The 115,343-nt window shown below is 36.2% G+C and carries 98 protein-coding genes, 1 pseudogene and 1 riboswitch (2 of these 100 only partly in view); of the genes and pseudogenes, 70 read left to right on the top strand and 29 right to left on the bottom strand.

The features are described from left to right. From AXY_RS10045 to AXY_RS10000, 10 genes are all read left to right on the top strand, one after another. A protein-coding gene (locus AXY_RS10045; protein WP_015010704.1) for a sugar-transfer associated ATP-grasp domain-containing protein crosses the window boundary here: on the top strand, positions 1–57 show its final stretch. 1,089 nt of this gene lie to the left of the window's left edge; the window shows 57 of its 1,146 coding nt (coding positions 1,090–1,146); its start codon lies beyond the left edge, outside the window; its stop codon occupies positions 55–57. Next, complete coding sequence (locus AXY_RS10040; protein WP_015010703.1) at positions 54–1,145, top strand: NAD/NADP-dependent octopine/nopaline dehydrogenase family protein; 1,092 nt, start codon at positions 54–56, stop codon at positions 1,143–1,145. Before AXY_RS10045 ends, AXY_RS10040 begins: the two co-directional genes overlap by 4 nt. Positions 1,146–2,198: 1,053 nt before the next feature. After that, positions 2,199–2,308: riboswitch (SAM riboswitch) on the top strand. A 75-nt stretch (positions 2,309–2,383) separates the two neighbouring features. Beyond that, entirely contained in the window at positions 2,384–3,481 is a 1,098-nt protein-coding gene (locus AXY_RS10035; RefSeq protein WP_015010702.1) for a methionine biosynthesis PLP-dependent protein, read from the top strand. An 18-nt stretch (positions 3,482–3,499) separates the two neighbouring features. Continuing rightward, the gene (locus AXY_RS10030; RefSeq protein ID WP_015010701.1) at positions 3,500–4,597 is read left to right on the top strand and encodes a 5-methyltetrahydropteroyltriglutamate--homocysteine S-methyltransferase; all 1,098 of its coding nucleotides are present in this window, start codon (positions 3,500–3,502) and stop codon (positions 4,595–4,597) included. Between the two features lie 87 nt (positions 4,598–4,684). Next, positions 4,685–4,873, top strand: a complete 189-nt coding sequence (locus AXY_RS10025) for a 2-hydroxymuconate tautomerase (RefSeq protein ID WP_015010700.1) — start codon at positions 4,685–4,687, stop codon at positions 4,871–4,873. A gap of 162 nt (positions 4,874–5,035) precedes the next feature. Next, positions 5,036–6,523 carry an amidase gene (locus AXY_RS10020; protein ID WP_015010699.1) on the top strand — a complete coding sequence of 496 codons (1,488 nt, stop codon included), beginning with the start codon at positions 5,036–5,038 and terminating at the stop codon, positions 6,521–6,523. Between the two features lie 237 nt (positions 6,524–6,760). After that, positions 6,761–7,438 carry a uracil-DNA glycosylase gene (locus AXY_RS10015; RefSeq protein ID WP_015010698.1) on the top strand — a complete coding sequence of 226 codons (678 nt, stop codon included), beginning with the start codon at positions 6,761–6,763 and terminating at the stop codon, positions 7,436–7,438. 64 nt (positions 7,439–7,502) lie between these two features. Continuing rightward, positions 7,503–7,772: a phasin family protein gene (locus AXY_RS10010; protein ID WP_015010697.1), complete on the top strand. Its 270-nt coding sequence runs from the start codon at positions 7,503–7,505 to the stop codon at positions 7,770–7,772. 294 nt (positions 7,773–8,066) lie between these two features. Beyond that, entirely contained in the window at positions 8,067–8,990 is a 924-nt protein-coding gene (locus tag AXY_RS10005) for an AEC family transporter (protein WP_015010696.1), read from the top strand. Between the two features lie 196 nt (positions 8,991–9,186). Then, positions 9,187–9,999, top strand: a complete 813-nt coding sequence (locus tag AXY_RS10000; RefSeq protein WP_015010695.1) for a PD-(D/E)XK nuclease family transposase — start codon at positions 9,187–9,189, stop codon at positions 9,997–9,999. A 161-nt stretch (positions 10,000–10,160) separates the two neighbouring features. Here the strand turns inward: AXY_RS10000 and AXY_RS09995 are convergent, their stop codons facing one another. Then, positions 10,161–10,916, bottom strand: a complete 756-nt coding sequence (locus AXY_RS09995) for a helix-turn-helix transcriptional regulator (RefSeq protein ID WP_015010694.1) — start codon at positions 10,914–10,916, stop codon at positions 10,161–10,163. Positions 10,917–11,039: 123 nt separating this feature from the next. Between AXY_RS09995 and AXY_RS09990 the strand changes: the two genes are divergently transcribed. After that, positions 11,040–12,959 carry a right-handed parallel beta-helix repeat-containing protein gene (locus AXY_RS09990; RefSeq protein ID WP_015010693.1) on the top strand — a complete coding sequence of 640 codons (1,920 nt, stop codon included), beginning with the start codon at positions 11,040–11,042 and terminating at the stop codon, positions 12,957–12,959. 205 nt (positions 12,960–13,164) lie between these two features. Further along, positions 13,165–14,334 (top strand): nucleotide sugar dehydrogenase, encoded by a 1,170-nt coding sequence (locus tag AXY_RS09985; protein WP_015010692.1) that lies wholly within the window; start codon positions 13,165–13,167, stop codon positions 14,332–14,334. 691 nt (positions 14,335–15,025) lie between these two features. On the opposite strand, the gene AXY_RS09980 is transcribed toward AXY_RS09985, so the two are convergent. Both AXY_RS09980 and AXY_RS09975 read right to left on the bottom strand, forming a co-directional pair. Further along, entirely contained in the window at positions 15,026–15,265 is a 240-nt protein-coding gene (locus tag AXY_RS09980; protein WP_015010691.1) for a hypothetical protein, read from the bottom strand. A 132-nt stretch (positions 15,266–15,397) separates the two neighbouring features. Next, on the bottom strand, positions 15,398–15,985 hold the full coding sequence (locus AXY_RS09975) for a nuclease-related domain-containing protein (protein WP_015010690.1): 588 nt from the start codon (positions 15,983–15,985) through the stop codon (positions 15,398–15,400). A gap of 206 nt (positions 15,986–16,191) precedes the next feature. Here AXY_RS09975 and AXY_RS12640 point away from each other — a divergent pair, with 206 nt between their 5' ends. Next, positions 16,192–16,338, top strand: a complete 147-nt coding sequence (locus AXY_RS12640) for a YjcZ family sporulation protein (RefSeq protein WP_015010689.1) — start codon at positions 16,192–16,194, stop codon at positions 16,336–16,338. A 114-nt stretch (positions 16,339–16,452) separates the two neighbouring features. On the opposite strand, the gene AXY_RS09970 is transcribed toward AXY_RS12640, so the two are convergent. From AXY_RS09970 to AXY_RS09960, 3 genes are all read right to left on the bottom strand, one after another. Beyond that, the gene (locus AXY_RS09970; RefSeq protein WP_015010688.1) at positions 16,453–18,231 is read right to left on the bottom strand and encodes an ABC transporter ATP-binding protein; all 1,779 of its coding nucleotides are present in this window, start codon (positions 18,229–18,231) and stop codon (positions 16,453–16,455) included. Then, positions 18,224–19,951 (bottom strand): ABC transporter ATP-binding protein, encoded by a 1,728-nt coding sequence (locus tag AXY_RS09965; protein ID WP_041450356.1) that lies wholly within the window; start codon positions 19,949–19,951, stop codon positions 18,224–18,226. Before AXY_RS09965 ends, AXY_RS09970 begins: the two co-directional genes overlap by 8 nt. A gap of 90 nt (positions 19,952–20,041) precedes the next feature. Beyond that, positions 20,042–20,506 (bottom strand): competence protein ComK, encoded by a 465-nt coding sequence (locus AXY_RS09960; RefSeq protein WP_015010686.1) that lies wholly within the window; start codon positions 20,504–20,506, stop codon positions 20,042–20,044. Positions 20,507–20,738: 232 nt separating this feature from the next. Between AXY_RS09960 and AXY_RS09955 the strand changes: the two genes are divergently transcribed. From AXY_RS09955 to AXY_RS09945, 3 genes are all read left to right on the top strand, one after another. Continuing rightward, positions 20,739–21,710, top strand: coding sequence for a DUF2628 domain-containing protein (locus tag AXY_RS09955; RefSeq protein ID WP_015010685.1), 972 nt, complete (start codon positions 20,739–20,741; stop codon positions 21,708–21,710). A 117-nt stretch (positions 21,711–21,827) separates the two neighbouring features. After that, on the top strand, positions 21,828–22,811 hold the full coding sequence (locus AXY_RS09950; protein WP_015010684.1) for an aldo/keto reductase: 984 nt from the start codon (positions 21,828–21,830) through the stop codon (positions 22,809–22,811). A 113-nt stretch (positions 22,812–22,924) separates the two neighbouring features. Then, entirely contained in the window at positions 22,925–24,646 is a 1,722-nt protein-coding gene (locus AXY_RS09945) for a methyl-accepting chemotaxis protein (protein WP_051007536.1), read from the top strand. A gap of 1,114 nt (positions 24,647–25,760) precedes the next feature. Here AXY_RS09945 and AXY_RS09940 read toward each other — a convergent pair. The 5 genes from AXY_RS09940 to AXY_RS09920 form a co-directional block, all read right to left on the bottom strand. Continuing rightward, entirely contained in the window at positions 25,761–27,125 is a 1,365-nt protein-coding gene (locus AXY_RS09940) for an MATE family efflux transporter (RefSeq protein ID WP_015010682.1), read from the bottom strand. Positions 27,126–27,259: 134 nt separating this feature from the next. Continuing rightward, positions 27,260–28,174: an alpha/beta hydrolase gene (locus AXY_RS09935; protein WP_015010681.1), complete on the bottom strand. Its 915-nt coding sequence runs from the start codon at positions 28,172–28,174 to the stop codon at positions 27,260–27,262. Positions 28,175–28,336: 162 nt separating this feature from the next. Then, positions 28,337–30,124, bottom strand: a complete 1,788-nt coding sequence (locus AXY_RS09930) for an ABC transporter substrate-binding protein (RefSeq protein WP_015010680.1) — start codon at positions 30,122–30,124, stop codon at positions 28,337–28,339. Positions 30,125–30,141: 17 nt separating this feature from the next. Beyond that, a complete protein-coding gene (locus AXY_RS09925; protein ID WP_015010679.1) occupies positions 30,142–31,629 on the bottom strand; it encodes an ABC transporter permease in 1,488 nt (495 codons plus the stop codon). 15 nt (positions 31,630–31,644) lie between these two features. Beyond that, positions 31,645–33,051, bottom strand: a complete 1,407-nt coding sequence (locus AXY_RS09920) for an ABC transporter permease (RefSeq protein WP_231841343.1) — start codon at positions 33,049–33,051, stop codon at positions 31,645–31,647. A gap of 119 nt (positions 33,052–33,170) precedes the next feature. Between AXY_RS09920 and AXY_RS09915 the strand changes: the two genes are divergently transcribed. From AXY_RS09915 to rbsB, 8 genes are all read left to right on the top strand, one after another. After that, a complete protein-coding gene (locus AXY_RS09915) occupies positions 33,171–34,880 on the top strand; it encodes an ABC transporter ATP-binding protein (RefSeq protein ID WP_015010677.1) in 1,710 nt (569 codons plus the stop codon). A gap of 227 nt (positions 34,881–35,107) precedes the next feature. Next, positions 35,108–38,233 (top strand): glycoside hydrolase family 2 TIM barrel-domain containing protein, encoded by a 3,126-nt coding sequence (locus AXY_RS09910; protein WP_015010676.1) that lies wholly within the window; start codon positions 35,108–35,110, stop codon positions 38,231–38,233. A 259-nt stretch (positions 38,234–38,492) separates the two neighbouring features. Continuing rightward, positions 38,493–39,476, top strand: a complete 984-nt coding sequence (locus AXY_RS09905; protein WP_015010675.1) for a LacI family DNA-binding transcriptional regulator — start codon at positions 38,493–38,495, stop codon at positions 39,474–39,476. Continuing rightward, positions 39,473–40,342, top strand: a complete 870-nt coding sequence (locus AXY_RS09900) for a ribokinase (protein WP_015010674.1) — start codon at positions 39,473–39,475, stop codon at positions 40,340–40,342. Before AXY_RS09905 ends, AXY_RS09900 begins: the two co-directional genes overlap by 4 nt. A 1-nt stretch (position 40,343) precedes the next feature. After that, a complete protein-coding gene (rbsD, locus tag AXY_RS09895; protein ID WP_015010673.1) occupies positions 40,344–40,733 on the top strand; it encodes a D-ribose pyranase in 390 nt (129 codons plus the stop codon). 15 nt (positions 40,734–40,748) lie between these two features. Then, positions 40,749–42,248, top strand: coding sequence for a sugar ABC transporter ATP-binding protein (locus AXY_RS09890; RefSeq protein ID WP_015010672.1), 1,500 nt, complete (start codon positions 40,749–40,751; stop codon positions 42,246–42,248). Next, positions 42,235–43,173 (top strand): ABC transporter permease subunit, encoded by a 939-nt coding sequence (locus tag AXY_RS09885; protein ID WP_015010671.1) that lies wholly within the window; start codon positions 42,235–42,237, stop codon positions 43,171–43,173. The genes AXY_RS09890 and AXY_RS09885 overlap by 14 nt, the downstream gene beginning before the upstream one ends. 26 nt (positions 43,174–43,199) lie before the next feature. Next, positions 43,200–44,129 (top strand): ribose ABC transporter substrate-binding protein RbsB, encoded by a 930-nt coding sequence (gene rbsB, locus AXY_RS09880; RefSeq protein ID WP_015010670.1) that lies wholly within the window; start codon positions 43,200–43,202, stop codon positions 44,127–44,129. Between the two features lie 355 nt (positions 44,130–44,484). Here rbsB and AXY_RS09875 read toward each other — a convergent pair whose 3' ends face one another. After that, the gene (locus tag AXY_RS09875; RefSeq protein WP_015010669.1) at positions 44,485–45,579 is read right to left on the bottom strand and encodes a hypothetical protein; all 1,095 of its coding nucleotides are present in this window, start codon (positions 45,577–45,579) and stop codon (positions 44,485–44,487) included. 303 nt (positions 45,580–45,882) lie between these two features. On the opposite strand from AXY_RS09875, the gene AXY_RS09870 reads away from it, so the two are divergent. After that, a complete protein-coding gene (locus AXY_RS09870) occupies positions 45,883–46,167 on the top strand; it encodes a hypothetical protein (RefSeq protein ID WP_015010668.1) in 285 nt (94 codons plus the stop codon). A gap of 213 nt (positions 46,168–46,380) precedes the next feature. After that, positions 46,381–47,337: a 6-phosphofructokinase gene (gene pfkA / locus AXY_RS09865; RefSeq protein WP_015010667.1), complete on the top strand. Its 957-nt coding sequence runs from the start codon at positions 46,381–46,383 to the stop codon at positions 47,335–47,337. A 145-nt stretch (positions 47,338–47,482) separates the two neighbouring features. Here the strand turns inward: pfkA and AXY_RS09860 are convergent, their stop codons facing one another. Both AXY_RS09860 and AXY_RS09855 read right to left on the bottom strand, forming a co-directional pair. Beyond that, the gene (locus AXY_RS09860) at positions 47,483–48,475 is read right to left on the bottom strand and encodes a Gfo/Idh/MocA family protein (RefSeq protein ID WP_015010666.1); all 993 of its coding nucleotides are present in this window, start codon (positions 48,473–48,475) and stop codon (positions 47,483–47,485) included. Positions 48,476–48,819: 344 nt separating this feature from the next. Beyond that, a complete protein-coding gene (locus tag AXY_RS09855) occupies positions 48,820–50,520 on the bottom strand; it encodes a methyl-accepting chemotaxis protein (RefSeq protein ID WP_015010665.1) in 1,701 nt (566 codons plus the stop codon). 121 nt (positions 50,521–50,641) lie between these two features. Here AXY_RS09855 and AXY_RS09850 point away from each other — a divergent pair, with 121 nt between their 5' ends. Both AXY_RS09850 and AXY_RS09845 read left to right on the top strand, forming a co-directional pair. Continuing rightward, positions 50,642–51,985 (top strand): ISLre2 family transposase, encoded by a 1,344-nt coding sequence (locus AXY_RS09850; RefSeq protein ID WP_015009875.1) that lies wholly within the window; start codon positions 50,642–50,644, stop codon positions 51,983–51,985. Between the two features lie 368 nt (positions 51,986–52,353). Beyond that, positions 52,354–53,253, top strand: coding sequence for a RimK family alpha-L-glutamate ligase (locus AXY_RS09845; protein ID WP_015010664.1), 900 nt, complete (start codon positions 52,354–52,356; stop codon positions 53,251–53,253). A gap of 22 nt (positions 53,254–53,275) precedes the next feature. Here AXY_RS09845 and AXY_RS12830 read toward each other — a convergent pair whose 3' ends face one another. Continuing rightward, on the bottom strand, positions 53,276–53,449 hold the full coding sequence (locus AXY_RS12830) for a hypothetical protein (protein ID WP_015010663.1): 174 nt from the start codon (positions 53,447–53,449) through the stop codon (positions 53,276–53,278). A gap of 415 nt (positions 53,450–53,864) precedes the next feature. Here AXY_RS12830 and AXY_RS09840 point away from each other — a divergent pair, with 415 nt between their 5' ends. From AXY_RS09840 to AXY_RS09830, 3 genes are all read left to right on the top strand, one after another. Continuing rightward, positions 53,865–55,670 carry a GGDEF domain-containing protein gene (locus AXY_RS09840; RefSeq protein ID WP_041450170.1) on the top strand — a complete coding sequence of 602 codons (1,806 nt, stop codon included), beginning with the start codon at positions 53,865–53,867 and terminating at the stop codon, positions 55,668–55,670. 2 nt (positions 55,671–55,672) lie between these two features. Continuing rightward, positions 55,673–56,938 carry a type 2 periplasmic-binding domain-containing protein gene (locus tag AXY_RS09835; protein WP_015010660.1) on the top strand — a complete coding sequence of 422 codons (1,266 nt, stop codon included), beginning with the start codon at positions 55,673–55,675 and terminating at the stop codon, positions 56,936–56,938. 100 nt (positions 56,939–57,038) lie between these two features. Then, positions 57,039–57,968: an LCP family glycopolymer transferase gene (locus AXY_RS09830; protein ID WP_015010659.1), complete on the top strand. Its 930-nt coding sequence runs from the start codon at positions 57,039–57,041 to the stop codon at positions 57,966–57,968. Positions 57,969–58,036: 68 nt separating this feature from the next. Here the strand turns inward: AXY_RS09830 and trhA are convergent, their stop codons facing one another. Further along, positions 58,037–58,690: a PAQR family membrane homeostasis protein TrhA gene (trhA, locus tag AXY_RS09825; RefSeq protein ID WP_015010658.1), complete on the bottom strand. Its 654-nt coding sequence runs from the start codon at positions 58,688–58,690 to the stop codon at positions 58,037–58,039. Between the two features lie 173 nt (positions 58,691–58,863). Here trhA and AXY_RS09820 point away from each other — a divergent pair, with 173 nt between their 5' ends. Further along, positions 58,864–59,613, top strand: coding sequence for a GTP pyrophosphokinase (locus AXY_RS09820; RefSeq protein ID WP_015010657.1), 750 nt, complete (start codon positions 58,864–58,866; stop codon positions 59,611–59,613). Between the two features lie 247 nt (positions 59,614–59,860). After that, entirely contained in the window at positions 59,861–60,718 is an 858-nt protein-coding gene (locus tag AXY_RS09815) for an aldose epimerase family protein (protein ID WP_015010656.1), read from the top strand. A 421-nt stretch (positions 60,719–61,139) separates the two neighbouring features. On the opposite strand, the gene AXY_RS09810 is transcribed toward AXY_RS09815, so the two are convergent. Further along, positions 61,140–62,069 carry a ribose-phosphate diphosphokinase gene (locus AXY_RS09810; protein WP_041450353.1) on the bottom strand — a complete coding sequence of 310 codons (930 nt, stop codon included), beginning with the start codon at positions 62,067–62,069 and terminating at the stop codon, positions 61,140–61,142. A gap of 219 nt (positions 62,070–62,288) precedes the next feature. On the opposite strand from AXY_RS09810, the gene AXY_RS09805 reads away from it, so the two are divergent. The 3 genes from AXY_RS09805 to AXY_RS09795 all read left to right on the top strand — a co-directional run bounded on the left by AXY_RS09805 (position 62,289) and on the right by AXY_RS09795 (position 67,236). Further along, entirely contained in the window at positions 62,289–63,134 is an 846-nt protein-coding gene (locus AXY_RS09805; protein WP_015010654.1) for an AraC family transcriptional regulator, read from the top strand. A gap of 158 nt (positions 63,135–63,292) precedes the next feature. Then, positions 63,293–65,359 carry a beta-galactosidase gene (locus tag AXY_RS09800; RefSeq protein ID WP_015010653.1) on the top strand — a complete coding sequence of 689 codons (2,067 nt, stop codon included), beginning with the start codon at positions 63,293–63,295 and terminating at the stop codon, positions 65,357–65,359. A 137-nt stretch (positions 65,360–65,496) separates the two neighbouring features. Continuing rightward, positions 65,497–67,236, top strand: a complete 1,740-nt coding sequence (locus tag AXY_RS09795) for a phospho-sugar mutase (protein WP_015010652.1) — start codon at positions 65,497–65,499, stop codon at positions 67,234–67,236. A 250-nt stretch (positions 67,237–67,486) separates the two neighbouring features. On the opposite strand, the gene AXY_RS13205 is transcribed toward AXY_RS09795, so the two are convergent. Continuing rightward, positions 67,487–67,612, bottom strand: a complete 126-nt coding sequence (locus AXY_RS13205) for a Spo0E family sporulation regulatory protein-aspartic acid phosphatase (RefSeq protein ID WP_407919040.1) — start codon at positions 67,610–67,612, stop codon at positions 67,487–67,489. Positions 67,613–67,949: 337 nt separating this feature from the next. After that, a complete protein-coding gene (gene ppc / locus AXY_RS09790; protein ID WP_015010651.1) occupies positions 67,950–70,706 on the bottom strand; it encodes a phosphoenolpyruvate carboxylase in 2,757 nt (918 codons plus the stop codon). A 416-nt stretch (positions 70,707–71,122) separates the two neighbouring features. Between ppc and glpK the strand changes: the two genes are divergently transcribed. After that, entirely contained in the window at positions 71,123–72,616 is a 1,494-nt protein-coding gene (gene glpK, locus AXY_RS09785; RefSeq protein ID WP_015010650.1) for a glycerol kinase GlpK, read from the top strand. A gap of 538 nt (positions 72,617–73,154) precedes the next feature. Here the strand turns inward: glpK and AXY_RS09780 are convergent. Then, a complete protein-coding gene (locus tag AXY_RS09780) occupies positions 73,155–74,078 on the bottom strand; it encodes an aldo/keto reductase (RefSeq protein WP_015010649.1) in 924 nt (307 codons plus the stop codon). Positions 74,079–74,534: 456 nt separating this feature from the next. Here AXY_RS09780 and AXY_RS09775 point away from each other — a divergent pair, with 456 nt between their 5' ends. The 6 genes from AXY_RS09775 to AXY_RS09750 all read left to right on the top strand — a co-directional run bounded on the left by AXY_RS09775 (position 74,535) and on the right by AXY_RS09750 (position 79,810). Beyond that, positions 74,535–74,720 (top strand): cold-shock protein, encoded by a 186-nt coding sequence (locus tag AXY_RS09775; protein WP_015010648.1) that lies wholly within the window; start codon positions 74,535–74,537, stop codon positions 74,718–74,720. Between the two features lie 239 nt (positions 74,721–74,959). Continuing rightward, the gene (locus tag AXY_RS09770) at positions 74,960–75,733 is read left to right on the top strand and encodes a SurA N-terminal domain-containing protein (protein WP_015010647.1); all 774 of its coding nucleotides are present in this window, start codon (positions 74,960–74,962) and stop codon (positions 75,731–75,733) included. Between the two features lie 51 nt (positions 75,734–75,784). Further along, complete coding sequence (locus tag AXY_RS09765) at positions 75,785–76,429, top strand: DUF6518 family protein (protein ID WP_015010646.1); 645 nt, start codon at positions 75,785–75,787, stop codon at positions 76,427–76,429. Positions 76,430–77,080: 651 nt separating this feature from the next. Then, the gene (locus AXY_RS09760; RefSeq protein ID WP_015010645.1) at positions 77,081–78,106 is read left to right on the top strand and encodes a Shedu anti-phage system protein SduA domain-containing protein; all 1,026 of its coding nucleotides are present in this window, start codon (positions 77,081–77,083) and stop codon (positions 78,104–78,106) included. Between the two features lie 295 nt (positions 78,107–78,401). Beyond that, complete coding sequence (locus AXY_RS09755) at positions 78,402–79,379, top strand: DUF4268 domain-containing protein (protein ID WP_015010644.1); 978 nt, start codon at positions 78,402–78,404, stop codon at positions 79,377–79,379. A gap of 125 nt (positions 79,380–79,504) precedes the next feature. After that, on the top strand, positions 79,505–79,810 hold the full coding sequence (locus AXY_RS09750; RefSeq protein WP_015010643.1) for a DUF5516 domain-containing protein: 306 nt from the start codon (positions 79,505–79,507) through the stop codon (positions 79,808–79,810). Positions 79,811–80,057: 247 nt separating this feature from the next. Here the strand turns inward: AXY_RS09750 and AXY_RS13145 are convergent, their stop codons facing one another. The 3 genes from AXY_RS13145 to AXY_RS09735 all read right to left on the bottom strand — a co-directional run bounded on the left by AXY_RS13145 (position 80,058) and on the right by AXY_RS09735 (position 81,584). Continuing rightward, positions 80,058–80,609, bottom strand: coding sequence for a site-specific integrase (locus AXY_RS13145; RefSeq protein ID WP_015010642.1), 552 nt, complete (start codon positions 80,607–80,609; stop codon positions 80,058–80,060). 245 nt (positions 80,610–80,854) lie between these two features. Continuing rightward, positions 80,855–81,163, bottom strand: coding sequence for an Arm DNA-binding domain-containing protein (locus tag AXY_RS13140; protein WP_015010640.1), 309 nt, complete (start codon positions 81,161–81,163; stop codon positions 80,855–80,857). A 109-nt stretch (positions 81,164–81,272) separates the two neighbouring features. Next, on the bottom strand, positions 81,273–81,584 hold the full coding sequence (locus AXY_RS09735) for a DUF771 domain-containing protein (protein ID WP_041450350.1): 312 nt from the start codon (positions 81,582–81,584) through the stop codon (positions 81,273–81,275). A 1,064-nt stretch (positions 81,585–82,648) separates the two neighbouring features. Between AXY_RS09735 and AXY_RS09730 the strand changes: the two genes are divergently transcribed. From AXY_RS09730 to AXY_RS09710, 5 genes and pseudogenes are all read left to right on the top strand, one after another. After that, positions 82,649–83,317, top strand: coding sequence for a hypothetical protein (locus tag AXY_RS09730; RefSeq protein WP_015010638.1), 669 nt, complete (start codon positions 82,649–82,651; stop codon positions 83,315–83,317). Between the two features lie 590 nt (positions 83,318–83,907). Beyond that, on the top strand, positions 83,908–84,897 hold the full coding sequence (locus tag AXY_RS09725) for an SMODS domain-containing nucleotidyltransferase (protein WP_015010637.1): 990 nt from the start codon (positions 83,908–83,910) through the stop codon (positions 84,895–84,897). Next, complete coding sequence (locus AXY_RS09720) at positions 84,884–85,759, top strand: S-4TM family putative pore-forming effector (RefSeq protein ID WP_015010636.1); 876 nt, start codon at positions 84,884–84,886, stop codon at positions 85,757–85,759. Before AXY_RS09725 ends, AXY_RS09720 begins: the two co-directional genes overlap by 14 nt. Positions 85,760–85,954: 195 nt before the next feature. Further along, positions 85,955–86,881 (top strand): annotated as a pseudogene (locus AXY_RS09715) (IS30 family transposase). 173 nt (positions 86,882–87,054) lie between these two features. Further along, positions 87,055–87,693: a hypothetical protein gene (locus AXY_RS09710; RefSeq protein WP_015010633.1), complete on the top strand. Its 639-nt coding sequence runs from the start codon at positions 87,055–87,057 to the stop codon at positions 87,691–87,693. 77 nt (positions 87,694–87,770) lie between these two features. Here the strand turns inward: AXY_RS09710 and AXY_RS09705 are convergent, their stop codons facing one another. Next, positions 87,771–89,066, bottom strand: coding sequence for a type II restriction enzyme (locus AXY_RS09705; protein ID WP_015010632.1), 1,296 nt, complete (start codon positions 89,064–89,066; stop codon positions 87,771–87,773). Between the two features lie 382 nt (positions 89,067–89,448). Here AXY_RS09705 and AXY_RS09700 point away from each other — a divergent pair, with 382 nt between their 5' ends. Further along, a complete protein-coding gene (locus AXY_RS09700) occupies positions 89,449–90,426 on the top strand; it encodes a DNA adenine methylase (protein ID WP_015010631.1) in 978 nt (325 codons plus the stop codon). 199 nt (positions 90,427–90,625) lie between these two features. Here AXY_RS09700 and AXY_RS09695 read toward each other — a convergent pair whose 3' ends face one another. From AXY_RS09695 to AXY_RS09680, 4 genes are all read right to left on the bottom strand, one after another. Next, entirely contained in the window at positions 90,626–91,549 is a 924-nt protein-coding gene (locus tag AXY_RS09695) for an IS30 family transposase (protein WP_015010630.1), read from the bottom strand. A 314-nt stretch (positions 91,550–91,863) separates the two neighbouring features. Continuing rightward, a complete protein-coding gene (locus tag AXY_RS09690) occupies positions 91,864–93,915 on the bottom strand; it encodes a penicillin-binding transpeptidase domain-containing protein (protein WP_015010629.1) in 2,052 nt (683 codons plus the stop codon). An 11-nt stretch (positions 93,916–93,926) separates the two neighbouring features. After that, positions 93,927–94,499, bottom strand: coding sequence for a class D sortase (locus tag AXY_RS09685; protein WP_015010628.1), 573 nt, complete (start codon positions 94,497–94,499; stop codon positions 93,927–93,929). Positions 94,500–94,530: 31 nt separating this feature from the next. Continuing rightward, positions 94,531–95,169, bottom strand: a complete 639-nt coding sequence (locus AXY_RS09680) for a YigZ family protein (RefSeq protein WP_015010627.1) — start codon at positions 95,167–95,169, stop codon at positions 94,531–94,533. Positions 95,170–95,374: 205 nt separating this feature from the next. On the opposite strand from AXY_RS09680, the gene AXY_RS09675 reads away from it, so the two are divergent. The 5 genes from AXY_RS09675 to AXY_RS09655 all read left to right on the top strand — a co-directional run bounded on the left by AXY_RS09675 (position 95,375) and on the right by AXY_RS09655 (position 101,194). Continuing rightward, a complete protein-coding gene (locus AXY_RS09675) occupies positions 95,375–97,105 on the top strand; it encodes a sensor histidine kinase (RefSeq protein WP_041450168.1) in 1,731 nt (576 codons plus the stop codon). 52 nt (positions 97,106–97,157) lie between these two features. Further along, the gene (locus tag AXY_RS09670) at positions 97,158–97,937 is read left to right on the top strand and encodes a response regulator transcription factor (protein WP_015010625.1); all 780 of its coding nucleotides are present in this window, start codon (positions 97,158–97,160) and stop codon (positions 97,935–97,937) included. A gap of 104 nt (positions 97,938–98,041) precedes the next feature. Then, complete coding sequence (locus AXY_RS09665) at positions 98,042–99,343, top strand: extracellular solute-binding protein (RefSeq protein WP_015010624.1); 1,302 nt, start codon at positions 98,042–98,044, stop codon at positions 99,341–99,343. A gap of 93 nt (positions 99,344–99,436) precedes the next feature. Next, entirely contained in the window at positions 99,437–100,315 is an 879-nt protein-coding gene (locus AXY_RS09660) for a carbohydrate ABC transporter permease (RefSeq protein WP_015010623.1), read from the top strand. 15 nt (positions 100,316–100,330) lie between these two features. After that, on the top strand, positions 100,331–101,194 hold the full coding sequence (locus AXY_RS09655; protein ID WP_015010622.1) for a carbohydrate ABC transporter permease: 864 nt from the start codon (positions 100,331–100,333) through the stop codon (positions 101,192–101,194). 35 nt (positions 101,195–101,229) lie between these two features. Here the strand turns inward: AXY_RS09655 and AXY_RS09650 are convergent, their stop codons facing one another. After that, positions 101,230–101,847 carry a YesL family protein gene (locus tag AXY_RS09650; RefSeq protein ID WP_015010621.1) on the bottom strand — a complete coding sequence of 206 codons (618 nt, stop codon included), beginning with the start codon at positions 101,845–101,847 and terminating at the stop codon, positions 101,230–101,232. 186 nt (positions 101,848–102,033) lie between these two features. Between AXY_RS09650 and AXY_RS09645 the strand changes: the two genes are divergently transcribed. The 16 genes from AXY_RS09645 to AXY_RS09570 form a co-directional block, all read left to right on the top strand. Continuing rightward, entirely contained in the window at positions 102,034–103,167 is a 1,134-nt protein-coding gene (locus AXY_RS09645) for a sensor histidine kinase (RefSeq protein ID WP_015010620.1), read from the top strand. A 213-nt stretch (positions 103,168–103,380) separates the two neighbouring features. Beyond that, a complete protein-coding gene (locus tag AXY_RS09640) occupies positions 103,381–104,055 on the top strand; it encodes a response regulator (RefSeq protein WP_015010619.1) in 675 nt (224 codons plus the stop codon). A 573-nt stretch (positions 104,056–104,628) separates the two neighbouring features. Next, on the top strand, positions 104,629–105,471 hold the full coding sequence (locus AXY_RS09635; RefSeq protein ID WP_015010618.1) for a DegV family protein: 843 nt from the start codon (positions 104,629–104,631) through the stop codon (positions 105,469–105,471). Positions 105,472–105,589: 118 nt separating this feature from the next. After that, positions 105,590–106,930, top strand: a complete 1,341-nt coding sequence (locus AXY_RS09630) for a DEAD/DEAH box helicase (protein ID WP_015010617.1) — start codon at positions 105,590–105,592, stop codon at positions 106,928–106,930. A gap of 23 nt (positions 106,931–106,953) precedes the next feature. Beyond that, positions 106,954–107,622, top strand: a complete 669-nt coding sequence (locus tag AXY_RS09625) for a ComF family protein (protein ID WP_041450167.1) — start codon at positions 106,954–106,956, stop codon at positions 107,620–107,622. A 79-nt stretch (positions 107,623–107,701) separates the two neighbouring features. Then, positions 107,702–108,133 (top strand): TIGR03826 family flagellar region protein, encoded by a 432-nt coding sequence (locus AXY_RS09620; protein ID WP_015010615.1) that lies wholly within the window; start codon positions 107,702–107,704, stop codon positions 108,131–108,133. 59 nt (positions 108,134–108,192) lie between these two features. Further along, positions 108,193–108,462 carry a flagellar biosynthesis anti-sigma factor FlgM gene (gene flgM, locus AXY_RS09615; RefSeq protein WP_015010614.1) on the top strand — a complete coding sequence of 90 codons (270 nt, stop codon included), beginning with the start codon at positions 108,193–108,195 and terminating at the stop codon, positions 108,460–108,462. Between the two features lie 74 nt (positions 108,463–108,536). After that, positions 108,537–109,031 (top strand): flagellar protein FlgN, encoded by a 495-nt coding sequence (locus AXY_RS09610; RefSeq protein ID WP_015010613.1) that lies wholly within the window; start codon positions 108,537–108,539, stop codon positions 109,029–109,031. A gap of 11 nt (positions 109,032–109,042) precedes the next feature. Beyond that, positions 109,043–110,560 carry a flagellar hook-associated protein FlgK gene (flgK, locus tag AXY_RS09605; protein WP_015010612.1) on the top strand — a complete coding sequence of 506 codons (1,518 nt, stop codon included), beginning with the start codon at positions 109,043–109,045 and terminating at the stop codon, positions 110,558–110,560. 9 nt (positions 110,561–110,569) lie between these two features. Then, positions 110,570–111,487 (top strand): flagellar hook-associated protein FlgL, encoded by a 918-nt coding sequence (gene flgL / locus AXY_RS09600; protein ID WP_015010611.1) that lies wholly within the window; start codon positions 110,570–110,572, stop codon positions 111,485–111,487. A gap of 87 nt (positions 111,488–111,574) precedes the next feature. Continuing rightward, entirely contained in the window at positions 111,575–112,165 is a 591-nt protein-coding gene (locus tag AXY_RS09595) for a DUF6470 family protein (RefSeq protein WP_015010610.1), read from the top strand. A gap of 13 nt (positions 112,166–112,178) precedes the next feature. Then, on the top strand, positions 112,179–112,622 hold the full coding sequence (fliW, locus tag AXY_RS09590) for a flagellar assembly protein FliW (protein ID WP_015010609.1): 444 nt from the start codon (positions 112,179–112,181) through the stop codon (positions 112,620–112,622). A 2-nt stretch (positions 112,623–112,624) separates the two neighbouring features. Further along, complete coding sequence (gene csrA, locus AXY_RS09585; protein WP_015010608.1) at positions 112,625–112,843, top strand: carbon storage regulator CsrA; 219 nt, start codon at positions 112,625–112,627, stop codon at positions 112,841–112,843. 146 nt (positions 112,844–112,989) lie between these two features. Further along, entirely contained in the window at positions 112,990–114,084 is a 1,095-nt protein-coding gene (locus AXY_RS09580; RefSeq protein WP_015010607.1) for a flagellin N-terminal helical domain-containing protein, read from the top strand. 122 nt (positions 114,085–114,206) lie between these two features. After that, on the top strand, positions 114,207–114,548 hold the full coding sequence (locus AXY_RS09575) for a hypothetical protein (RefSeq protein ID WP_015010606.1): 342 nt from the start codon (positions 114,207–114,209) through the stop codon (positions 114,546–114,548). Between the two features lie 255 nt (positions 114,549–114,803). Next, a protein-coding gene (locus AXY_RS09570) for a hypothetical protein (RefSeq protein WP_015010605.1) crosses the window boundary here: on the top strand, positions 114,804–115,343 show its 5' portion. It continues 336 nt past the right edge of the window; only the first 540 of its 876 coding nucleotides appear in the window; its start codon is at positions 114,804–114,806; its stop codon lies beyond the right edge, outside the window.

Genomic DNA, 115,343 nt, shown 5'->3' with positions numbered 1-115,343 from the left:
GAGTTTAATCATCAACAAATAAATCAAATTGATCATGAAGAAAGGTTGATAATATGAAAATCTCAGTTTTAGGTGCCGGTAATGGCGGTACAGCAGTAGCTGCTCAATTAAGTTTATATGGTCATGATGTGTCGTTAATTAAAACATCAAATGCGATGCATGATCAGAATTTTAATTATTTAATAGAAAATGGCGGGCGCGTAGATCTAGTTGAGAATGATAAGGTAGAAACCGCAAAAATTAATCGAGTGACAAGAGATATCTCAGAAATTAGTGACAGTGAAGTTGTCATTATTTATATTCAAACAAACTATCACGAAGATTTAATAAAGCGAATTAAACCACATTTGCGTGATGGCCAGATTCTCTTAATTAACCCTGGTTATTTATCAACGGCTTACGTGTTAAAGCATTGTGGTGATATTGATTTATTAATCTGTGAAGCTCAGAGTTCATTTATTGATTGTCGAATCTCTGAACCAGGAACTGTTAAGGTTGGTTTCCGTAATGTCCGTAACCCACTAGGAATCTATCCAGCGAGCCGAACTGAGGAAGCGAAGAAAACTTTAAATAAATTAGGTTTCCCATTTGCCTACGTGCCTTCAGTCATCGAGGCAGCGTTGCATAATCCTAACTTGATTGTCCATACAGTTGGCGCAATCATGAGTATTCCTAGAATTGAAAAGACAAATGGAGACTATTGCATGTACCATGAAGTTTTCACACCTAGCGTATGGAATATACTCGAAGCACTTGATGCTGAGAAAATGGATGTTATGGAAAAGCTGGGCTCCGAGAGACTTTCTTACGTTGAGGCATGTAAGTATCGTAATACGTTGGACGATAGCCGCGATGCAAAAGAAGTTTTCTTCTGGTATGCTGCAATGCCAACTCGCGCTAAAGGCCCTGTTGTCGTTGATTCACGATATATTTCCGAAGACGTACCACAAGGCTTAGTTTTATTAGAAACGATCGCAGCAAAAGTCGATGTCGCAACACCAATTTGTACATCATTGATTAACATGGCATCAGCCGCTTTAGGTCGCGATTTACGTGAAGAAGGCCGAACAATCGAGCGCCTCGGCGAAGATATTGTTGAAAAAATAATTGCCGATCGAGAAGCACATCAACTAGAGCGAGTTTAGGAGAATTTTCGCTCTGCATGTGCTGACACCCTGTCATATGATGGGGTGTTTTTTGTTGTTAGCCCGGAAACAGCTATAATTTTTGCCGGAAAAGGGCTAATTGTTAACGTTTAGTTGTGAAAATTGCTCAAAAGTTGAAGATAAGTGGTTAATCGTAAACCTTTTGTGTTAAAACTCGCTCAAAGGTTGAAGATAATGCGTAAATCGTAAACGTTTAGTCGTAAAATCCGATCAAAGATTAAAGATTAGTGGTTAATCGTAAACGTTTGGTGTTAAATCACGCTTAAATGTTAAAGATAAGTCCGAATCGTTAACGTTTTGCGGTAAAACTTGCTCAAAGATTAAAGATAGAGCGTTAATCATTAACGTTTGGTGTTAAAAACCGATCAAAGGTTGAAGATAATGCTCTAATCGTTAACGTTTGGTGTTAAAACTTGTTCAAAGGTTGAAGATAATGCGTTAATCATTAACGTTTAGTCGTAAAATCTGCTAAAAGATTAAAGATTAGTGGTTAATCGTAAACGTTTGGTGTTAAATCACTCTCAAATGTTAAAGATAAGTCCGAATCGTAAATGTTTTGCGGTAAAGCTTGCTCAAAGATTAAAGATAGAGCGTTAATCATTAACGTTTGGTGTTAAAACTCGCTCAAAGGTTGAAGATAAAGCGTAAATCGTTAACGTTTAGTCGTAAAATCTGTTCAAAGGTTGAAGATAAGTCGCAAATCATTAACGTTTGTGCAAAAAACTTAATCAATCGTTAAAGATTCCACACCCCCACTCCATTTGCCGCTAACACAAAAGATGTGATTAGAAAATATATTTTCGGTAATACTGTTTAACATGGTAGATCATCCTTTCTATTAGTTAATCCTGTAACTATCAAGAGGATGTTCTACCTGTTTTTTAATTATACTTCTTCTTACACAAAATATTGTGTATCATCAACTTTTTCAGAAAATTAAAAAAACATCTTGATATTTTAAAGAAATTAGCTTAAGCTATTACATAAGTCAATTGCATCATTTAGAAGCGAGCTAAAATTGTATACTTTTATTTCTTATCCAGAGAGACTGAGGGATTGGCCCAGTGACGTCTCAGCAACCACCTTGTGTAGAGCAAGGAACGGTGCTAATTCCAAATAGGCAACTGCCTAGAAGATAAGAAGAATGCCTTTTTTTAGTTAAAGACTTTCTTCTTATAGAGAGTCTTTTTTATTTTGATAAAAGGAGGTGAAAAGTGGTGTTAAATCAGGAAACAATTTTGACACAATTGGGTAATCGGATTGATGAGGTAACAGGGGCGGTGAGTGCGCCAATCCATTTATCGACTGCATACCATCACAGGACGTTAGGTGAATCGACTGGTTTTGATTATACGAGAACAAAAAATCCGACGCGCCAGATTTTAGAGGATGGCATTGCTTTGCTAGAGGGTGGGGTAGCTGGTTTTGCCACGAGTTCTGGAATGGCGGCAATTGAGCTTGTGCTTGCTTTATTCAAAGTGGGTGATCAAGTGATCGGATCTGATCAGCTATATGGCGGGACGTATCGACTGCTTGAACATTGGCAAAACCAAGGGAAACTAAATGTGAGTTATGTAGACTTTGAACATTTGAGTGAGGTAGAAGCGGAGATTACTAGCGAGACGAAAGCAATTTTTATTGAAACGCCGACGAACCCGTTATTAACTGAAATTGATCTTGAAGCTGTAGCTGAGCTTACGCGCAAGCATAATCTTCTATTGATTGTTGATAATACGTTTTACACACCATATTTACAACAGCCTTTAAAGCTTGGCGCAGATATTGTTGTGCATAGTGCGACGAAATATTTGGCAGGACATAACGATGTTTTAGCTGGATTGGTTGTTGCAAAATCGCCTAAACTAGCTGAGCAACTTGCAGATTTACACAATAATATTGGTGCAACATTGTCACCATTTGATGCGTGGCTAGTCATTAGGGGGATGAAAACTTTAGCATTACGTTTAAAACAACAGGAGAAAAATGCAAAAGCGCTCGTTCAATTTTTAGCGGAACATCCATGTGTTGCTGAGGTCTTTTATCCGGGGAAAGGTGGGATGATCTCCTTCCAATTGAAAAACGGGAAATGGGTTAAACAATTTTTACAAGAATTAAAGTTAATTAGTTTTGCTGAAAGTTTGGGTGGGGTGGAAAGCTTTATAACGTATCCGGCCACACAGACGCACGCGGATATACCTGAACAAAAAAGGATTGAGTTAGGAATTGATGATCGATTGCTTCGATTTTCAGTAGGGATTGAAGCAGTTGAGGATTTAAAGACAGATATAACGAGAAGTTTTTCTAAATTAAACTAAGAAAGTGAGCGATGGGAAATGACGATTCAAGCACCATTTTATGCAGATCATGTTGGGAGTTTATTAAGACCTGAACGATTAAAGCAGGCACGTAAAGATTATAAAACAGGAAAAATTAGCTTAGCAGATTTAAAGCAGGTCGAGCTAGAGGAAGTGACGCATGTTGTTGAAAAGCAGATTGAGATTGGTTTAGAGGTTGTGACAGACGGGGAGTTCCGTCGTGATTGGTGGCATCTTGATTTTCTAGAAAATTTAATTGGGATCGAGGGGTATGTGCCTGACAGAGGTTATTCCTTTAAGGGTGTTGAGACTGAGGCGTATCACGTTAGAAATATAGGGAAAATTTCATTTAATCCTGAGCATCCATTTATTAATGATTTTATTGAATTGAACAAAATTGTCGCTGGACGTGCGGTAGTTAAACAAACGATTCCAAGTCCTAACCAATTGTTTAGGGAGGAGATTTTTAACTCAGAGATTTACCCAGACTATGAAGCGTATGCTGTTGATATCATTCAGGCGTACCGTGATGCGATTAAGGCATTTTATGATGCGGGGGTTCGTTATTTACAATTAGATGATGTCAACTTTGCTGTATTGGCATCACCTGAGATTGATTTTGATAGTGGACCATATAAGCGAGAGTACTTAATTGAATTAGCTGTTCGAGTCGTGAACGAGATTTTAGCAGATAAGCCAGAGGACTTAAAAGTGACAACCCATATTTGTCGTGGCAACTATCAATCGACCTACGCTTTCACAGGTAGCTATGAATATATTGCACCGACGGTTTTTGCTAATGAAAAGGTTGATGGCTTTTTCTTAGAATATGATGATGAGCGTTCTGGCGGGTTTGAGCCGCTTAAGCATATTCCGCATGGAGGCGCTAAGGTGGTGCTTGGCTTGATTACATCGAAGCGGGGTGAACTTGAGGACGTTGATGAAGTGAAAGCGAGAATTAAGGAAGCGGCAAAATATGTGCCGTTAGAGCAACTATGCCTAAGCCCGCAATGTGGTTTTGCTTCGACACATCATGGTAACTTACTTACTGAACAGGACCAGTGGAATAAGCTTGAGCATGTCGTTAAGATTGCTAAAGAAGTTTGGGGTAAATAAGCTACAGTTAGGTGAATGGATGATTTTTCTTCGCAGGTAGTGTACACTAACGGTAAATTATTTTTTGAAAAAAGGAAGTGGACTATCATGCCATATGTCACGATAAAAATGTTAGCAGGTCGCACAGAAGAGCAAAAACGTGCCTGCGTTGAAAAAGTAACTGATGCAATAGTCGAAACAACCGGTGCATCACGAGATAAAGTCGTTGTCTTTTTAGAAGATATGAAAAAGTCTGAGTATGCAGTCGGTGGCGTGCTACTTAGTGACGAAGAATAGTTTGATCATAAAAAGCCAGATCTAGTATGATGCTGATAAAGCGGGATACGGGAGAAGGCTTTTTTTATAAAAAATTATTCACCCACAGTCATCAACTTTGAATTTTTCTATTATCTGTAATTCTGCTATACTGTAATAAATATAACTGAGGGGGCAATCATAATGGATTTAAAGACTTACCTATCACTAGATGCAGTTGGATTAGCTGAGTTGGTTCGCAAAAAAGAAGTCTCACCAAGAGATTTAGCAGATCTTGCATTTGAAAGAATGGAAGAAGTGAACCCTAAGCTTAATGCGGTGGCCCGGACGCGCAAGAAGCGTGCTTACATAGAGATTGATAATTTAACAGATAATGATCAGCCATTTTTCGGTGTGCCGATGTTTTTAAAAGATATTTCCCATGCAATAAAAGGAGAAGTGCTAAGTTCAGGTTCAAAGCTTTTGTCGAAAAATATTGCTCAATATGATTCGAACTTTACCGCTCGACTGAAGGATGCAGGCTTTATAATGCTCGGTCACACAACAACGCCAGAATTTGGCTTGAAAAATATTACAGAGGCAGAGCTTTACGGTCCAACACGTAATCCTTGGAATCTTAATCATTCACCAGGCGGGTCAAGTGGTGGGGCGGCAGCGCTTGTAGCAAGTGGTGTCGTTCCTGTTGCTGGAGCTAGCGATGGTGGTGGCTCAATTAGAATTCCGGCTGGCTTTTCTGGTTTATTTGGTTTAAAACCAACTCGTGGAAGAACGCCGGTAGGTCCGGGTGTTGGTCGCTCGTGGCAAGGAGCAGCAATTGATTTTGTCCTGAGCCGTACAGTTCGCGATAGTGCAGCACTCTTGGACGTGCTCCAAGTTGTTCAACCTGAAGCTGCTTACCAGACGCCACTTTATGATGGAAGTTTTTTTGATTTAACAAAAAATTCACCTATGAAAAAGTTAAGAATAGCGTTTACGACTGCCTCCCCTGTGCGTACGGCGGTTAGTGATGCAGCAAAGCAGTCAGTTTACCAAATGGCTAAGTGGTTGGAAGATCAGGGGCATGAAGTTGTTGAAAAAGAGGCTCCGGTTAACGGTGTTGATCTCATGAAGGCTTACTATATTATGAATAGTGGTGAAATGAATCATGTGATCATTCAACTCAGCCGTGGACTAGGTCATGATCTAGCACCTGAGGATATGGAGTTGATGACATGGGCATTAAGTGAAGCAGGAAAAAGCATTTCCGCTGCTGATTATAGTGAGAGCTTAAATGGTTGGGATCTCGCAGCTTATCAAATGGCTAAGTTTCACGAGGAGTTTGATCTGTATTTAACACCGACAAATGCAGATACAGCACCACAAATAGGCGAGCTTGAGCCGAGTGAAGATATGCAAGAGCGACTGCTAAAAATTAATTACTTATCAAAAACAGAGCAGCAGAAATTAATTTATGATATGTTCCTACCGAGCTTAACTTATACACCATTTACTCAGTTGGCAAACTTGACTGGTCAACCAGCAATGAGTGTACCAACGTTTATTACACGCGAAGGCTTACCAATGGGGGTTCAGTTTGTCGCTGGTAAAGGAAGAGAAGATCAACTCATTCAATTAGCAAGCCAAATCGAACAATCCGAGCTATGGAAAGGAAAAGTAGTTGAAGTTATTTAGAAAAAGTTGATTTGAGAATGTTTAGTGTGCGAAATTTTCGACTTGTGTGCGAACGCACTATGATTATGTGCGAAATTCCTAAATTGGGTGCGAACGCACTACGACATAGAGCGAAATTTTTAGATTGGGTGCGAAATCGGCGAATTGAGTGCGATCGCACCCAAAATGGAACTATTAGGATGAGAACTGGCCGATGCCAGTTCTTCTTTAATCAAAGTGAGAGGATGTACTCAAATTATGAAAGAACTTTTAACAAATGACTGGGAGCCAATATTAAAAGCAGAATTCAATAAGCCTTACTTCATTCAGATGGGTGAGTTTTTGGCAAAAGAATATGCAGAACAGGTCGTTTATCCAGAAAAAGTGGAGATCTTCAATGCGCTCAATATGACCTCATTCGAGGATGTAAAAGTGGTCATTCTAGGTCAGGATCCGTATCACGGTCCGAATCAGGCGCATGGCTTGAGTTTTTCAGTGCAGCCTGGTGTCAAAATTCCACCATCGCTAAGAAATATTTATCAAGAATTACATAGTGATCTCGGCCTGCCAATTCCTAACCATGGTCATTTGGTAAAATGGGCAGAGCAAGGTGTGCTAATGTTAAATACTGTATTAACGGTTCGTGCAGGTGAGGCGAATTCTCATCAAGGGATTGGCTGGGAGCAGTTTACTGAGCGGGTCATCGAAAGCTTGAATGAAAAATCAGATCCAGTCGTTTATTTCCTATGGGGCGCGTCAGCTCAGAAAAAAGAACGACTAATCGATACAAGCAAACACCTCGTAATTAAGTCACCGCACCCAAGTCCATTATCATCATATCGTGGCTTTTTTGGCAGTAAGCCTTTTTCACAGGCAAATCAGCATCTCGAGCAAGCAGGTCTAAAGCCAATTGATTGGCAAATTAGAAATGTTTAGTGTTTTTGTAGTTGTGGAATATAATTAAGATGAAGCGTTAAATTTATTAAGGGAGCTGATCATAATGAGAGATGCTTTTAAAAAAGGTATTGCACTTGGAATTGGTTTAGCTGCGGCTGGTTTGGAAAAAGCCGAGCAGGTGATTGATGAGCTAGTTAAAAAAGGTGAAATAACGCGCGACGAAGCGAAGGAAGTTCTGAAGACGTATCAGAAGAAGGGCGAAGAAAAGCAACGGACGATTTTAAAAGATTTAAATTTTGCAACGCAGGATGATATTGCCCGCCTAGAAGCGCGAATTGAAGCATTAGAGCAAAAAATTATGCTTGAGGAATAAGCTTTCTTGACTCGTTATTGCTGTGATCAATCTCCATAAACGTCTTATCATTTATGTTTATTTGGCTTATTTACTCAAATTTTAAATTGGGTAGTTTTTAATGATCGTGTATATATGAGTTGAATCAAGTGATCAAACTGATTCAACTCTTTTTTTGTAGAAGTGCATATACATTCAAGTTCAACGAAGTATACACAAGCTCGATATGACAAATATTCAAGACTTCGATATACTAAAAAAAGTGTTTTCTCTCTATTTAATGATAGATAAGAAAAAAAGGAAGTTGGGGACGAGATGGCGGAATTATCACTGATTTTACGAGAGATTATTGGACCGGTATTTGTTATGATGCTTATCGGTTATTTGATTCAAATAAAATATCAGCTCGATTTATCAACGTTAGCTAAAATAAATATCTATTTTCTGGCGCCTGGATTTATTTTTAATGCGATGTATCGAGCAGAGTTTTCTGGTATGTTTTTCATAAAAGTATTATCGTTTTTCGTTTTATTTGTGGCGATCATTTTTCTAATTTCAATGATCGTTGGAAAAGTTCTAAAACTTGATGATAATTTGAGAACATTATTTACGAACAGTACGATCTTCTTTAATTCAGGAAATTACGGTATTCCAGTTAATGCGCTTGTATTTCAAGGTGATCCATTGGCTACCTCAATTCAGGTTGTCGCACTAACTTTTCAAAATATGTTCCTATTTTCTTACGGGATTTTTTCCATCCGAGCATCAGAAAAAGGAAAGTTAAAAGGGTTACTCGGGTTTTTCCGGATGCCGGTTTTATATGGATTAGTTCTTGGGATTATTCTAAATTACGTTAATGTTCCATTACCGAATATGGTGCTAGTGCCTGCTGGATATGTTGCGAATGCAATGGTAGGAATGGCGCTATTTACAATTGGTGCACAGATGGCGACGATAAAATTAACAAAAGGACTTCGACTTGTTTATTTAAGTGTATTGATTCGTTTAATCGGTGGTCCAATTATTGCCTACTTCATGATCATTATTTTTGGCCTTGAAGGTATTACCGCACAGGCGCTGTTGATTGCATCAGCTATGCCAACATCGGTAAATAGCTCTGTCATAGCGCAGGAGTATAGTCGTGACCCAGCATTTGCGACTCAAACAGTGATGTTTTCAACAATTGCATCAGCGATCACCGTTACAGGCGTTGTCTATTTAGCAAGACTGTTATTTTAAGCGAACCTAATCTAAAAAAAGGTTCGTTTTTTTGTGATAAATAATTATACAATGCCAAAAATATAGCAGAATTTGCTAAATTCTATTAAAAAACGAGAGTTTAGCCTAAAAAATTCACTCATTACACATAAAGGGGATTTTTTACAAAGTAATCAAACTGTGGTATTTTAAAGTAAAACGAGAGGTGATAGTTTATATGCAAGATGAGCGACAGTATCTTTTTCTAAAACAAATTGAGCTGTTGTTCTTTAAAAGAACGAAGGCAAGTCAGTTATTGTTACGGAGTTTTTTAAATGCAATTTTAAGTCAATCATTAAAAGTGCCAATCAAGCAAATTGAAAATGCGCAAGGGGAAGGTTCCTATTACTCGCTAGCTCAACCGTCAAGTTGGCTACTGACTGCGGTGACCGAGACGGATAAGCCATTGGTGATTCGTGTGCAAATTCATGATCATGATTATTTTCAAAAGAAGACGAGTAAATTACAGATTAGTCATCGGCTGAATCAGATTGAAACGCATCGTCAAGCAGATCGCTATACGATTCATATTTTAAATTTTAATCTTTTACAGGAAAGTGACCATTACCATCATTGCTTTCAAACACCCTCAATTGAATACACACAACATATCCATTACATAGAATTACTGAAATTTACCTCACAAACACCAGAGACTGCTTTAGAAAAGTGGCTTTACTTTATTTGTCACTTAAAAACTAAGGAAAAACCCCAATTATTTGTTAAGCTGGTGAACAATGATCCCTATTTCAAACTGGCAAATCACCTCAGTAGACAACCAGCTACAACGGCAAATCGGCCTGCGATCGTCAAGGAAGATCCGTTGAATATTTTTGAATGGCAATATTTTGGCGAAAAGCAGGAAAAAGAACGGATCGCACTTAAAATGATCCGTTCAGGCTTACCCTATCAACAAATTATTGATTACACAGAATTGACGATCGAAGAACTCGATGAGCTTGCATTAACAATTCCAATGATTGATTTATGAAAAAACGCTACCCTTAATATTACGCAAAAGTCCCATGTTGTAGAAGCTCATCCGTTAATCCCGGATTTCTCTATATCTTGTCGTGTGTTCGCACAGAAATTCCCGAATTTCACACTCATTTTCCAAATATCTCACCACCACTAGTGCGAACGCACGCACAATTAATGATTGTCTCGATATTGTCTTGGTGACTTCCCAATGATATCTCTAAAATTTCGATGGAAGGTTCGTAGTTGATTGTAGCCACATTGACTCGCAATCTCTCCGACTGATAGACCGCTATTCTTTAGTAAATAGCAAGCTTGTGAGATACGATAGTTATTTAAGTAATCGGTAAATGTCATATTCGTCATTTGAACAAATAATTTTGATAAATAGGGATAGTCATAACGTAAATGTTTTGCGACGTCTTTTAATGTACAGTTATGATGGTAATTTTCATCAACAAATAGTAAGATCCGGTGTAATAGCCTTGTTTTGTTGGAGCTTTCAACTTTTTTAAATTCTGTTTGGTCGATTAATTCACCACAAATTTGATATAGAAAACTTTTTTGTTTATAGATAGAATCAAGTTTTTCTAACTGTGGTTGTTGCTCAAGCGTTAGGACAGGATTGTTTGGACTCCAGCCTTTATATTCAGTGAAGAAATCACCAATTAGTTCCGGTGAAAATAAAATTATCGTCACTTCCGAATCACCAAGTCGTTTGATTTCATGGATGTGATTACTAAAGATAAAAATTAGCTGATTCGTATTTAGTGTATATTCAATTTGGTTAACTGTAACGAGCAGTTTCCCCTTTTTCACAAATATCAGTTCATAAGCGCGGTGGAAGTGAAGTGGAAACTGATATTCAGTTAGTGGCATATAGTGGAAAAACTCCTTTTCCTCCACACCGTGTGATTGAAAAAAGACCATTGTCGACCCTCCTGACAAACACAAATAATGTCTTAAAGTATACTACAATAGGAATAGAACTGTCTATTTGATCTACTTATAATTAAGATAATTCAAGTTAAATATAGAAAGGTGGAATTTAAAGTGGATTATCATGTAGCGAAAAATGGATCTGATCAAGCAACAGGAACAATTGATGACCCATTTTTAACAATTAATAAAGCTGCTTCACTTGCTATTCCAGGGGATACAATCACAGTACATGAAGGTGTCTACCGTGAATGGGTGAAACCTAAATATAAGGGATTAAGCGATCAGCGTCGAATTACATATCAGGCGGCTGAAGGTGAAAGCGTTGTCATAAAAGGTTCGGAAGAGATTAAAGATTGGCAATTGGTTGAAGGTAACGTTTGGAAAGTCGTCATTCCGAATGAATTTTTCGGTGATTTTAATCCATACGTTGAAACTGTTTTTGGTGATTGGCTCCTTACGATTGAAGAACCAAGACATTTAGGTGATGTATACTTAAATGGGATGTCATTCTATGAAGTAAGTGCATATGAAAAATTACTAAACCCAGAAGTTAAAACTGAAACAAATGATCATTGGACACGTCAGGTCGTTCCAATTCATAATCCTGAACAGACAAAATATGTCTGGTATACAGAAGTTGATCAGGACAATACAACAATTTATGCGAACTTCCACGGAGCAGATCCTAATGAAGAGCTAGTTGAGATTAATGTTCGTCGTTCTTGTTTTTATCCAGAGGAGACAGGCATTGATTATATTACTGTTAGAGGCTTTGAAATGGCGCATGCAGCGACACCTTGGTCACCTCCAACAGCTGATCAGCCTGGATTAATTGGTGCTAATTGGAGTAAGGGTTGGATAATTGAAGACAACATTATTCACGATGCAAAATGTAGTGCGATTAGTATCGGTAAGGAAAAATCAACAGGTCACCATTACCGTACAATCCGTCGTGACAAGCCAGGATATCAATACCAATTAGAATCTGTTTTTGATGCAGAACGTAAAGGTTGGAGTAAAGAAACAATTGGTTCACATATTATTCGTAATAATACGATCTATGACTGTGGTCAAAATGGTATTGTTGGCCACTTAGGTTGCGTATTTAGTGAAATCTATGATAACCATATTTATAATATTGCTTTAAAGCGTGAGTTTTACGGACATGAAATTGCTGGGATTAAGCTTCACGCAGCAATTGACGTTCAAATTCATAATAACCGTATCCATGACTGTTCACTAGGACTGTGGTTAGACTGGCAAACTCAAGGCACACGTATTAACCAAAATATTTTCTATCAAAACAACCGTGACTTATTTGTTGAGGTAAGCCATGGCCCATACTTAGTCGATAATAATATTTTCGGTTCATCGTATGCACTGGATAACATCGCCCAAGGTGGAGCATATGTGAACAACCTGTTTGCTGGTAAGATGGTTCACCGTAAAGAACTCGATCGTTCTACACAATATCATTTACCACACAGTACTAAAGTGGCAGGATTTGCGCTTGTCTATGGTGGCGATGATCGTTTCTATAACAATATCTATATTGGAAAAGAAGGTCTTGAAGGAGTTGGAACAGCTCACTATAAGGGATATCCATCTTCTTTAGAAAAATATATCGAAGTAGTTCACGAAATCCATGCAGATCATGCTGCATTTAACCGTGTTGACCAACCAGTTTATATTAATCGTAATGCCTACCTAAATGGTGCTGATCCATACGAAAATGAACTGGAAAACTGGGTAGATCATAACTTTGATCCTAAATTTGAAATCATCGATAAAGGTGAAGAAGTGTATCTCTCATGTGAATTGCCAGAAGAATTTAACCAAATGACAGGTGAGATTCAATCGACAGCAACATTACCTCGTGTCAGAATAGTTGATGCTCAATTCGATCAACCAGATGGTAGTGACGTAGTTGTTGAAGAAGATTTACTTGGCGAGATTCGTACTGATAATAGTCCAATCGGTCCGCTTAACCGACTAACAGCAGGCAAAAACTATATTAAGATTTGGGGTTAACATTTACAAGCTAGAGCAGGGAAGACCAGGCTCTAGCTTTTTTAATTGTATGGCTGGGGAACTTTTTAATAAAGATAAAATAGAGAAATTTTACAAATATAATTGTGAAACGATGAGCATATGATATAATGAAATAGGTAGAAATAATCATGTCGAGTTTTGTTAACTCGGGGAAAAGTCATAAAATAATAAAAGAGGTGTAAAAATGAAGATTGCAGTAGCAGGTACAGGTTATGTTGGGCTGTCAATCGCGGTTCTTTTGGCCCAGAAGCATGAAGTGTATGCGTTAGACGTGATTGAGGAGAAGGTGGACTTAATTAATCGAAGAATCTCACCAATTGGTGATGAGGACATTGAGCGATTTTTTGCGGAGAAGGAATTAAACTTAACTGCGACATTATCTCCAGAAGAAGCATATCAAGGTGCTAAATATGTCGTCATCTCAACACCAACAGATTATGATGAAGAGAAGAACTTTTTTGATACAAGCAGTGTTGAGCAGGTGATTGAGGATGTACTAAGGATTAATCCCGATGCGACAATGCTGATTAAGTCTACTGTTCCCGTAGGCTATACGCTGAAAATGAGAGAAAAGTATCAAACTGATAAACTTGTATTTTCACCAGAATTTTTACGAGAAGGAAAGGCTCTATACGATAATCTTTACCCATCTCGAATTGTTATGGGAGAGGATTCAGAACGTGCGCGAGAGCTTGCTAGTTTACTAGCTGAAGGTGCAATTAAGGAAGATATTGATATTTTGTATACTGACTCAACAGAAGCGGAAGCGATCAAACTTTTTGCTAATACATACCTTGGACTCCGCGTTGCATTCTTTAACGAGTTAGATACTTATGCTGAACTAAAAGGCCTTGATACAAGACAGATTATCGAAGGGGTTGGACTTGACCCGCGAATTGGAAGCCATTATAATAACCCTTCGTTTGGCTTTGGCGGTTATTGTTTACCAAAAGATACAAAACAACTTCTAGCAAACTATGAAGGTGTACCTAACGATATTATCAGAGCAATCGTGACATCAAACCAGACACGCAAGGAACATATCGCTCAGTCGATTCTGAAGAGAAAGCCTAAGGTGATGGGAGTTTATCGCTTAACAATGAAATCTGGGTCAGATAATTTCAGAGCATCATCGATTCAAGACGTGATTCAATTGGTTCAAGCTGAAGGTGTCGAAGTTGTCGTTTATGAACCCGTTCTAAAAGATGAAGAAACTTATCACGGTCTCCGCGTGATTAATGATCTTGGTCAATTCAAGCAAACTTCTGACTTGATCGTCGCAAACCGAATGAACGACGAGCTAAATGACGTGCTTGATAAAGTATATACAAGAGATCTGTATCACCGAGATTAAAGATTTTAATAGACAATGAGTGCGTACTTGACTCATTGTCTTTTTTTATGAAAAATTCACCTGTGGAAGTATGAAGATAATCTAAAATTGTTAAATTCTTATTCAATTCCCGAATCCTATCTTACAAAGTAGCGGATTCGCATCCAATCGGAAATTTCGCACTCAATCGAAATAATTCGCACTCAATCAAAACATTTCGCACACCTTAGTAGTGCGAACGCACCCAAATTAGGAAATTCGCACCCAATCCAAATAATTCGCACCCAAACTAGAAAATTCGCACTCAATCGAAAAATTTCGCACACTTTAGTAGTGCGAACGCACTCAATTTAGGAATTTCGCACCCAATTCAAATAATTCGCACTCAAACTAGAAAATTCGCACTCAATCGAAAAATTTCGCACACCTTAGTAGTGCGAACGCACTCAATTTAGGAATTTCGCACTCAATCGGAAAAATTCGCACACCTTAGTAGTGCGAACGCACCCAAATTAGGGAATTCGCACTCAATCTGGAAATTTCGCACACCTTAGTAGTGCGAACGCACCCAAATTAGGAAATTCGCACTCAATCTGAAAAATTCGCACACCTTAGTAGTGCGAACGCACCCAAATTAGGAAATTCGCACCCAATCCAAATAATTCGCACGATCAAATAAAAAACACCTCTACTCTCTAAATAGTAGCAAGTGTTATTCTTTGTTTCTTCTTTCGCGAAGTTTTCTTTCGACTTCGTGGGTCGGGATGAAATATGCGTTTATCATTTGTGTAATAAAGAGTGTGCCGTTGATTCTTTCTGTTTTATGAAAGTGTTTTGTAGGCATGACTAAGTAATAGTGGCTTAATGGGCTATAAAGTAGCGCGACTTCTTCTTTAAATTGATCATCATGATATCTGGCTAGTTCAATTAGGTTGCAATCTTGTGTGATCAAATGTTCAAACCCCCTATTGGTTTATGACTGATAAGAATGAAAAATTAGAAAAGGGAATAATAATAAACTCATCCGGACTGTACCTTACATTAATATTAATTGTATTTTATTAACAGTAGTATAACTTATTTCCTATTGTAATGCATGAAGCTTTTCAACCATTTCAGCAATGATTGTTTTCGCGATTTTCGGTGTTTTATGAAAATGAATGGATTCGATAACTTGATTGTCATTTACCAAAGTGAAATCATTGAGTAGCTTAGGTTCTACCTCTAGTTTTGTAGAGTTTGAGTAAGCAATAATGGGAATTATATACTTTGGTTTAATGTTTAACTCTTTTGAGAATTCTGGTATTTTAGTCTCTAGTAATTTCAGAGGATTATTGATATTTCTTTGTTTATTCTTATGATTTAATGTCCAAGTTTGGTCACTTCTTGTTCCACTTAATACACCTGTAAAATGATACCTTTGAATGATAAATACTCCGTATGTTGATAGCACAATGTGATCAATTTTCAGATCCGAGCTTTTAAAATTCACATTAGAAATAAGTCGGTATGTATCATTATCTAATTGTTTAAGTCTTTCAATTAATTCTGCACCTTTTTGATTCTTTCTATAATTAATCAGCGTTGTGCTGAGTATCGCAATGATGAAAATCGTGACTAATCCGGCAGGACTAAAAATATATAAGTCACTTAAATTAAAATTTGCTAACATTGGTCGATTCCTCCTAGTACCTTTTACTTATCATAACACGAAAATACCCTTTAAGTACCTGAATATATTAATCAATTATTCTCTTTTTTTTATATACAGTAAAATTTTTTTTAAAAAAAGTCACTGCAAATATAGGATATTGTCCCTTCCATCTGTGTGTCTGTTACATATACTAATTTTGAAATGATGAAAAGGAGGTTTTTATCTTGGGTAATCAAGGCGTACCATCAGGATGTGGAACTCCAGCTCCAGGCCCTTCTACAGGAGGTTTTGGTGCAGGTTTTGCTCTACTGATTGTTTTATTTATTTTGTTAATCATTATTGGTGCTTCATTCGGTGGCTATGGCTACTAAGCTAATTTAATTAGTAAAAAAAATTAAGAAGGTCCTCATAATCTAGTCTTTTCCCTTAAAAGTTAGGTATTAAACCTAATAAAAAGGAACGACTAGAGAGAGGACCTTTTTAAATTAGCTTGCGTTTTCTTGAAAATATCCATTATAAAGCTCGTGATAAAATCCTTTTAGTTTAAGTAGTGAATTGTGTGTGCCGTCTTCAATAATTTTGCCATCCTTCATTACAAAAATCCGATCAGCATTTTGAATCGTATTTAGTCTGTGGGCAATGACGATGCTTGTTCGGCCTTTCATTAATGTGTTGAGAGCATCTTGAATTTTTATTTCCGTTACTGTATCAATACTACTTGTTGCTTCATCTAGTATTAAAATCTTTGGATCTGCAAGGAGTGCTCGAGCGATTGAGATTAATTGTTTTTGTCCTTGGCTAATGCCGCCACCTTCTTGGCTTAGCTTTGTGTCGTAACCATTAGGTAACTTAATAATAAAGCTATCTGCATTTGCTAATTTAGCTGCTTCAATAATTTCCTCATCAGTTGCATCGAGTCTACCATATCGAATATTGTCCTTGATCGTTCCATTAAATAAATATGGATCCTGTAAAACAAAACCAATATTTTCTCTTAATGTTTGTCGTGTTGTTTTGGTAATATCATAGCCATCGATTGTGATCGTGCCAGCGTCGGGATCATAAAATCGACTAAGTAAATTAATAATCGTCGTTTTCCCTGCACCTGTTGGCCCGACTAATGCGATCGTCTCACCAGGATTAGCGCTTAATGAGACATCGTTTAGCGTCTCATCATTGTCGTAAGAAAAAGTCACGCGATCAAAACGAATGGCTCCTTTAATTTCTGACCACACTTCACCATCTTCAGTTTCTTCTTCATTCGGAAGGTCTAAAATTTCAAAAACACGTACTGCACCAGCAATAGCCGAAAGTAAGCTATTAAATTGGTTTGCTAAATTACGAAGCGGTCTAGTAAACTGACGTGAATATTGAGTAAAGGTTACAATAACACCAATTGATACAATTTGATTAATGGCCAAGACCCCACCAATAAAGGCAATAAGCGCAAAGCTAATATTGTTCAAACCGTTCATCAGCTTTGGAATAAAGCCAGAATACGCTTGAGCGTAATAACCGGAATCTCTTAATTGACGATTTTTCACTTCAAAGTCTGCAATTGCTTTTTCCTCTTGAGAAAAAATCTTTACAACACTTTGCCCAGATATAATCTCTTCAATGTACCCATTAATTTCACCTAGATCTTCTTGCTGTTGTTTAAAAAATTGTCTCGTTCTGTTGGTGATCCACTTCATCCCAAAATAGAGCATCGGTACGATCGTTAATGTGACTAACGTTAATAGCGGGCTTAAGTAAAGCATAAAAACTAACGTACCAATTAGTGATAGTACACTAGCGAATAACTGGATGACTGAGTTATTAAGCATCTCACTAACTGTTTCGAGATCGTTTGTGATCCGACTCATAATATCGCCTTGTTGACTATTATCAAAGAATTGAATCGGCAGTTTGTGGAGCTTATTAAACAACTGTTCTCGAATTCTGTAAATCGCCTTTTGTGCGACACCTACCATGAGAAAGTGCTGAAACCAATTGGCAAATGCCGTCGTTAAATAGACAACTGCTAGTAAAATGATCAAGCGAATTAATCCAGGTGGATCGATTTGAAGCAGATAGTGATCAATTGCATACCCGAGTAAATATGGTGCAACTAAACTTAATATTGTACTTGTTAAAACGAGTAATAATACAAATCCAATCAACCATTTAGCTGAAGACAAATAGCTCCAAATTCGCTTCATCGTCATCCAGGTACTCTCGACGGATACTTTTTCAGTCTGATCAAAGCGTCTATGTTTAGCCATTTATCTTCACCTCCTCGATATACTGTGATTGATAGATTTGCTGATAAAGCGGGCTTGTTTTTAGTAATGTATCATGATCACCAGATGCAACAATTTCGCCATCTTCTAAAAGTATGATTTGATCGGCACCAAGTAATGTCGTAATTTTTTGCGTAATAATAAATGTAGTACAAGATAATTCTTTAATGGCTTGTAGGAGCTTACTTTCTGTCTGTAAATCTAGTGCACTCGTACTATCATCTAATAGTAAAATTTCTGGTTTTCTCACAAGTGCTCGAGCGATGGAGATCCGTTGCTTTTGACCACCAGAAAAATTCACACCCCGTTGACCGATCACAGACTGATACTGGTCTGGTTGGCGCATAATTGTGTCATGAATTTGGGCTGCTTTTGCCGCTTCAATAATCTCTTCTGAAGTTGCATCAGGCTTACCCCAGCGAATATTTTCGATGACGGTTCCTGAAAATAAGCGTGATTCTTGCGGCACATAGCCAATTTTACTGCGTAGCTCTTTAAGCTTAAGTAAATGAAGCGGTTGGCCATGGATCAAAATTTCACCATCACTAGGATCATAGAGGCGCGGGATTAATTGAAATAAACTCGATTTCCCTGATCCTGTTGCACCAATCACTGCAATCGTGTCACCTTTATTTACCTGCAAGTTAATATCGTTTAACACATTAGTCGATGTATTTGGATAAGCAAATGAAACGTTTTTAAACTCAATTTGTGGCTCGTTCGATGGAGTAAACAATTGCTCGTCACCATCAACTAGATCAATTTCCGCAGTTAAAATATCATTGATCCGATCTTTAGATGCAAAAGCTCTTGAAAAACTAAGAAGAATAAAGGTTAACATCGAGATTGAATGCATCGTGTGTGTCGCATAATTAATGATGGCAACAACCTCACCAACACTAACTGCTTGATTTATAATTTGAATTTGTCCGAACCATAGAATAAATAAAATACTTAGATTCATAATGACAGTAATCATTGGACCACTTATTTGCATAAAGCGCATCGTGTGCATCGTTAAATCACGAAACGACATGCTTGCTTGTTTGAAGTTTTCTTCCTCGTGATCGCTACGGAGAAAAGCTTTGATTAGTCTGATCGCAGTTAAATTTTCACGCATAACATTGTTGACGCGATCAAGTCTCCTTTGAACACGACGAAATAGAACGATTCCCTTGTGAGACATCCAAACGACAAAAAGAACAAGTATCGGCATTGTAAGTAGTAAAATAACTGACAGTTTCCAATTGACTGTCACAGCTAAAATAATACTACCAACAATTCTTAGTGGTGCTCGACTGCCAACACGTAGCAGACGGTGAACGATATTTTGAAGCTGACTGACATCGTTGGTCAGACGTGTGATTAATGAAGAAGTTGGGAACTGATTAAAATTTTTAAAGGAAAAAGCTTGAACCTTAGTAAAAGTAGCCTGTCTTAAATCATAGCCAAAGCCTTGGCTAACTCGGGCGCTGTAGTAGGAATTAATAATTCCAGCAGCAAAACTAACGCCAGCAAGTGCAATTAAAATCACACCCCAATATGAGATGAGTCCTAAATTATTCCTCCTAATCCCTTCATCTATAATTCTAGCAATAATTAAGGGTGAAGCAAGTTCAACACTTAACTCAACGAGCATCAGTGTGAAAGCAATAATAATTGGTAAAAGATATGGAGAAAGAAAAGAAAATGCTTTTTTCATCATAAAGAAACCCCTTTCATTTCATTATTATACTTGAATTCAAGTCAAAGCTTAAATGAAGTGATTGGGGTTTCAATTAAATGTAATGATTTAGTCTCGTCTAAAAATGAGTAGGTACTTATATAAATGCGCACATAGGCGATCAACTTGGTGCTTCGACATTAAAATATGTAAGCTTTTATTATTTTTGTAATAGATTGTCGAGCCTTTGTTATTGTGCTTGATGTCAATGATGTTTTTAGTTATGACCCAAATGCAGTTTTCATCTAGCGGTGAGAGTGTAGCGAAGGCATATATGCCTCGATAAGGATCAATTGCAATTGGTGGATTATAGTGAATTCCTAAAAGTTGTTTCGCTGCATTTACACGGCCGGTATAGGTTGAACCATTCTGAATACAAGCTTGATCAATAATTTTCAAACTACGTTGCATCGTATATCGAGTTTGGTAAATCTCCTCAATTTCAGTAACCGCATTATATTTTCTTGCTGCTCGAATATACAGAGTATCTTCAGTAATTTGATAAGTTGATGACCTAAAATCGAATTTGTTCACCTCCCTTCATCAAAGACTAGAAGCAAATAGTCCATATCCCCTCCATTTCTGTCAAAAACTACTTATTCATTAGATATTATAGCATATTTTTATAAAATATCTAGTATTTTCTAACTATTTTACAAAATTAAACTCTATGCTATTCTTGCAGTGAAAAATCTAATTCGATGGTCATTCTGATGTGAAATATGCTATAGTCAAATCACATGTAAAAAGACGGGGAGGAACGTAAATGTATTGTCATAATTGTGGAAAAGAAACTGATCCTCAGGCAAGATTCTGTCCATCATGTGGAGAAAACCTTCAGACAACTCATGTTAATCACTCAGTGAGGAGAGAAGACATCAGTCAGCCGATTGATGAAAATTACCAAGCAAATGAGTGGGTCGAGACTGAAAAATCTGCTGAAGATCAGGCGTTAGCTGATTTTGTTGGTTATCATTATCATTATTATAAAGATAAGTGGCAGATGCATGAACAACCTGAAAAAGCGATTAGCTGGAACTGGGCTGCTTTTTTCTTAGGAATCTTTTGGCTTGGTTATCGGAAAATGTATCAACCAATAATAATTATCCTTGGCATCTATCTTGCATTTGATTTTCTAGAAATCGTTACTAATTATCATCCAGCTGCGTCAATGTTGGTAAAAGTCGTACCATATGCTGCGTTTGCTTTGCTTGGTATGTATGGAAATGCATTATATTATCGACATGCACGAAAACAAATCAATAAAATATTGCCTTATGATCCTGATCATCAATTACTTAGTCGTAAAGGCGGCACATCAGGTAAAGGGGTCTTCGCTGCAACTGGGCTTCTAGCCGTTTATGGTCTGATTATTTTCTTTTTATTATTAAATGCTTATAGCGGAACGATTATATTTGGTACAACTGAAACAAGTAACGGAGTAGGAAATATTAAAAGTAATTTTGATGTGACAGAAGAGATTTATTATGAAGTTGATTTTGGCGAGAAAGCTAATACGACATACGTTGATGTAATCGTATTTTATGTTGATGGTTCGAGAGAGTTAATCTATGCCGAATTCCAAGAAACTATTTCACCAGATTGGACTGGATTTTATAACTATTTATATGATCCATACTATGATTATTTAGAGCCGGGTAAATATATTGTACGGGTCTATCGCGATGGTCAACTGCTAAGTGAAGGTGAGTTTGGGGTTAGGGGTTCGTTATTTTAAAATAAGCAACAGCTAAACAATAGTTTTTAAGGTTTAGCTGTTGCTTTTTCTCATGTTAAAATAGATGATATGTAGTAAAATTAATTTAATTAATTATAGAAAAGAGGGAGTTATGCGATGAAGTACAATCTTTTAGGTAAGACAGGTTTTAAAGTAAGTGAATTGAGCTTTGGTACATGGGGAATCGGAGGAGACTGGGGGAAAACGGATGATCAAGAATCATTACGAGCTCTAGAAGTTGCCATTGATCGTGGTGTTAATTTCTTTGATACTGCTGATGTTTATGGTGGGGGTCATAGTGAAGAGCTATTGGCTAAAGCAACTAAAGGAAAAGAAGACAAGATCTATATTGCATCTAAATTCTGTCGAATGGGTGACATTCACGATCCGGAAAACTATTCTGAAAAGTCAGTAACAAATTATCTAGAAAATACATTAAGACGAATTGAACGCGATACACTTGATCTTTATCAAATTCACTGTCCACCATTTGAAATTTTAAAAGATGGTAGTGTATTTGAAGTTTTAGATAAATTAAAAGAACAAGGTAAGATTCGTCATTATGGTGTGAGTGTTGAAACTGTTGAAGAAGGATTGTTCTGTTTAGAAAATGAAAACGTAAGCGCATTACAAGTCATCTTAAATATGATGCGCCAAAAACCACTTGAAACGCTAATTCCAAAAGCACTTGAGAAAAATGTCGGTATAATTGCACGTGTTCCACTAGCAAGTGGATTGTTAACGGGTAAATTTACGGTTGATCATCAATTTGAATCAAATGATCATCGTAATTTCAATAAAGATGGCGATGCATTTAACGTTGGTGAAACATTTGGTGGAATTGAGTTCACTAAAGGTGTTCAATTAAGTAATGAATTAAAGTGGATTGCTGAAGGTCGTGAAACAATGGCTAAAGCAGCACTCAAATGGTTGTTACAGCAAGCTGGCGTTTCAACTGTTATTCCTGGCTTTAAGAATACTCATCAAGTTGAAGAAAACCTTGGTGCAGTTGATGTACTTCCATTTACAGATGAGGAAATGGAGCGAATTGCTAAATTTTATCAAGAAGAGGTTCACGAATATATTCGTGGTGTCTATTAGGAGTAAAGTCATAAAATAGTTGGTATCCAGTACTTTAGCTAAAGATAACAAAAAAATAGCCGATAATACCTATTGTGATATATGGAATTAATATAGATAGATGGGGTGCAGCAATGAAGAAACTTAGATTTAAGTTTGGCAGATTGAAAATGGGTAATTTTAAGCGATTAGGTACTCGAATGCTACTCGGATTTGGCATCGTGATTGTACTCGTGATTGGATTGGGTTTATCCAATATGCTTTGGATGAATCAAATTAACAAAAGTACCGAAGAAATGGTCGAAACTGAACTAAATTTATTAATGATCAGTAATGAATTAACAACTGATATGCATGAGCGAACAAACTATATTCGTGCTTATGCAGCTTCAGGAAATACAGATTATCAGGATCTGTTCATTGAAAAAAGAATTTCAATTCAAGTAGCTGAACAAGATGCACTTGATAGTACTGACGCTGAAGAGTGGGTAGCAGCGATTGAACGTAAGCAGGATTGGGAAGATCTAGCGGATGATTTTTTCCAATTGTTTGACAATGGTCAGAAAGAAGAAGCGTTAACATTATTAGAGACGCAAATGATGCCAGTTGGTATGTCGGTTATAAATCAATTCGATGATATTGCGGAACAACAAGAAAGATCGATCGTTGCATTATCTGATGAAGTCATTAGTGCAGGAACATCAACGTTAGCGACAAGCTTCTTTGTATCTATTTTTGCGATTGTTATCGGAATTGCAACAGCAGTTGTGACAACTCGCTTAGTTTCTGTACCAATTAAAAGATTAACAAATCAAATGCTTTCAATTGCTTCAGGTGACTTGACTACGGAAATTGATGAAACTGTACGTCGTGATGAGATTGGTCAGTTAACAGAAGCGACACGTCAAATGTCTAATAATATGCAAAACTTATTATTAGAGATTCAAAATGTATCAAATACGGTAACAGAATATAGTGATTCATTAATGGAAACAACAAATGATGTATCAGAAGGTGCAGAGCAGATCTCTAGCACAATGCAGGAGTTAGCTTCTGGATCAGAGACACAAGCATCTCATGCATCAAGTTTATCATCAGGTATGAGTGATTTTGTTGCAACAGTTTCATCTGCACAGCAAAAAGGCGAAACAGTTGCGAAAGAATCTGAGACAACACAGAAGTTAACAGTAAGCGGCTCTAGCTTAATGGAAAAATCAGTTGATCAGATGAGAACAATTGATTCAATCGTTACTGAGTCAGTAGAGAAGATTATTCACTTAAATAATCAATCGAAAGAAATTTCTAATATTGTATCCGTGATTAGAGATATTTCTGAACAAACGAACTTACTTGCATTGAATGCTTCGATTGAAGCGGCACGTGCTGGTGAACATGGTCGAGGCTTTGCGGTTGTTGCTGAGGAAGTTAGAAAGCTAGCAGAGCAAGTTGGCGATTCAATTCAAAGCATTACAGAGATTGTATCTGGCATTCAATCAGATTCTGAAAGTGTTAAAGATTCATTAGAAAATAGTTATGAGCAAGTTCAAGAGGGAATGGGTAACATTGAACATACCAGTGAGACATTCCGTAAAATTGATGAGTCGATTGCACAGATGGTTACTGACATTAGAGGTATAACTGGTGAGTTAACGACTATTTTATCTACAAGTCAGAATCTATCAGCATCAGTTGAAGAGATTGCTTCAATCTCAGAGGAGTCAGCTGCAGGAGTTGAGGAAACATCCGCTTCAGCAGAAGAGGTTTCTAGTTCTATGGAGGAAATTTCAACAAATTCAGTTGATTTAAGAAACTTAGCTAACGAGTTAAATAATTTACTAGGCCAATTTAAGCTCTAATTGCTTAAGATTAATAGCCGTAGTTAAGACAAAACTAGTATCAATCATTCATAACACAGCTGTATTTGCGTTATCTCGTAAATACAGCTGTTTTTGTTTTTTCTTAAAATATTTGAAGGACAACCTAGCGTGGAAATACACTCAAGTTTTGCGGAATACACACAAGTTTTCGAAAATACACACAAGTTCCGCGGAATGCACACAAGTTTTCGAAAATACACACAAGTTCCGCGAAATGCACACAAGTTTTCGAAAATACACACAAGTTCCGCGAAATGCACACAAGTTTTCGAAAATACACACAAGTTCCGCGAAATGCACACAAGTTTTCGAGAATACACACAAGTTCCGCGAAATGCACACAAGTTTTCGAAAATACACACAAGTTCCGCGAAATGCACACAAGTTTTCGAAAATACACACAAGTTCTGCGAAATGCACACAAGTTTTCGAGAATACACACAAGTTCTGTGAAATGCACACAAGTTTTCGAAAATACACACAAGTTCCGCGAAATGCACACAAGTTTTCGAGAATACACACAAGTTCTGCGAAATACACACAAGTTTTCGAAAATACACACAAGTTCTGTGAAATGCACACAAGTTTTCGAGAATACACACAAGTTTTCGAGAATACACACAAGTTCCGCGAAATGCACACAAGTTTTCGAAAATACACACAAGTTCCGCGAAATGCACACAAGTTTTCGAAAATACACACAAGTTCCGCGAAATGCACACAAGTTTTCGAGAATACACACAAGTTCTGCGAAATGCACACAAGTTTTCGAGAATATACACAAGTTCCGCGAAATGCACACAAGTTTTCGAGAATACACACAAGTTCTGCGAAATGCACACAAGTTTTCGAAAATACACACAAGTTCTGCGAAATGCACACAAGTTCCGCGAAATGCACACAAGTTCTGTGAAATGCACACAAGTTTTCTAAAATACACACAAGTTCCGCAAAATACACTCAACTCTATCTATTAAAACAGACTAACGTAGTGATCGTTATTTAGATTAAAAAAATTAAAAGCCGTTGAGATTTTACATTGAGTAAAAATCCAACGGCTTCTTTATTTAAGAGGTTAATCGTTTTCTTATTGTTAGCTTGCTCGTTCGACGACGGCTTTACCCATCCAGCGTTTACTGCGCCAACGTGTCCACATAATTATCGCTCTAATCCATTCGTCTGTTAGCATTGCAAGCCAGATTCCTGGTAGGCCTAGGTTCATTGTTATACCGAGGAAGTATGCGAGTGGTACACAGACGCCCCACATAACAATGATGCCAATGATAACAGGGAAGCGTGCGTCTCCAGCTGCTCTTAAGGCACTAATAATGACTAAATTCGATGTTCGACCAGGTTCTAAGACTAATCCGATAATTAAAATAATCACACCGAGTGAGATAATATCTGGATCTTGTGTGAAAATCTTAAATACTTGATTACCAGAGATTGCGAGAATTGATCCAATTGTTAAAGCAACAGTTAAGGCGATTCGAACGCCGATATACATATTACGATAAGCTTCCTTCTCTTTACCTGCACCAACAAGCTGACCAATATAGATTTGCATCCCTTTGGAAATTGACATTGAGAATACAGTCATTAATGACATCAGGTTTTGAGCGTATACTCTAGTTGCGAGTGCAGTTGCACCTAAGCTAGTAATAAAGATTGTAATGACGATTTGACTAATATTATACGATAGCTGTTCACCAGCTGCAGGTACACCGATTCCAAGAATCTTATACAAATACGTTTTATCAAATGTAAAGAATGTTTTAATTGATAGTTTAATCGGTAATCTTTTCATTAAAATAAAGAACAAGATAAACATTCCAGCAAAACGGATCCCTGCTGTTGACATAGCAACTCCCGCTACACCCAGTTTTGGAAATCCTAGTGAACCAAAGATGAAGACATAGTTAAAGAATACATTTGAAATATTCATAACGATAACGATTTTCATGACGTCTTTTGTGTAGCCCATTGCTTGGAGGATAGCAGAGATCGTTAACACCATCGCTTGTGCAACCAAGGCACTACCGACGTAAATTAAATACGTATTGGCATATCCAAAAAGCTCAGGTTCTAAATCAAATAGATTAATAAATTTCGTCTTATAGCTAAGGACAATAGCCGTAATCAACATTCCAAAGATTAAGTTTGTCACTAAGGCGTGTGCAATTGTTTTTTGCACGCCCTTAGGATTGTTAGCGCCTACATATTGGCTAACAACAACTGCAGATCCCATCGCTGTAAAATTAAATAAGACAAAGGTAAACATCATGATTTGATTGACAACACCTATTGCTGCAACTGCTCCATCTGAGATAAAGCTAAGCATAAATGTGTCCGAAAAACGCATAAAAGTATGTAGAAAAGACTCAATGAAAATTGGCCACGTAATTAAGAAGAGTTGCTTACGTGGAGATAAGACGTTCGTGTTAGTTAAGCGTTCCATAAGTTGATCACCATATTTCTATTTTTAGATACATGGGATATTATAACACTAATAAAATAAAAGTCTTATATTTTGTTTCGATTTTCGTAATAAATTAAATAGACTTATTTAATCAGATGAAAACGATGTCTAAATTAAATTTTTTCATTAAGCCATGTTAATAAGTTCTCGAAAACTTGTTGACGATTTGTTTCGAAAAACATTTCATGTCGCCCATCTTGATAGAGGTGTAAGTCAACTGACACAACGCCATGTGATAAATAGCTTTTTCTAACTTTATCAACACCTTTACTGAAGCTACCGACTGGATCGGCTGAGCCACTAATTAAAAGGATAGGTACTGAACGGTTAACCTTAGTCATTTCCGCACGCTGATGAATTTTATCAAGACCATAAAGTAAGTCATAGTAAAACTGTGTTGTTGAAATAAAACCACAGTGTGGATCATTAAAATAAGCATTTACTGCTTGTTGATCGCGTGAAAGCCAGCTTTCTGATGTAGGCAGACCCTTTTGATATTGGCCAAAGCTAAGCTGATTCATTAGTGGACTTTCTGCTCTTGCACCGAGTCTTCTGATTTCAAACTTGGCAAGCATCAGGCCAAGCTTACCGATTAGCCCTTTACTTGCGGAGGTTCCTGATAAAATCACGCCATTACAAATATGAGGCTGGTGCTGAATGAGTCGTCTGACTAAAAATGATCCCATACTATGACCGAGAATAAAGAATGGAAGATTCGGATGATCTTGCTTAATTTTCTCGCTGATCTCATATAGGTCTGAAACTGCACGTTCAAAGCCATTTGCCTCAGCGAAAAATCCCATAATCCCCATACGTTCCCCCGTTTGACCGTGACCTCTATGATCGTTAGCGTACACAATGATTCCATTTGCTGCGAGATAGGTTGCAAGTTCCTTATAGCGTCCACTATGTTCAGCCATACCATGAGCAAGCTGAAGGACTGCTCTAGGCTTCGTGTGAGGGTCAATCCACTTTCTTAAAAACACTGCCTGTCCATCTGATTGTGTGAACCAACTTGTTTCCATCATAAAGTTACACTCCGTTCTTTTAGGAAATTTTTTATAATTCTGAATTTATTATATCACGCTCATTGAACGAACTAAAATCAACTTAGCTCACTCATACAGATAATAAAAAAACCGAACCCTTAAGCAATAGTATCTTAAAGGTTCGGTAAATTTTCCCGTTATTTATTTTGCTTGCTCAAGTAATTCTTTAACTTTATCTGCGTCTGCTTCAAGTTTTAAGCCTGTGTTAACGAGTGGGCTAACTGTTGAAATCGCAGGTAGCTTATTACCTTGATAGAATGAAATGAATTCATCTTGGTTAACAGAGTAAAGAATTGCCTGACGTAATGCTTTATTATTTGAAACTTCTCGGCCATCCATATTAAAGCTCAAGTAAGCAACTGAGTTACTTTCATTTTGTTGTAATGTTAAGCTTTCATCTTCATGAACAATATCGTAACGGTTTTCTGCAACACCATTATAAACATGGATTTCGTTATTTCTTAATGCAGAAAGTGCTGTTTCTGAGTCTTGGATGAATTTAACGATCACTTCAGTAATTTTAGGCTCATAGTCAGTACCTGGCATGTATGCTGGGTTCTTAACAAAACGAGCTTGATAATCGTTCTTAGAAATCATGATATATGGTCCACTAGCATAAAGTGTGTTCTCATGATCGCTATCTTCTGCAACTGTTCGTTGGTCACCATAAGCTATATCTGTATTCACATCATAGCTATCTACATCAAATGTGTTGATGCTTTCGACTTGTTCCTTAGATACAATTCCTGCTGATTGGTGGGCAAGATAGTTCAACACCTGTGGGAAAGGATTATGTGTTGTAACTTTGACTACTTGATAAATACCCGCATCATTATCAACAGTTGTTTTGTCAGTTGTTAATGTGTTAATCGGTGTTGTAAGGTTAGCTTCAAGTGCTTCTTTTACTGTCACACCTTCATTTGTGACTGCCTCTAATTCATTTAAGTCAGCAACAATTTCAACTGTGTCGATACTTTCATGTAAGCTGTATGTTCTATGATCTGGAACAGAATTGCGGTCTTTTGCTCTGTCGAGTGAGAATTTGACATCTTCTGCACCAACACGAATGCCAGTATCTACAGCTGTATCACTTTCAACTGCTGCAAAATTAATATCATCACGTAAAACAAAGTAATAATCTTGGTTACCTTCTGCGATCACGTGGTTTAATGATAGTGAGCCATCTGAGACCACTTGATCATCGTCTGTTAAGTTGACTAAGCGTACATACATATTTGTATTTAATGTGTTAATTGAACCATCATTTCCTTTAATCGGATCGAGTGATGTTAGATCACCAAGTGCTTGATGGACAAGTAATGGTTCTTTATCGCGTAATGACTGGTCATTAAAATCGTACATTTCCCATACAGCCGCTCTCGATTTAGGTAAGCGGACGGTTGATTCATTAATAATCTCGTGATTAACTGCTTGTGCTTTGTATGAAATGTAAAGTGGTACGATATAGGCGTTATCAAAGACAACGTGTTGTTCTAATTCTTGATACGTTTGTTGATATTCTTCAGGTAATTGTGTAGCAGCTAATTCAACTAAACGATCAGCTTCATCATCAGCAAAAAGTGTATTATCACCATCTGATTTGAATAATGAACGGACAGCGTAATCTGGGTTACCGGTTACTGTTGTCCAGTTGTTAACAGCAAGATCGTAATTACCAGCTTCTTTTTGCGTTGTAAAGCTACCTCGATCTGGCTGAATATTAAGCTCAACGTTAAAGCCATTGTTTGTTAATTGATCGCGAAGAATATTCATATCATCTTCACTTGTACTCATGCCTAAGATCTCAATTGTCGGCCTTTCTGAATCTTGTTGACTACTCGAATCGCCCTCAATATCAGATTCTGTATTGACACAACCTGCAAATAAAAGGCTTACGATGAGTAATAATGCAAAACTTAACTTCTTCATTTTGTTTCCCCCTAAGATTAATTTAATTTTGGATCTAATGCATCGCGTAAACCGTCACCTAAAAAGTTGAAGGCTAACACGAGTAATATAATGGCAAGCCCTGGGAAAATTGCTAAATAGGGCTCTGTTTCTAAATAACTACTTCCAATTCTAAGAACATTTCCCCATTCGGGAATGTGTGGCTCAACGCCTAAGCCTAAGAAGCTTAAGCTGCTTGTAGCAATGACGGCACTACCAATTGTTAATGTTGCCCGTACAATCATTGGCGCAAAGGCATTTGGAATGGCATGTTTTAATAAAATGACCCAATCAGACTCACCAAGTGCTTTTGCTGCTTCGATATAGTCCAATTTTGCTACGATCATAATATTTGCTCGCATTGTACGTGCGTATGTCGGGATTGAACCAATACTTAATGCAATGATTAAGTTGATTGTATTTGATCCAAAAGCAGCGATAATCGCAATGGCTAGTAAAATCCCTGGTATTGCATAGAGAACATCGAGCACACGCATAATCGATTGATCAATGCTATGGCTGTAGTATCCGGCTAAAGCGCCCAATATACCACCAATGACGAGTGGAATGAGCGTTGTGATTAATCCAACGACAAGTGAAATTCTTGCACCAAAAACAATCCGTGAAAAAACATCACGTCCGAAGTTATCCGTTCCAAATGGAAAAACTAAGCTCGGTTCAACGAGAAGATTGTTATAGTCATTGACCGTTGCAAACCTCGTCACAAACGTACCGTAACTTGTAATTGCAATTGATAGAACAAAGACAACAAACAACAGACCTGTCATCGCAGTAAAATTGCGAATTAATTTCACCCAGAAGAACTGCCACTTATCGATATCGGCTTGATCTCGGGATGAATGCTTAAGCCATAAGCTATAACCAAGGATAAAACGAAAGACATTACCTGTGATGCTTGTGACAAATAGCAATAGTGCTAGCCACCTACCAGCAGGTTTGATTTTTATTGCTGGATCAGCTTTTCTAACCAGTAAATAAATTACGATAAAAGAATCAAAAATTAGTAGACCAATGAGTATAGCTAATGAAACAAGAAACGTATTTGATACATACGGTTTAAATAAATTTAATAGTGTAACACCAATGATTAGAAAATCAGTAATTAACATATAATACGCAAATGTATAATCAACGTCTCGCTCTGATTTTAGTAAACGAAAGCTAAATGTTGCAGTAAAAATATTTCCAATAAGAAGCGAAAGTATTTGGAAGATTGCTAATTTTCTTGTCATTCGTTTAACGGAACCAGTTGTTAAGAGATCACGTCGTAAGCTCATATTAATGACGAGCTGGTAGAAGCTTACGATTAGATAAAGTAACGCGATAATTACGAATCCTAAACGCCAATCACCAGTGCTTGATTTGAAGCTATTTAATCCAAATAGCAGACTTAATCCAAGTGATACGACAAAAGCAAAAGTACCATGTTTATAAATTTCAGATTGTTTTAATGCAACTTGATTCAATTCGCGCCACCTCCTTTATGAACTCTCTTTTAATTGGGAGCGAATTCGTGGATTTAAGACTGCGTATAATAAGTCGACGATGAGGTTAACGAGTGAAATCGTCATGGCAACATAGACGACTCCTGCTAAAATGGCAGGAATATCAGGGATAAATTGCTTATCAACAATATAACTGCCAAGCCCTCTAATATTAAAAACTTGCTCTGTTACCGCAGCTCCACCAAGCATTGCACCAAATTGTAGTCCGATAACTGTTAAAATCGGAATCCATGCATTACGTAAGCCGTGACGGAAGAAAACTTCTCGACCAGACAATCCCTTTGCTTTAGCAGTCATCATATAATCCTCGTGGATCACCTCAAGCATTGATGCACGAGTCATCCGTGCAATTGCTGCAGCTAATCCAGTACCGAGTACGACCACAGGCATGATTAATGACAGTGGGTTATTCGGCGAATAGGTGGCTGGAAGTAAGTTACCACGGATTGAAAAGGTTAGGATAAAAATTAAACCTTGCCAAAAGCTTGGAATTGATAAGCCGATTAACGCTAGAAACATAAAACTATAATCCCAAAACGAATTCATTTTAGCTGCTGAGATCATGCCAATTGGAATCGCAACTACAACAGCTAAGAGCAGTGATGAGATTGCAAGTGTCAGTGTTACTGGTAAACGATTTGAAATACTTGAGATGATAACCTCATTTCCTGTATACGATAACCCTAAATCAAACGTTAAAAAGCCTTTTATCGCACGACCAAGCTGGACAATATATGGTTGATCAAGTCCATAGCGGAAATTAAATTCGATTCGTTGCTCCATCGTTGCCGCTTCACCTAGTATATTTGCCGCAGCATCTGAAGGTGAAATATAAAGAATTGTAAACACGATCACAATGACAGAGATCATGACAAAGAACGTTAAGACGACCCGTTCAAAGATAAAGCGGATAAAAGCATTTTGATAAATTAAACATAAGCTATAAAGAATAAGTCCAGGTACAATCGTTAATCCAATAAATTTTTTATTAAGTAGTAGTGAATTGAAATATGTTAAATAATTGATTTGTTCGATTCCGGACTCAGCGAGTGCTTCTGTTGCAAGTTTTTCAACTTTCTCGTTAGCTTGTTGAATAACGAATGATGTTCGTTTCGCCGGATTAATTTTTCTATTAAAGTAGGCTTGTTTACGATCGTATTGTTGGTAATACGCTTGAAGCCAGTTTTGATAGTCATCAGTTTGTTTTAACTGTTGAATTTTTTCTTTAAATAAAGATTGATAGTTTGTTGATTTTTTTCTAGATAAAAATAAAATCACTACGATGAGATGTAATGGTGCACCGATAAGCCATTGGAACCACTTGAGTAAGCGATGCCGTTGGATTGTCATAAACCCTTTAGTTAACCTGTTTTCGACTGACAACTGGCTTACACCTCCTTTATACTTGATAATTCCTATTAGTTTAGTATACAATAACGTAAATTAGATTATAGAAACTTTATGACGTAATGTCAAATTATAAAACTACTGGGGCGTTGATTATGAAAAACCTATTAACTGTAAAAAAATTATCTGTCGCTTTTGAATCGAGTCAGCATTATTTAAATGCGATTAAGAACATATCTTTTTCAGTGAAAAAGGGTGAGACATTGGGCATTGTTGGCGAATCAGGCTCTGGAAAGAGTGTGACCGCAAAAGCAATTATGCAACTCCTACCTTCACAGTCTGCCCGGATTACTTCTGGATTAATCGAATATGAAGGAAAACCAATTTCAACATATAATGAAAAAGAAATGGAACTAATTCGCGGTAGAGAAGTGAGTATGATTTTTCAAGATCCGATGAGTTCATTTAATCCGACAATTAAAATTGGTAAGCAAATTGACGAGATGAGCATAAAGCATCGCGGTCTATCACCACAAAAGGCAAAGCAAGAAACGTTAAATATGCTTGAGCTTGTTGGAATCTCACATCCACAAGAGCGTTATCATCAATATCCACATGAATTTTCAGGTGGTATGCTACAACGTGCGATGATTGCGATGGCGTTAATCTGTAGACCGAAATTATTAATTGCTGATGAACCAACTACTGCACTTGATGTTCGAATTCAAGCACAAATCTTACAACTAATGAAAAAGCTCCAAGAAAAATTTTCTATGAGTATTATATTAATTACGCATGATTTTGGTGTTGTTGCTGGAATGTGTGATCGTGTTGTAGTCATGAAGGATGGCGAGATCGTTGAGGAAAATGATACATTGTCAATTTTTAATCAACCTCAGCATCCATATACGAAGCGTTTGTTAGATGCGTTACCAAGAATAGATCAGAAGAAAACAACCCATTTTCCGAAGCATTTTAATCAAGCGAAAACAATTGTTGATGCACAGCAGCTTGAAAAAGTTTTTCATTTAAAGCTTGGGGGTTCAGTCCGTGCAGTCGATCAAGTTAGTTTCTCAATTCGCCAAGGAGAAACGCTTGGCTTAGTCGGAGAATCAGGCTCTGGAAAATCAACAACTGGTCGTTTGCTACTGCAATTACAAAAGGCAACAGATGGTGAAGTATTATTTGAAGGGATGGGGATTCATCAATTTAATCGAAAAGAATTAAAGGTTCTTCGTCGTGATGTTCAGATTATTTTTCAAGATCCTCAAGCCTCACTAAATCCACGAATGAAGGTGCTTGATATTATTGGTCAACCACTTGATATCCATAAGCTTTATCGGACTAAAAAGGAACGTCGTGAGCGGGTAGAGGAGTTGCTCGAGCTAGTTGGTCTTGATAAAAGTCATGCGAATCGATATCCACATGAGTTTTCTGGTGGACAGAAGCAACGGATTGGGATTGCACGCGCATTAGCCGTAAAGCCAAAATTTATCGTTTGTGATGAACCGTTATCTGCTTTAGATGTATCGATTCAGGCGCAGATTGTTGAATTACTTCAAGACTTACAGCAAAAACTCGGCTTAACCTATTTATTTATCGCGCATGATTTAGCGATGGTAAAGCATATTTGTGATCGAGTGGCGGTCATGTACAATGGTAAAATTATCGAGGTAGCTGAGAGTGAGGAATTATATTCAAATCCGATTCATCCCTATACTAAGTCGCTACTTGAAGCGGTGCCTGTACCTGATCCGACAATTGAAGCAGAAAAAATTCGTAATCACAATATAAAATTACAACAGTACACCTTTGAGAAAAATCAGCTAGTTGAAAAAAGACCAAATCACTGGGTGCTTGTTTAACGAAATTAATAAAAGTCTATTAGATAAAAAATGTTGTTCAAATGTAGATATACGTTTGAATAACATTTTTTTGATTATGGAGTAAATATTTTAAAACTTATAAAAAGTGGGGTGCATGACTAATTTTTTCTATCTTTCTCTAATATTATGTTATTTGTAATTTAAATTAATTAACAAAAGGTTTATAATAGATTTATAAACAATTCAGTAGAGGAGTGTCAGCTAAAGTGATCAGTAAATTGGAGAAATTTAAGTACAGTCCACCTAAGAATGGCTATCCAGAGTGGAATAATAATCCTGATATTTTTCAGTTGAACCGCAGGCCAGCTCGTGCAACGGCGATGCCTTATGACACGATCGAGCAAGCGATGAAGCTGGAACGTACAGCGTCACCGTTTTATCAATCGTTAAATGGCGAGTGGCAGTTTGCATTTGCTGAGAGACCGAGCGAACGAATCAAGGATTTTTACAAGTTAGATTTCAATTCTAGTGAATGGGATTCAATAAAAGTACCGAGTCACTGGCAGCTAGAGGGCTATGACTATCCACAATATACGAATGTCGTCTATCCATGGGTTGAAAAAGATCAGATCAAACCACCATTTGCCCCGACAAATTATAATCCAGTCGGTCAATATGTTCGAACATTTTCTGTGCCTGAGAATTGGGCTGATCGACCTGTTTACTTGCACTTTGCTGGTGTAGAATCAGCTTTTTACGTTTGGGTTAATGGTGATTTAGTTGGTTACAGTGAAGATACATTTACCGCAGCTGAATTTGATATTACACCATATTTAGTAGAGGGCGAAAATAAATTAGCGGTAGAAGTATATCGGTGGTGTGATGCGAGTTGGTTAGAGGATCAAGATTTTTGGCGTTTGAGTGGGATCTTCCGTGATGTGTATTTAGCTTCACCAGCTCAAACACATATCGATGACTTTTTTGTTAAAACTGATTTAGATCTTGATTATCGTGATGCGTTATTAACTGTTGATGTTAGAATACGTGATTATTTTAATCTGGCACCTGCAGTTGAATTGCAGGCGATGTTGTATGACCGAGATCAACAACCAGTATTTGACCAAGCCGTTACTGAGCAAATTAAGTTTTCAGAGCAAGAGGATACTGAAGTAACGCTATTTAAGGCAGTAGAGAATCCTTATAAATGGTCAGCGGAATCTCCTTACCTTTATACGCTTGTGTTAAGCTTAGTTGATCAAGATGGAAAGCTAATCGAGACTGTTAGCTGTCGAGTCGGCTTTAGAGTATTCGAGCTCAAGGATGGGCTGATGAAAATAAATGGCGAGCGGATTGTCTTTAAAGGGGTTAATCGTCACGAGTTTACAGCAGAGAAGGGTCGCGCTGTAGATCGCGAGGATATGATTAAAGATATCGAGCTCATGAAACGATTTAATATTAACGCTGTTAGAACATCGCACTATCCGAATCATCCACTTTGGTATGACTTATGCGATGAGTATGGTCTTTACGTCATAGATGAAAATAATTTAGAGACGCATGGACTGTGGCGCTATGGTCAGAAAGAATTAGAAGAGACTGTGCCTGGAAGCCGTCCAGAATGGCGAGAGAATGTATTAGATCGTTGTAACTCTATGTTCCAAAGAGATAAAAATCACCCATCAATTTTACTTTGGTCACTTGGAAATGAGTCATTTGGTGGCGATAACTTCTTAGATATGCATGACTTTTTTGCAGAAAATGATCCTGGTCGTCTCGTTCATTATGAAGGTGTCACGCATTATCGACATTCTGAGCGAGCATCAGATGTTGAAAGTACAATGTATGTTAAACCTGATCACGTTCGTTACTATGCGGAAACTGCTGATGAAAATTCAAAACCTTATCTTCTGTGTGAATTTAGTCACGCGATGGGTAACTCACTAGGGAATTTTTATAAATATACTGATTTATTTGATCAATATCCTATTTTACAGGGTGGCTTTATTTGGGATTGGAAGGATCAATCACTGATGCATAAGACTGAAGATGGCACTCCGTTTCTTGCTTATGGTGGGGACTTCGGTGAGTCACCACATGATGGGAATTTCTCCGGTGATGGAATTATTTTTGGTGACGGGACAATCTCACCAAAACTTTATGAAGTCAAACGCTGCTATCAAAATGTCGACTTCCGAGCAATTGATTTAGCGCTCGGTCAGATTGAATTGAAAAATAAATTTTTATTTACTGACTTAGCGGATTATCAACTAGTCTGGAAAATTGAGCGAAATGGTGAAGAGATTGAATCTGGATTAACTGAAGTTGAGCTTGCCCCAGGTGAAACAAAGATAATCACACTCGATTATAGCCTGCCAACGAATGGACAACGAGATGATGAGTATATTTTAACAGCTAGCTTTGTTGAAAAGATGGAAAGGTTATGGTGTGTACCGGGCCATGAAATTGCCTTTGAGCAATTTATTTTACCGGTAAAAATTGAGCAGATGAAAGAACAACAAGTTCAACCAAAACCAATGAAGGTTAATGAAAAAGATCAGCAAGTAATCTTATCTGGTGAGAATTTTACAGTTGGCTTTGATCGTGGATCAGGACTACTAGTCTCTTATCAAATAGATGGACAGGAATTAATTAAACAGGCACCTCGTCCTCATTTCTGGCGCGCAATGACAGATAATGATCGCGGGAATAAGTTAGATAAGCGAAGTAAGATCTGGAAGAATGGAGAAAAGTCACGTCAGTTGCTTCAGTTTGATTATCAAGCGACAGATAGTTATGTTGAAATTATGACTGAATTTGTCTACGATGCGATTCATTATACACGAGTTAGACTTGATTATAAGGTCTATTCATCCGGTGAAGTAGAAGTTGCATATGCACTAATGCCGGGACAGGGATTGCCGGAGATTCCAGCGATTGGACTTATGCTTCAAATGGAGGATCAATTTGATCGACTTAGCTGGTATGGCAAAGGACCACATGAGTCATACCTTGATAGGCAAAAGGGTGCGAAGATTGGCCGTTATCAAGGTCAAGTCGCTGATCAGCTTGTACCGTACTTAAAGCCACAAGAGTCTGGGAATAAGGTCGGCGTAAGAACGGCAAAACTGATGAATAATGCTGGAACAGGTATCATGATAAATGGTAAGCCGACATTTGAACTGAGTGTATTACCGTACACAGATGAACAACTTGAACAGGCTAGCCATCATTATAAATTACCTAAGCCAGATCATACAGTTGTTAAAATCAACTTAACACAAATGGGTATTGCTGGTGATGATACATGGGGCGCACGAACACATCCCGAGTTCACACTATACGCTGAACAAAATTACCACTACCGCTTCAGCTTAAAAGGATTAAAAAATTAAGTTATTTTTGTGTTAAATAGCGACACAAATCGAAAACGGTTCAATGTCATTTTAGATGATTTTGAACCGTTTTTTTAATAATTAGCATACTGAAAAACTAGTGAAAGCCAAGCGTTACCTGGCATTAAGCAAAGTAATAAGTAATAGTTAAAAAAATACTAATCAAAGGCAAAAAATATATTTATTCAGAACCCGTTGACAAACAAAATCGAATATAATATATTATATGTAACCGGTTACACAATAAGGGAGTGGGGAAATGGTAACAATAAGAGATGTTGCAAAATATGCAAATGTGTCTGTTGCAACTGTATCAAGATATTTAAATAAAAAAGGTTATGTGAGTAAGGAAACTGAAAAAGCAGTAGCAGAAGCTATTAAAGCGCTAAATTACAAACCTAATTCAGTGGCTAGATCGCTTTATCATAAACAATCTAATATGATTGGCCTGCTCATACCGGATATTACAAACCCGTTCTTCCCTGAGCTTGCTAGAGCCGTCGAAGATGTCTCACAAGCATACGGTTATACTATCGTGATTTGTAACACTGACGGTGATGCAGAGAAAGAGAAACGCTATATTGAAGCGTTAAAGCGTAAATATATTGATGGATTAATTTTGGCGACAAATGAATTAACTGCTGAAGATTACATAAGCTATCAATTGCCACTAGTTATGCTAGATCGTTCAATTGGTGATAAAATCCCAAGCGTTCGTTCTAATAACTATGAATCAGCAAAACAGGCAACTGAGCTTTTGATTAATCGCGGTAGTCAGTTTATCGCTCATATAAGAGGTCCTTGCCATATCCAAACAGCAGAAGACCGTTATCGAGGCTTTAAAGATGCTGTTGAAGAAAATAAAGTAGCACATATTGTTGTTGAGTCAGGTTTTGATTTAGAAGCGGCTAAAACAGTTACTGAACAAATATTAACTGATTACCCGATGATTGACGGAATTTTTGCAAGTAGTGATGTGATGGCTGCCGGAGCAATGAAAGGAATTAAGTCATTATCATTAAGTATCCCGAATGATGTTCAGTTAGTTGGGTTTGATGGAATTCCATTATCAGGAATGCTTATTCCATCTTTAACAACAGTCGCTCAACCGATTTATAAAATGGGAACATTAGCTGCAAGACTTTTAATAAAACAAATTGAAAAAAAACCAATAAAGGATTATTATTATACGTTGGATACAACATTAATTGAACGAGAAACCACAAGGAGTGAGAAAAAATGACCAAGCCTAAAATTACGGTGATAGGCAGTGTGAATTTAGACATGGTAACATCAACGGAGCGGGTGCCGAATCAAGGTGAGACTCTCACAGGGCAAAGCTTTGAAATGATACCCGGAGGAAAGGGAGCGAACCAAGCTGTGGCAGCAGCACGTTTAGGTGCTGATGTCCACTTTATCGGTCGAGTCGGTGACGATCCGTTCGGAGAGATTTTACTTAAAAACTTAACTGAAAATGGGATCCATGTTGACGGTGTGGAACCGGTTACAGGTGAACATTCAGGGATAGCAACTATTATCGTTTCTGATCGTGATAATCGAATTATTTACACACCAGGTGCAAATAACCTAGTAACTCCTGAGTATGTTGAGCATTTTTTACCAATAATTGACCAAAGTGATTATGTTGTACTGCAATTAGAAATCCCAATGGAAACAGTTGAGTATGTAACCGGTTACTGCTATGAAAATGGGATAAAGGTGATTTTAAATCCCGCACCAATTCAACCATTATCAGAGACAGTCCAAAAACAAGCGACTTATATTACGCCAAATGAATCAGAGGTCGTTGGTGTTAATGCATCAACTGAGCAGCTAATCGTGACATTAGGCAAAGATGGTGTGAAGTATTATCAAGATGGAGAAGAACGAATTGTCCCAGCTTACACAGTAGAGGCAGTAGATACGACTGGTGCTGGAGATACATTTAATGGGGCATTAGCAGTTGGTTTAGCTAAAGGCTGGTCATTAGAAAAAGCAATCAAGTATGGAAATGCTGCAGCTGCTTTATCAGTCCAAAAATTCGGAGCGCAAGATGGCATTCCAACAGTAGCAGAAGTTGAACAATTTTTACAAGCAAGGGGTGAGTAATTTGAAAAAACACGGTGTCTTAAATAGAGAGCTTTCAATTGTTTTAAGTGAACTTGGTCATACAGATACAATTGTGATCGCTGATTGTGGATTACCAATTCCACCAGGAGTGAAGTGTATCGATTTAACGATTAGACAAGGTGATCCAAGTTTTATGAAAATTGTTGAGCTGTTACATGAAGAAATGGAAATTGAGCAAATTACACTTGCAGAAGAAATTAAAGAACAGAATCCAAGTATTCATGAAAGTCTCCAAAAGTTAAATTATCCTGCTGCATATGTTTCGCACGAACAGTTTAAGCAGTTAAGTCAAAACAGTAGAGCAATTATAAGAACAGGTGAAATCACACCATACGCAAATGTAATTTTACATGCGGGTGTAATCTTCTAAGAGAGGGTGAACAAAATGATTATTAATATGACAGGCATTGATAAAAGCTTTAGTACGAACCAAGTATTAAAGGGTGTTAACTTTTCAGTTGAAAAAGGAGAAACACATGCCTTAATGGGTGAAAACGGTGCTGGTAAATCAACGTTAATGAAAATATTATCAGGAATTTATCAGCGAGATGCTGGAATTGTTGAAGTTAAGGGGAAACAGGTAAAATACCAACATCCTAGTGATGCTGAGGCAGATGGAATCGCAGTTATTCACCAGGAGTTAAACATTTTGCCGGAACTAACGATCGCAGAAAACCTGTTTCTTGGAAAAGAATTAACGAAATCAAAATTTGGCTGGCTTAATAATAAAGAAATGAATCGGATCGCTAAAGAGCGTCTAGAGGAGTTAGGGTTAAATTTAAGTCCAACTGTGTTAGCAAAAGATTTATCTGTCGGAAGACAACAATTAGTCGAGATTGCTAAGGCATTAATGACAAATGCAGATGTCATTATTATGGACGAGCCAACTGCTGCTTTAACAGATCGTGAGATTGATACATTATTTGAAGTAATCGAGAGATTAAAACGTAAAGGCGTATCATTTATCTACATCTCACACAGAATGGAAGAAATCTTTGCTATCTGTGATCGGATTACAGTACTTCGAGACGGCGCATCAATTGGCACAAAAGTCATTAAAGAAACGAATTTTGATGAAATTGTTAGCATGATGGTTGGTCGAGAATTAGGAGATCGTTTCCCTAGCTCAGATAAAAAGATCGGTGATGTAAAATTACAAGTTTCTAATCTAACTAGAGAAGGCGAATTTGAAGATGTTTCGTTTGATGTAAAAGCTGGTGAGATCTTAGGTATTTCAGGCTTAATGGGTGCAGGTAGATCAGAAGTTGTTGAAACAATTTTTGGCTATCGTCGTCAGGACAAGGGAAGCATCTACTTAGATGGTCAAAAGGTGTCGATTAAACACCCACAGGATGCGATTAATAAAGGGATTGCTTTTATCTCTGAAGATCGAAAAACAAAAGGATTAATCGTTGATTTTTCAGTCGGTGATAACTTAAACTTAACGAATTTAAAAACATTATCCAACAATGGCTGGATGTTAAGTCAAAAAGAGCAAACACTATATCAAACAATGGTTGAACGGTTAAATATTCGTGTATCTGATCGATCACAACTTGCTAAATCATTGAGTGGTGGTAACCAACAGAAAGTCGTTATTGCTAAATGGCTTGGCATTGGTCCAGGAGTATTAATTTTAGATGAGCCAACACGAGGCGTAGACGTCGGTTCTAAAAAAGAGATTTATAAAATTATGCAGGATTTAGCAAGTCAAGGTGTAGCGATTATTATGGTTTCTTCTGAATTACCAGAGATCATTGGCATGAGTGATCGAGTCGCAGTTATGTGTGAAGGAAAATTAATGACAGTACTCAATAAAGATCAATTAACAGAAGAAAATATTATGCACTATGCAACAGGAGGGGAAAAACATGTTCGCAAATAAAAGATTAGGTTCTATTTTAGGTAAATTAGGTCCGTTACTAGGATTGTTACTCATTGCAGTTGTTATCTCGATTCTCAATCCTGGGTTCTTAACTGCAGGAAACTTACTAAACGTTTTAAGACAGGTTTCGATAAATGCATTAATCGCATTCGGGATGACATTTGTTATTTTAACCGGTGGTATTGATTTATCCGTTGGTTCTACTTTAGCACTATCTAGTGCGGTATCAGCGATGATGATGGCAAACGGTCTTGATCCATTGTTGGCAGTATTAGTTGGATTAGTGATCGGTGCTTTACTAGGTGCTGTAAACGGTCTTGTTATTGCTAAAGGTAAAGTAGCTCCATTTATTGCAACGTTAGCAACGATGACGATTTTCAGAGGAATTACGCTTGTACTTTTAGATGGTCGTCCTGTGTCAGGCTTAAGTGATGGTGGTTTCTTTGACTTAATGGGTAAAGGTTATCTATTAGGTATTCCAATTCCAGCAGTACTTATGATGATTACATTCGTTATTTTATTTATTATTTTAAAACAAACAACTGTTGGCCGTAGAGTTTATGCGGTTGGTGGTAACGAAGAAGCGGCAATCTTATCAGGGATTAAAGCAGATCGAATTAAAGTAATGGTTTATAGCTTAACAGGTATGTTATCAGCTTTTGCTGGAATGATATTAACATCAAGATTAAGCTCAGCTCAACCTACAGCGGGTAATGCTTATGAGTTAGATGCAATTGCAGCCGTTGTATTAGGTGGAACAAGTTTATCAGGTGGTAAAGGTAAGATTGTTGGAACACTAATTGGTGCCTTAATTATCGGTGTCTTAAATAACGGTTTAAACTTAATTGGTGTAAGCTCATTCTTCCAACAAGTAGTCAAAGGTAGCGTTATTTTATTAGCAGTCTTATTAGATCGTAAAAAATAAATCAAAAAATTAAAGGAGTGTTCAATATGAAAAAATGGTTATTAGCTTTAATGATGGTAGGAGCATTAATTTTCACAGTTGCTTGTTCTTTAGACTCACCTACAGATGATGGGGCTAAGGATGAGGGAACAGATACAAAGGATTCAAGTGAAGAAATTGTTGTAGGTTTCTCAATCTCAACTTTAAACAACCCGTTCTTCGTAACTTTAGCTGATGGTGCTGAAGATAAAGCAAACGAATTAGGTATTGAAATCCGTACAATTGACGCGCAAGATGATGTATCAAAACAAATTAGTGACGTTGAAGATTTAATTCAACAAAAAGTAGATGTTATTTTAATTAACCCAACTGACTCTTCTTCTGTTGGAACAGCAGTTGAATCTGCAAATGCTGCAGGTATTCCAGTAATCACAGTTGATAGAGAGTCTGAATCAGGTGAAGTAGCAGTACACGTTGCATCAGATAACGTTGCAGGTGGAGAGCTTGCAGGTGAATTAATGGTTGAATTATTAGGTGAAGGTTCAACTGTTGCAATCTTAGAAGGTGTACCAGGTTCATCATCAGCTCGCGAGCGTGGTGAAGGATTCAACAACATTGCTTCTGAAAAATTAGAAGTAGCAACATCACAAACAGCTAACTTTAACCGTTCTGAAGGTTTAACAGTTATGGAAAACATGCTAAGAAGTAACCCAGAAATTCAAGGTGTATTTGCACACAATGACGAAATGGCATTAGGTGCTTTAGAAGCTGTAGAAGCAGCAAATAAAGATATTGTAATCATTGGATTTGACGCAACTGACGATGCTGTAGAAGCTGTTGAAAATGGCCGTTTAGCAGGTACAATTGCACAACAACCAGTATTAATCGGTGTTGAAGCAATCGAAGCAGCATTTAAATTAGCTAAAGGTGAAGAAGTAGAATCATTTATTCCAGTTGAATTACAAGTTATTCGATAAGAACAATACTAAAAGAATCTCGAACAAAATTAGCTAAATAATTATTAAAAATGGCTTTGAACATGAACTGTTCAGAGCCATTTTTTTATGTGTATATTTTATCTCGTAAAAAATGCACACAAGTTTTGCGAAATGCACACAAGTTCGCGGAAATACACACAACTTTTCGAAAATGCACACAAGTTCGTGGAAATGCACACAAGTTCGCGAGAATACACACAAGTTTAAGAAAATGCACACAAGTTTGCGGAAATACACACAACTTTTCGAAAATATACACAAGTTCACGGAAATACACACAACTTCCGCGAAAATACACACAAGTCAGTTATCCGGGCCTCTTTTTGGACTTAATTTAATTGTTATCAGATAGCGTTTTTTCTACCAAATCAGTAAATTCTTCAAATTGTTCAGTAGCCAGATTTGGTTCGAGATATTTTTTCTCAATCGCTTCAAGCTTTTTATTAGATTTAACGGCTTCGGCTAAATATTTAATCCCTTGCTGAATGAAGCTTCGATATTGTGTTGTTAATTGTGAGATTTGTTCCTGATATTTTTCGTCTGTACCTGGGGAGATGGTTGTTTGGTATAAATCAACCAGCTGATCAGCATGACGGCTAGGTTCGTATTGGTGAGGGGCAGTACTATCAAAGATCGCCATACCTAATTCACGAATAATGACCATATCGAGACTATCTGGGTCAAAACCACAATGATAAATTTCAGTTGAATAATGTCTTTTTTCTGCCTCGGCTACAATCTTACGTAAAAGCGTCGACTTTCCTGATCCTGCTCTACCTTTAATGAGATAACGCTTTTGTAATGGTTCTGTTAATTGATCAATATAATCAACAACTCCATTTGCAGTTGATGCGCCTAAGAAGCGGTGGAATTGTTCTGCATTATCATTACGACTAGTTTGATCTGTGAAAACTTCTTCAATTAATTGCTCTGCAACTAAGTCGGCCTTCTTAAAGTCCATTGCATTAATAAAAATGGCTTCTAAATCATCGTGAATATCTAGGCCGGTTTTAAATGCACTATGGGCATGTTTAATCATTTTGTTTTTACATTGCTGTAGCCGGATGATGTTATGGTGATCTTGTTGGTTTTTATGTTTGAATTGTTTAGATAAATTGATGATTCGCTCTCTTTCTCCTAGAGCTTGAGGTTGATAGCTTGAATGTTCTGCATAATCAATAATCGCACACCCTAAGCGTCGATTAATCACACCTGTAAATCGATCAGGGTTTAGGCTGTTTAAGAGTAATTCGAATTTTTCTCCAAGTGAACGCCACTTTTCAAAGAAATGTTGAATGTATAAAGAACGCTGTTCAGAAGTAGAACCCTCAAGCAGGAAAATATGTTTTAAACCAGTTAAATTAGATTCAATTAAATCACGATAGCCTGCAGAAGTATGGGCACCGGCAAAATAAATCTGTTGTTCCATATAAACACCTCCATAAATTCACACCATATTAATTATATGATTTGGCAGTATAAAACATGCAATGACGTGACAATTTGTCGTCAAAGCTCTAAGTTCGAGAAAAAAGCAATTCAAACGCCTGTTACTGAATGGACAGAATGCTCGCAGATACGTGTGGTTGAGTCTAAATAATTGCAATGAAAATTTACAGAAATGAGCTTTAGCAATATTTTTCTTGATAAAATATATCTATGTAATAAGTCTTAAAAAAACTAAGAAAAGTGCTATAATTAATAGGATCATTAATTAAAGAGAGGGATATAGATGAAAGTACGTTTGAAGCACCCATCAGGATTTCAAAAGGTAACAAAAGCGGGTTTTAGTTGGACTGTTTTCTTTTTTGCATTTTTCCCGCCATTGTTCCGTGGTGATTGGAAGTGGGCATTAATTATCTTCCTTTTAGCCCTGGTTACTTTAGGAGTTTCAACAATCATTTTTAGCTTTATGTATAATGGAATCTACATACGCGGATTACTTTTAGCAGGTTATGAACCAGCTGATGAACAAAGTAAGTATGTTCTTGTAAGAAAAGGATATATGGCTGGTTAATTGTTAAAGAAACATTTCAACCACTATTCTGGTTGGAATGTTTTTTTTGAGTCATTTAGGGGAAACTCTAGCTATGGATGGCATTATTTTTATTGAACATCATTTCACTAAAAAATAACTTAGTTATATATGTCAACTTGTAGATTGTATGGTATACTTAAAAAAATAAAGAGATATTTTAAATATGTAAGGGAATTAAGGAAGGTGATCAGCTTGAAAAAAATAGCTATATTAACTTCAGGTGGCGATTCGCAAGGAATGAATAGTGCGATTCGTGCCGTAACAAGAAGTGCGCTTGCTAATAATTTCGAGGTATATGGAGTTCGAAGAGGTTTTAAAGGATTAATTGATAATGATTTTGTTAAATTAGGAACTAAAGAGGTTAGTGATATTTTATATCGCGGTGGAACGTTCTTACAATCAGCACGTTCAGAATCTTTTAAAACACCAGAAGGACAAGCTAAAGGTGTTGAGAATTTAAAAGCAAAAGGAATTGACTATGTTGTTGTTATTGGTGGTGACGGTAGTTATCGCGGTGCGCAAGCGCTTCACCGTCACGGCATCAAGACATATGGTCTTCCAGGTACTATTGATAATGATATTCCACTGACTGATTATACAATCGGTTTTGATACAACATTAAACTTAGTAACAGATTTAGTTGGTAATTTACGTGACACAATGAGTAGTCACGAACGTGTTAGTGTCATTGAGACAATGGGACGTAATTGTGGAGACATCGCATTGCAAGCAGGTATTGCAAGTGGTGTTGATGCAATTTTAATTCCTGAAGTTGAACCAGATTTAGAAAAAGTTGCAGCAAGTGTTAAAGCTGGTTTTGATCGTGGTAAATCACATAGTATCATTATTGTTGCTGAAGGTGCTGGAGAAGCTCCTGAGGTAGCGAAAAAGATTAAAGAACTGTCAGGATTAGATACTCGTGCAACTGTTCTTGGTCATATTCAACGTGGTGGTTCACCAAGCTCATTTGACCGTGTCTTCTCAAGTCGACTGGGTCATCGTGTTATTGAATTAATTCAAGAGGGCATTACTGGTGTTGGTTTAGGGATTGAAAGTAATCAACTGACGCACCATACTTTTGATGAAATTTTTAACGCTAAGAACACAATTGACTTGAAGCTATATCAAATTTTCCAAGATTTAGTATAAAGTATCGTTAGATTAAATTATAATTGAAAAATAAATAACGTTAGTGAGTGTAAAAACTTACTAACGTTATTTTGCATTTAAGTATATGTTTACTCATGTTATAAACCGCAGTTAGCATAACCTTTTGTATCGAATGTTAAACGAATTATATCGACACTCTACTACCTGATTCAATTGATTTCATGCAGGCGTCAATGGCTTTCATATTGTTGAATGTATTATCTAATGTTAGCGATGGGGCTGTTTGGTCGATAATTGACTGTGATAAATGCTCGACTTCTGAACGGTATATGTCACCAGTGAGTGTCTCTTCATTTCTTCCGTCGTTATTTTCGATAATAATCAGACCTTCACCATTATTAATATCTGGTCTAAATGCTCTTGGGACCATAATGCGTCCTTTTGTACCGATAATTTCATATTCATGTCTAAATGACATATTAAAGCTGCTATCAATCAGTCCAATCACACCTGATTCAAATTGGAAGTGAGAGACTGTATTTGTTTCGACATTGTATTTATCGTCAATGACTGCTTCTGTTAAGACACTAACTGGTTCAGCCTGTAAAATATTGCGCATCGCATGGATTGGATAACAGGCAATATCATAGAGGCTTCCGTTTCCTTTAACTTGATTCATGCGGATATTTTCGTCTGGGTTATCGAGTAAAAAGGAAAAGCTACCTCTAAATTGCTTAACTTCACCAATTGCACCAGTCGAAATCAAGTCACGAACTCGTTGGTGTTGAGGATGGAAGTGATACATAAACGCCTCCATAAAGTAGACGTTATTTTCCTCACAAACCTGTTTAATCTCCATAATATCTGCTGCCGTTAAAGCAGCTGGCTTTTCACAAAGAATATGCTTTTTACTTTGCGCTGCTTTTATTGCCCATTCCTTATGTAAATGGTTTGGTAACGGAATGTAAACGGCATCAATTTCCGGATGATTTAATAGCTCTTCGTAACTGTTGTAAGCATACTCTATCTCAAACTGTTCTGCTGCTTTTTTAGCGTGACCAGATAAGCTTGCAATCGCCACTACTTCAGCGTTTTCGGCTCTTTTTAATGCCGGAATAACCTGTTCCCTAGCGATACTTGCTGTACTTAATATGCCCCATCTTACTTTTGAATTCATATGAAGACCTCCTCTTATTCGATTACTTTCATCTTACTGGATCAACCACTTTTTGTCATCATAATGGATTATAAAAAAAAGATGAACCGAGATTCGATTCATCTTTTCTAATTAAAGTGGTTATATAATATATAACGTTGGTGAGTTTGAAAACTTACTAACGTTATTTTTTATTTTAAGTATATTTAATTTTGGAGTGAAAAACAGCAGGTGAAATACACGAGATTCCCGCGGAAAGCGAGTGTATTTCACCTGCGGTGAACAAGTTGTATCTTTTTTAAAACTAAAATAAATTTATTCTTGACTAATTATAAAACCTATCAACTCTAATTGACATTGAACTATTAAAGATTAAATTGTTCGATTCGTTGTTCAAGTTGTTTTGCTATTTCAAGTAAGGTATCTGCGCTTCGTGATACTTCTTCCATTGAACTGTTTGTTTCCTCTGCTGATGCAGCAGTTTCTTCAACAGCAGCTGCTGATTCTTCAGAGACAGATGCTATTTCTTCAATCGCATAGCTCATTTTTTCGGATTCATTTGTAATAATGTTTAAGTTCTCGACAGTTGCTTGTACATTTTCAACCATTTCGTTCATGGCTAAATTAATCTGTTCAAAGGCTTGACCTGTTTGAACAATTTGTGCTGAGCCAAGCTCTACTTGTTGATAGCCTGTTTCAAGGCTTGATGATACTTCGCTTGTTTCAGTTTGAATTGCATGAATCAATGTTGAAATACCTGATATTGACTTACTCACTTGTTCAGCTAGTTTACGCACTTCATTTGCAACAACGGCAAAGCCACGACCTTCTTCACCAGCTCTTGCTGCTTCAATCGCTGCATTTAAAGCAAGTAAATTTGTTTGTTCAGCAATCTCCTGAATCACAGTGACAATATTGTGGATGTCTTGTGATTTCTCATCTAGACTCTTAACTTTATTATATGATTCTGATACGACTTGATAGATTTGATTCATTTGCTCAATTGATTGATAGATTTTTTCTTGTCCATCTTCTGTTAAGTTTAAAATACCTTGTGAATTTTGATCAATGATTGTTGAATGATTGCTAGCTTCATTGATTTGAACTGTATAATTTTCCATTAATGATGCAAGATTCGATGTGCTATGAGCTTGATTTTCACTGCCTGAGGCAAGTTCTTGCATGGTTGCAGCGATTTGTTCATTACCTTCTTTAACATAATTAGATGTTTCAGCGAGTAACGAGCTTTGATTTGTCATTTCTGCTGTAACGGTTTTAACATCGTTGATTGTAGCAGCAAGGTTTTGCTTCATTTTATCGATTGCATCGGCTAATTGCGTAAATTCATCATTTCCTCGTAATTTGACTTTTGCACCGGTTAAATCACCGCTTGCAACGAGATCCATTTCTTTACGAATCGCGTTTAAATTAAATAGTAACTTACGTAAAAATATAATAATAAATGCTAGTCCAATGACTGTTGCGACAACGGTAATATTCGCTGCTCTACCAACGATTGAAAGTCGAATCATTGAGGCTAATTTCGCCATATCAAAGTCTAATCCGATAACACCGATTGTTTGCCCGGTTGGATTTGTGACTGTTTTGGCTAAAGTAATAACTGAGCGACCAGTTGCAGTGTCGATATATGGATCTGTCCAGACGACTTGGTCTTTAGTTTGTTCAGCTAATTGGTACCATGATGTGACACGCGGGTCATAGCTTGATAGATCAATACCATCAGGTTGATTGACGTATTGAGCACCTTCTGATGTCCCTAAAAATAAATTAAGGATATAGTCATCCTCTTCAACTAGTTCACTAAAATAATCTTTGTAAAAGGTCGTTAAATTAGGATCATTCGCATCTGGTAAAAGGGATGTGTCAAAAGGATCAACGGCCCCAGCTTGGACACGATCATATTGTAAATCATCAAAGTTACTAATCTCTGTTAGCTTTTCTTCATATTCATCAAATACTTTTTGATATTTTGATCCTAAAGCTTCGATTTCTGCTTTTGTATGAGTAAAATTATTGTAGGCGCAAAAATATATTAACCCCTTCACTAAGTGAAGGGGCCAGCAAGCGATAGCGCGGTAGGAAACAAAGCAAAAGTCATGAAAAAAGGGACACTCCTTGGTAAAATGATAGTCGACTAAAACACCATTACCGAAAGGAGAATCCCTCATGGAAAAGAATATCATAAAATACCCAAATTTAAAACAAATTGAGCAATTGGTTTGGAGACAATTACAAGAAACCTTTGGTTTCGTTATGAAACAGGTCTTGGAGGATATGGACCAACAGATTGCCGATGAACGTGATAAAAAGCGCTATCGTCTTATTGATAAAAGAAAGTTTAATATAGCTAGTCTCTTTGGTGAGATTGAATTATATCGCAATTATTACCTTGACCGATCAACTGGGGAATATGTCTATCTTCTTGATCGTTATCTAGAGTTTGAGGAGGCCGGTTCTTTTAGTCCATTGATTGAGGAAGCTGCCATTGAGCTAGCTGTTAAGGGTCGCTCCTATCGAAATGCAGCTAATACATTACAAACTCTATTAGGTTACCGGGTTATCAGTCATGAGGCAATTCGTCAACACCTATTAGAGGTTACGTGTAAACCTAAAAAGCGTGAACCTATACTCCAACCCGTCTTATTTGTAGAAGTAGATGGTTTATTTGTAAAACGCCAAGGTAAATGGAAAAAGGGAAAAGAAGAGAAAATAGCAGCTGTCCATCAAGGATGGGAAGTCAATGGAAAACGGGTTAGCCTTAAGAACAAACGTCATTTTATTCACAAAGGAAAGCAACCCTTTTGGGAGGCTTTTGAGGACTTTCTAATTGAAAACTTCGAATATGACCCGACTTTTCACAAGCTGGTTATAAATGGAGATGGTGCCAACTGGATTACATCCTGTCGTGAGTATTTTAAAGGTCGTGTATTCTTTTCTCTTGATCGCTTTCATGTGGCACGAGAGGTTAAGAGTATATTCAGTAAGCATCCTCGTTATCGGTCCATTCGTAAAGCCCTTGCGGCATACAAATACAAAACGTTCTTAACAGAGCTTAACAGTGCCGTAGGAACGCTTGAGGATGAGGAGAAGGAGGAACGACTTGTGTCGTTTATCCGCCAATTAGAAAAATATCCAGAAGCATTGGGAGATTATAGAATATGGTTAAAAGAACAGGGAATTGATACAACTGGTATGCGTCCAATGGGAAGCGCAGAGGGAACCATGAGTGTGTTTGCCAAAAGACTAAAAAATGGCCGTAGTTGGTCGGATAAAGGTGTAAGTGCCATGGGCACTGCATTAGTGGCCTTCTTGGATAATTTGTCCCTAAAGACTTTATTCGGGCGAATAGATAAATGGACAGAAATCGAGCTGGAAAAGAAACCACCAAGACATTATAAAGAAAAGGTTAAAAGAACCATTGGTCAGGTTACCAGAGACAATCTTATGTACCTAAAAGGAAAGGCAAATATTCCGATATACAACGTGTTAAAGGAGTTATCTGGTTTTTAAAAAAGGCAAAAACTTTATCAAGGGGTCACCTTAAAATGATGAATCCGCTTTCATTATTAACGTAGAAAAAATTGCCTACAAATACTTGACTCAAACTCTGCTTTTTCAATCGTTGCTTTTTCAATAATTTCTGTGTTTATATAAAAGAAATAACTAGTGACGGCTGCGGGAATAATAAGTAAAATAATCATAAAAGTGGGTAGTAAGTATCTGGTTTGTTTGAATTTTTTCATTTTTCACACCTTCTAGTATAATGTACATGTATATTTTATCATAATATCGAAATTTGACGTTTAATTTGCTTGAAATAATTCCGACAAATCGTATGTAAATTATAGAAGTAAAAAGTTGTTTTTTGGAGGTTCTGTATGAGGTATAAAGGTTGGTTAATTTATAACGGTGGTCTTTTGACTAAGAAGTTTATCGAGTTAAACGAGTGGTATGTTGAATCGGCTAAGAAACTAGCGATCGACTTACTACCGATTGCAAATTCTGAGCTGTTTTGTCAGATAGAAGAAGGGAAAGTTACACTAGAGCCACAATTAACAAGACCAGATTTTGTTTTATTTTTAGATAAGGATATTCAGTTAGCGTGTCAATTAGAAAGTCTTGGTTTACAAGTATTTAATTCGGCGAATACAATTGAAGTTTGTGATAATAAATTGTTGATGCATCAGCAATTGGCTCAGGCAGAGCTGCCACAGCCGTTAACAATCTTTGCACCAATGTTATTTTCACATGTAAAAGAACCAAATCCCGCATTTCTAGATCATGTTGAAGAGAAGTTAGGTTATCCATTGATTGCTAAGGAGGGGTTTGGATCTTTCGGAGAACAGGTGTATATGGTTGATGACCGTCATCAGTTGGAGGCAATTGCTAGGAAGCTATTACATAAGCCGCATCTTTTTCAAGCATATATCAAATCAAGTCATGGTCAGGATATTCGTGTTCACGTTGTCGGTGATCGAGTTGTTGCGAGTATGAAGCGGGTATCTGAGCTTGATTTTAGAGCGAATGTGACACGTGGTGGGAAGATGTTTAAGATTGAACCAAGTGATGCGTTTTCTGAGCTTGCGATAGCTGCGTCAAAAGCAGTTGGGGCAGACTTTTCCGGTGTCGATTTATTAATTGGTCCAAATGACGAGCCGATTATTTGTGAGGTTAATTCAAATGCCCATATAAAAAATATTTATCAAGCAACATCAATTGATGTGTCAGACTATATTTTTGAACATATTTTAACGACATTAAAAAGCCACTCGTCATAGAGTGGCTAGTTCTTAAATGATATTAAAAGTCGCCTTCTTCAGTATCGTTATTCAGGTTATCATCGATGCCGTCATCCATCGCTGGATCTTCTACAGCGGGATCATAGAGATCTGGATTATCCGTCCCAGCATCACATGCTGCTAAAAATCCAATTGAGATTAATGTAATGGTTAATATTTTTATTACTTTTTTCATGTTGTCATCCTCCTTGTTTTGTGCTTCATTATTTGTTTACCCATGATTTTTGCTAATAATCTATATTTCAGTTGATTTAACGTGACTGTCATTAAGTTGTAAACTTCGAAATCTATCATTAACGTTTGTAAACTAGCAAAACCGAGAAGCATGATGGTCAATTATTCTACAATAAATTCATAGTTATTAGCGAGTTTCTGCGGTAATGTATGACTAGATAAACTCGGTAAAACGCTTAATATAGATATTAATTAGTAAAAAAGTAATGCAATTCTGAAAATGGGATACAAATTACTCGAAATTACTTATAATATAAGTGAGAAAGCGGATTCATAATTAAACGCTATGTTATGTAGCTACTTTAGTCATATAATAAAATTGATCATATTTGTTAATCAGTGGGAGATGCAGGCCAATGAGAAGAAACCTTTCAATAGCTATAATAATCATTGTAACTAGTTTTTGTGCTCACTTATTAAATTTGCCTGTGTTTTTTGGAATTTCTATTAATCTATCATTAATAGGATATATGTTAGCTGTTCGGTTTTTGCCGCTTCATTATGCAGTTATAACTAGTACACTTATTAGTACACTAATCTTTTTTGAATCTGGAAATTTACGCTTTGCGATTACTGCATTAATTCATACGATCATTCTAGCTTTATTTTATAATCGCAAGAAAAAGGATTTGTTTACTTGGACATTTTTGACTGTGTTAATTCTTGCGTCAATAAATTTCCTGTTCAATTATTTTTATTTAGGATTTGACGAACTGACTTTTCTTATATTCTTTGTTTATATCCAACATAGTATTTTATATATTCTTATTGCTCTATTTATCGATTTAGTTACTGTTTACTTCCCGTACATGCCTTATTTAAGAAAAGGAATTACATTAAAGCGCCCGATCTTTTTTGGTCAAGTGATCTTTAATGTCATTGTCGTAGTGGCGATTTTACCATTAATCTTAATTACCGGAATGAATATTTTTATTAAATATAGTGAAACAGTTCATTATTATGAAGAACGAGCAGCTAGCTTTGATAATGTTATAAATGAGTATATTAATCGATTAGATGAGCGAGAAGTTCAAAGATTCCTATTAGGTTCCACAGTTGAACGTGGTTTCTTTAATCAATTAATCGAGCAATTTGTTGCGGATACAGACACTACTGTATATGTATTTAATGAAGACCAGTCATTGTTTACCAATACTGCTGATGCCATCGATTATCGATTCCTCGATCAGAAGATGAAGCGTGGATACATTATAGAATTAAGTGAACATCAAGATATTTGGATCGACTCAACTGGTGAAGCGATTCATAATTGGTATAATGGTCACTTTTTGCATAGAACGACTATTTTAGATAAAGACATTCATTTGATCATGCCTTTACCTAGTCAGTTTATTCCGTTTGTTTCAGAGCTATTTTTATATTATTTATTAATCTTAATAGTCTTTTTCTCAGCATTTATTTTTGGTTTAATAGCTGATGGTATATTAACGCGACAGCTTTCACAATTAAATACGCTCGCATCTAAGTTGCCATCAACGATGCTAGATCAGAATGAGATTACAGTTCCTGTTTCTAGAATATTCGAGTTTTCTCAGCTTGCCGTAAATATAGGCATTGTAGGCGATCGCCTGAAAAAGATGTTCTTAGAATTAGAGGAAAAAACAGAACAATTACAAAAGTCAGAGCAAGCACTTTATCAAGTTGCCCATCATGACAATTTAACATTACTTCCAAATCGTCGTTCATTCTATCTTGATTTAGAGGATTTATTGGAACAGCGTATTGACCAATTTGCGATTTTGTTTATTGATTTTGATAAATTTAAGCTTGTCAATGATACGTACGGTCACAGTAGTGGTGATCAATTATTAATTGATATTGCCGATCGTTTTCGAGCGTTATGTGATGATTGTGATCAGTTAAGCTTTTATCGCCTCGCTGGGGATGAGTTTATCGGGGTTGTTCGTCATCGAGAATTTGAAGACGTTAAGCAATTAGGTGAGTCAATCCTTACAGAATTATCGAAACCATTTAAGATTAAAGGTGACGATGTTTATATTTCTGCAAGTATTGGTGTTAGTTTATATCCGAATCATGGAGACTCAATTGATGCATTACTTAATGCAGCAGACCAGGCCATGTATGAACTAAAAAACAAAGAAAAACAAGGCATAAATTTTGCACCTGAAAGAGGTAATTAACTATGCGGACTGTCAAATTCATGATCAGTTTAATTCTAATTTTAATCCTAGTCGCCTGTCAGTTACCTGAGGAAAAGGAGTATCAGAGTTATTTTTCTGAAAGTCCAAGCTTAGTTTCAGAAAATGAGATCAATAATAATAAATTAATTGAAATTTGGACTCCTGAAGATGTCGTTTCAAATACACTAAGATATTTCAGTCATCAGTATGAAGAATATGAATTTGAAGTGACAGTTGTTGATCGATTGGATTTAGTCGATACTTATTATGAAGCATTATTAACAAACAATGAGCCAGATTTAATGATTATCTCTGCACAAGATGTCGGTGCTTTCTCAGGTTTAGATATGTTTGAAACATTAAATGTTGAGCCATATTATAACCATCAATTTTTTAGCAAACGTCCAACACGTGAGTTAGAGAAATATATTAATGATGATGGAGAAATGTATGGTTTTCCGATTCATTTTTTCCCTTATGTAACATTGTATCGAGCGGATATTCTTGGGGAATATGGTTTTCCGACTGATCCAGATGAATTAGCAGCATATATTAGTGATGTTGACAATTGGCTAAATATGGTGACCACACTGTATGAAGATGGCCTTTATGCATATGAATCAACTCAAACGATTTTAGAGTGGGCACTCGATACGACATATCCATTTGATGGTGACTATCAGTACCTATATCAAGCAGAGCCTTTTTCAAACTTAATTGACGTATTAATTGAGTTGGATCGACTAGATTATGATCTTGACCTGTCAATTTGGCGAACGCCAGGACACCAGGCCTTAAAGAATGATCGACTAGTGATGATTCAAGGCGCTAGCTTTATGGACGATATTATTCATGATTGGTTCCCAGAGCAAGAAGGCAAGTGGCGTGTAACGACACTTCCGTTTGGCATGCGCGGCATCGATAAAGAAACGGGATTAGTGGCTACAATCCCTAAAAATGCGAATAATAAAAGTATCGTTTGGAATCTTGTTCGAGCACTTTCAGACGATTTATTAAATCTCCACGCGTTGTCAACAAATCATCCACTGTTTGATCAAGACAATTTAGGTGAGTTTTATTTAGAAGTGTTGAATCAACCAGCAATCGGCAAACCATCCATGCTTGATAAGACAGCTCAATTATTATGGGAAAATAGTGTTTATCGAGTGAATCAAGGTTATCCACTAAATGAAACCTTTTTCCAACAAACACATAACCAAGTTATAGAACAAGTACGCAATAATCGACGCGTACTAAGTAATAATTAGTCGAATTTTTAGAAAAAAACATGTAAAAAACTAGTTTCTTCTGAAAAATTTGTTATACTATTGTTATTAACGATAACTTTTATTAGATAGGACGATGACGATGGATCAACAAGAAAATAAAAGCCTGAAACCGAAAAAGAAAAGAAATTGGTGGGTCTTAACACCCTTGATCATCATTGGTATAATTATTTTAACAGTTGGACTATATGCTGCTTACATTTTTAATGGTGTAAAGAAGAATGTTGATAATAAAATGTATGAAGCTGTAACGTCAATTGACCCTGAACTTACTCAAAAGAAAATTAAAGAACGTGAAAATATTAATATTCTACTTTTAGGGATCGATGCAGAATCATCAGATCGTGGTCGTTCGGATGCAGTGATTGTGATGACATTAAAACCAGAGACTGAAGAAATGCAAATGATTAGTATCCCGCGTGACACAAGAGCAACAATCGTTGGTCGCGGTACAGTTGAAAAGATCAACCACGCCTATGCATATGGTGGTGCTGATATGGCAATTGAAACAGTTGAAAACTTTTTAGGCGTCGAGTTTGATTATTTTGTTAGAATTAATATGAGTGGTTTAGCGGAACTTGTTGATGCACTTGGTACGATTACAATTCAAAATGAGTTAGAATTTAGTGCTGGTGGTTACAATTTCCCTGTTGGTCCTGTGGAGCTTGATGGCGATAAAACGTTAAGTTATGTGCGCATGAGAAAGCAAGACCCTAAAGGCGACTTTGGTAGAACTGATCGCCAACGTAAAGTCATTGAGGGAATTGTGAATGAGGGTGCAACAGTTGCCAATGCGACACGTGTTGTTGAACTGACGAACATTTTAGGCGAAAATATGGGCACGAACATGGAGTTTAACGACATGATTTCGCTCATTACAAATTATCGCAATACAAGACGTAATGTCGTCAATTACCGGATGGAAGGTACTGGAACGACAATCGATGGTATATATTATTATTTAATCAGCGATGAGGAAATTGCCAAAGTAAGAGATATGATTGACTCTTAATTGATTAGCTAAATCAAATAAAGCGAGTGATACCTGTTGTTTTAAAACAGAATCACTCGTTTTTTATATTATGATATTGAAATCGGTAAAACATAGATAAGGATCGCAAAATAATGGAGGATTGTTGCGGTTAAGACAAATAAATGCCACACCATATGGTGGAATTTGAAAAAGCGCCAAACATAAAATATCGCACCAAGTGTATATAGTAGACCACCAAGCATTAAGAGGATAATCCCGCCTTTTGCTAATTGCTCAGTTAGCGTTGGCCAAGCAAAGACAATGAGCCATCCCATTAAGACATACATGACAGTTGAAAAGAGCACAAACCGTTTGACGAAAAATACTTTAAAGATTGTCCCCGCAATTGCCATACCCCAAACGATACCGAATAAAGTCCATCCCAACGTCCCACGAATCACAACTAATAAAAACGGTGTATATGTCCCAGCGATAAAAAAGTAAATCGACGAATGATCAAGAATTTCAAACACATTTTTTGCCCTGCCATTTGGTAAGCTGTGCAATAAAGTTGATGATGTATATAAAAACACCATCGTCACACCAAAAATCGTAAAACTGACAACGTGCCAAGCGGACCCGTAAAGGGCGGAAAATATGATTAGAACCACCAATCCAGCAACACTTAATACCGTTCCAACACCATGTGTAATCGCATTTGCAATTTCTTCACCTAAACTAAATGTATTGACTTTATTCATATCAAAACCTCACTTTCTAAGTTAATTATGTACAGAATGATGGTCAATTGCAAGTTTTTTCCGATTCGTTCGTTTAATAGGATATAAATGCCTGTCCATTTCTTTGGCTTTATAAACGCTGCCTATGTTAAAATAAGGACGTAGGCAAAAACGATTAAAGGAGTTAATTCGTTATGAAAGAAGAGCTTGAAATCAATCCTAATCATTTTAAAGATAGAAAAAAAGAACTACTACGATTTTTGATGGGATATAAATTTGCTCTCGAGCAATTGAAAACTAAAATAGATTTATTAAAAAGTGAATTTAAACATATCCACGACTATAATCCAATTGAACATGTCACCTCTAGAGTCAAAACACCTGAAAGTATTATGCGCAAAGCACAGAAGAAAGGTTGTCCGCTAACTTTAGAGTCAATCCGTAAAAATATCCGAGATATTGCCGGACTTAGAATTACCTGCTCTTTTGAATCTGATATTTATGTCATACATAGAATGTTGGAAGAGCATGGGGATGTTAATATTATTGAAGAGAAAGACTATATTAATAATCCAAAAGGTAATGGCTATCGTAGTCTACACCTCATTGTAGAAGTACCAGTATTTATGACCGATCGTGAACAACGCGTACTAGTCGAGATCCAAATCCGCACAATTGCGATGGACTTTTGGGCATCATTAGAGCACAAAATTTTCTATAAATATAATCGGGAAATCCCTGAACATATTAAGCACGAGTTAGCTGAAGCGGCAGAGGTCGCACATATGCTTGATAAGAAAATGGAGGCACTTCATACAGAAGTGAATTTAATTAAATCAAATCAAGAAGAAGACGAAGAAGTTGAAACGATCCAAATTAATGACGAGCAATTTCGTTTTCCAGTAGCATTTATTAATCGATTAACACAAGTGAATTGGATGTAATAAGTATGGATAAAAATCGGACCATTTTGAGTTGATGGTTCGATTTTTTCATTTGAATCTACTAATATTCGACTTTTTTATTAACTCTCTGTAAAAAAATTTACGAAAAATATTTTAAAAGTCTAGTAGATCTAGTATAATGTAATTACTGTGCTTTTATTTAGCTATAGGTATTTAGTTACCTAGACTACATTTGATTAGATAGATAGAGATAGATAGTTAAAAATATTAAGGGGATATCTAACATATGTATAAAATTGAAAGTTTTGAAAAGCAAATGTTTCAGCTGTACCAACTCAAAAACGAGGAAGGTACATCATGGATTACGGTTTGCCCAGAACGTGGTGGCATTATTATTGGTTACGGTACAAACGGGGAAGAAAAGCTTTACTTAAATGATGAATCATTTTACGATCGTAAACAAGATGTTCGCGGCGGAATTCCGATTCTATTCCCTATCTCAGGTAAACTACCTGATGATCAATATAAGTGGAATAACCAGGAATATCAAATGCCAGAACATGGACTAGCCCGCATTCACCCATGGGAAGTAATTGAGACATATGCTGACGAAGATAAAGCGTTTATTTCTATTTTATTTGAGAGCAGCATTGGAACAAAAGAAGTGTACCCATTTGATTTTGAAGTGATTTTCACTTACACACTTAAAGACGATCAACTCATGATTTATCAAACTTATCGCAATACGGGACGTCATCCTATGCCAATTTATCCAGGCTTGCATCCGTATTTTAAAACAAATTCTAAATTTGTTTCAATCGATACCGGAGCACAAGTGTATTACGACGGTAAAGACGGCGAGACAAAAGCGTTTACAGGTAAGATTGATTTAGAGAAACTAAGTGAAATCGTCGTTTTAGAAAATAAACGTACAGATATTGATGCTCAACTAGAAGATGTTGACGTTCATATCGATCTGGCAAAAGATTTTCGCTACACTGTATTGTGGTCAGAAGAAGGTAGAGATTTTGTGTGTATCGAGCCTTGGACTGCAAAAGACGGTGACCTTTCTAGTGAAGAGGGAATTATTGTTGTCGAGCCAGGTGAAGCCTTCGAAACATGGATTAGTTTTCAAGTAGTCTAAGCTAAATAGTGATTAAATTTAAGTCCAACGCTGTGATCATGCAATGGGCTTTTTGTTTTGGGAAAAAATTCACGCGTCGTGTTGGGTGAAATATCCATTTCGGGTGCGTACGCACATAAATCCCGAAATTCGCACTCAATTTTATAATTTCGCACTATCTGATAGTGCGTTCGCACCCGATTTTGAAATTTCGCACACTTTGATAGTGCGTTCGCACACAAAAAGAAAAATGCGCACTCCTTACTATAAGTTTTTCATCATTTCGAGCGCAAATCATTAATTTCGCACGTAAATTTCGTAGATCGAGCGCAAATTTTTCAGATCGCGCATAAAATCCGTAGATCGAGCGTAAATTTATGAATTCGCGCATAACACAATACTAAAAGTAAAAAAACCTTCACTTGATGTGAAGGTTTTATCATTAGTAATTGAACAGTGAGCTGACTGGTTTTTCTAAGTGAACGCGTTTGATTGCATCTGCGAAAATTGGTGCAGTGCTTAAAATCGTCATTTTATCAGAACGGTATTCTGGTTGGATAAAGATTGTGTCTGTCAGCACCATTTCTTTAATTGGTGATTCATCGATATACTGTGTCGCAATTCCAGAAAGAACTGGGTGTGTACAAGCAGCATAGATTTCTTTCGCTCCATGTTCATGAAGTGCTTTAGCTCCTGTTGAAACTCTTCTACCTGTATCGATGATGTCATCAAGAAGAATAACTGTCTTATCCTTAATATCACCAACAACTGAAAGAAGTGGATGATCTACTTCTCTTGGTCCACGGCGATCTAAGATTGCAATTGGAGCGTGTAGCATATCAGCAAACTGACGTGCACGTTTAACACTTCCATGATCAGGTGCTACTACAACAACGTCTTCTAGATTTTTCTCGATAAAGTACGGTGCAATAATTGGTAGACCGCTAATATGATCCACAGGAATATGGAAAAACCCTTGTACCTGAGATGCGTGTAGATCCATAACGATAACGCGATCTGCTCCAGCTTTTTCAATCATATCGGCAATTAATTTCGCTGTAATTGGCTCACGTGATTTTGTCTTACGATCTTGTCGTGCATAACCGTAGTAAGGTATCACAACATTAATCGTTTTAGCTGATGCACGTCTAAAAGCATCAAGTAAAATCAGTAACTCCATAATATGTTGATCTGATGGATCATTTGTTGATTGAACAATATAAATATCAAAGCCTCGAACACTTTCCTCAACATTAATTTGAATTTCTCCATCACTAAAAGTCTTGATTGACAATTTACCTAATTCAAGACCTAAAAGTTCAGCTATTCCTTTTGCTAGGCTTTTGTTTGAACTTAGACTAAACACTTTCATTTCTTTACTAAAATCATGAGTAGCCACTAAAAATTCGCTCCTTTGATTGGTTAACTATTTTCCATTACCTATTGTAAAACAATTAATAATATAATACTAGCTATCCTACAAAAATTCTTGCTAACACCAGAAAATTTATCAACATTCTCAATGATTTCTTCCCATGATCAAAAGAAACTTATATAATCATAAATAGATTAAGAAAAAGGTGGGGTATGATTGAATAAAAAAGTACGCTATACATTTTCCCCGATTGAAAAATCGTTACCACTATATATGACTAGTATAGGCTATAATCCACAGGAATTACAGTTTAATCGTCCTGAAGGTCTTCCGTATTACCAATGGCTTCACACTGCCCGAGGTGAAGGATTGATTCAGATTAATCAGGAACAATTTATCTTAAAACAAGGTGATGGTGTTCTGATCACACCTTATACCTCTCATAACTATCAGCCAAATCCTCAAGAGTCTAAGGAATGGTCGACTATGTACTTAACATTTAGCGGCTTAGCAATCGAGCAGATCATGGATGCTCTTGAGATGAATTATACATTTGTTTATCATGAATCAGAAAAAAAGCTATTCTATCAAATGATCAGTGAGATATTAAACTTTATTCAAGACTCAAAATCAGAGATATCAACAATTAATCTGGATCTATCGGCAAAAATTTATTCATTTATTATCGCATTAAACAAGCATGCTATCATGAAAAATCGTATTTCTAGGATGCAAACTTATGAAAAAATTAAACCAGTAGTAGAATGGCTAGAAGAGGCTTTTCATAAAAATATTGGCCTATTGGAAATTTCTAATCAAGCTCAATTAAGCCCGCAATACTTAAATAAACTATTTCACGAAACCTTTAACTTGAGTCCGTATTCCTTTTTAGTTCAATTACGCATTCGAGAGGCAAAACGGATTCTACTTACAGAAAAAGATATGACTCTAAAAGAAATAGCGAGAATGGTTGGTTTTAATTCTGTCAGCCATTTTGCTGCAACGTTTAAACAACGCGAAGGAATGACACCGACACAATATCGACAATTGCATCAAAAATAAACAGTCCGACATACGTGAACCCTGTCAAGCTATTTGATGGGGTTAAATATTGCAAAAAATTCACCTCTATTTAGAAATATGAAGATTTAGTGGTGTATTTTAATGTAGAACTTGTCACTGAGCGATTTTATAATTAAGGTAAATTCATTTTATAAGGAATGAGAGAAATGTTTAAACCATTAAGTGAAAAGTTATCAAAAATGCTCCACGGAGCAGATTATAATCCAGAACAGTGGCTCGATTATCCTGAGGTGTTTGAAGAGGATTTACGATTAATGAAATTAGCAAATGTCAATGTGATGTCGATTGGCATGTTTTCTTGGGGAAAGCTTGAACCGGAAGAAGGCGTATTTGACTTTAGTTGGATGGACCATGTCATTGATCGACTACATGAAAATGGTGTGGCCGTATTCCTATCAACACCAAGTGGAGCAAGACCAACTTGGATGTCAGAGAAATACCCTGAAGTTCTTAGAGTCAGTGCAAATCGAGTTCGTAATTTACACGGTATGCGCCATAATCACTGCTATACGTCACCAATATATCGCGAAAAAATCTCAATCATTAATCGCCAGTTAGCCGAACGATATGCAGATCACCCTGGCATTGTCGGATGGCATATTTCTAATGAGTATGGTGGAGATTGTCATTGTGATCATTGTCAAAAGGCATTTCGTAAATGGGTGAAAAATAAATATCAAACATTAGATAAACTGAATCATGCTTGGTGGACAACATTTTGGAGTCATACATATACGAGCTGGTCACAGGTTGAATCGCCAGCACCGCACGGCGAAACAATGGTTCACGGTCAAAATTTGGACTGGAAGCGGTTTGTTACTGATCAAACGATAGACTTTTATCTACATGAGTTACAACCATTAAAGGATAAAAATCCAGACATCCCAGCGACAGCAAATTTTATGGTCTTATACGATGGCTTAAATTATGATAAATTTGCTCAAGTCGTTGATTTTATCTCATGGGATTCATATCCAACCTGGCACGAAGCGGAGGATGAACGACGGATTGCAGCTTTTACAGCAATGAATCATGATTGGTTCCGATCGATGAAAAATGGCCAACCATTTTATTTAATGGAAAGTACCCCAAGCGCAACCAATTGGCAAGATATGAGTAAGCTCAAAAAGCCAGGGATGCATTTGTTATCATCTATCCAAGCAGTAGCACACGGTTCAAACTCTGTGCAATACTTCCAGTGGCGCAAAAGTCGAGGCTCTAGTGAGAAATTCCATGGTGCAGTCGTTGATCATTATGGTGGCGAAAAGACACGTGTCTTTAAAGATGTTGCCGAGGTTGGTAGAGTTTTAGCCGAATTGAATGAATTAATTACTGCATCTGTAAAACCTGAAGTAGCGATTATTTTTGATACTGAAAATCGTTGGGCTGTTAACGACGCACAAGGACCACGAAATATTGGTATCCATTATGAACGAACAGTTCTTGAGCATTATCAAGCATTTTGGGAACAGGGAATACCGGTTGATGTGATTAGCATGGAACGGGACCTATTGCAGTATAAACTCGTTATTGCCCCAATGGTCTATATGACAAGTGAAGATTTCGGTAAAAGAGTCGAGTCATTTGTAGAAGCGGGTGGTACATTTGTGACAACATACTGGTCAGGTATTGTTAATGAGACAGATTTAACATACTTAACAGGCTTCCCAGGACCGCTTCGCCACGTTTTAGGGATTTGGTCAGAAGAAATCGATGGCCTTTATGATCATGAAACAAACTACATTCAGTTTGATCAAAATAATCACTTAGGACTAGCAGGTGAATATGAGGTTCGTGATTTGTGTGAAATAATTCATTTAGAAGACGCAGAGGCACTCGCATATTACGGGAAGGACTTTTATCAAGGACGTCCCGCACTAACTGTCAACCAGTTTGGAAAAGGGAAAGCATACTATATGGCTGCTCGACAAAATCTAGCATTTCACCGCGACTTTTATAAAAGACTATTAGCCGAAACAGGCATTGAACCTGTTATTAATCAATCATTACCAGAAGGCGTATCTGTCACTGCACGATCAAATCAGACAACCGATTTTGTCTTTCTGATGAACTTTAATAATCGTGAGACGAAAGTCATGCTCGATAAAAAAGAATATCAGAATATACTAACGAAAGCACAAGTATCCAATCAGGTAACATTAGCAGCTTTTGGCGTCGAAATATTAAAAAGGAAGCGAAAATAATTAATCAAAACGTGTCGCATTAATGTTTGACACGTTTAATATTGCTTATTTTATGAAATTTTGATAAACTATAATTGAATTTTGTTATAATGACTTTAGCATTCGTGCTAAAGTATTAATTATAGGAGGTGATTTGTTTGACATGGCAAACTCACTTTGAAAAGTGGAATCAGTATCAGCAATTAGACTCTGAGTTGCGTGACCAATTAAAGAAAATGAGTCATGATGAAAAAAAATTAGAAGATTGCTTTTACAAAAATCTCGAATTCGGTACTGGTGGATTGAGAGGAATCTTAGGACCTGGGACGAACCGAATGAATATCTATACAGTGCGTAAGGCAACGGAAGGCTTAGCGCAATATATTATTTCAAAAGGAGACGAAGCTGTTAAACGTGGTGTTGCAATCGCTTATGATTCACGTTATAAATCACCATTGTTTGCAATGGAAGCAGCCAAAACCTTATCGTCACATGGGATTCATACATATGTCTTTGAATCACTACGTTCAACACCTGAGCTATCTTTTGCTGTGCGTTATTTACATGCATATAGTGGTATTATGATTACAGCAAGCCATAACCCACCTGAGTATAACGGATTCAAAGTTTACAATGATGATGGTGGTCAAATTCCGCTCGATATGGCAGCAGAGATTATTGCCAAAATTAATGAAGTTGAAAATGAATTTGCTGTTGAAGTAAAAGAAGAGAGTGAATTAAAAGCAGCAGGTCTCATTCAAATGATCGGTGAAACTGTTGATCGTGCTTATCAAAAACAACTAATGACAATTGTCCAGCAACCAAATGTCATTCAAGAGGCTGCTGATGAGTTTAAAATTATTTATACACCTCTACATGGAACTGGAAACATTCCAGTGCGCCAAGGTCTAACGGCAATGGGCTTTAAACATGTTGATGTTGTACCAGAGCAAGAAATGCCTGATCCAGAATTCAGTACGGTAAAATCACCAAACCCAGAAGAACATGAGGCGTTTACGTTAGCCATTCAGCAAGGTGAAAAGTCGGGAGCAGATCTATTAATCGGTACGGATCCTGATGCAGACCGTGTTGGTGTCGCGACAAGAGACGATTCAGATCAATTCGTTGTTCTAACTGGTAACCAAGTTGGTGCATTGATGCTTGATTATTTAATTGAATCAAAGAAAGCTCAAGGTAAGCTAGCTAAAAATGCAACCGTATTAAAGACGATCGTAACAAGTGAAATCGGTCGAGATATTGCAACAGCACATGGCTTGGAGACAGTTGATACTTTAACTGGTTTTAAATTTATTGGTGAAAAAATTAAAGAATATGAAGATAGTGGCGAACGTCAATTCCTCTTTGGTTATGAAGAAAGCTACGGCTATTTAATTGGTGATTTCGTTAGAGATAAAGATGCTGTTCAAGCGAGCTTATTAATCGCAGAAGTTGCTGCATATTATAAGCTAAAAGGCATGACGCTTTATCAAGGCTTACAAGCGCTCTTTAATAAGTATGGCTATTATTATGAGTCACTTCGTTCACTTACTTTGACAGGTAAAGAGGGTGCGGAACAAATTGAAGCATTACTGCGTGAATTTAGAAATCACCCACCTGTTCAGCTTGCGGACCACGTAGTCGTAACGATTGAAGATTATTTAAGTAGTGAGAGAACAAATGTTGAAACGAAAGCTGTTGAAACAATTGAATTGCCAAAATCAAATGTATTGAAATATTTATTGGCTGACGGTTCATGGGTTTGTGCCCGTCCATCAGGAACTGAACCGAAAATTAAGTTTTACTTTGCTGTTAATGGCGATGAAGAAGCAGCGACTAAAGCAAAACTTAAACAACTTGAATCAGGCTTCATGACGATTGTAAATCAGTTTTTAGCATAATCAAATTAGGAAACTGCACCTCTATAGACGAATCTAACCTATAGAGGTGTATTTTTTGTGAAAAAAAAATAAGCCAAGTTCACTTAGCTTATGCGGTCAATTGAATGCGGTATTGATTTTTGGGCAGCATAAATAAACCTTTGCCCCTATTGCTATTCAAATTGAATAATTTTTGGGTGATAAAACAACTAATGAGAAGATTGAATGATCGGTACACTGACATAAAACTTGAGACTATCTCGAGATGACTCTAGTGTGAGTTGGAGAGATATAACGTGTTAATCGCTTGGTCAAGTTCTTGTGAAATGGTTAAAAGTGCTTGTGGATCATTTGTTTCAAAATACATTTGATACATATGTCTTCTTAGTTTTTCTATTTCTGCTGTTGTTTTAGTCGTTAAACGACATTCTGCGAATTGATTAATAGAATTGCCCTCCCTTAGTGAATATCCTCTACTAGTTTAGGAAATTTTTTCTCGTTTGTACATAGCGAAAACCATCTATTTTTGTCTATTTTTGTTCTATAAAGTTTATTTAGTATAAAAAAAGATAGGGTAAAATGAAGCGGTCTATCATTATTTATGTAAGGTAGCGGTAGCTAGGTCGTGACTAATGCATTTCATTCTATTTAATCTATGATTAAATCAGAAAAAAACAGTTGCACTTACGAAAAATCGTAAATACAACTGTTTATTTGTTTTATTCTAGAAGTAATCAACCAGTATTACGGAGGCCTGCTGCAATTCCGTTAATTGTTAGTAATACTTCTTCTAGTAATTGTGTATATGCTTGATCTTCATCATCTAGTAGACGAAGTTGATTTAATAGTTGAACTTGAATTAAGTTTAACGGGTCTACTAAAGGATTACGTAAGCGTACAGATTCTTTAATATTAGGTTGATGATCCATCAGTTCTTCTTGCTGAGTAATCTCGAGGACAATTTTCTTCGTTAGATCATATTCTTCTTTAATCTGACCAAATATACGCTTAGCAACTTCACAGTCACCGATCATTTCAATGTATACTTCAGCAATATCTAAATCGGCTTTAGTAAGAGCCATTTGCAGGTTGTTCACTGTTGCCTGGAAGAAAGGCCAGTGTGCATACATTTCTCGGTACAATTCAATATTATTAGTTTTATCTAAATAAGCTTGTAGACCTGTTCCTGTCGCGTACCAAGCAGGGATCAATTGGCGAGCTTGAGTCCAAGCAAACACCCAAGGAATAGCTCGTAAGTCTTCAAACTTCTCACTACCTTTACGCTTCATTGGACGAGATCCAATATTGAGCTCACCAAGTTCATTTAATGGTGTACCTTGGTTAAAGTAAGTTAAGAAATCTGGATCACCAAAGACGAGATCTTGATACTTCTTAAATGCAACATCTGATGCGTATGATAATGCTTGATATGCTTCTTCAGTTGGCATGAGTTCTTGCTTATCAGTTTGCATAATGCCACCGATAGAAGTCAGCATTACTGATGTTGCTTGCTCTAAACTTCTGTATGCAATATCAGAAAGCAGGTAGCGTGATGATAATACTTCACCTTGCTCGGTAATTTTAACACCATCACCAAGTGTGATTACTGGTTGAGATAAAATACTTGAGTAAAGCGGTCCACCACCACGGCCTAATGAGCCACCACGACCATGGAAATATTTCAGTTTAACCCCATACTCAGCAGCAATAGAATGGATTTCCTCTTGTGCTTTAAATAGCTCCCAGTTAGCTGTGATGTTACCGCCATCCTTACTACCATCTGAATATCCAAGCATAACTTCTTGTAAATCACCACGTGCTTCAATATGCTTACGATACAGTGGAATGTCGAATAGACGTTTAATTAGCGTTGGTCCAAACTTCAGATCGTCAATTGTCTCTAATAATGGAGCAACATGAATGCGACTTCTTACGCGTCCATTTGGATATACACGATAGAGCCCGACTTCTTTTGCTAAGACGAGGACTTCTAATACGTCACTGACGGAAGTCGTCATACTAACAAGATAAACTTCAATTGCACGTTCGCCAAATTTATCTTTCGCTACTTTAATCGTTCGGAATGTTTCAATCATTTCTTGGGCTTCTGGTGAGAATTCATCATAGATAGAAATCAGTGGACGAGGATCTTCTAATACTGAGATCAGCGTTGAAATTTTCTCTTCTTCGTCTAATGACTTGTAATCTTTTGCAATTCCGACTAATCGGAAAATCTCTGCAATTGTATTTTCATGCTCACCACTATGGTTTCTAATATCTAAGGTTGCTAAGTGGAAACCGAATAATTCAACTTGACGAATGACTTTTCTAAGTAGTTTAATTGGATTGCTCTTTGGATGGTGCATTTCAAGGCTTTCTTGAATGAGTAATAGATCATCAAGTAATGCATGTGAATCTCGATAACCAGCTTCATCCTCGAAAGAGGTCAATCTTAATCGACGTAAAATCAGACCAAGTTTTACTCGGTACACTTCATCTTCTTTATGCCAACCATTGTAATTTAACTCAGCTTGGTCATCTGCAATAGACTTAACAAGTGCACCACTAACATTTACTTTCTTAGTCGATTGACTTAGTTTTTCACGTAATTTTGTAATTGATTCAATATATTTTGATAGGACAAGCTTACGATGTTCTCTTAATGTTTGCATCGTCGTTTCCGCTGTTACAAATGGGTTACCATCTCTGTCTCCACCAATCCAAGATCCAAAACGTAAGAATGAAGGCACATGAAAACGATGATTATATTTATCTTCTAATAAGTCCTCTAAATCTTGATGAATAAGTGGTAAGACATCGAATAAAACTTTTTCAAAGTAGTAAAGCCCATTTGAGACTTCCTTCATAACAGAAGGCTTTTTCTCTCTGATTTCCGCTGTTTGCCAGAGAATTGTAATCTCAGTTTCAATCTTTTCTCTAATTACCTTTTTGTCATAACGTGTATAAGAGTACTCACGTTGCTTGAGTAGTTCTGCGATTTTCTGATGAATACGTAACATTGTGCGTCGCGTCGCTTCTGTTGGGTGTGCTGTAATCACAAGCTCTAACGATAATTTCTCTAACGCACTTTCAACCTGTTCAATTGAAATATTATTATCGAATAATTGGTTGACACCTTCTTCTAGTGAACGAGGCTGAATGACTGTATCATCTTGCATTTGATAATAACGTCTACGTCTAATGCGATAATTCTGTTCAGCTATATTGTAAAGTTGTAAATTTACCGAAAAAGCACGAATAATTTTCTCTCTTAGACGTGAATCAAGTTTCTTAATCTCTTTATTTAATAGGTCAAAGTTGTTTGTCGTTTCATCATCACGTAATGCTTTTGATAAATTTCGGAAATGTTTGAAGGTATTTAGAAGCTCTTCTCCACCTTCTTGTCGTAACACACCGTCAAGAATATCATTGAGATATTCTACATCATGATTCAGTGTAATGTTACTTAATTGCAAATCAAATTGTTGCATAAATTCACTTCCTTTCAAAGATTTTAACGATATAAAGCCTTATTTAACAATGATTACAGCGTTTTCTGACGATCTTTAAATGTTTGATAAATGCCTTTTTCAAAAGGTATAAATGTATCATATCATGAAAATATATATTTATTAACAGTAAAAATCAGAAAATTATCTGAATAATCGCGTTCTAATCTAATTTTGATATAAATTTTAAATAATATTAGATAAATATATACCAACTCGGTATCAATGTCGAGGAAAAGTAGAAAAATATCGCAAAAAGTTAGAAAATACTATTGATAACGCTTACAAAATTAGTTATGATAGAGAAGTAGCAAGCGAGCTGCATCCCTTCGCAAGTATTGGCCCGTACCTATTCGAACAGGTATGGGTATTTTTTTTAGAAAGGGGCTTTTTTTATAATGGAGAAGAAATATATTCTAACAATCGATCAAGGAACGACAAGTACGCGAGCATTTCTTGTCAATAAAAAGGGCGAAATTGTCGCAACAGCTCAACGTGAGTTTGAACAGTTTTTCCCACAGCCTGGTTGGGTTGAACACGATGCAAACGAAATCTGGACGTCTGTATTAGCGGTAATGGCTGATGCATTAAGAAAAGCTGATGTCCATGCCCGCGAAGTCGCAAGTATTGGAATCGCCAATCAACGAGAGACGACGGTCATTTGGGAACGTGATACAGGTAAACCAATATACCATGCGCTTGTTTGGCAATCACGTCAAACAGAAGCGATTTGTCAGGAGCTAAGAGCAGCTGGACATGAACAGATGATCAAGGACAAGACGGGACTAGTCATTGATCCTTACTTTTCTGCGACAAAAATAAAATGGTTACTAGACCACGTTGAAGGAGCACGTGACAAGGCTGAACGTGGTGAGCTTCAGTTTGGAACGATCGAAACTTGGTTAATTTATAAACTATCAGGCGGTAAGCTACATATAACTGACTACTCAAACGCATCACGAACAATGCTATTTAATATCCATGAACTAAAGTGGGACGAGGAATTACTAGATTTACTCAATATTCCAGCAAGTCTATTACCACAGGTCCGTCCTTCATCAGAGATTTACGGCTCGACAGTGGACTATCACTTTTTCGGTCAAGAAACGCCAATCGCTGGAGCTGCTGGTGACCAACAAGCCGCATTGTTTGGACAAGCATGCTTTGAAACAGGTATGGTAAAAAACACATACGGTACAGGTTGCTTTATGCTGATGCCAACTGGTAAAAAAGCAATTCAATCAAAAAATGGTCTACTCACGACAATTGCATGGGGATTAAATGGAGAGATTACATATGCTCTTGAAGGTAGTGTATTCGTTGCCGGATCTGCTGTTCAATGGTTGAGAGATGGACTAAAAATGTTAGAAAATGCAAAGGATAGCGAACCCCTTGCCACTGCAGTCGAATCAACAGAAGGCGTCTATTTTGTCCCTGCATTCGTTGGATTAGGCACACCGTATTGGGACAGTGATGCAAGAGGTGCAATGTTTGGCATTACGCGAGGAACAACAAGGGAACATATCGCACGTGCAACATTAGAATCAATCGCATACCAAAGTAAAGATGTGCTCGAAACGATGGAGCAAGACTCTGGAATCAAGGTTAAACAGCTACGCGTTGATGGTGGCGCTGTTAAAAATAACTTCCTAATGCAATTTCAAAGTGACATTTTAAATGTGCCAGTCGAAAGACCAATTATTAATGAAACGACCGCAATAGGCGCAGCATATTTAGCTGGCTTAGCAGTAGGCTTTTGGCAAGACATCAATGAAATTGCATCACACTGGGAACGAGAGCATTTGTTTGAAGCGAAGATGAGTGAAGCAAAACGACAAGAGCTTTACCAAGGCTGGAAAAAAGCAGTCGCCGCAACAAGACAATATAAATAACGAAAAAGAAGCCGTTGGATTTTTACATAAAGTAAAATTTCAACGGCTTTAAATATTTTTCAATCAAAATAAGTTCCACTACATTTTTCTGTTATAAAAGATGAAGTTGAGTGTATTTTCGCGAAGCTGAGTGCATTTCCGGGAACTTGTGTGTATTTCTGCAAACTTGTGTGTATTTTCGCGAACTTGTGTGCATTTCCGGGAACTTGTGTGTATTTACGCAAACTTGTGTGTATTTTCGAAAAGTTGTGTGCATTTCCGGAAACTTGTGTGTATTTCTCGAAACTTGTGTGTATTTTCGCGAACTTGTGTGCATTTTCATGAACTTGTGTGTATTTACGCAAACTTGTGTGTATTTCTGCAAACTTGTGTGCATTTCGCAAAACTTGTGTGCATTTTCGCAAACTTGTATGTATTTCGTAAAACTTGAATATATTTCTCAAAAGATAAAAATAGAAATAGACAAAAAAATGGCTTCGAACAATAAATTATTTGTTCTTAGCCATTTTTGATTAGTTTTCTTTAACCTCTTTATTGTTTACTTAACAAATTGAGGATGGTCAGGCGATACAAGATCTAATTTAACAGCTGCTGCGTTGCTGATCACTTGTTCTTTTGATTTACAGCCTGGGATAACTGTTGTAACTGCGGGGTGCTGTAGACACCAAGCAAGCGCCCATGTTGCCATCGGTACACCAGCCGGAACCTCTTCACGTTTAATCTGCTCAACTTTTTCTAACATCGCTTGTTGTTCAGCTTTATCATAACGAGAGCGCACGTCGTTTGAGCTAAACTGTGCACCAGGCTTATATTTTCCACTTAAATAGCCACTTGCAAGTGGAACGCGAGCTAAAATTCCGAGCTGATCTTTTTGAGCAATTGGAAAAATTTCTTCCTCCGGTGATTGCGTCAAACGATTGTAAACAAGCTGTAGAGCATCAGCACCGACTTCTTTAGCCATATTTGTTTGATGAATACTTGCATCATTTTGTAATGATAGTCCTAAGTAACGAATTTTCCCCGCTTGCTTTTGCTTATCAAGCATCGTCCATAGATCATCATTATTAAATTCCTCATCCTCTAACGAATGAGATTGGTAAAGATCAATATAATCAGTATTAAGCGCCTTTAATGATCGGTCTAGTTGCTTCAAAACAGCATCTGCATCGACATGACGTGTTCGTTCGAAAGGTGAATGGAAGTGATGGCCGAATTTCGTTGCCACGATCCAATCCTCACGCTGATGTCGCTTTAAATAATCACCGATTAAACGTTCAGACAGGTGATCACCATAACATTCAGCTGTATCAATTAAATTAATCCCTTCTTCACGAGCTTGATTTAAAATCTCATCAACCTGATTTTGGCTGAAGTTAACACCCCATTCGCCACCGAATTGCCAGGTGCCAACACCGATAACAGAAACGTCAAGATCAGTTTGTCCAATTTTACGATATTGCATCTTTACAACACTCCTTTACTATCATCTGCTTTTAGAATAACATAATTGAAAAAATTAATAAGCGATATGCTCAGTGAAAATCGGCAAAAAAAAGAGCACCCAATTCTGCGAGTGATTGGATGCCAATAAGGGGGACAATCTAATTTGAAAAATACGCTATCTCTTCTGAGAGCATGAATCTGAGTATTCAAGTTCTTAAGGAGAGATATACATTCCAAAATTGTAACCGTTTTCATTATATGATAGATTCAATAAAAATACATGAACCGAAAGACCTATTTTTTAACCATATAAAGTAATTGAAGACAAGACGAATACTTTGCTATTTTTGATAGCATTTTACTAGATAGAGATTTGCTTAGAGTTAATCATGAATAATTAATTTAGTTTCCTCCTTTGTTTTATTTTCAAAAGAGGCGTATAATAGTGTTATGGACCCAAGAAAGGGGTGGTTTGGTGGCTTATTACAATAATAGGCGTGAACCAGTTGAAGAGGTAGATACAAAAATTTGGTCATGTACAAATGAAGAATGTGCTGGCTGGATGCGCGTCGATTATTCATTTGATGAAAAACCAGCTTGTCCACTTTGTGAATCGGAAATGGTTCAAGAAACAAAAGTACTTCCTAAGATTACAAAATAATTTCAACATTAACCGAAGTACGGTAACGAATTTTGGTTAATAAACGTCGTATGTTTTGATAACATAATCTTCAGTAAGTTACTGATTTATTTGAAACTGGCAATCGCCAGTTTTTTTCTTTTGGGGAAAAATAATTTTAAGCATCGTGTTAATCTTGAAACAAGCGGATAAACATGCTTCAATTAACATATAATGTTTGAGAGTAATTGGAATGAGATGATTGAGGATGTGGACCTGAGATGAAACAGATCAAAGTATCGTTATTAATAATTATGAGTTTATGTATTGGACTTGTTGCTTGTGGTGATAAAGAGGAAAAAGAAGCAGAAAAGCAGGATCTAGAAGAACCAACTGAAATTGTCGAGGTTCCTGATGTAGCTGAAGTTCCTGAAGAGACCGAGGAACCAATTGAAGTTGAACAAATTGTTTCAGATGATGAGCGAGTTGATGAAACTGAACTAGTGTTAATCGTAAATGGTGAAGAGGTTTATGGTGATCGCTATAATTTAGCATATCTTGAAGTGAAAAATCGCTTAGTTCAAGCTGAAACATTGCCAGAAGATTTAACAGAAGTACATGATGAGGCGATGGGTGAATTAATTAACCATACTTTACTTGCTCAAGATGCGAAGGACAAAGGGATTGTTGTCACAAGTCGAGAAGTAGATGAAATTTTTGAAGACACAAAAGCTCAATTTGAGTCTGAAGCGGAATTTTATCAAATACTCGATCAGCTACCATATACTGAGGACGTTTTCCGTGAAATTTTAGCAAAATCATTATTACAGCAATTGTACATTACGCAAGAATTCAACGATATTGCAATTTCAAATGATGAAATTGAGGAGTTTTATGATATTTTAGCAGACCAGCTAGAAAATCCCCCAGCACTAGAAGAGATTCGAACTGATATACACAATCAATTATTACAAACTGAAATTCAAATGGCTTTGACGGACCGAATCAATCAGTTGAAAAAAGTTGCAGAGATAGAAGTGATTTTAGAAAAATAGTTGAGTGACGAGGTAAAAATAGAGTTATATATTTTGTTTGGGAGAGTTAAGATGAAAGATTTTTTAAATGACATTCGTAAACCTACGCAGATGCCACGATCGAGAAAAATATTATATTCTAGTTTGATATTTATGTTAGGGGTAATTTTAGGGACGATTTCAAAGCTCCTAGACGAAACGGCAAGTAACCTATTACCTTACTTCCTAGAACAATTGGATTTAAGGAACTTTTTTTCACGAATGGGGATTTGGCTTTTCCTTGCTGTTGTAATAGCGATTTATAGTAAATCGCCAATCAGATCTGCGTTAAATGTACTCATATTTTTTGTCGGCATGGTAGGCAGTTACTATCTCTATACAGTGCTAATCGCTGGCTTTTACCCTAAAACATATATGATGATTTGGATTGCGATGACATTAATCTCACCTCTGTTAGCTTTTATCTGTTGGTATGCAAAAGGACGAGGAGTAATCGCTACTTTAATTTCATCGTTTATCATTGTGGCTATTTCAAGACAGGCATTTGCATTTGGCTTTTGGTATTTTAATATTAAATATTCACTCGAATTTTTAGTTTGGATCGCTACGATCGTAGTATTATATCAATCGCCAAAACAGATTAGTAAAGTGCTGGTCATAGGGATGCTATTATACTTTGCAACTGCTCAACTAAATATATTTTGGGGAATGTTATGACAAAGAAACTCTGAGGGAGTGGGGGTTTCTTTTTTTGTGATGATATGTGGAATTCTTCTGGGACGTCATTGAGTAAAAATAGGATACGATAAGTAAACTGGAAAACATGCCCAAACGCAGATATATCAAGCGTTTGGGTATGTTTTTCTTTTTTGATAAAAATCGTAGAAAATAGTATGTTTTTATACCGTTTTACACATTTTTTACACAAAAATATTAACGAAGAATTATACTGTTAATACTTGAAATTAATTTTATTGAGAAGTAATTATTCTACCACCAACTTTTCGAGTGTATTCGAAGTTTTATCGAAAGTGTTTACATAGTGTTTTGTAATTGGAAGAAAAAAGTCTATATTGTGTTATAATTTTGAATAGAAAAGTAAATATGGAGGGAATATAATCGATTTAGGTATTCCTATTGAGTTATATAGTCATAGTTAAGACAAGTATAGGGATTTACTAATAAGACCAAAATTTTTTGTTAAACAAACTATACAAATACTAAATTCTACAGCTAATGATAATTTACTAGAGGAAGTATTGAAAACATATCTAAATAAAGATGTGGGTTATAAAAATGATCATGATTTCACTATTTCAATACATAAAACATTAAATTATTTCATTAATCGGGGAAGGATGATTTCTTGTGGATGGTAAAGATATACAATTATTAGAAATTAAAGAGGCCAGATCTGGAAACGTATCCTATACCAAACCAGTTGTTATCCATCAATCATCTAGAACAAAAGTTACAGTAGTTCCGTTTTATATAGATAGGAGCTCAGGTAAGGAGCTATCTGTAAAGATATTAACTCAAACAAAGGGAAAACCACCTATGGATTGGTTATTAGTAGATGAAAAATCAACAAGCCTAAATGCAGAAGCAACTCTCTCTTTATATAGTAGCTTGAAAAAGTTTCTAGCATTATCTGAACAGGAAGAGAACGGAGAATACATTATTTTAAAACCAGCAAATGAGGAACATTCATTTGGTAATCATGGACCGGAAGAAATTGCACAAGCTATCTTAGGGGTATTAAATAGACCTGAAATTGCAAAACACTTAGTAGATAAAGAATTAAGTAATGAATTAATCACGGCCTTTAGGAGCTCAATACGCCTGCAGGAACTACGTTCAGCAGTTGCACAATTAAGACAATATCTAGAAAGTGGTATTAAAGATGAACAAAAGTATCAGCAATGGTGTGAGGAACACCCTTGGGCATTTGGAAACTCTTTTGTAGTAAATGATGATGTAAGAGCGATTTCCGCATCCGATAAAGTTGATTTGATGTTGCCTACTGTTATAACAGGATATAGAGACTTAGTAGAACTAAAAAGACCTGACATGGAAGTGTTAAATTACGATAGTTCTCATAATAACTACTACTTTACTTCTGAAGTATCAAAAGTAATAGGTCAATGCCATAGATATTTAGATGTATTTCAGGAAGAAGCAGCTAGAGGATTGAGAGACCATCCGGAAATCGTTGCATACCATCCAAAAGCAACTATTGTAATAGGACGTTCCAATGACTGGACTAAAGAAAAACACAGAGCCTTACATGGCCTAAATAGTAGACTAAACTCAATAACTATTATTACCTATGATCAATTATTAGCGCAAGGTGAAAGAATGATAGATATAGTAAGTGAGGGTTATAATGAATAATTTGATAAAGGAAGTCTCTGATAAATCACGTCAAATCGCTTATACATCAAGCGGTTTGACGTTTTATTGTTTTTCATTAAATACCAAATAAAATTACTTGTATTTATACCGTTTAATGACTACATTAGCTTAAATTAGTGGAGTAGAAGAATCGGACATACGTTTTTGACCTTATTCAAATTTCCTTTCTATGATGACTAATAGGTACCAATTATAATTTATAGTATAATAGTCATAAATAGAATATTTAACATTAAAAAATTATCGAGAGATATTTTTTGTATGAGGTGATAACATGTCAGTTGACTTGGGAAAATTAAAAAAGATACATGTTAGAGAAATCTGGTCACATGAAGCATTAGATTTTACACCATGGTTGGCAAAAGAAGAGAATATTGCTGAGTTAGGGAAAGCACTGGGGCTAGAACTTGAAGTAGAAGGTACTGAAGTAGCTGTAGGTCCATATTCTGCTGATATATTAGTAAAAGATGCTGGAAGCAATGATTACTATGTAATTGAAAATCAATTAGAAAAAACTGATCATGATCATTTAGGTAAAGCTATTACATATGCTTCTGTATTAGATGCAGTAGGAATTATATGGATTGCTTCAAACTTTACTGAAGAGCATAAAAAAGCACTAGATTGGCTAAATGACCATACTTCAAATAGTATTTTCTTCTACGGTGTTTCACTGGAATTATGGTCAATTGACGATTCAAAACCTGCTGTTAAATTCAATGTTGTTAGTCAACCAACAGAAATAGTTAGACAAACAGCAATTTCAAAATCAACTGATAGTTTAACACCAACAAGAAAACTGCAACTGGAATTTTGGACTAAATTTAGGGAGAAGCTAAAAACTCGTCCTGAAATACCTTCAGTTCAAACTGCTCGTCCACAGTATTGGTACGATGTTTCACTAGGTAGATCGGGGGTTCACTTATCAAACCTTGCGTCTACCTCATCTAATCAAATTGGAGTAAGAGTTTATATTCATAATAAAATCGCAGATAATGCTTTAAATCAGTTAATGCAGTTTAAAGACGAAATTGAGTCCGAAATTGGTGAAAAGTTAGAGTGGAATCCAAATCCTGATAATAGGGATAAAATAATCAGTCTAAAAAGGGATGCTAATATTGAAGATAAAAATAAATGGGATGAATATTTAGAATGGCTTGTAGATAGGACAGTGAAATTTAGAAGAGCCTTTGGAAAACGTGTAAAGACAATGAATTTTGATCAGGATACGTATGATTCAGAAATAGATTAATTAATACGATATTATCAGCCATGGCAATTGTAAACAATATACTAATCTTGCTCTACTCGTTAAAATTTAAGTATAGACATAGTTTACAGATATTAATAAATATCTAATCGAAAAGGGGTAGAAATATGGCTTGGTTAGAAAGCGGCAAACTAATATCAGATGCAGAAAGTCGAGAACTTATTTCTAAAGGTTATCAATTTGTCGAAGGTGTTTTGACGTCACCAGACAAGGTAAATGACTTAATAAAGTCTGGGTACACTACACCACATTTAGCAGAGGGCTTACGATATACTTTTACTCCTAAAGAAGCGAAAAGTCTTAGAAATTTAGGTATTGGAGTTTTAGGTGTTGGCTTAATATCATGGGGAACATGGCAATTTGGAAAGTTTGCAAAAAGTAAATTTGATAATAGGAAAAAAGAAAGTCTCTAGTCTATTTCTGACTAGAGATATTTTCTTTTCAAACGGAATGTGATTGCTGACTCACTTGGGGGAGTATCGAATGCATATAACATTATACCCATGGACAGCAATCTCAATATGCAAGGCGATTAAGCTTATTGGAAAAGTGATTCGAGATGCAGGACGTTGCACTGATTTCGTAGTAGCAATTCAATATCCAAATACAAGCTTTTCGGGGAACTCTAAAATAGGGTGTTTTTTCGTTTTGAACCGCAAACTATCCAAGCATCCTCTCAAATACTCTCGCAGTTTTCATCTGGTCTCTTTCTTCCAACTCCTTAACAACGTGGGTATACGTGTTTAAGGTTGTTTCAATGTCACCGTGCCTTAACCGTCTAGATACGTAATAGACAGAAACTCCTTCGTAAAGAAGTACACTTGCGTGGGTGTGCCTAAGTCCATGGACAGAGATAGGATCAATATCCAGATCCGTTAACAATTCTTTCAAGACTTTGTTTGCATATCCATTACTTACTACCTTGTATTTTGATAAAGGCGAATAGAATACAAGTCTGTGGATGTTGTCTGGGATGGTATCAAAAAGTATCTTGAATTCATTCATCGTTTCCTTGTCCATTTTAATAACACGAACAGATTGCTCATTTTTAGTTGGCCCAAATCCTTCATGCATCTTGTTCGTATAGCCCCAAGACTTATTAATGTTGATTGTATGATTAAAAAAGTTAAAGTCCTCTCTAGTCAGGCCGACCATTTCTGCAAAGCGCATTCCAGATGTTAGACCGAGCAATAATAAAAGGTGAATAATCATCTTATCTTCTAATTCATGTATTGATTTAAGTAGTCTTTGACTTTCTTCCTATCCTAAAGACTTTTCCTCGGCTCTCTTCCCAGCTCGTCCTGTTAATACAGCGCCCCGAGTGAAATCAACTCTAATTAACCCCTCATCAATTGCTTCCTTTACACATGCTCTAATATGAGTATTTAATTTTCTAGTTGATGCCTTGGCATGAGTTTGCCCGTATTCGTTCAAGAATTCTTGATAGGAGCGTTTTTTTATGTTTTGGATAGAATACCCTCGAAATTGTCTTTGACCGTTTTAAGGGTGTCGTTGTAGCGTGCTAGGGTATTGGAATTGATATCAGTTTTGAAAACCTTTATCCAGTTTTCAAAATACTCATCAAAAGCAACTGGTTTTAGATTCGGTGTTGCACCTTTTAATAATTCTGCTTCTACTTCCATTGCGGCTATTTGAGCTTCTTTCTTTGTCCGGAAGCCACCTTTCCGTATAGGTTTCTGCTTTCCATTAACAGTACGACTTACAGTAAATTGATAAGTTTTCCCGCGTTTTTGAATACTTGCCATGTTGTGATCTCCTCGTTGTTTTGTCCAGGTAACTACCAAACTCTAAAATAGAAAGTCGTTTGGTAGTACCTAGGTTTCATTATTAAAATTAATGGTGTTTATCGACTTATTAAGCAAAAATTTTATCAAAGTTATCATCCAAAAATTGAGCCATTTTAGTAGCTTGAAATGACCAAGTCTGTCCTTTGGATTTTGGATAATATACAAATCCACCATTTTCAGAATCCAACATTTTTCGGAAACGTGTGGGATAGAGTATATTCTCTTTAATCCATTCAGATTTTTTGTTGGTATGAATTTGTACATCTTTCATAGTCCAATAGACTCCTTGTAATTGTGATTTCTTTAATTCTTCTAGTTGAATCTTAGATATGAGTACACTATCAGCAGGAACAGGAATGCTTAAGTTAACAGAAAGCATTTGCTTATAGCTACCTTTACTTGGATCAAAGATGAATTGGTTTATACTTTGTTTATTTGCTAGTGCATTATTTCTTTCCAAACTGTTCACCTCCTATTTATTTAGATACTTGGTTATCGGAAGAATAATAGAAATTATTTGGGCCAAATAATGGAAAAGTTTCTGGATTAAAGAGTTAATGTGCTTATGTATTTATACTAATATCGAATTAGATGAATGGAAAATTTGCTGGGGGGTAGGCGGGATAGTGTGAGAGTTTTCTTAAGTGTGAAAAAAGCAAAAAACCTGTATAACCCAAGTACATCCACTCGTTTGAGTAAATGCAACTGAAGTCATACAGGTTTTTTGACACTCTTATTGTATTTTTAAAAAGAAAATGCGCGCTTTTCTTTTACGATGTCGTATTTAAACAAGGAATTAATCTTTGTTTAACAAACTGTGGTAGTAACCACTTGTTTTACTGCCGATGCGGCATCGATAAATTTTATCTCTTGATAGAAAGTAATTATTAAAGATTATATTTATATTTTAGTATCTAAAAAAATTTACAGCAAGACTGTATTGAAAAAATGATTTAGTAATATATTCCAGTTCTTTAATAAATATAATAGAATCTCGCCCAGATAAAAAAGGTAACGCACCCTGCCCGCTAAGTAGTGTGAGTTACCTTTTCTTGCACGTATTTAATTAGCCACCGCAAGACTGCAGAAAACTAATACTGACATCTGTGTTAGAGCACCGACATCTTTCATATACCATAAACCACAACAATATTAATTTCAAATTAATCTTACAAATTTTCAAAAATATTAATCGTTCTTTTCCCTTCCTTTGGTGTATAATTCTATTTTCTTAGCAGTAGTACGAATTTAATAATTACAATTAAATTAATATATACCTTTGGATGTGCTTATTGTATTTAACGAGGGACAGGTTAGTTTAATATGAAATCTAGAACCTAAATGAAAATTGGTTAAATTATTTTTATAATATTACAATGTATATACTAGTTAAATTAGAGAAAGGAAGGTAAAACATGGCAAAAGATATATTTTTCATTTGAATTGGCTGGTACACCCTTTCAGATTGAATTTGAAAGAGGTTCAAGTATTAAATGGTTAGATAGAAGGTATTTCCCAAAAGATAAGCACGGTGTTTATGTGGTATATAACTATAATGGCGAAGTTATTTATGTTGGAAAGACCTTGGATAAAGTTGGATTTTTTGGTCGTTTGTCCTCTAATCATCAATATTTTGATACGTTTAAAAAGGATTGCGATCATATTGAATTTTTTTATTTAGAGAATTCGCTTGAAATTCTCATGTTTGAACGCGCTAAAATCCTTCAATTCGATCCACTACTTAACAGGGATGATGATGAACGTATTGTCCGTTCACAAAACTATGAGAAAGCTGTGAACGATGAATTTGCGTTGTTCCAATATTATGTACTAAATGATTCGGCGATTGTTGATGAGATGGAAAGAAGAAAACTCACAGAAGATGAAATGGTTAAATTATTCAATAAAAATTACCCTTTGATAAGAAATGAAGTTTCCTTAGACTCCATTGTTTATGATACTCAACCAGATTTTTTTCCAACAAAGTATTTTTGCAGTAAGTGTATGGATTTAGGTGAAGTAGAAAATGATTTCGGTAAAATGGAATTTTGTGATTGTCAAATTGGTGATAATCTATCATTTGAACTTTATGGAAAACACATCGGTGAATAAAAAATGGGGAATAAGCTTGGTGGTCAATTAACGAATCAATGTATCATTTTCAAATGGATTCTTGTGGGGGGAATATTGTATTCTATTAATTCGATACTATATATGGAATGTAATCATAAATAAAACACAATATATAGTATTTATACTTGAAGATATAAGAATACTATATTATAATTTAGAAGAACAAATATTCGTAGTTTTTAAAGGGGTGTTGTAATGATAGATACAAACAAAAAAACTATAAGCGTCATGCAAATTCTTGCAAGGGATAGCCTATAGCTTACAAAAGTCACAGAAGCGCCAACTTCTGCCCACATCGCTTCGCCAAAAGCGAGTAAAACAATTATATTCAATGAAAATATAACATAAGCGTAGGCTCCTCTGCAAGAAATAATCAATTTTAAATAAAATGAGGAGCTAAGTAAATGGAAAGTGTTAAAAATTTACATACCTTATATTACAGTTTAGGGTGTCAGGTAGTATGCTAAGGATTCCAAGCCTAAAGCTTATTGCAGAATATTAATGTGATTAACGAAGGCTAGTGTGGGCAGTAGCTTTCATTTTACAAAACAATAAAATGAAAAGAGGTAATGCCATTGTCAACTTACACTAAGGTAAATATGAACACATTCATTAAAGATTATATTAACTTGGATTCCGAGGTAACAAAGAAGGCACGTGCAAGTAGAGACTTTTTGCATGATCAATTAATTTCTCTACCAGAAAAGGCTGAAAACTTCCCGTCTTTATACAAAGATAAAGAAACATACAATTTTGGTTCATTTTCTAGAAGAACAAAAATAAGACCACTTGATGATATTGATTTTCTATTAGTTTTTACAGGTAGTGGATCAACCTACATAGAAAGTGGGGACATCCTTAAAATTACCCCTCCTGAGAGTGCGACAGATTTATATAAATTGAGAGATGATTATGGTTATTTAAACTCAAGAAAGCTTCTAAATAAAATTAAAAATAATATTTCTAAAGTTTCACAATACCAAAAGGCCGAACTACATTCACATAAAGAAGCTGTAACTTTAAATTTAACTAGTTATGACTGGACATTTGATATTGTGCCTGCGTTTATTACTGCTGAAGATGCCTATGGTAAATCGTATTACGTAATCCCTGATGGAAATGGACATTGGAAAAAAACTGATCCACGGATTGATCAAAAACGAGTTACATCAGTTAATACAAGCACAGATTATGATGTACTTGAGTTTGTTCGTATAATTAAATATTGGAATGAAGTTCAATCTATTAAAATATCATCTTATTTAGTAGAAAATATTGTATTAGATTACTTTGAAAATGAATATATATGGCCAACAAGACGAACACAACTAAAAGCATTTTTTAAATACTTGAAAACAGCGATATGGAATTCTGTAATGGATCCTAAAGGTTTACAAGGGGATTTAAATGATTTAGATTTTTCAAAAAAACTTTCTATTGAGACAAAAGCTAATGAGTGTATGAATGCAGTAGAAGATGCTATTGAATATGAGGATGCTGGAGAGTATGAAAATGCTGACAAAAAGTGGCGTGTAGTATTTGGTGATGAGTATGACTAATTCAAGTATCCACATTAGACAAAATTTACCTGAAAGTATTGAGCAACTACGTGCGCAACGTAGTTGCTACAATATAGTTGAAAAAATGTATATTTGGAGAATGATAATTAGCATATTTTTACCTATATTTTCTGTTTCAATGTATTTTTTATTTGATAATGACTTAGCGAATTTTGTGTTAATTTTAACGGGGATAGGGTTATTGGTTTGCTTAATGCTAGAATACTATGAAAAAACTTATTCAGTGAAAGGTGCTAAGATTCAAGAAATGTTTGATACTCAGGTATTTCAAATAAATTGGAATACTGCTTTACTTGGAGATAAAGTCTCCTTAGAAGATATTCATTTATTAGCACTAAAAGATAAAACCCCTGAATCAGAACTTGCAAATTGGTATACAGGTTTAGTTTCTGACGAAGAAAGAATAAATATATTAACAGCTCAACGAATGAATCTGTCTTGGACTCACCGTCAAAAACATAAATTCAAATGGGTTTTGATATTAACATTTTCTATCATTCTGATTTCTTCTATTGTTATAGGTTGTCTAATTAAATTATCTTTGATTACATTTCTGATAACATTTATTTTCCCTTCTTTGTCACTTTATACCTATTTATTAAAAAATTTCATTGAAATTCACATTCAAGGAAAAGAATTGCAGAGGGTAATTCTTCTAATAGAGCAATATATAGAAAATGGTTCTCCTAAAAAGTCAGACCTACGAAGTATTCAAGATGCTGTATATATTTATGGTAGAATACCGAATCATATAGTTCCAAATTTTATATATAAACTTCTACGTCCAAAATATGAATCAAGTTTTGAAAAAACTAATAAAAAATTAACAACAAATAAGTAATATTCTTATAAGGATAACCTATGAACGGCGGAGGCTTTAACACTGCAAGAAATAAATTTTTTTTAAGCGTAGATTGTAAAATTAAGCTAGACAACTAAAAAAGTCATTTATGATACACTCTTACTATACTTCCACCACGAAGAATAGGAGTGATCATAAATGACCTACACCCATCTTACCACGGATGAATGAGTTATGATAGAAGCTTATTATCATCAAAATATTTCAGTTGCGATTATCGCTGAACGCTTAAAACGTTCGCGTCAACCCATTTATAACGTCATTAACTTTTTGAAGCAGGGTCACTCAGCGATCGATTACTACAAACGCTACAAGGAAAACAAAAGGCGATGCGGTAGACGTGAGATCTCCTTGCCTAAAAAAGAGCAGGAATACGTCAAGGAAAAGGTTTCCCTTGGATGGACGCCGGACGTTATTATTGGGCGTGCTGAACAGCCCATCAGTTGTTCAATGAGAACTTTATATCGTCGCTTTGAGGACGGTTACTTCGATAGAACAACGCTCCCTATGAAGGGCAAATGAAAACCAAATGGACACAACGAACGACGTGGAAAGCAAGCTTTCAAACGACATATCTCTGAAAGAGATAAAGACTATCCTCTATTTAAAGATGAATTTGGTTACATTGAAGGTGACACAATCGTTGGTGCTCATCATAAAAGCGCAGTTATCACATTGGTGGAACGTCTATCTAAAGCTATCATCACTTTAAAGCCAGAAGGTAGAAAAGCAAGTGACATTGAAACAACGCTAACACAGTGGTTTCAATCTATTCCAAGAAATCTGTTTAAGTCTTTCACATTTGATAATGGGAAAGAATTTAGTAATTGGAAATCGTTGTCCAACCAACATGATGTCTCAATCTACTTTGCAGACCCAGGAACACCTTCACAACGTGGCTTAAATGAACAATCAAATGGCTTACTTCGAAAAGATGGTTTGCCAAAAGAAATGGACTTCAACGAAGTCGATCAGAACTTTGTGTCCGCAGTAGCTGACAAGAGAAATAAAATCCCTAGAAAATCACTAAATTATCGAACGCCTTTGGAAGTGTTTTTGAGTTACAACGACGATGAATCACACTTGTTTAGCTTAAATTGACAAATCAAATTGCTATAAACAATTCTTGTATTAAATAGATATTTAATATATTATTATCATAATACTCTAACTTCCTCCATATCTCTCTAACAAACTTTTTCAATTCGTTTTCTTAATCTATTTCGATCCCTTTGTCATTTTTATCCAAATATTAATATAAATGAGGTGAAAAAATGAATAACAGTATTTTGTCCTATCCTGTTAGGGGACCTTATGGGAACTCTAAGTATCGAGGTAATTGTTCCGGTTACCTAATTAGGGATATCTTGGATTTTTATCAACCAATTAATTTTTTAGAATGCTTTGCTGGAAGTGGAACAGGATTCGATGTAGCTAGAGAATTAGGTTATACGAATAGTATCCACTTAGACCTCAATGATCACTTCGGTAACTTTAATCTTCTAAAAGATGAATTGCCAAAAGGGGCTGACCTTGTATTTAGCCACCCACCTTATTGGGATATCATTCAATATTCAGGAAAGAATCATGTCTGGGGAGACAAACCTCACAAAGATGACTTATCCCACATTCACGACTATAATGAATTTATTCAAAAACTTAATGTGATTAACAAGAGAATATTTGAAAGTATAATCCCTGGCGGAAGACATGCAATCCTTCTTGGAGATGTTAGAAAAAAAGGGAAGTATTACTCAATAATCAAAGATATAACGTGGTATGGAGAATTAGAGGCACATTTAATTAAAGTACAACACAATACAAGAAGTAAAAACAAAAAATATAATAGCTACAATTTTATTCCTATCGCTCATGAGCATTTATTAATATTTAAAAAGCCACAAATCAGATAACCTAAATTGAAAAAAAGAAAAAAGCGGCTTTTATCCGTAAACTAGGTACAAAGCCGCTAAAATCTATATAAGAAATTTTAAATTCTAGGTAAATGAAAGATCCATTTTAACCAGCTTAAAACACTGCCTGCTCTACGATTAATTTGAGGTTCATTACATACATTATATAATCGCATCTTTTGTTCGATTAATTCTTTAGGTGGAAGCTTTCTAGTTTTGTATACTTTAATAAATAACTCATGGAAAATTTTATGTTCTAAAATTAAATTTACGAGCTTTAATTGCCTATCTTTATAATTTAAATTAAAAACTTCTTCACCTAATTTGGTAAGTTTCATAACCATAGAACCAGTATTATAATCTTTTACTTTTTCAAATAACCCCAAATATTTTCCTGCGTTAAAATAATAATCTGATTGTCTTTCTCTAAATTGCATCAAATCTGCAACTTCTTCAGTTGTCATACTGTTCTCATGGAGCTGTTCTAATAATGAGATAATACGTTCAAATGTATCAGCTTGTATAAAAGGCACGTTACTGAAATTCATATTATCATCCGTTTTAACTTCTGTTTTATGATAAACTTCTAGTAAATCTTCACGAGTAATATTGGTATCTTCTAAAGAATATTTTTTTTCTTTAACAAGCTTTATTGAAGAATAATCTTTAAGAGATTCAAATTCGTACTCAAAAAGTCTATAAATCTTATTAGAATAGACTGAAAATACTAATCGTATTGGTTTATTTATCCTTTTTTTCCATAATCGATATGGATAATATAATTGTCTAATATGGAAATCTGGATAAACTATATTTTTCGCCTCTAAAATAACAACGGATTCTTTATTTTCAAAGCCTGCATCAATTTCACATTGAGCATTTTTAACAAAAAGTTCCTGTTTTCCACTATACGTATTTACTCGAAAGTTAAACTCTCCAGTACCCATTCTTCCACTAAACGTTTGTACATTATTATTAACTTCTAGAAAGTCATCTAAGATATTAGTTAATACTAAAAGATTAATTGCATTTGATTCTGTAGTAATATGATTTATATCTATCGTTTCAAAATCGGGAACTTGAACCTTTTGCATTTTTGCATTTTGCTCAGTTGAATTAGGGAATGATTCATATAACTGAAAATCACTTAGAATATAGGAACTTCTACTATCTGGTAAAATATTGATCTTATTCTTTTTTAAAACTTTTGGGAGAGATTCTGAACTATCCCACTTTGACATTAATCGAGGTTCACGAAACTCCTTTATTTGTTTGGATAGAATCCTAAACTGACCTTCTTTTTTAATCTTATTAACGATATCATATTTTTCAATTATTTTTTTCCATGCATCATTGGTAGATAAATTAGTCATGATTATATGATGACACCTCATTTATTTTCTACTGATAATAGCTCTTTTTTAAAAGCTTATCCTTGTCATTATTTAGTTTACGTTCATCAGTCCTTTATATTATCGTACAAAATGATCGTACATAAGCTGTCTTTTATGAAGTTAGAAAAAGTATGAAAAATTCTCTATTACTTGATAAATTTTCATTAGAATAGTATGATAATACTTTAAAAAAATTAACTTTATTGCATCATTACCTAATACAATGATATGTCTAAAACAAATAATTTACAAGGACAACATATTAATAGTAAGTTGTATAAACTTATTAACAATATTCAATAAGTATGATACAATACAGTAAACACAGGAAGAGAACAAACGTTCTATCGGAGGTCATATCATGATAAAGAGCCCAACAAGAGCCAAGCCATTTCTTAAATGGGCTGGTGGTAAAACGCAATTATTACCAAAAATCAAAGAATACATGCCAAAAGAGGTTGTAGAAGGTAAAGTGATCAATTATGTTGAACCTTTTGTTGGTAGTGGTGCAGTGCTTTTTGAGCTAATGCAATCTGAGGAATATCAATTTGAGAAAGCACATATTTGGGATATTAATCCAGAATTGATAAATGTTTATAAAGTAATTAAGAGTCCCGAAGTTGTTCAATTAATTAGTCATTTAAAAGTACTTGATGAGGAATATAATTATAACGAAGATAAAGATTATAGAAAAAAAATTTATATGAGAATCAGAAGTAACTTTAATGAGGGTATTCATGTATTAGAAAAAAATCCTTCCATGGATTTTCGTGTAAAAAGAGCAAGTGAATTTATTTTTCTAAATCGGACTTGCTACAATGGTTTGTACAGGGTGAATAAAAAAGGGGAATTTAATGTTCCAATGGGAAGCTATAAAAAGCCAAAGATTTGCGATGAAAGTAATTTATTAGAAGTACATGAATTATTAAAACGTGTGGTAGTTCATGATCCTGGTGACTACAGAGAGAGTCGTTCAATTATTGATGAAATACTTTCATCAGGTCAAAAGGTTTTTGTATATTTTGACCCACCATATCGCCCTTTAAATGCAAGTTCAAGTTTTACATCTTATAGTAAATTCGACTTTAATGAACAAGATCAAATTAAGCTATCGGTATATTTTAAAGAACTAGATAAACTAGGAGCTTATTTAATGTTAAGTAATTCTGACCCCAAAAATATAAATGAAAATGATGATTTCTTTGACAAAGAACATTACTTCAAAAGAGGAGAAAATGGAGAAAATTTATTCCATATTCACAGAGTTCATGCAAGAAGAAATATTAACTCAAAAGGATCTAAAAGAGGGAAAATAACTGAATTGTTAATTACTAACTAACAGAATTTAATAGCTAAAAGCGGCAAAGCAAATTTACAAAGTTATTTGCCACTTTTTTAATTTTATTTTCTCAAATATTATAATCTATATCATTAGCGTTGCATAAAAGTGTTGTTCACTTGTCAAATCAATAAATTACTCTTAAGTTACTTGAAGTTAAAATTTACCATCTTTATTTTGTTTTTAAATTTTTGATTTGTCAATTTAAGCTAGACAAATGTGATTCATCGATGTAACTCAAAAACACTTCCAAAGGCGTTCGATAATTTAGTGATTTTCTAGGGATTTTATTTCTCTTGTCAGCTACTGCGGACACAAAGTTCTGATCGACTTCGTTGAAGTCCATTTCTTTTGGCAAACCATCTTTTCGAAGTAAGCCAATTGATTGTTCATTTAAGCCACGTTGTGAAGGTGTTCCTGGGTCTCTAAAGTAGATTGAGACATCATGTTGGTTGGACAACGATTTCCAATTACTAAATTCTTTCCCATTATCAAATGTGAAAGACTTAAACAGATTTCTTGGAATAGATTGAAACCACTGTGTTAGCGTTGTTTCAATGTCACTTGCTTTTCTACCTTCTGGCTTTAAAGTGATGATAGCTTTAGATAGACGTTCCACCAATGTGATAACTGCGCTTTTATGATGAGCACCAACGATTGTGTCACCTTCAATGTGACCAAATTCATCTTTAAATAGAGGATAGTCTTTATCTCTTTCAGAGATATGTCGTTTGAAAGCTTGCTTTCCACGTCGTTCGTTGTGTCCATTTGGTTTTCTTTTGCCCTTCATAGGGAGCGTTGTTCTATCAAAGTAACCGTCCTCAAAGCGACGATATAACGTTCTCATTGAACAACTGATGGGCTGTTCAGCACGCCCAATAATAACGTCCGGCGTCCATCCAAGGGAAACCTTTTCCTTGACGTATTCCTGCTCTTTTTTAGGCAAGGAGATCTTACGTCTACCGCATCGCCTTTTGTTTTCCTTGTAGCGTTTGTAGTAATCGATCGCTGAGTGACCCTGCTTCAAAAAGTTAATGACGTTATAAATGGGTTGACGCGAACGTTTTAAGCGTTCAGCGATCATCGTAACTGAAATATTTTGATGATAATAAGCTTCTATCATAACTCATTCATCCGTGGTAAGATGGGTGTAGGTCATTTATGATCACTCCTATTCTTCGTGGTGGAAGTATAGTAAGAGTGTATCATAAATGACTTTTTTAGTTGTCTAGCTTAATTTTACAATCTGCGTCATTAAAAACATCATATTTACACTACATAGTGATTAACCTTAAATAATTCGCATTCTTTTACGCAATCGTAAAAGCCAAGTAATAGTTTTATCGCAAAATACAAATTTTACTGCATTAAAAAAGTGTTAGCAGGTTCTTATAATTTGAACTTACTAACACTTTTTTCCATGATAAGTTAAACCTTCTACTCATATAACGCTTCAAATACAGCTGTTGCTTTTTCGACGACATAGCCACTGCCACCACGATTGTGGATATTTTCAATCATCATCGCCATCACAATGTCATGTGAGTCAGGGTAGGCAACGAACCAGCCGTTTTCACGGGCGTTGTTATCGTCGCTCGTTTGTTTTAATTCTGCTGTACCTGTTTTACCTGAAAGTTGAACGGCTTTAATATTTGCTTTTTTCGCAGTACCTCGTGGTCCGGCAACAACTTGTCGAAGTGCGTTGCGTAAATATTCTGCGTCACTTGGACTAATTAAATCATCTGCATAGACTTGGCCTAATTCTTCACTTGTTTCAAGAATTGGTTGAATCATGGCGCCGTCGTTTAGGATTGGCGTGTAGGCTGTTGCTAGGTGTAGTGCTGTCATTAGAATTTCACCTTGTCCATAGCCAGAGTCTGCAAGTAATGTCTCACGGTCAATTTCACCGCTATTGGATACTTGGCTTGAGTAGATTGGATAGGTGTATGGTAAGCCTTCTGTGCCAAAGCCAAGTAATTCTAAGCCACTAACAAAATCAGCTCCACCTATTTCAACAGCTTTTTGTGCAAAGTAAATATTATCTGAGCGCATCATTGCATCTGTTAAGTCGACAGGTCCATTTGATTCAGATACGCGACGTACGCGGTAATTGCCCCAATTATCTTGACTCCATGTTAAGCCTTTAATGTCGACTGCGTCATTTTGGGTAATTGCACCTGTGCTAAGTCCAACGATTGCTGTGATTGGCTTAAAAGCAGATCCTGGTGAATATGTTGATGCAAATCGGTTTAAGATTGGTTGATCTGGGTCTTCAACTAGTGCATTATATTTTGTTTGGCTTATGCCGTATGTGAAATCATGTGGATCAAATGATGGGCTTGAGACGAGTGCAAGTGTTTCGCCGGTAGTTGGGTCGATCACTGCTGTTGTTCCTGCGTCACCATCATAGATGTCATAGATCATTTTTTGTAATTCGGCATCAATTGTTAAATGGATATCCTCACCCGGTACAGGTGGCTTTTCAGCGATGCCAACTTTACTTGTTTCGTTTTCAACAATTAATCTAACGCCATCTTCACCTCGAAGTCGTTCTTCAAACAGCTGTTCAATCCCTCTTTTTCCGATTAAATCATGCTCTGAATAGACGCCTTCTTCATCTTTTGCTAATTCTTCTTCAGTGATTTTTCCAATATAGCCAATTAAATGCGCGAGGCTCTCTCCGTATGGGTAAGCGCGTCCGATTTTTGATTGAGCGATCACTGGTGGGATGGCCATTAATTCATCGATGTATGCTTGATCATGAGCGGTAACTGTCTTTAATGGTACAAACATGCCGTCAGCTACCCAGCCTTGACTTAATGCTGACTCAATCCCATTTACACTCATGTCTAGGAGCTCAGCAATTGCTTCAATTTCTTGATCGCGATTATCAGTGAAGCGTCCCGGATCAACACCGATCTCATAGACCGTTTCTGTTATCGCTAATCCTTTCCCATTTCGGTCAAAAATTTCTCCCCGCGTTGTTGGGGTTGTGACGAGTGAAATCGTTCCACCATTGGCTAGCTCCGGGAGAATGAGTCCAGGGTTCCATTCTACATCCCAGTCACTTTTTTCGGTATCTTCGTCAACTTGAATGATCCGCTCTACCATTGTAATTTCGGCATTAAATTTTATTTCGCCGACTATCGATTGTTGTTTAACTGTGAAAGGGAATGTCGTTGGATATGTGATGTCTTCCCCTTTTTCTGGTTCTGGATGTTCTGGTAAAGTATAGTCAATTTCAAGCTCCTCAAATTCTAAGTCTTGATAGATTTTTTCGTATCGGTCGATAAAATCTGCTTTACTGTATGTTGCTTTTGTTTCTTCAGACAGCATGGCATACATGTCTTCAAAATTATAATCACTCCATAGTTGAATATATTCCTCAAAGCGTTCTTCTGGTAATATGACTTCTTCTTCATCCTGTGAACACGCTATCAAAATAAATAGGCTTAAGGTAATCATGAATAGATACGATAATTTCTTCACCTTATCCCTCCTTATGATTCATCTACTGGGACCGCATAAATGACATAACGATCAGGTGCAGGACCGATATATCTAAATGGATAACAAGTAGAAATGACTAGTTCTTCATTTGGTGCAGTAGAACCGATGACTGATGTATCATCAGCACTAACAATAATTGAATCGGTCATCACATAATCAAATGTCCCGTATGGTAATTCAATCGTGATGATGTCACCAACCTCGACCTCACCTAACCGTCTAAATACAGTATCACGATGCCCGGATAGTAGGATTTGATCGTTTTCACCTGGCCATGCTGTTTGTGACATATGTCCAACACCACTTTCAAGCTCATCTGGGTCCGTTCCTTCGACAATGGGAATCGCTGCATCAATTTTTTCAATATGAAGTATCCCGACTGAGTCACCTGTATCTGGTTTAAAGATGACGTCTTTTTGCGGGTCTTCATAGCTACGAGCTAATAGTTCTTGAGCTTCGATTAATGCTTCTTTTTCAGCTAATTTGATTGAGTACAATTGATATGCACCAAGTCCAATAAAGACAATACCAACAACCATAAATAACGCTGCTACTTTTTTCATAGTTAGGCCTCCTAACAAAATAATAGTTTGCTTAAGGATGGTAAGGAATTTCAATGTACTGATCGCTATCTTGTTCGATTTTTGCTTGGTCGCTCGTTAAGTCGACGATCCAATTTGTAAAGGTCTCAACTTGATCGACTGGAACAGCGACATTAACTGTGACATGCTCTAAATAATCAATTCCTGTGATGAGATGATCCTCTTGTCGTAGTTCGTTTTCAATTTTTCCTAGCAAAGGATAATCGACGGTGATGGCGATGTTTTTAACGAGCTGGCGTTTAACGATACCTGTAGCTTTTAGGGTTTCAGATGTTGCTTTAGAGTATGCCCGAATTAAACCACCTGCTCCAAGCTTGATGCCACCAAAATAACGTGTCACGACAACGGTTGTATCTTTTAAATGATTTTTCTTTAGTACTTCTAGCATTGGCACTCCAGCTGTACCACTTGGCTCACCATCATCATTGGCTTTCTGAATCTGATCATGCTCGCCAATTAAATATGCTGAACAGTTGTGAGTTGCTTGGCTGTGCTCTTTTTTAACTTGTTTAATAAATGCTTGAGCTTCTTCTTCAGTCTCTGTGCGCTTTATATGACCAATAAAGCGGGATTTTTGGATAATGAGTTCTGCTTGTCCTTGTAATTGAACTGTTAAATATGTATCTAACACGAAAAAACCTCCTATCTATTACATTATAAGCAGTTAAACATTGAAGGTAAAGCAGTCTACATCTAAATAATCAGTGCATAGACAAAAATTTCACGTCTTGCTATGATGGAATTAAGTTATCTATGATCATAGACGATTCAGATCTCATTTATGTTGCGAAATGATTAAAATCTCTGAAAAACTAGTAAAAAAGGGGAGTGATCCCGTGAAGTTTTTTCAACGATGGAATACACTAAGAAATCAAATTCTAGCGGTCTATTTAATTGTTCTTTTAATTGTGCTTGCTACTGTGAGTTATTTTATCTTTAATCAAGTCGCTCAAATGCTACGGGAGAATGCTGAAGCTCATGTGCAGCAGACGGCAAAAGAAGCGATTGGCCGTTATGATTCATTATATGAGCAACTCAATTTAATTACGAAGCAAATTGCAACAAATGATCAGCTGCAGTCGATTTTGCTTAATGAACGCAATGGTATTCCAGCGACATTTCAAGAACGGCAGGACTTGGTAACATTAACGAGTCGTTTACAAGCTAATGCAGATGGGATCTATATTACTGAAATTTTTGATTCTGACTATGACAAGCTCACGCCACTTGATGGGCCTGGATTAGTTGAACAAATTGGAACCGAATACATAAAAAAAGCCGAGCAAGCGCGTGGGAAGATGATTTGGATTGGTGATGACCGACTTAATCCGGATTACTTTTTAGTTGTGAGGCGGATTAGTTTAATGAGTGATAACTTTGAGAATGGTGGTTATTTACTCGCCCGAATTAACAAAAGCTATTTTCAAACACATACAGGGGTTGGGGCAGAGGATCAATTAATGATCGTCTTGGATCATCAAAATCAGGTCGTCTCAACAAATTATAGTGAGTTTGCTAAATTTGAAGGATTAATTGATGACAATCAAATGCTTAAAATAAACGAAGACAATTATATCCGTAATAGTGAAACATCTCGCGAGACGGGCTGGACAGTAATTATGCTGACGCCAATTAGTCGTTTAACAGAAGGCTTACCAGTCTTACGAACGATTATTGCAATTGCAGGTTTGATTGGATTTATTATTTTCTTAATTTTTTCATTATTCTTATCTACGTATATTACGAAGCCAATTAATAGATTAACAGATACGATGCGTCAAGCAGGTAAGGGAACGTTGACATTAAGCCCAGCAAGTATCGCGCCAAATGAGATAAATGAGCTGAATAACACATATAATCAATTAGCGGAACAAACCAATTACTTAATTCAAATGGTGTATGAAAAAGAATTGATCAAAAGCAGAACCGAATTAAAAGCGCTTCAAGCACAGATTAACCCACACTTTCTCTTTAATACACTTGATTTACTCTATTGGTCACTAGATGAAAAGGGTGAGGATGATCTTGCTGAGATGGTGATTAGTATGTCGAATTTATTCCGGTATACGATCACACCACCGAAGGAAGATGAATGGGTTACTTTAAGAGAAGAGCTTGAACATATTAAGCAATATATGATGATTATGAAGATGCGCTTTGATGAAAGGCTGACGTATTGCATCAAGATTGATCCGGAATTACTAGATAATCTTTTACCTAAATTGATTATTCAGCCATTAATTGAAAATGCCGTCTTACATGGTCTTAGTGATCAAATCAAAAATGGCTTGATTACCCTTTCTGTTGAAGCAACTGATGACAATCAAGCGATGATCATTACAGTAGCTGATAATGGTAAAGGGATGTCGAAAGAAAAAATCGAGCGAATCTATCAGAAAATTAATCGAAAAAGTGGTGTGCAAATTTCTGGCGATGGTATGGCACTTGCCAATGTTGAACGCAGACTACAACTTTACTATAATCCAGAACAAGTTGAAGGAATTAGCATATCAAGTGAAGAAAGTAAAGGTACATTAGTTCAATTCAAAATACCGATAATCAAGTAAAAAACTAAGATAGTAAATATCAATATTTTGCCTAGGAAAGGGAAGATATTAAATGAAAACAAAGCGAATATTAATTGTTGATGATGAACCTAGGACACGTGAAGGCTTAAAGCGAACTTTAGAAAAATGGTCAGAAGGTCAATATGAGATCACTTGCTTAGATAATGCGCAAAAAGCGATCGACTATCTATCGATTCGATCTGTTGATCTATTAATTACAGACATTAGAATGCCGAAAATGACAGGGTTAAAATTAATAGAAATTTTAAAAAAGCAAAAAAAGCAGCCTATGTTTATTATTATTTCAGCATATTCAGAGTTCGAGTATGCGCAACAAGCGCTGCGATATGGTGTTGTCAATTACTTGTTGAAACCAATTGGTAAGACAAAGCTCATTGAAGCAGTTGAAGAAGCATTAAAGCGTCAAGAGGAAATGGACAAATCAAAAGTGATCGAAAAGATGATCGATGATGATTTAATTGATCTGAAAAAAAGAGAATTATACACCAGATCAATTAAACAAGCTGTTTCCTATATCGATCAGCATTATTGCGAAGATGTTACTTTAAAAGAAGTCGCTGATCATGTTCATTTAAACCCTAGTTATTTAAGTACGTTATTTAAAGAAGAGTTAGGCATGTCATTTACTGATTATTTAACGAAAGTCAGGATTCAGCGAGCAAAACAGCTGTTACTGACAACAGATTTAAATATTACTGAAGTCGCTGAATCAGTTGGTTATAATACAGCCAAATACTTCAACAGAGTCTTTAAGGATCATGTCAACATGACGCCAAGTATGTTTAGAAAAGTAAATGAAAACGCTTTCTAATAATAGTGGTATTTTTTCCAAAGACAGTGACCTTACCCAATAATTTATCACATGATAGACTATTGTTGTAAGTTGAAATACCAATCTATTTAGGGGGTAAGGTAATGTTAAAAAGACGTTCTTTACTAATGTTAGTTTTAGGTATTTTGTTAGTAAGCGTTCTTGTTGCTTGTGGTGATTCTGACAAGGAAGCAGGAACAGGTGGCAGCAGTGATGAGGATGTTGTCATTGAATTTATGCACTTATGGCCAGAAGGTACTTCTCGTCAGCATAATCTTATCGTTCAAGAAATTGTTGATGAATTTGAGGAAAAACATTCGAATGTAACGATTGAGATTGATGTTTATTCGAACGAGCAGTACAAAGAGAAGCTAAGTGTTATTGGTGCTTCAAATGAATTACCAGATGTCGGGATGACATGGGCTGGTGGATTCTTGGAGCCGTACGTCACTGGTAAAATGTTTGCACCATTAGATGATATCATTTCAGATGATTTCATTCCTGGTACAACAGAAGCATACGCAGTTGACGGAGTTACTTATGGTTTACCATTAGAGTTAAACATTGCACCAATCTACTATAATAAAGCGATCTTCGATGAAGTTGGTGTAAGCGTTCCAGAAACATGGGATGATTTTAAAGATGTAGTAACAAAACTTGTTGATGCAGGTGTAACACCAATTACGGTAGGAAACCGTGATGCGTGGACAGGTTCAATGTGGTATATGTATTTAGCTGACCGTATTGGTGGTCCAGCGGCACTTAATAATGCAATTAACCGTTCAGGATCATTTGAAGACCCAGCTTTAATTCAAGCTGCGGCTGAGATCCAAGAGCTTGTTGATTTAGGTGCATTTATTAATGGATATAACGGTTTAGGAAATGATGAGGCTAAGGGTTACTTTATTAATGAACAAGCAGCGATGTATTTAATGGGTACTTGGGATTTACCTGAGTGGACGACAAATGAGGATAACCCACAAGAATTTAGAGATTCTATTGATTACTTCAAGTTCCCAGTTTATGAGGGTGGAGAAGGAGATATTGATAGTTTCGTAGGTGGACCAGGTGTTGGTTTGTTCGTAGCAGAAGATTCTGATGTGAAAGAGCAAGCTTTAGCATTTGTTGAATTCTTTGTTGAGCGCTGGGGTCAAATGGCTGTAGAACAAGCAGGTGTTATCCCTGCAACTGTGGTTAATACAGATGGTGTTGAATTACCACAAATGTACATCGACATTTTAAATGACTTAAATGAAGCGACTAACTTAACGCTTTATGCTGACGTACAAATGAGTGCGGCTGCTGCAGACGTTCACTTAAATATGATTCAGGCTATTTATGGCGGGGAAGTCACACCTGAAGAGTTTGCTGCAAAACATGAAGAAGCCCTAGCTAGCGAAGAGTAAACTATAGAAAAATGAATGTTCAGGGGCATACAAATCGTTATGCCCCTTTAATATTCTAAGCCCTATTTGATCGAACGGAAGGAGCAGTCTATCATGAATAAAGTCATGTCAAACAAAAAGGCCATAGCACTTTACGTCTTGCCAGCATTCCTCCTAATCGCAATCTTAGTTTATGTACCAATTTTCTTAACCGGTTATTATGGAATGATGGATTGGGACGGTATTGGAGAAATGTCCTTTATTGGACTAGAGAATTACGCGAACCTGATAAAGGATGATGCATTTTGGTATAGTGCGCGAAATTCCTTTATTTTAGCGTTAATTTCTTCGCTTGCTTTAATTGGTTATTTAACGATTTCATTAATTTTATCTGGAAAGATTAAAGGTTCTGATACGTTACGAAAGATTTATTTAATTCCGATGCTGTTATCATCTGTTGCGATAGCGCAGCTTTGGATTAAAATCTATGACCCTAATAATGGGATGTTAAATAGTTTATTAACAATGTTTGGTGTCGATAACCCACCAGCTTGGTTAGCAACGCGAGATACAGTATTAATTGCGATTATCTTCGCGGTCATTTGGCAATATGCAGGATTCTATATTATTATTTATAGCTCTGCACTTAAAGGTATTCCAAATGAGCTGATTGAAGCGGCTCGAATTGATGGAGCTAATCCAATTCAAATTGCGTTGAAAATTAAAGTTCCATTAATATCTGGAGTAATTAAGACAACGCTGATTTTAGCCATTGTTGGTTCATTAAAGTACTTCGACTTAATTTGGGTAATGACCGGTGGGGGGCCGAATGGTGCGAGTGAAGTTATTGCCTCGTACATGTATAAAGAAGCATTTAGAAACTATAATGCCGGTTACGGTAGTGCGATTGGCTTTGCGTTATTAGTCCTTGCACTATTCATTACCGTGATTGTCCAGCAACTTACTAAATCAGCTGAAGATTATGAGTATTAAGGGAGGGGGATGCTGATGTCAACTTTAACAAAGACCAAGAATGATTATCAAGGCTTGCGACGAATAGGTTTAACATTACTTTATGTAGTTTTAGCTATTATCGCAATCGTGCAAATCTATCCATTAGTTTGGCTATTTTTCTTCTCATTAAAAGGAAACGTCGAAATCTTTGGTGGCTCCCCTTTCGCTTTACCAGAACAATGGCGCTGGGAAAACTATGTGCGAGTGTGGAATGATGGGAATATTGGTCAATATTTCTTTAATAGTGTTTTTGTCACGATCACTGCTGTTATTTTAACGGTATTGCTTGCTAGTTTTGTTACCTTTGCAATTACTCGGATGCGTTGGAAATTAAGTCGGTTCGTGCTGTTGTTATTTATGATCGGTTATATGATACCGATTCACTCAACACTTGTACCGCTGTTTCAATTTTATCTCCGGTTAGATTTAATTGATCATCCATTGTCAATTATTTTGTCATATACGGCATATAACTTACCGCTCACGATCATGATTTTAAGTGGTTTTTACAATTCATTATCACGTGAAATTGAAGAAGCGGCGATTATGGATGGTTGTTCAATTCACCGGTTATTCTTCCAAATTACATTACCGATGACGACACCAGTGATGGTGACAACTGTCATTATTAATATGATCTATAACTGGAATGAGTTTATTTTTGTTAATACGTTTATTAGTTCTGATCGTTATAAGACGTTAACAGTTGGAATTCAAAACTTTATCGGTCAATATGTGACAGATTGGGGCGCAATTGGTGCGACACTAATGATTAGTATCATTCCAATTCTAATTGCCTTCTTCTTCTTAAGTAATCGAATTGTAGAAGGTTTAACAGCAGGTGCTGTGAAAGGTTAATCATTTTTCCCTAAAAATAAAATCCCGTTCAGTTTTTACGTTGAACGGGATTGTTGTTTTTTTTCAATGGTTTGAAAGCTGTGATAACAGGTCGCCATAATTAGAAGTGCAATAAATGAACCACCAAAGAAAAAAGATAGACCAGGAATGTAGTACATAACAACAGCTGATGCCGCGATGCCTGCGATCATCATCACTGTTTGAATCGGTTGGATCATCATAATTAAAAATGCTTGCTTAATGATTTGAAAGAAGCCTAAATCATAATGAACATAAGTGGGGAATAAATAAAGTAACGTTAAAGCAGAAAATATTAAAAACGTATATAAAGGAATGTGTAAAAGTAACATCGAGCCACTTTGATTAACGGACATAAATATTAAATTTAAATAAACAATAAAGCCAAGAATACTGATTAATATGCCGTAACCATTCGCAGCTAAGAACTCCGCTTTATATGCGCGCCAATATGTCTGGAAAATCGGTCGATCATCCTCACCACGTAACCAACTTCGTAATACAGCGAACATGGCGACTGTTGCTGGGAAAAAGCCAAAGACAATGAGTCCAAGCAAACTAAAGCCAAGCCAAAGTAAATTTAAAATTGCTAGACGTGAAATCCAGACCGTTATTTTATATAAATAATGAGTCATCGCTACCTCCTTGAGATACAATATGAAAGTCTACTTCTATTATAACGCTTACATTTTAGTTTTCACAAGGAATCATCATTTGGAGAATCTTCTATATTTTTTAGATTACAAAACATAATTGACCAAATTTCATTACAAGATATGCTATTATACAAGTAACAATCAGCTAGTTATAGGAGCTAAAAAATGAAACAATTAAATGAAAAATCTTTTGACAAAATAATTGATGGTATGCTTGAAGTTGTCGATAAAAGTAAAGATGAGATTTATCAATTAACAGAGTCATCAAGAGAAGAACATAAATTATTAAGTGATGAAATAGAACAGACACGAAAAGCAATTGAATACTTAATTGTAGAAGGGGATGAGCTTGAGCGGAAGGAGCGACTCTATCGAAATCGTCTTGCTCAAGTGAGTAAGAACTTTAATATTTACTCAGAAGAGCAAATTAAAGAAGTATATGAGACTGCCCACGAGATTCAAACAAAGCTAAAAATGGTCCGCGAGCGTGAAATTACTTTAAGACAGAAGCGGGACTTTATTGAGCGCCGGCTTAAATCATTAGAACAAATGATTGAAAAAGGTACTGCACTCGTTTCCAAAGTATCCGTGATTTCAAATTATTTAAATAACGATTTTAAACAGATCAGTGATCTGATTGATAATGCCAATCAGAAACAATCATTTGGGCTAAAAATTATTGAGGCACAAGAAGAAGAACGTAAGCGGATTTCCCGTGAAATACATGATGGCCCTGCACAAATGCTTGCAAATATTTTACTTAGGGCAGATTTAGTTGAACGAACCTTCAGAGAACGAAGTGGTGAAGAAGCTTTAGTGGAAATGAAAAATATGCGCCTAATGGTAAGAGATTCATTACAAGAGGTCCGTCGGATTATTTATGATTTACGTCCAATGGCACTAGACGATTTAGGTCTGATTCCGACAATTCGAAAGTACTTAGCGAACGTTGAAGACTATCATCAAATAAATATCAGTTTGTCCGAGCAAGGTATCCAAGGTCGGTTTGATTCAAAGTATGAAGTCGCATTATTCCGTCTGATTCAAGAATCCATCCAAAATGCCGTCAAGCATGGAGCACCAAAAAATATTCATGTTAATTTTAGAATCGAAAAAAATCAAATTTTCCTCTTAATTAGAGATGATGGGATCGGGTTTGACCTCGAGAGTAAAAAGGAAAATTCCTTTGGACTGATAGGCATGCGTGAACGCGTTGAGATGTTAGACGGTGAATTTTCAATTAAATCACAAATCGGGCAAGGAACGACTGTGTATGTTAAAATTCCATTAAAAGATTAATACAAATTGGTAATAAAAAAGTTTTATTTAGTAAAATCTTGTATAATTAAACCGATCTAAATAATGAGGATAAATATATGCCGGATAGTCATGTTTTTTACATCTTCTTAAATCTGTTTAGAAATCCATACTTTGTTCACAACTTTATGCTATAATTTTGATTTAGGAGGTTGTTCGAATTTTTCTGTCTAGAAAGCAAATGGAGGAGTAGAAATGACTAAAAGAATAGTTATTATCGATGATCATGTTTTATTTAGAGAAGGGGTTAAGAGAATTTTAGACTTCGAAGATTGCTTTGAAGTTGTAGCAGAAGGTGATGATGGTGATCAAGCCTTAGCGCTCGTTGAACAGTATCAACCAGATGTTGTCTTAATGGATATTAACATGCCAAATGTTGATGGCGTCCAAGCAACAAAACGTATTTTCGCTAAGTATCCTGATGTACGTGTGATTATCTTATCAATTCACGATGATGAGAACTATGTGACACACGCACTTAAATCTGGAGCAAACGGCTATCTTCTAAAAGAAATGGATTCAGAAGCACTTATTGAAGCAATTAAAATCGTCAGTGAAGGCGGTTCATACTTACATCCGAAAGTGACACATAACTTAGTTAAGGAATTCCAAAGACTAAGTAAAGTGCAATCTGGAAGTATTGAGGACATAGAATATCGTAAGCCATTACATTTGCTAACGCGTCGCGAATGTGAAGTTCTCCAACTATTAGCTGATGGTAAGAGTAACCGAGCAATTTCTGAACACTTATTTATAAGTGAAAAAACAGTAAAAAATCACGTCAGCAACATTTTGCAGAAAATGAACGTTAACGATCGGACTCAAGCTGTTGTAACAGCGATTCGCAATGGTTGGGTTGAAGTTTTATAATGTTTATATATACTTAAATGAAACAATCTAGTATTGGTTTACCGCTAGATTGTTTTTTTTTCGATCTTTAAAAGGGAATATTTCCCTACTTGAAAATAGTTTGTGAAAGGACTATGATTTCAAAGTGCATTCCGATAGAATAGAAGTAAGTTTGTTTTGTCTATGAAGGTTAGATAAAGTTAAATTTATTTAGATGAGTCAATTTCATAATACAAAATCTAGTTAAGAACACGAACAATTACAAATGAAAATACAATATCATACGTAAATAAAGAAGCCTAATCAAGTGATTAGAACGGCAGGCGGCGACTCCAGCGGGAACAATCGTGTCCGAAGATCCAGTGATAAAAGCTTGGAAAGCTTTTATCAATTAGCTGAGTTTAACGAAGGCAAGCTAAAACCGTCACGTCGTGTGACGACGCTTGCATGACCTACATCCTGTAGGCCCGAAAGCGTCCGCCTAGAGTGGAAATCACCGCGTCACCTGTAACCCAATTGTTCGTGTTTTATAGCCAATTAAGTCATTATGAAATTCATTCAGATATATTAAAAAGGAAGGTTAGGTTCTAAAACATGAAAGTAGCAATCATAACTGATAGTACATCTTATATTCCATTAGAAATTCGAGAGAAGTATAATATTATTGTCGTCCCGTTAAGTGTAACTTTTGGCAACAAATCATATGAAGAAGAAACTGAATTAAGTGCAGATGAATTCTATACACTTGTACGTGATTCAAAAGAATTACCAAAAACCTCACAACCTTCCATTGGTTATATAACAGATAAACTGACTGAGCTCGCCGAAAATTATGATGCGGCGATCGCAATTCACTTATCAAGTGGAATAAGTGGAACATTCAATACAATGCAAACAGCAGGAAATATGGTTGAAGACATTAAAGTTTATCCGTTTGATTCTGAGATTAGCTGTATGCCTCAAGGCTTTTACGTGATTGAAGCAGCAAAAATGGTCGAGGAAGGTAAGTCACCAGAAGAAATTATCGCGCGCTTAAATGAGATGAAGCAATCAATGCGTGCTTATTTCGTCGTTGATGATCTGCAACATCTTCACCGCGGAGGACGACTAAGTGGTACACAAGCACTTGTTGGAAGTATGCTTCAAGTTAAGCCGATTTTACATTTCCACGAAACAAAAATCGTCCCATTTGAAAAAATCCGGACGCAGAAAAAAGCAATTAAACGCATTGTTGAAATGTTTGAAGAGGATGCCAAAACAGGAAGAGCGATTCGTGCAACAGTTATTGATGCAAATGCGCCTGAACTTGGTGAAAGAGTTGCTGAAGATTTACGATCACGCTTCCCAAATGCAACGATTGAAACAAGTTATTTTGGCGCTGTAATTGGTACACACCTAGGAGAAGGTTCATTAGGAATCGGCTGGTACTTTGAATAATTTCTATAACTCCACTGCAATTGTGGTGGAGTTAGATAGTTTTTTGTGAAATTTCGCCTCATGAATTTGCTATCCTCAATAATTAATTTTTCCCATGATCTAAAAAGGAGGACTAAATTTGAACGAATCTGCCAATCGTTTTGCTGGTCGGCTTTTACTTCGTGATGAACTCAATTTATCTGAGTATGAATTTAACCAACTGATTGAATCAAATCAACTCACTCCAATAACCCCAATCGTCAAACACCACTTTAGCTACCGCTGTCTTCGTTGTAACAATACAACGAAACATCTCTTCGGAATGATCCCTTGTGCAAATTGTCAAAAAACACATCCATACTGCCGAAAGTGTATACAAATGGGAAGGATAATGGTATGCACCCCATTATATAGGTGGTCAGGACAAGCACCAAATTGGGAAATTCCAAGTCAATCTCCTCTAGCTTGGCAAGGCAAACTAGCCGAAAAACAACGCCATGCTTCAAATCGAATGATTGAAGCAATTCAAAACAAACAAGCTGAGTTACTTATACATGCCGTTTGCGGCGCTGGAAAAACAGAGATGCTCTTTGAAGGAATCGCTTTAGCGATTACCGAGGGTAAAAGGATTTGTCTTACTTCACCTCGTGCCGATGTTATTCGTGAACTACTACCACGATTTAAACAAGCTTTTCCGACTACGACAATTACCGGTCTATATGGTGGTAGTGGCCAAAATCACCAAACCGCACAACTAACACTTGCGACAACCCACCAATTATTACGCTATGAAGCAGCTTTTGATCTATTGATTATTGATGAAATTGATGCTTTTCCTTATCATGCTGACCCTAGCTTGCCATTTGCAACAAGGCGATCGACGAAACAAGCTGCGACGATTGTCTACTTAACAGCAACGCCAAGGGATGATCTTTTAAAGCGCAAACCACCAACTGTCTTCGTCCCAGTTCGCTATCACGGACATCCATTACCTGTTCCGAAATCCATGATCCAATATAAAATTCCTAAAACAGAATTACCTCACCGTTTTTGGCGCTGGTATCACAATCGCCAAAACAAATCAAGACAACTACTTATTTTCACACCAACCATTAATCAAGCAGAACAATTACGCCCACTAGTTATAAAAAAACTCCCAGACAAAATAATTGCTTCAGTTCATGCTGAAGACCCTGACAGAATTGACAAGGTCCAGCAATTTCGGAATAAGCAAATTGATATTTTACTTACGACAACAATTCTAGAACGAGGGGTAACCTTTCCATCTGTTGATGTCGCTGTTATAGATGCAGGTCATGATGTCTTCGACGAAGCAGCACTTGTTCAAATTGCTGGACGTGCCGGTCGAAGTCCTGATGATCCAACAGGTGAAGTTGTATTTATCCATGACGGTTACACACGAGCGATTAAAGCAAGTATTTTAGCGATTAAGCAAATGAATCAACGCGCAGGATTTTAAGTTATTAATCAAGGAGGATGAAGATGAATTGTCTGATTTGTCATCAATTTATTGAAGCTGATCTTACATGGTCAACGATTTTTAACTTACGACAGCAAGTGCCGATTTGCCGAAGCTGTTCAGCGCAACTAGATAAAATCGGCAAACCACAATGTGAGTATTGTGGTAGAGATGACCAAGTAAAATGTTTAGATTGCGATCGCTGGAAACAGCAAAGCTTATTAACAAAAAACCGTGCTGTTTACCGGTATAATCATTTTTTAAAAGATCTTATCAGTCGATTCAAATATCGTGGTGACTATGCATTAGTTGAAGTCTTTCGCCATGATATGAGAGAGGTTTTTACGACACAATTTAAATCAAATTCAAAGGATACACGTCTCGTACCGATTCCATTAAGTGAACAACGACTGGCATCGCGCGCTTTTAATCAAGCGGAAGCAATAGCACAATTACTGCCATATCCAATCGCACCACTACTTAAACGAACAACAAGTGAAAAACAAGCGAAGAAAAATCGTAAACAACGCTTATCAATGGATAATCCATTTCAATATATAGGAGAAGCTTGTCCCTCACCAGTCATTATTATTGATGATATTTACACAACTGGTGCAACGATTCATCACGCTGCTAGGGTCTTAAAAGAAAACGGAATAAAGCAGATTGCAAGTTTTACATTGGCACGTTAAATGACTTGAAAAACAATTTGTCTAGACGATATATATGTTATAATTAGTCTAGAATTTTCACGAAAAGGTGGGACCGAAGATGGCAGAACTTGATAACTGTCTCCAATGTGGCAAATTATTTGTACGAGCACTTCGTCCGATTTGTCAGGATTGCTATAATATAGAAGAAGAGAAGTTCCAATTGGTTTATAATTTTATGAAGAAAAGAGTAAACCGTGAAGCAACAATTCCCGAAATTGTTGAAGGAACAGGCGTAGAAGAAACATTAATTATTAAGTTTGTCAAAGAGAAACGTTTACGTACAAGTCAGTTCCCGAATTTAACTTATCCATGTGAACGATGTGGGGCTGAAATAGTCGACGGAACGATCTGTGATCAGTGCTCAAATGAAATTGCGAATGAATTAACTTTTCAAGAAGAGTTAAAAGCGATCAATGCCCGAAACGAAGAAGAAGAACGGAAAAAAATTCGGACATACTATACAATTGATAGAGTAAAAAGAAATCGTTAAACATTCAAGGAACTAAGTCGATATATATATTAGAAAAGCAAGCATCGAGAAAGAGGTGAATGGTCTTGAAAATACATGGTTCAAATCAGCCTAGGGTGAACCCTTACCAAAAGCAACTACAAAAATACACACAAACACGTACGGAAAAACAAGTAAAAGCAGATCAGTTGCATATTTCAGACCAAGCAAAAAAAATGCAAGAGTTAGGCGATGTCCACGCTGCTCGTGCGCAATATGTTGAAGCAATTAAAGCAGATGTTGAGTCTGGTATTTATAAAGTTGATCCTAATAAAGTCGCTAAAGGAATTTTGTCCTTTTGGAAAAACTAAACAACTAGAGCCGGCTGGATAAGTTGGCTCTACTTTGAATTTTAGACTGAGTGAGAGAAGGAGCGTTTGGCCTCATGTCAATAGACCACATTACAGTAGTGCTTGAACGACTTGTTCAAGTACATCAAAGCTTACTACAATTGTCCTTAACTAAAACAGAGCTGTTAAAAAAAGGAGCCATTGAAGAGGTTCAACGTATTTTAAAAAATGAACAAAAGCATATTCAAGCCATTGATAAATTAGAAAAAGAACGATTAAAAGCTGTTGATCAGTGGGCAGCTAAATTTGGACTGACTGATGATCAGAAAAATGTCACGACGTTACTTGAGAAAGTAGAAGATGACCGTGAACGAGATCAGCTTGAACAAGTTTCAACAGAGCTTGCAAAAGTTTTAGTTGACTTAAAAGCACAAGAGAATCTCAATCAAGAACTGACAGAACAATCACTGCAATTCGTGCAGATGAACTTAGATTTATTAAGTCCAACGATTGAACAAGTAAACTATGGTAACAAACGAAATCAAGATGATCCCCAATCGAAACGATCAACATTTGATTCGAAGGCTTAGGAGGATAATAAATGGTATCAACATTTCATGGATTAGAAATGGCAAAGCGAGCATTAAATGCACAACAAGCTGCCTTATATACAACATCACATAACATTTCCAATGCCAATACAGTTGGATACACGAGACAACGGGTAAACTTTGCCCAAATGAATTCCATCTCAGCAAGCCGCGAACCAGGTGGTATCGTATCTGGGGTTGGAAGTGGCGTTGAAGCGGGTTCAATTGAACGAATTCGAGATCAATTTTTAGATACACAATATCGGAAAGAAAATAGTAAATTTGGTTACTATTCAACGAATGCAGATGCACTCAGACAAATGGAGAATTTACTCAATGAACCAACAGAAGAAGGTCTGGCATTTGTTTTAGAAGACTTCTTTAACAGTCTTCAGGATTTAAACGGTAGTGCTGATCACTCCGGAACAAGAACTGTTGTTGCACAAAGAGCAGAGGCAGTCGTTGAAACATACCGTTACCTCTCATCATCTTTACAAGACGTACAAGATGATCTGAAAAATCAAATTGATGTAACAGAAGTGGATATCAACTCAATGCTCCGACAAATTGCCAACATTAATAATGAAATCGCTGGAATTGAGCCACACGGGCTCGTACCAAATGATCTTTATGATGAGCGTGATCGATTAATCGATGAACTTTCGACATTGGTTGATATCGAAGTATCATATACGAAGAGTTCAGGCCAACCGAGTCCAATTGCAGAAGGAATTGTGACGGTTAGATTAAGAAATGGAACGGATCGAATTAATTTAGTTGATGGTGAATCACGTTCACATAGCGAGATAGCGATTGAAGCAGATGATAATAATAACATTACCCAAATCACGATTACGAATGATCATGAAGATGTTAACTTAGCAACAACAATAGAAGCTCATGATTATCAATCAAATGGAACATTACAAGCACTATTTGAAATGAATGGTTATGTTAAGACCGACGGCACCACAATAGGTGGTTATTATAATGATGTGAAAGCTGACTTAGAAACAATGTTGGTCACTTATGTTGATGAATTTAACCGTGTTCATGCAGAAGGAACGGATTTATACGGTAATTCAGGTGGTGATTTCTTTGTTTATGATGTCAACGACCCTTTAGGAACAATTGCTGTTAACGAAGCAATTTTGACTGATCCAGATCTCATCGCTGCAAGTATCGATGGTTATAGCGGTGATGGTACAAATGCGATTAATCTTGCTGAAGTTTATAATGACCTTGATGTCGGCTTAGGGACGCGTACATCTGTGAAAAGTTTTTACCAATCGCTAATTGGTGAATTAGGTGTCCGAGCTGCCGAATCAATCAGAATGCAAAATAATAGTGACGTCCTACGTCAACAAGTTGAAGAAAACCGAATGGCAGTTAGCTCTGTATCACTCGATGAAGAAATCAGTAATTTAATTAAATTCCAACACGCATATAACGCTGCAGCTAGAAGTATGACTGCAGTTGATGAAATGCTCGATCGAATTATTAATAATATGGGCTTAGTCGGAAGGTAGGCGAGATAAATGCGAATATCCCAAGGTATGATTTCTAATAACATGTTAAAAAACATTAGCAGTAGTTATGGAAATCTAAACAAGTATATGAATCAATTTTCAACTGGTAAAAAAATCACTAAACCTTCAGATGACCCTGTTGTCGCGATGAAGGGGATGAATTACCGTTCACAGCTTTCAAATATTAAACAATATGAACGAAACTTAGGTGAAGTAAATAATTGGCTGAATAACGCCGATGAAGCGATGCATGAAGTGACTGAAATGCTACACCGAATTAATGATCTAACACTTCAAGCAGCCAATGGTACAAACGATACAGACGATCGAATGAATATTGCAAAAGAAATCGATCAGCTTATTGATCAAATGGTTAACTTAGCAAATACTCGTGTGAATGATAAATATTTATTCAACGGAACCGATACAACAGGTCAAGTAGATCCGCTAACTGGTGAAAGAACACCACCATTTATTCGTCAAGATGATGGAACTTTTGTTGTATCAAATAATACAAATGATGTATTAATTGAAGTGTCAGCAGGCGTGCGATTCAAGGTGAACTCTGATCCATCAAGTGTCTTCTCAGAAGATTTATTCAATGATCTTCAAGCACTTGTCAATGATTTAAACGATCCTGATGTAGAGGCTTCTACTTTAGACAATCATATTGGTAAGCTAGAAACTCATTTAAACAATACACTACAAGAACGTGCCCAAATCGGTGCACGAATGAACCGAGTCGAACTAATCGAAAATAGATTGAAAAATCAAAGTGTCAGTGCAGAACAAATGATGTCAGATAACGAAGATGCTGATACTGCAGAAGTTATTATGAATTTAACGATGCAGGAATCAATCCACCGTGCAACATTAAGTGCAGGCGCACGGGTTATGCAACCTACTTTATTAGATTTTCTCAGATAAATTAAGTCGTGAGCTAAAGAGCAAGTTAATGCTATCTTTAGCTCTTTAGTTATTTAATCAAGTTAGAAATGAGAGGAAGTGATTCCTTTGCGTTTACCACAGGTCCGCATGCAATCACAGCTTGCCCAAATCTCAATCCATACACAAAACGCACATCAAGAGATCAAGCAGCCTAAAGCAACCCAGGAAATTCAGCAACCATCTGCTGATTTTTCAATCCGGACTAGACCAGGTAAATTGACGATTGATCAATCAAAAGCATGGTACGATATGGGGTTAAAGAGCCCACTAGTATCACGTAATGATTGGGCACGTGAAGGCTACCAAAACTTTATGGAAGCAATCGCAAAACGCAGACGAGAAGGCGATGAATTAATGAAAATTGAAAATGGTGGTAATCCACTCATTGCCCAAGCGACGCGTAACGCACATAAAGATCCGAAAATGGTTAACATTAAATTTATTCCATCTGTTTTTTCAGTAAAAACAGATTATCAACCAGCAGAAGTTGATATTCGTATCGAACCAAATCAACCGATAATTCGCCATACAACCAATAAACCGATCATGACATATACACCAGGACGTGTTACAACAGGGATTAAACAGGAACAAGATTTAGTTATTGATTTTGACAATCTATACTATCGAAGCTTCGGCTTTGAAATGTTAATTTAAAAGAAGGGTCTGAATGATGAAAATACAAACGAAATATTTTGGTGAAGTTACCATTTACGAAGCAGATATAATTACCTTTCCAAACGGTATTTTAGGTTTCCCTGATGAAAAGAAATTTATTTTACTCGATATTCCTGATAACCCATCATTTCTCGTATTGCAGTCAATTACTGATGCCAATATCGCCTTTGTTGTCATCCCACCACATCAGCTCTATCAAGACTATGAGCTGAAAATTGACGATGCAACACAGGAATTACTAGAAATTGAATCAGAACAAGACGTCACATTATTAAGTATCGTCACATTAAAAGAAAATTTTGCAGACAGCACGATTAACTTGCAAGCACCACTGATTATTAATTATAAGAAGAAGCTTGCTAAGCAATACATCACGAACAACAAACGACATGCGATCCAAACACCGATTACAGCTAAACAGAAGCGGGGGAATTAATCATGCTCGTCCTAACCCGTCGATTAAACGAAGCGATCCAAATTGGAGAAAACATAGAAGTCAAAATTGTCGCAATTGAAGGCGATCAAATTAAACTCGGCATCACCGCACCTAAAGAAATAGATGTGCATAGAAAAGAGATTTACTTAGAAATTCAAGAACAAAATAAACAGGCATTGAACAATCAACTTAATATATTAGATCTATTAAATAAAAAATAATTTTTTTATAAAAAAGATTAAACATTTTAAATGATAGTCCGATATACTTATTGAAAGCAATAACAGGATGAAAGACGGCCGCTTTTATCCTGATGCTTGCCACAAGGATGTGGCATTATAATAAACAATTCAAGGAGGAAAAAGAAATGAGAATTAACCACAACATTGCGGCGTTAAATACACACCGCCAACTAACAGGTAACACAAACAACGTACAAAAATCATTAGAAAAACTATCTTCAGGTTTACGTATTAACCGCGCAGGAGATGACGCTGCAGGTCTTGCAATCTCTGAAAAAATGCGTGGTCAAATCCGCGGTCTTGAAATGGCACAAAAGAACGCACTTGACGGCATTTCATTAATCCAAACAGCAGAAGGTGCATTAACTGAAACACATGCGATTTTACAAAGAATGAATGAATTAGCAGTTCAAGCTTCAAACGATACAAACATGAACGTAGTTGATCGCGATGCAATGCAAGAAGAGTTAAACGCATTAATTGAAGAAATTAATGATATTGCGGGAAGAACAGAATTTAACACACAAAACTTACTGGGTGGAAAATTCACTGGGAAGGTATTCCATATTGGTGCAAATCAAGGCCAAAACATGACTGTATCAATTGATGCTATGGATGCATCTAGTATTGGTATTACAAAAACTGTTACTTTAACAGCAGAAACATTAGATGCTGATGTAGCAAAAGACCTTGGTTTTGTTGATGGTAGTGGCGATGGATTAGCTGGAATTCAAGCTTTAATGGATGGAGACGAAGTTTTCGCTATTCAAGTTGAAGTAGATGGAAATAGTACTTATGTTGCTGTAGAAGGTGTAAAAGTCAATGATGCTAAAGATGGAATTGAAGCTAAGGCTGACGCTGTAGTACTTGTTGATGCAAATGGTGATGAATTATCAGCAGGGAATGTTGAATTCCCAGGATTATCTATCAGTAGCCAGGAAGATGCAGATGCAGCAATTAAAACAATTCAAGATGCTACAAACGTTGTTTCAACTCAGCGCGCTAAATTAGGTGCGATCCAAAACCGTCTTGAGCACACAATCAACAACTTAGGTGCTTCACAAGAAAACCTAACAGCTGCTGAATCACGTATCCGTGACGTAGATATGGCGAAAGAAATGATGGAATTCACTAAGAATAACATCCTTACTCAAGCTGCACAATCAATGCTAGCACAAGCTAACCAAACACCTCAAGGTGTCCTACAATTACTACAATAATTGTATAATTAATTTAAATAAGACTCTAGCCAAATTTGGTTGGAGTCTTTTTTTACAAAAAAACAAAGTAATGGTTAAATAAGCTATAATATTACATAGAAAAACAAAATTAGAGGTGACGTATGAAAAATATAGACAAACAAGAATCCCAACAACTAATCAATATTATTAAGACTATGATCGAAGCAACCGAACACTTTCAAAAACTAATCAGAGAAAAACAACTCGATCATGCAGTAAATATGTTTACATCAATCGTTGAAGGACTAACTAAACTAGACCCAGTATTCAAACAATTAAACGATCAGCAACTAACGAACGAAAAAAGAAAACTAGACAACGCTGTTTTACTAATCGCAAAAGAACTTGAACAAGAAAAAGATTTGAAAGTTTTAGAGATTACGCAATTTAATTTGTTGCCGAATTTGAATAGAGTAATAACGATCATTAAAAAAGAAAATTAAACTAATTTTAGCAGACTGTGTATTTTAGAACGTTATCTTTATAATATATAGTGAAGTAGAAATTGTGTTTAGGGAGGCATGGTCACGTATAAAAATTTTAAATAAATAATCTAAAAAGGTGGGGAAGCCGGGATTTTAAAATCGTAATAATTTAGTTTTATGAAGAAAGCTTATGTTTTTATCTACCGACACACTAATTACAAGTGTGTTTTTTTGTTTTACAAAATAAACTTACAATAAGGGAGAAATGATTCAATGGGAGAAAAGAAAAACTTTGAGATTGCAAATAATGAATACAATGAAAAATTCTATCAAATGAAAACAGATGAAACATTAAAAAACATTGAGGATTATAGCATATATTTAGTAAGTTATGTGGAATTACTATCAAAAACAATGGAAGATAAAAATTATTTGACGGAAAATACTCTCCTAAATTATAGAGGAATTGCTTTAACGTTTTCGTCACCTATTGAAAAACTCATTAACAGCAATCATAAACTTGAGAATAAGTTTACACAGGATGAGATTGCTGCTAAACGGGGCGTTCTAATTCAATATTGGACTAATTTGGGATCTTTATTAGAAAGTTCACTTCAAATGTTTTTAGCTGTTTATCATGAAGATTACCTGAATAGTTTCTGGGGTAGCTGGAACAACAACTCTATTAAACAGGTTGAGGAAGCAATAAAATTATTTAATGATGATTTAAAGAAAATTGTAAAAAATAATCAGAACTTAAAAATTGAAGGATTGACAGGGAAAAATAGAAAGAGCCTGATAAAGAGTATAAAG

The sequence above is a fragment of the Amphibacillus xylanus NBRC 15112 genome, assembly GCF_000307165.1.
GTDB lineage: Bacteria > Bacillota > Bacilli > Bacillales > Amphibacillaceae > Amphibacillus > Amphibacillus xylanus.
The sequence above is the reverse complement of the archived record's forward strand: the minus strand, read 5'-3'. Positions and strand labels throughout refer to the sequence as shown.

Coding starts and splice junctions, on each gene's coding strand:
- AXY_RS09905 (WP_015010675.1), top strand. CDS start 38,493: ATGGTAACAATAAGAGATGTTGCAAAATATGCAAATGTGTCTGTTGCA.
- AXY_RS13145 (WP_015010642.1), bottom strand. CDS start 80,609: ATGATTATTCACCTTTTATTATTGCTCGGTCTAACATCTGGAATGCGC.
- glpK (WP_015010650.1), top strand. CDS start 71,123: ATGGAGAAGAAATATATTCTAACAATCGATCAAGGAACGACAAGTACG.
- AXY_RS09660 (WP_015010623.1), top strand. CDS start 99,437: ATGAATAAAGTCATGTCAAACAAAAAGGCCATAGCACTTTACGTCTTG.
- AXY_RS09650 (WP_015010621.1), bottom strand. CDS start 101,847: ATGACTCATTATTTATATAAAATAACGGTCTGGATTTCACGTCTAGCA.
- AXY_RS09780 (WP_015010649.1), bottom strand. CDS start 74,078: ATGCAATATCGTAAAATTGGACAAACTGATCTTGACGTTTCTGTTATC.
- AXY_RS09770 (WP_015010647.1), top strand. CDS start 74,960: ATGAAACAGATCAAAGTATCGTTATTAATAATTATGAGTTTATGTATT.
- flgM (WP_015010614.1), top strand. CDS start 108,193: ATGGTCTTGAAAATACATGGTTCAAATCAGCCTAGGGTGAACCCTTAC.
- AXY_RS09705 (WP_015010632.1), bottom strand. CDS start 89,066: ATGACTAATTTATCTACCAATGATGCATGGAAAAAAATAATTGAAAAA.
- AXY_RS10030 (WP_015010701.1), top strand. CDS start 3,500: ATGACGATTCAAGCACCATTTTATGCAGATCATGTTGGGAGTTTATTA.
- AXY_RS09835 (WP_015010660.1), top strand. CDS start 55,673: ATGCGGACTGTCAAATTCATGATCAGTTTAATTCTAATTTTAATCCTA.
- AXY_RS10020 (WP_015010699.1), top strand. CDS start 5,036: ATGGATTTAAAGACTTACCTATCACTAGATGCAGTTGGATTAGCTGAG.
- trhA (WP_015010658.1), bottom strand. CDS start 58,690: ATGAATAAAGTCAATACATTTAGTTTAGGTGAAGAAATTGCAAATGCG.
- AXY_RS09800 (WP_015010653.1), top strand. CDS start 63,293: ATGAGAGAAATGTTTAAACCATTAAGTGAAAAGTTATCAAAAATGCTC.
- AXY_RS09890 (WP_015010672.1), top strand. CDS start 40,749: ATGATTATTAATATGACAGGCATTGATAAAAGCTTTAGTACGAACCAA.
- AXY_RS09700 (WP_015010631.1), top strand. CDS start 89,449: ATGATAAAGAGCCCAACAAGAGCCAAGCCATTTCTTAAATGGGCTGGT.
- AXY_RS09625 (WP_041450167.1), top strand. CDS start 106,954: ATGAATTGTCTGATTTGTCATCAATTTATTGAAGCTGATCTTACATGG.
- AXY_RS10000 (WP_015010695.1), top strand. CDS start 9,187: ATGCAAGATGAGCGACAGTATCTTTTTCTAAAACAAATTGAGCTGTTG.
- fliW (WP_015010609.1), top strand. CDS start 112,179: ATGATGAAAATACAAACGAAATATTTTGGTGAAGTTACCATTTACGAA.
- AXY_RS09710 (WP_015010633.1), top strand. CDS start 87,055: ATGAATAACAGTATTTTGTCCTATCCTGTTAGGGGACCTTATGGGAAC.
- AXY_RS09940 (WP_015010682.1), bottom strand. CDS start 27,125: ATGGAACGCTTAACTAACACGAACGTCTTATCTCCACGTAAGCAACTC.
- AXY_RS09810 (WP_041450353.1), bottom strand. CDS start 62,069: ATGAAAGTGTTTAGTCTAAGTTCAAACAAAAGCCTAGCAAAAGGAATA.
- AXY_RS09935 (WP_015010681.1), bottom strand. CDS start 28,174: ATGATGGAAACAAGTTGGTTCACACAATCAGATGGACAGGCAGTGTTT.
- AXY_RS09575 (WP_015010606.1), top strand. CDS start 114,207: ATGAAAAATATAGACAAACAAGAATCCCAACAACTAATCAATATTATT.
- AXY_RS09970 (WP_015010688.1), bottom strand. CDS start 18,231: ATGGCTAAACATAGACGCTTTGATCAGACTGAAAAAGTATCCGTCGAG.
- AXY_RS09965 (WP_041450356.1), bottom strand. CDS start 19,951: ATGAAAAAAGCATTTTCTTTTCTTTCTCCATATCTTTTACCAATTATT.
- flgK (WP_015010612.1), top strand. CDS start 109,043: ATGGTATCAACATTTCATGGATTAGAAATGGCAAAGCGAGCATTAAAT.
- AXY_RS09765 (WP_015010646.1), top strand. CDS start 75,785: ATGAAAGATTTTTTAAATGACATTCGTAAACCTACGCAGATGCCACGA.
- AXY_RS09645 (WP_015010620.1), top strand. CDS start 102,034: ATGAAACAATTAAATGAAAAATCTTTTGACAAAATAATTGATGGTATG.
- AXY_RS09735 (WP_041450350.1), bottom strand. CDS start 81,584: ATGCTTTCTGTTAACTTAAGCATTCCTGTTCCTGCTGATAGTGTACTC.
- AXY_RS10025 (WP_015010700.1), top strand. CDS start 4,685: ATGCCATATGTCACGATAAAAATGTTAGCAGGTCGCACAGAAGAGCAA.
- AXY_RS10010 (WP_015010697.1), top strand. CDS start 7,503: ATGAGAGATGCTTTTAAAAAAGGTATTGCACTTGGAATTGGTTTAGCT.
- AXY_RS09670 (WP_015010625.1), top strand. CDS start 97,158: ATGAAAACAAAGCGAATATTAATTGTTGATGATGAACCTAGGACACGT.
- AXY_RS09850 (WP_015009875.1), top strand. CDS start 50,642: ATGGAAAAGAATATCATAAAATACCCAAATTTAAAACAAATTGAGCAA.
- AXY_RS09930 (WP_015010680.1), bottom strand. CDS start 30,124: ATGAAGAAGTTAAGTTTTGCATTATTACTCATCGTAAGCCTTTTATTT.
- AXY_RS09955 (WP_015010685.1), top strand. CDS start 20,739: ATGTATTGTCATAATTGTGGAAAAGAAACTGATCCTCAGGCAAGATTC.
- AXY_RS09635 (WP_015010618.1), top strand. CDS start 104,629: ATGAAAGTAGCAATCATAACTGATAGTACATCTTATATTCCATTAGAA.
- AXY_RS09685 (WP_015010628.1), bottom strand. CDS start 94,499: ATGAAAAAAGTAGCAGCGTTATTTATGGTTGTTGGTATTGTCTTTATT.
- AXY_RS09840 (WP_041450170.1), top strand. CDS start 53,865: ATGAGAAGAAACCTTTCAATAGCTATAATAATCATTGTAACTAGTTTT.
- AXY_RS12830 (WP_015010663.1), bottom strand. CDS start 53,449: ATGAAAAAAGTAATAAAAATATTAACCATTACATTAATCTCAATTGGA.
- AXY_RS09820 (WP_015010657.1), top strand. CDS start 58,864: ATGAAAGAAGAGCTTGAAATCAATCCTAATCATTTTAAAGATAGAAAA.
- AXY_RS09945 (WP_051007536.1), top strand. CDS start 22,925: ATGAAGAAACTTAGATTTAAGTTTGGCAGATTGAAAATGGGTAATTTT.
- AXY_RS09695 (WP_015010630.1), bottom strand. CDS start 91,549: ATGATAGAAGCTTATTATCATCAAAATATTTCAGTTACGATGATCGCT.
- AXY_RS09815 (WP_015010656.1), top strand. CDS start 59,861: ATGTATAAAATTGAAAGTTTTGAAAAGCAAATGTTTCAGCTGTACCAA.
- AXY_RS09915 (WP_015010677.1), top strand. CDS start 33,171: ATGAAAAACCTATTAACTGTAAAAAAATTATCTGTCGCTTTTGAATCG.
- AXY_RS09900 (WP_015010674.1), top strand. CDS start 39,473: ATGACCAAGCCTAAAATTACGGTGATAGGCAGTGTGAATTTAGACATG.
- AXY_RS10040 (WP_015010703.1), top strand. CDS start 54: ATGAAAATCTCAGTTTTAGGTGCCGGTAATGGCGGTACAGCAGTAGCT.
- AXY_RS09860 (WP_015010666.1), bottom strand. CDS start 48,475: ATGAATTCAAAAGTAAGATGGGGCATATTAAGTACAGCAAGTATCGCT.
- ppc (WP_015010651.1), bottom strand. CDS start 70,706: ATGCAACAATTTGATTTGCAATTAAGTAACATTACACTGAATCATGAT.
- AXY_RS09870 (WP_015010668.1), top strand. CDS start 45,883: ATGAAAGTACGTTTGAAGCACCCATCAGGATTTCAAAAGGTAACAAAA.
- AXY_RS10015 (WP_015010698.1), top strand. CDS start 6,761: ATGAAAGAACTTTTAACAAATGACTGGGAGCCAATATTAAAAGCAGAA.
- rbsB (WP_015010670.1), top strand. CDS start 43,200: ATGAAAAAATGGTTATTAGCTTTAATGATGGTAGGAGCATTAATTTTC.
- AXY_RS09720 (WP_015010636.1), top strand. CDS start 84,884: ATGAGTATGACTAATTCAAGTATCCACATTAGACAAAATTTACCTGAA.
- AXY_RS09845 (WP_015010664.1), top strand. CDS start 52,354: ATGAGGTATAAAGGTTGGTTAATTTATAACGGTGGTCTTTTGACTAAG.
- AXY_RS09975 (WP_015010690.1), bottom strand. CDS start 15,985: ATGTTAGCAAATTTTAATTTAAGTGACTTATATATTTTTAGTCCTGCC.
- AXY_RS09985 (WP_015010692.1), top strand. CDS start 13,165: ATGAAGATTGCAGTAGCAGGTACAGGTTATGTTGGGCTGTCAATCGCG.
- AXY_RS10005 (WP_015010696.1), top strand. CDS start 8,067: ATGGCGGAATTATCACTGATTTTACGAGAGATTATTGGACCGGTATTT.
- AXY_RS09755 (WP_015010644.1), top strand. CDS start 78,402: ATGTCAGTTGACTTGGGAAAATTAAAAAAGATACATGTTAGAGAAATC.
- AXY_RS09875 (WP_015010669.1), bottom strand. CDS start 45,579: ATGGAACAACAGATTTATTTTGCCGGTGCCCATACTTCTGCAGGCTAT.
- csrA (WP_015010608.1), top strand. CDS start 112,625: ATGCTCGTCCTAACCCGTCGATTAAACGAAGCGATCCAAATTGGAGAA.
- AXY_RS09640 (WP_015010619.1), top strand. CDS start 103,381: ATGACTAAAAGAATAGTTATTATCGATGATCATGTTTTATTTAGAGAA.
- AXY_RS09885 (WP_015010671.1), top strand. CDS start 42,235: ATGTTCGCAAATAAAAGATTAGGTTCTATTTTAGGTAAATTAGGTCCG.
- AXY_RS09950 (WP_015010684.1), top strand. CDS start 21,828: ATGAAGTACAATCTTTTAGGTAAGACAGGTTTTAAAGTAAGTGAATTG.
- flgL (WP_015010611.1), top strand. CDS start 110,570: ATGCGAATATCCCAAGGTATGATTTCTAATAACATGTTAAAAAACATT.
- AXY_RS09655 (WP_015010622.1), top strand. CDS start 100,331: ATGTCAACTTTAACAAAGACCAAGAATGATTATCAAGGCTTGCGACGA.
- AXY_RS09830 (WP_015010659.1), top strand. CDS start 57,039: ATGGATCAACAAGAAAATAAAAGCCTGAAACCGAAAAAGAAAAGAAAT.
- AXY_RS09620 (WP_015010615.1), top strand. CDS start 107,702: ATGGCAGAACTTGATAACTGTCTCCAATGTGGCAAATTATTTGTACGA.
- AXY_RS09995 (WP_015010694.1), bottom strand. CDS start 10,916: ATGGTCTTTTTTCAATCACACGGTGTGGAGGAAAAGGAGTTTTTCCAC.
- AXY_RS09725 (WP_015010637.1), top strand. CDS start 83,908: ATGCCATTGTCAACTTACACTAAGGTAAATATGAACACATTCATTAAA.
- AXY_RS09580 (WP_015010607.1), top strand. CDS start 112,990: ATGAGAATTAACCACAACATTGCGGCGTTAAATACACACCGCCAACTA.
- AXY_RS09610 (WP_015010613.1), top strand. CDS start 108,537: ATGTCAATAGACCACATTACAGTAGTGCTTGAACGACTTGTTCAAGTA.
- AXY_RS09665 (WP_015010624.1), top strand. CDS start 98,042: ATGTTAAAAAGACGTTCTTTACTAATGTTAGTTTTAGGTATTTTGTTA.
- AXY_RS09750 (WP_015010643.1), top strand. CDS start 79,505: ATGGCTTGGTTAGAAAGCGGCAAACTAATATCAGATGCAGAAAGTCGA.
- AXY_RS13140 (WP_015010640.1), bottom strand. CDS start 81,163: ATGGCAAGTATTCAAAAACGCGGGAAAACTTATCAATTTACTGTAAGT.